Raw genomic sequence first — 115,343 nt, 5'->3', positions numbered from 1 at the left:
TGCTCGATGTTGATCTCGCCGACGATCTTGCGGATTTGCCCGAACACCTTGTCGCCGCGAATGGCGCCGAGACGAAAGCTGACGTCGACCAGGCGCAGTACATCCAGATAGTCGAGGCTCTCGATCCAGTTGCGATAGTCGCTCAGCTTGCCGGCAGCATAGATGCCGCCAACCACTGCACCCATGGAGCAGCCGGCAATGCAGGCAATGTCGTAGCCGCGCCGCTCGATTTCCTCGATCACACCGATGTGTGCATACCCCCGGGCTCCGCCCGAGCCCAGTACCAGTGCCACGCGTTTGCTCATGAATATTCCCCGTCCAGTGCAACCATGGTCCTACAATGCACCCATCACAGGCTGTGCTTCAATGTAGATCGCGCTGAGCTACTGTAATAAAACTGGCCGGGCACAGCCGGCCGGGCAGGGCACTTTTCAGCTGCCGGGGCGTCGAACAGCCACTGTTTTTTCCATTGAGGTATTACCGATGAAAGCCTGGATCTGCCTTCCACTGATTGCCTTGGCCCTTGCTGGCTGCGCGGGCAAGACGGCCTACCGTGACAGCTGCGCGACCCAGCTGGATGCCGCCTGGAAGGAACTGGACCTGGCCAAGGCCGAAGGCTTTGCCGGTGCAGTGAGTTACTCCAAGGCCTTGTCGCTGCTGACCGGGGCCAAGACCCAGCAGCAGTTCGAAGGTTACGAGAGCTGTACGCGCAAAGCCGAAAAGGCGCGCTTCTACATTCGTGAGTCGCGCGCCGGGCGCTGATCAAGGAGCGTCGTATGTCTGCCATGCTAGACCATGTAGTAGCCCAGATACTGGCCTTGCAGGTGCGCCTGATGGCCTGCCGCGAACGCCTGGCTGCCGATACCGACCGCGAAGCCTTGCACGACTTGCGCATCAGCCTGCGGCGCTTGCGCAGCCTGCTGCGGCCGCTGCGCGGGCTGCCTGGCGTGGAGCAGCTGGAGGGTGCCGCCAGCGCGTTGGGTACCCTGACCACGCCGCTGCGTGACCGGGAGGTGCTGGCAGCGGAGCTGATCGCGCGCGGCTATACCGCCGCCGGCCAGCGGCGCCTGGAAGGGCGTGGCAGGACCTTTGCCAGTGTCGCTGCCAGCCCGCAGCTGGCCCGGGTGCTGGCGATTGTCGACGCGTTTCCGTTGTTCCTGCGGGCGGCAGGCCGCGAGGGGCTGGTCAAGTCACTGGACAAACGCATTGACAAGCGCCTGGTCAAGCAATGGCGCAAGTTGCACGAAGCCTTGCAAGACCCCGCTCACGACCGCCACCGCCTGCGCTTGCTGATCAAGCGTGCGCGCTATGGCGACGAGGCCTACCCACAACTCGACCACGCCGGGAAGAAACTGCAGCGCCTGCTGAAAAAGGCACAGGGCGACCTGGGCAACTGGCATGACCGCCTGCAGTGGTTGCTGCAGGCACGCGAGCATGCTGACCTGGCCCCCTGCAAAGTCGCGTGGGAGCAAGAGCTGCACGAGGCCGAGCGCAAGTCGGATGTGACGCTGGATGCCCTGCTGCAGGCGCTGGCGCGTCGCTAGCCCGACAATTGACCGATATGCGGGCTGATCGCCCGGGGTTTGCTGGCTACGATGGGCAGACCTTTTCGCTGCGGGCAGGAGCCAGCCAATGAACTTCAACCAACTGCTAGAGGCCGTGCGGGGCAACCCGGATGCCGTCAGCATCCCGCCCAGCTGGGCCCAGGGCCGCGCCGCCTTTGGCGGGCTGATGGCGGCCATGGTCTACGAGGCCATGCGCCTGAAACTCTCCGACAGCCGCCCTGTGCGCTCGCTGGCCATCAGCTTTGTTGCGCCTGCGGCAGCAGATGTGCCAATTCGTTTCGAGGTGGAGGTGCTGCGTGAAGGCAAGGCGGTCAGCACCTTGCTCGGCCGCGCCGTTCAGGATGGCCAGGTGGTGACCCTGGTGCAGGGCAATTTCGGTGCAGGCCGGCCTTCGGTGGTCGAGGTGCCAGCGTTGCCGGCGATGGAAATGCCCGCACTCGACGACGCAGCGCCCGAGTTGCCCTATATCAAGGGCGTTACGCCTGAATTCATGCGCCATGTAGCCTTGCGTTGGGCAGTGGGTGGGTTGCCGTTCAGTGGTAATCAATCGCGCAAGATGGGCGGCTGGGTGCGCTTGCGGGATGTAGCTGAAGAGCAGGTCAATGAGTCGCACTTGCTGGCGCTGGTCGATGCCTGGCCGCCGAGCCTCATGCCGTTTCTCAAGCAGCCCGCAGCGGGCAGCACCCTGACCTGGACCATCGAGTTCATCCAGCCCACGGCGAAGCTGTCGACCCTGGACTGGTGCCGGTACTGCGTGGAGACCGAGCATGCGCGGGAGGGTTATGGGCATGCTGCTGCGGCGTTGTGGACGGCAGAGGGCGAGTTGCTGGCCCTGAGCCGACAGACCGTCACCGTGTTTGCTTGATCAATCTTGGGAGCGCTACGCGCTCCTTTCGCGACACAAGGCCGCTCCCACAAGGATCTCGCAATTTTCAGATTGCGCGTGATTCCTGTGGGAGCGGCCTTGCGTCGCGATTGGGCTGCAAAGCAGCCCCATGGCATCAATGGCGGTGTTTGTGCCGCTCCCGCCAGGCCTTCCACCAGGCCCCGCTCAGCACAAAGCGCGGAAAGGTGATGAACTGCTCCGTCAGCAAACGCTGCACGGCATCCTGGCGATTGGCGAACGGCTCAGGTTGTTCGGCCTCCAGGCGATGACCATGGCGCTGTAAGCCAAGGCCGGCAATCAGGGCGATCACGCCAACGGCAATCTGGCCCAGGTCCAGGCCGAACAGCCCCGACAGAATCAGCAGCGCGCCGAGAATGAACAGCGGCACCGCAATCAGGTGCAGCACCAGATTGGCCGGGTGGCGGTGGTTATTGTGGTAGCCGCGCCATTGCCAGGCGGGCAGGTTGGGCAGGCGTTTGCTCATGGGCATTTCCTCTCGGTCATGCTCAAAGCTTAGTGCGGCCCCCGGGCGGGGGCCAATCGAGGCTGGCTATGGTGACTATAGCTTGAGCTGGCCAATGGCCCTGTTCAGTTCGCCGGCCAGGGTCGCCAGTTCGCTACTGGTGGTTGCCGAGCCCACTGTCTGTTGCACGGTCTGTTCGGTGACATCGCGGATGCTGACCACGGCGCGGTTCATTTCCTCGGCCACCTGGCTTTGCTGCTCGGCCGCCACGGCAATCTGGGTATTGCTTTCGCGCATCTGCGCCACAGCACCGGTAATCTCCGCCAGCGCCTCGCCGGCCTCCTGGGCCTGACGGACGCAATCGTCGGCCTTGTACGAGCTTTCCTGCATGAATTCCACTGCATCGCGGGTGCCCGATTGCAGGGCAGAGACCATGGTGGTGATTTCGTCGGTAGAGGTTTGCACACGCTTGGCCAGGTTGCGTACCTCATCGGCCACCACGGCAAAGCCTCGGCCCAGATCTCCGGCGCGCGCCGCTTCGATGGCGGCGTTGAGCGCCAGCAGGTTGGTCTGCTCGGCGATGCTGTGGATTACACCGACCACGCTGTTGATCTTCTGGCTGTCTTCGGCCAGTTGGCGAATCATTTCGGCGGTTTGCTGCACACCGCTGGACAGCCCGGAAATCGAATCCTGCACCCGGCTGACCACCTCTTTGCCGCTGCCGGCCAAGGTGTCGGCGGTTTGTGACAGGTCACGGGTGGCACCGGCATGCTGGGCAATGTGGTGCACCGTCGCCGACATTTGGTTGATGGCGGTAGCGGCCTGGTCAGTCTCGCTCTGCTGGCCGAGCATGCCGGTGCGTACGTTGTTCATGCTGGCAGCGAGGCGTGCGGCGCCCGAGTCCAACTGTGCAGCGGTGTGGGCGACGGTGCTGACCACGCGGTGGTAGGTGGCCTGCATGGCATTGAAGGCCCCGGCCATCTGGCCGACCTCGTCGCCGCAGGCCAGCGGCACACGGGCCGCCAGGTCGCCGGTCCTTTCCACGTGCAGCATCACATCCTTCAGGGTATTGAGCTGGCTGAGCAGGAAGCGGATCAGCAATTGCGAAGCGCCGAGCATGGCCAGCATCAGGATCAGCACGCATACCGCGTAGTTGCTGAAGCGCGCGAAGAATACCTGGCGCAGGCTTGGCGACTGGGCGAGCACGGCCACCTGTTGGTCGCCGTGGCGCACTACCTGCGCCCCGCGCAGCGGGTTTTCGCCGAGGATCCAGGCGCTTGGTAGCTCCACCCAGCCCTGGGCATTGCGCAGGCTATCGAGTGCTTCACCGGCGAAAGCCGGCGTTTGCCCGGCCGACCAGCTGATGACGTTGTCCGGGCGCGGCAATGCTTGCCCGGCAGGCCAGGCAGCCAGCAGCTGGGCTTGCGCTGCCGCCTGCGCCTGCGCCGCTTCGGCGCGGGCGCGTTGCTCCAGGTGCACGGCATAGAGCACCAGCAGCAGGGTAGTGACAAAGGCCACCGCGTTGACGGCCCAGAATTTGTACTTCAGGGAAACATTGCTAAGCCAGGCACCCATGGGCAGGTCTTCTCTGAGTTGAGCGGAAACAATTTTGGCAAGGTGCCATCATTGTGCCTGCACCCGCTCAGCAAGATGTTGACCCATATCAACAGCCAGCGCGCAGGGCTCAAGGGAGCTGGAAGAACGCCCGCGCCGTCGCGGTGGTATGCGCCGCCGTGTGCTCGGCCGATTCGCCCCGATGCAGCGCCACTTCGCGCAGCACTTCCGGCAGAAACGCCGGCTCGTTGCGCCCGTTCTTCGGCTTGGGTCGCAGGCTGCGTGGCAGCAGGTACGGGGCATCGCTCTCCAGCATCAGCCGCCCTTCGGCAACGTTGCCCACCAGCGGGTGCAGGTGGGTGCCGCGGCGCTCGTCGCAGATCCAGCCGGTGATGCCGATGTGCAGGTCCATGTCCAGGTAGGCGAACAGTGCCTCGCGCTCGCCGGTAAAGCAGTGCACCACAGCGCCGGTAAGGTGGTCGCGGTAATGCTTGAGGATCGCCAGCAAGCGCTCGCTGGCGTCCCGCTCGTGCAGGAACACTGGCAGGCGCAGCTCTACGGCCAGCGCCAACTGGGCTTCCAGGGCTTGTTCCTGGAGTGGGCGAGGGGAGAAGTCACGGTTGAAATCCAGGCCGCATTCGCCCACGGCGCGCACGCGTGGTTCATTCAACAGCTGGCGCAACTGGCGCTCGCTGCCAGCATCCCAGGCCTTGGCATCGTGGGGGTGCACGCCCGCAGTGGCAAACAGGTGCTGACCGCTTGCGTCCAGCTGCTGGCACAGCTCCAGCGCCTGTTCACTGACTGCCAGGCTGGTGCCTGTCAGCACCATTTGTGTCACCCCGGCCTCAACGGCGCGCTCGACGATTGCCGCCTGTTGGTCGTGGAAACTGCTGTTGGTCAGGTTGACGCCGATATCGATCAGTTGCATGGTGCTATCTCGTGCCGCGGGGCGGCCAGCATAGCAAAATCCGCGTTTTTTCTGAAAAACCAAGAACTTCATGCTGTTGCCGTGGTCTTTTATCGTCATTTCTCACTTGGCGGTGCAGTCCATGGATGCCGCCCAACCACCACGGACACGTTTTGCATGCTGCGATGCTGGCTTGTTTTCCTGCTGACGCTCGGGCTGACCCTGACCGGCCCGGCACAGGCGCGCGCGCCGGGGCCGCAGCAGAACATACCGCCCGCCAAGGTGCGTGACCTGCAGCAGATTCGTACCAGCAAAGTGCTGCGGGTGCTGGTCAACCAGAGCCGCAACAGCTCTGGCGAGGTCAAGGGCGAGCCGGTTGGCATCGAGTATTACCGCCTGCGGGCGCTGGAGCATTATCTCAATGCGCGTGCCGCCGATGACCAGCGGATCCAGCTAAAGCTCATACCGCGAGCCAAGGAGCAGTTGATGGGCGCTCTGGCCCGCGGCGAGGGCGACCTGGCTGCGCCGGGCGAGCTGCTTGACCCCAGCGCGGTGCGCGGCGTGAGTAGCAGTGCGCCGATACTCGACCAGGTGCCGTTGATGCTGGTCGGGCGCAAAGGCGAGCGAAGCTTCAGCAAGGTCGAGCAGTTGTCCGGGCGTACCGTGGCCTTGACCAGCGCCAGTGCTGCCGGGCCGCTGATCCAGCAGGCTAACCAGCAACTGGCACTGCGCAAGCGTCCGCCGATCAAGGTGGAGTGGGTCGACTCGACGCTGGCGGTGGAAGATGTACTGGAGATGGTGCAGGCTGGCATCTACCACCTCACCGTGGTCGAGCAGCCCATTGCCCGGCGCTGGGCGCGGGTCATGCCGCGCCTGCGCCTGGACACCCGGGTGCGCCTGGGGGCGCCGCAAGCCATGCGCTGGTATGTGGGGCGTGATGCGCCGCAATTGTTGGCCACGGTCGATCACTTCCTGCAAGGTTACCGCGCACCAGACAACCAGGATGCAGCCTTCGAGCGTATCTACCGGCGCCAGTACCGGGTGCACAACCCGTTGGCCAGCAAGGACCGCCAGCGCCTGGCCTCGGTGCGGGCGGTGCTGCAGAAGCATGGCCAGGCGCAGCAGATCGACTGGCTCAACCTGGCCGCCCTGGCCTTCAAGGAGTCGACGCTCAACCCGGCTGCACGCGGCACGGGAGGCGCCCATGGTCTGATGCAGATTACCCCTTCGGCCGCCCAGCGCGTGGGAGTGAGCAACACCGCCACGGTGGATGGCAATGTGCAGGCCAGCGCCCGCTACCTGGCGCTGATCCGGCGCAAGTTCTTCGCCAGCGCCAAGATCAACGAGCGTGAGCGCATGGCCTTTACGCTGGCGGCCTACAACCTCGGCCCCGAACGCGTCCAGGCGATGCGCTCAGAAGCCCGGCGGCGCGGCCTCAACGGGGACCAGTGGTTCTTCCAGACCGAACGCATCGCCATGGAGCAGGTGGGCATGGGGCCGGTCAACTTCGTCAACAGTGTCAACAAGTACTTTTTGGCGTTCAACCGCGAGCGGGCTGCGCTGGAGCGTGTGGCAAAGCGCTGATAAATCGATTATGTCGATTGTTGTGTTGGGTTTTTTGCGATTTTCATATCTATCGAATTGATTATGATGGCGCCCATCCCAACACAACTTCTCCGCTTCAAGGACGCTTCGACATGAACAACACTACCCTCAACGCCCTGTTCTCCACCCGCGCCGGCGCCGGTCTCAGCGTTATCCGCATCCTGGTCGGCATCATCTTCATGGCGCACGGCGCGCAAAAACTGTTCGGCCTGTTCGGCGGTTACGGCCTGGAAGGTACCGGCCAGTGGATGGAAAGCATCGGCCTGGCCCCGGGCTACCTGATGGCCCTGTTGTCCGGTAGCGCCGAATTCTTCGGCGGCCTGGCACTGGTGGTTGGCTTGCTGGCTCGCCCGGCGGCCCTGGCGCTGAGCGTAACGCTGGTGGTGGCGATTCTCTCCGTGCACATCGGTAACGGCCTGTTCATGTCGAACAACGGCTACGAGTTCGCCCTGGCGCTGCTGGCCGGCACGGTTGCCGTCATGATCGAAGGCGCTGGCCGCTTTTCGCTGGACCGCCTGATCGCCCGGTAATCAGCTGCAAGCAGTGAGCTGCAAGCCGCAAGCAAGAGCGGGCCAGTACTCGGCCTGCTTTTGCTTGTGGCTTCTAGCTTGCAACTTGTAGCTCATCGCTCTAGCATACCGCCTGCGCCGATTTAAACAGCTACTTGCGGGGCGCGGGAAAGCCCCCCTCCGGGCCATCCGAAATACCGCTAAAGCGCTGGTTCGGTGACGCCTCCCACCGCTGCCCAGCGGGATTCGCGAGGCGGAGAGAAGCTCCATGAGTTGTCCACGTACCAGTGTCTGTTTGAGCCCTTTGCCTGCCAGCCAGGCGGCCCGCACACCGCGCATTCTGCTCGGCGGCCAGCATCAGCCCACCCTTTTGCGTCACCTCGAAGGCCTGTCCCGTCGCAAGGGCCAGGCGCGCGCCTTCCTGATCCAGTTCGTCGATATCGGCTGCCACCTGGCGCAATACGGCAATGACCGCTTCGACCTGGCCGTTATCCAGGCCCCGGCGCCGGACGAGGCCGCCGAAGTCATTGGCCACCTCACCCGCATTGCGCGCCAAGGCCTGATTACCCGCCGCTGAGGAGTGCGCTGTTGAGTACCAACATCATCACCACGGAAGGCCATGAGGCGCTGAAGAAAGAGCTGGACCACCTGTGGCGTGTCTATCGCCCGGAGATCACCCAGAAGGTTGCCTGGGCGGCGTCACTGGGCGACCGCAGCGAAAATGCCGACTACCAGTACAACAAGAAGCTGCTGCGCGAAATCGACCGCCGGGTGCGTTACCTGCGCAAGCGGCTTGAAGATGTGAAGGTGGTGGCCTACTCGCCGCAACAGGAAGGCAAGGTGTTTTTTGGTGCCTGGGTCGAGATCGAGAATGACGATGGCGAGACCATGAAGTTTCGCATTGTCGGCTATGACGAGATCTACGGGCGCAACGATTACATCTCGATCGACTCGCCCATGGCGCGGGCCTTGCTCAAGAAGGAGGAGGGCGATGAGGTGGTGGTGCACACACCTACCGGTGAAGCGACCTGGTATGTGAAGAGCATCACTTACGGCCAATGAATTGATGTTGTCTGCACCGGCCCCTTCGCGGGCACGCCCGCTCCCACAGGAATATCACAGCATTTGAGCATTGTGCCGGACCTGTGGGAGCGGGCGTGCCCGCGAAGGGGCCGGTGCGGGTAACCCTCAACTGTCGCGCAACACCGCCAACGGGCTGGCATTCAACGCTCGCCGGGTCCCCAGAACCCCCGCACCGCCCACCAGCAGCGCCCCCGCCAGCGGCAGCGCCAGCAGCCACGGGTGCGGGCTCCACTGCAAGTCGAAGGCATAGCGGTACAGCGCCAGGGTAATCAGCTCACAGCCCACTGCGGCCAACAACCCGCTGGCCGCCCCCAGCAAGCCGAACTCGATACGCCGTGCCTTGACCAGTAATGGCCGCGCCGCCCCCAGCGCACGCAACAAGGCACCCTGGCGGATGCGTTCGTCCAGCGTTGACTGCAAGCCGGCAAACAACACCGCCAGCCCGGCGGCCAGTACGAAGAGCAGCACATACTCCACCGCCAGGGTCACCTGGGCGAGGATGCTGCGCAGCTGGTCGAGCAAGGCATCCACCTGCAGGATGGTCACCGCCGGGAATGCCCGTGACAGCGCCACCACGTCCAGGTCGTGGCCCGGCGCCAGGTAGAAGCTGGTCAGGTAGGTGGTCGGCAGCCCCTGCAGTGTGCCGGGCTGGAAGATCATGTAGAAGTTTGGCTGGAAGCTGTCCCAGTGCACGCTGCGCAGGCTGCTGACCCGGGCCTGACGTTGCTGGCCGCCGATTTCGAAGGTCAGCAGGTCGCCCATTTTCAGTTTCAGGCTGCTGGCCAGCTCCGCCTCCACCGATACACCGGGGATTTCGTCGCTGGCGGGCAAGGCTTGCCACCAGTTGCCTGCGGTCAGTGCATTGCCTTCGGGCAGTTCGGCGGCCCAGGTCAGGCTGAGGTCGCGCTGCACGGCGCGCTCACCTGCCGAGTCCTTGCTGACGATTTGCTGTACCGGTTGCTCGTTGATTTGCACCAGGCGCCCCGGCGTTACCGGGTACAAAGGCGCTGAAGTGGCGTTGACCTGATGCAGGCGTTGAGCGAACGGCTCACGATCATCCGGCAGGATGTTCAGGGCGAAATGGTTGGGCGCATCCTTGGGTAACTGAGCTTGCCAGGTGTCGAGCAGTTCTGCGCGTAGCAGGGCGACCAACGCCATGGCTAGCAGGATCAGGCCGAAGGCCAAGGCCTGGCCGGCGGCGGCCGTGGGGTGGCGCAGCAACTGGCCCAGCCCCAGGCGCCAGGCCAGTGGCGCGCCGGCCAGCAGCTGGCGGAGGCTGCGCAAGCCGAGCAATAGCAAGCCGCCGAGCAGTAATGCGGCGACCAGGCCGCCCCCGAGCAGGGCGAAGGTGAGCAACAGGTCGAGGCTCAGGCGCCACATGATCAGGCCAAGCGCAAACAGAGCGGCGCCGTACACCAACCAACTGCTGGGCGGTATCGGCAACAGATCACGGCGCAGTACCCGCAGTGGCGGGACCTGGCCCAGGGCGGCAATGGGTGGCAGGGCGAAGCCGGCCAGTGCAACCAACCCGGTGCCGATGCCGGCCAGGGCCGGGATGATGCCGCCTGCCGGCACCACGCTTGGCAGCAGCCCGTGCAGCAGGCGGAACAGGCCCAGTTGTGCCAGCCAGCCGAGCAGGGCGCCGGCAAGGGCGGCAACCAGGCCGAGCATGGCCAGTTGCAGGCAATACAGGCCCAGTGCCTGGCGGCGCGAGAGACCCAGGCAGCGCAGTAGCGCGCTGGCATCCAGACGACGTGCGGCATAACGGCTGGCCGACAAGGCCACGGCGACCCCGGCCAGCAGCACCGCCACCAGGCTGGCCATGTTCAGGTAGCGTTCGGCCTTGCCCAGGGCGCCGCCGATCTGCTGGTTGCCATCGCGGGTGTCGCGCAGGCGCTGGTTGGCGGCCAGGCCTTTTTCCACGCCTTGGCGGTATTGGGCCAGCGCCCCGGCATCGCCGCGCCACAGATCGCGGTAGGTGACCCGGCTGCCCGGCTGGATTACACCGGTGGCCTCCAGGTCGGCCAGGTTCATCATCACCCGCGGGGTAAGGCTGTAGAAGTTGTTGGCGCGGTCCGGTTCGTAGGTCAGCACACGGCTCATGCGCAGGGTTTTCATGCCTACGTCGATGCTGTCGCCAATCGCCAGCCCCAGCGCCGCCAACAGGCGGGGCTCGACCCACGCCTCGCCAGGTGCCGGGCCGCCGCCAGGTGTTTCCTCGGCATAGGGCGCCGGCGCGCTGCGTACTTGCCCGCGCAACGGGTAGGCACTGTCGGCGGCCTTGACGCTGGACAGCTGGATGCCGTTGTCGCCGCCCACCACACTGGTGAACTCGACCACCTGCGCGTGACGCAAGCCAAGTGCGGTGCCGGTATCGATCTGCTGCTCGCGGGCGGGGGTGCTGCCCTGCAGCACCAGGTCGGCACCCAGGAATTCGCTGGCGCGCAGTTGCATGGCGCCGTTCAGGCGGGCGCCGAAATAGCCGATGGCGGTGCTGGCGGCCACTGCCACCAGCAGGGCAAAGAACAGCACGCGCACTTCGCTGGCGCGAATGTCGCGCAGCAACTGGCGCAGGGCAAGGCCGCACAGGCGGGACAACGGCATGTGCTTCATCAAGCCTCCACCGGCGCCACCAGGCGCCCCGCGTCCAGGCGGATCTGGCGGCGACAGCGCCGGGCCAGGCGTTCGTCATGGGTAACCAGCACCAGGGTGGTACCGCGCTCCTTGTTCAAGTCAAACAGCAAGTCGCTGATGCGCTCACCCGTGTGGCTGTCGAGGTTGCCGGTGGGCTCGTCGGCAAACAGCACCGCAGGTTGTGCGGCGAAGGCGCGGGCGATGGCTACCCGCTGCTGTTCGCCGCCCGACAGTTGGCGTGGGGTGTGGCTCAGGCGCTTGCCGAGGCCGACCCGCTCCAGCAGGGAGCGCGCCTGCTCGCGGGCATCGCGGCGGCCGTCCAGCTCCAGTGGCAGCATGACGTTTTCCAGCGCATTGAGGCTGTCGAGCAACTGGAATGACTGGAACACGAAACCCACATGTTCGGCGCGTACCCGGGCGCGCTGGTCTTCATCCAGTGGCCCCAGGTCGTTGCCGGCGAGGATGACCTTGCCGGCACTGGGCAGGTCGAGGCCGGCGAGCAGACCGAGCAGGGTCGACTTGCCTGAGCCCGAGGCGCCGACGATGGCCAGGCTGTCGCCTTTGGCCAGTTCGAGGGAGAGTGCGTGGAGGATCGTCAGGTCACCTTCCGCGCTGGGGACCACTTTGCTAAGGTTCTGCGCAACGAGTATGTTGGGGCCCATGGAGAATCCGATGCGAGTGTGGTGGTTGAGTGCCGGTCTGGCCCTGTATTGCCTGGCCCAGAGCGCGGCGGCGGGAACACTGCTGGTTGTTGGCGATAGTATCAGCGCCGGTTTTGGCCTGGATACCCGCCAGGGCTGGGTCACTCTGTTGCAGACCCGCCTCAAGGACGAAGGTTTCGACGACAAAGTGGTCAATGCCTCGATCAGCGGCGACACCAGCGCAGGTGGCCAGGCGCGGCTGCCGGCGCTGCTTGCAGCGCATAAACCGAGCCTGGTGGTGCTGGAGCTGGGCGGCAACGATGGCCTGCGTGGGCAACCGCCCGCGCAATTGCAACAAAATCTTGCCTCGATGATTGAGGGGGCACGCCAGGCCGGTGCCAAGGTGGTGCTGCTGGGCATGCGCCTGCCGCCCAATTACGGGGTGCGCTACACCACCGCTTTTGCCAAGGTGTATGAACAGCTGGCTGCGGACAAACAGGTGCCGTTGGTGCCGTTTTTCCTCGAAGGGGTAGGGGGCGTGCCTGAGTTGATGCAGGCCGATGGCATCCATCCGGCCCAAGGTGCCCAGCAGCGCCTGCTGGAAAATGCCTGGCCGGCGATAAAACCCTTGCTGTGACGCTTTAAACGGGGCGGGCTTTCGGCTAATGTTGCGCCCCCCGTTTCGAGTGCCCCCGATGCCGCGTCCTGCCTGGTCCCTGTATGCCTACCAACTGATCGAGCCCGATGAGCAGCTCGACCTGTTCGCCTGCCAGGAAATCCGCGTCCACCTGGTGGCCCGCCAGCTTGAGCTGGGCGTGCCGGTCGACCGCACCTTGTGCGGCGGCCTGCTGCCGGCGCAGCCGCGCTGGTCGGGGGTGCCGCGCGCGATCTACCGCGATAGCCGGCTGTGTGACCTCTGCCGAGCCATCCTCGATGCCCAGCGGCGCGGCATGCGCCCGGTCTGGCCAGAGCTGCAGGCGAGCTGAACGGCAAGCACCTTTCATCATCTGAAACGCTTGCATCGCGCCAATGCCTCCCGCTTGCATCGGCGCGGGTGTACAATCGATCCTCTTGACCCACCTTTCGAAGGATTTACCGGATGTTGCCGCGCTTTCCTGCCGTCACCCGTAGCCTGTCCCTGGCCGCCCTGCTGGTAGCTGGCCCCGCTGCTGCGCTGGAGCTGCCACTGCCACCGCCCGGTGAAGACATCGTCGGTCAGGTGCATGTGATCAAGGCAAAGTACGAGGACACGTTCGCCGACATCGGCACTGCCAACGACCTCGGCTACCTGGAAATGATTGCCGCCAACCCGGGCGTCGACCCTTGGCTGCCGGGCGCTGGCACCGAGATCATCCTGCCGACCCGCTACGTGCTGCCGCCTGGCCCGCGCGAAGGCATCGTCATCAACCTGGCCGAGTACCGCCTGTACTACTTCCCGAAAGGGCAGAACGTGGTACATACCTTCCCGCTAGGGATTGGTCGTGAGGGTTGGGGGTCGCCGATCGCCAATACCAAGATCACCGCCAAGACGCCGAACCCGACCTGGACGCCACCTGCTTCCATCCGCAAAGAGCACGCGGCGGACGGTGACATCCTGCCGACCGTAGTGCCGGCTGGCCCGGACAACCCGCTGGGGCCGTTCAAGTTCACCCTGGGCGTGCCGGGCTACCTGATCCACGGTTCGAACAAGAAGTTCGGCATTGGCATGCGTACCAGCCACGGCTGCTTCCGCATGCTCAACAACAACGTGCTGGAACTGTCGAAGATGGTGCCGGTGGGTACGCCGGTGCGCATCATCAACGAGCCTTACAAGTTCGGTATCAGTGGCGGCAAGGTCTATCTGGAAGCGCACACGCCGCTGGACGACCAGGGTAACCCGTCGGTAGTCGATAAACACACCGCCGTTATCAACGCCTTGCTCAAGCGTGAAGACCTGGCCAATAACCTGCGTATGAACTGGGACATGGTGCGTGACGTGGTGGCCGCAGAAGATGGCATGCCGGTAGAAATTGCCGTGCCGGTCGAGAACCAGGGCAGCGCCCCTATGGTGTCGAGCATTCCGCCAGAACTGCAGTAAGGTAACTGCGACACATCACGGCCCGCCTTAGTGCGGGCCTTTTCGTTACTGCCTGCCGCATTTACCTTGCTGGCAGGCAATAAAAAAGCCGACCCACAAGTGGGTCGGCTTCTTAACAATCCGCGAGGATTATTACTTGCGGCTGGCTTTGTCCAGCATACGCAGAGCGCGCTCGTTGGCTTCGTCAGCGGTCTGCTGAGCCTTCTGAGCGGCTGCCAGTGCGTCGTCAGCCTTACGGTAGGCTTCGTCAGCACGAGCTTGAGCGCGAGCTGCTGCGTCTTCAGTCGCAGTCAGACGAGCTTCGGTTTCTTTGGATACGCTGCTGCAACCGGTAGCCAGAACTGCGGCCAGAGCCAGAGCAGAGAATTTCAGAACGTTGTTCATCGTGTTCCCCTTCAAGGACTTTCTATTAAATAGCCATCTCTCAGGAAAGAGAAACTGGCCGGCGTACATAGTACCCATTACTTGTAGTAAGTAAACTGACTGAGCGCAAGAACTGCAAAAAAAATGTGGCTTGGCGCCACGCCGACAAGATTTGCGACGTGCGTGTGAAAAAAACGTGCAGGGTTCGCAAGCGATTGTAGTACCGGAACTTTTTTGTTGAACTAACGGTGACTTTAACTGTCCTTCGACGTCTTAAGCCCTACAACATCCGGCGGCTGTTGAAGGTAGCAGGGAAGAGTCGCTTTCTCAGCATTTTCGCCATTTTTCGCCGCTGCCACCTTGAGCAATCCCATTTGCGGCGCCTACTATCTTGTGAGTGCCAGAGGATCCGAACGATTACAATCGTCCAGAGGTCGAAGGGGCAACAGGTGGCGTAGAGGATTTAGCGCCGGATAAACCACCATCGGTTAAGGTATGGGTCTACCGAGAAGACCTGCGAGGAGTAGTGATGAGCGAAGCGCTGACCATCCACCATGACCAGGCCGGTCATCAGTTCGAGACCACCGTGGACGGTCATCGTGCCTATCTGACGTACATGGATCTGGGCAAGCAGACGCTGGACATCTATCGCACCTTCGTGCCCAACGCCTTGCGGGGCCGCGGGATTGCTGCCGCTTTGACCGAGCGGGCGCTGGAGTACGCTGAACAGATGGGCTATACGGTGATTCCGTCCTGCTCATATGTGGAACGCTACATGGAGCGCCAGCAGCGGCATTCGAGCAAGGCCTGACGCTTTACATAAAAAACGGGGGCCGCTTCGCGCCCCATTCGCGGCACAAGGCCGCTCCTACAGGAGATCGCATATCCCTATAGGAGCGGCCTAGTGCCGCGAATGGGGCGCGAAGCGGCCCCGCTTTTTTACATCAATCAGCCGCGCTTGCGCTGCGGCAGCACATCCTTGAGCTTGGCATGCATGCTGCGCAAGGTTTTCTCGGTCGCGGCCCAGTCGATGCACGAGTCGGTGACCGAGACGCCGTACTGCAATTCGTTCAGGTCTTTCGGAATGGACTGGCAGCCCCAGTTCAGGTGGCTTTCCACCATCAGGCCAATGATCGACTGGTTGCCTTCGAGGATCTGGTTGGCAACGTTCTCCATGACCAGCGGTTGCAGGGCCGGGTCCTTGTTGGAGTTGGCGTGGCTGCAATCGACCATGATGTTGGCCTTGATCTTGGCTTTGGCCAGGTCCTGCTCGCACAGGGCGACGCTGACCGAGTCGTAGTTCGGCTTGCCGTTGCCGCCGCGCAGTACCACGTGGCCGTACGGGTTGCCCTTGGTGGTGACGATGGACACGCCACCTTCCTGGTTGATACCGAGGAAGCGGTGTGGCTTGGACACCGACTGCAGGGCGTTGATGGCAACGGTCAGGCCGCCGTCGGTGCCGTTCTTGAAGCCGACCGCCGAAGACAGGCCCGAGGCCATTTCGCGGTGGGTCTGCGATTCGGTGGTGCGAGCGCCGATCGCCGACCAGCTGATCAGGTCCTGCAGGTATTGCGGGGAAATCGGGTCAAGCGCTTCGGTAGCGGTCGGCAGGCCCATTTCGGCCAGGTCCAGCAGCAGCTGGCGGCCAATGTGCAGGCCATCCTGGATCTTGAACGAGTCATCCAGGTACGGGTCGTTGATCAGGCCTTTCCAGCCGACGGTGGTGCGTGGCTTTTCGAAGTACACACGCATGACCAGGTACAGCGTATCGGACACTTCTGCGGCCAGCACCTTCAGGCGCTCGGCGTATTCGTGGGCGGCCTTGATATCGTGGATGGAGCAAGGGCCGACCACGACGAACAGGCGATGGTCCTTGCCGTCGAGAATATTGCGCACCACTTCACGGCCGGCAGTCACGGTCTGCAGGGCCTTGGCGCTGAGGGGGATTTCCTTCTTGAGCTGATCGGGGGTGATCAGGGTCTCGTTGGAGGCAACGTTCAAGTCATCGATCGGTAAATCAGCCATCGTGTTACTCGTCAGGTCACGGGTGCCGGCCGCCAACTGTCCCCGTGCGGCCCAGCAGCAAGAATAATCGCAGCGGGGAGCCGAACCTTAGCGCGTTACGGGTGGCGCGACAATGGGCTGAAGTCCCGTCAGCATGCTGTTTTCCCTGCCGTTGTGGCGCTTTGGCGTGCATGGGCTAGCTGGCAGGGTGCAAGCTGTGTAAAAAGAAAGCTGGCATTGACCTGGAGATCGGCATGCAGCCGCGCACACCACGCATCGGCATCATTGGCAGCGGAGCTATTGGAGGCTTCTATGGGTTGATGCTGGCCCGGGCCGGTTTCGACGTGCATTTTCTGCTGCGCAGCGAGTACCAGGTCGTACGCGAGCAGGGGTTGGCGGTGGACAGCGCGGTACACGGTACGCTGCAGATGAAGGTGCAGGCCTATGCCTATGCCGCCGACATGCCGCCTTGCGACTGGTTGCTGGTCGGTGCCAAGTCCACCAGCAATGACCAGCTGGCGCCACTGATCGTGCAGGCCGCTGCACCCGGCGCCAAAGTTGTACTGCTGCAAAATGGTCTGGGTGTGGAGGAGCAGTTGCGTCCGGCCTTGCGCCGCGACATGCACCTGCTCGGCGGCCTGTGTTTCATCTGCGTCAACCGCCACGCGCCGGGTGTGATTCGTCACCAGGCCCTGGGGGCGGTCAACCTGGGCTATCACAGTGGGCCGGCCAGTGATGGTGGTGCGGCCGTGCTCAGTGAGGGTGCAGGGTTGTTCCAGGCGGCGGGCATCGATTCGCAGGCCATGCCGAACCTGGACCTGGCGCGCTGGCAGAAGCTGGTATGGAACGTGCCGTACAACGGTCTGTCGGTATTGCTGGGCGAAGGCACCGCCGGGCTGATGGCAAGCAGCCATGGCCGTAAACTGATCCAGGCCCTGATGGCCGAGGTGGTGCAAGGCGCTGCCGCCTGTGGGCATGTGTTACCCGAGGGGTATGCCGAGCACTTGTTCCAGATGACCGAGCGCATGCCTGACTATTGGCCAAGCATGTTTCACGACTATGCCCTCATGCGCCCGCTGGAGCTGCAGGCTATCTATGCAGAGCCGCTGGTGCGTGCGCGTGCGGCAGGCTGCAGCTTGCCGCGCATGGAAACCCTGTACCAGGCACTAAGTTTCCTCGACGCCAGTGATCGGCCCTGCTGACGGCAGCTTTGACCTCAGCGTTGCTTTTTTGCGCGGCCCTGCAGGCCGCGCCGGCAGCGCGCCGGACGGCAAAGCGTGCGTTCGGCGCGCTGCTAAGCTGAAGCTTGCTCTGCCGTTGCGGCAGTCGAGGAGGTCGAATGATCCGCTCCATGCTGTACGCCACCGACCTCGGTGTCTACGCCCCTTTTGTGATGCAGCACGCGCTGGCCTTGGCGCGCACGTTCAATGCCGAGTTGTATGTCATTCACGCCGTGGAGCCAATGGGCCAGTTCGCCGAATCCCTCCTGCAAAGCTACCTCGATGAGCAGACGCTCGACCAGTTGCATAGCCAGGGGGTGAACGCGGTGATGGCCAACATCGAGCAGCGCGTGCTGGAAAACTTCCGCGATGAGCTGGGCGAGGAGGCCGACCTTGCGGTGATCAAGGCGGTGCGGGTACGCCAGGGCGATCCGGCGCAGGTGATTCTTGACCAGGCGCAGCGGCTTAGCGTCGACCTGTTGATTTTCGGCAGCCACAGCGCCGGCGCCGGCGTGGATGTGCCCTTGGGGCGCACGGCAGTGCGACTGCTGCAACTGTCGCCGGTGCCGGTGTACATGGTGCCTTTGGCGCAGCATCTGGGGCGTAGGAAAACATGAAGTGAAGCGTCTGCTTTTTCCGAGGGTACGTAACAAAATAGTTCTAGATTTATTTCCAGAACCACTAATATAGTTATATATCGTCGCTGCCTGCTGCCGCGGACTCATCGCTGAACCGAGGGAAACCTATGAAGCTTCAACAACTGCGCTACATCTGGGAAGTGGCGCACCATGACCTCAACGTCTCCGCGACGGCGCAGAGCCTGTATACCTCCCAGCCAGGTATCAGCAAGCAGATCCGCCTGCTCGAAGATGAACTGGGTGTTGAAGTCTTTGCTCGCAGCGGCAAGCACCTGACACGTGTAACCCCGGCCGGTGAGCGCATCATCAATACCGCCGGCGAAATCCTGCGCAAGGTCGAAAGCATCAAGCAGATTGCCCAGGAGTTCTCCAACGAGAAGAAGGGTACGCTGTCCATTGCCACCACCCACACCCAGGCGCGCTATGCCTTGCCGCCGGTGATCAGCAGCTTCATCAAGCAGTACCCGGAAGTGTCCCTGCACATGCACCAGGGTTCGCCCATGCAGATTGCCGAGATGGCTGCGGACGGTACGGTCGACTTCGCCATCGCCACCGAGGCGCTGGAGCTGTTCGGCGACCTGATCATGATGCCGTGCTACAAGTGGAACCGCTGCGTGGTGGTGCCGCAAGGTCACCCGCTGGCCAAGCTGCCGAAACTGACCCTTGAAGCGGTTGCCGAATACCCGATCGTTACCTATGTGTTCGGGTTTACCGGGCGCTCGAAGCTGGACGAAGCCTTCAACCACCGTGGCCTTACGCCAAAAGTGGTGTTCACCGCAGCAGACGCCGACGTGATCAAGACCTATGTGCGCCTGGGGCTGGGCGTAGGTATCGTCGCGGGTATGGCCGTGGACGCCAAACTCGACAATGACCTGGTGGCCCTGGATGCCAGCGAGCTGTTCGAAGCCAGCATTACCAAGATCGGCTTCCGTCGTGGCACCTTCCTGCGCGGCTTCATGTGCGACTTCATCGAGAAGTTCGCCCCGCACCTGACCCGCGAAGTGATGGCCAAGGCCATTCAGTGCCATAACAAGCAAGAGCTTGAAGAACTGTTCGCAGGCGTTGAACTGCCGGTGCACTGATTCGCAATTGTGCGGGGCCGCAAAGCGGCCCCGGCTATCTCAAGCCTTGCTGATCAGGTTGCCGGCGTGCAGCCCGCATTCCTTCTGCGTCGACTCTTCCCACCACCAACGCCCTTCACGCTCATGCTGGTTCGGCAGCACCGGACGGGTGCATGGCTCGCAGCCGATGCTGATGAAGCCGCGCTCATGCAGGCTGTTATAGGGCAGCTCAAGCATGCGGATATAACCCCACACCTCTTCACTGCTCATCTGCGCCAGCGGGTTGAACTTGTACAGGGTGCGCTCGGGCGTGGAGAAGGCGCTGTCGATTTCCAGTGCCGCCACCTGGCTGCGGGTGCCTGGGCTCTGGTCGCGGCGCTGGCCGGTGGCCCAGGCGCTCACGGTGGCCAGCTTGCGGCGCAGCGGCTCGATCTTGCGAATACCGCAGCACTCGCCGTGGCCGTCCTTGTAGAAGCTGAACAGGCCCTTTTCCTTGACGAACGGGTCGAGTTTGGCACGGTCGGGGCTGAGCAGTTCAATCGGCAGGTTGTACTGCTCGCGCACCTGGTCGATGAACCGGTAGGTCTCCGGGTGCAGGCGGCCGGTGTCGAGGCTGAACACCTTGACCTGCTTGTTCAGCTTCCAGGCCATGTCGACCAGCACCACGTCCTCGGCGCCGCTGAATGAGATCCACAGGTCATCACCAAAATGCTCGAAGGCGAGCTTGAGAATGTCCTGCGGGGACTTGTTGGCGTAGGTCGCGGCCAGGGCGGCGACGTCGAAGGGTTGGCTCATCAGGCGGTTTCCATCTTGGCTGTGGCGCTGTGCGCTCGTAGTAAGGTGATGGTAACAAAAAAACGCGGGCTAGACGGACTCACAAGCCCTGCAAGGTCTGCATCAACACCCGCACTTTGGCGATCGACTCTTCATATTCGGCCTGCCATTCGGAGTCGGCCACCACCGCACCGCCGCCCCAGCAACTGACCTGGCCGTCCTTGACCAGCAGGCTGCGAATGGCAATCGAGCTGTCCATCTCGCCGCGCACATCCACATACAGCAGCGAGCCGCAGTAAAGCGCCCGGCGTGCAGGCTCCAGCTCGTCGATGATCTGCATGGCGCGAATCTTCGGCGCCCCGGTGATCGAGCCGCCGGGGAAGCTGTCGCCGATCAGGTCCAGGGCATCCTTGTCGCTGGCCAGCTGGCCGGTGATGCTGCTGACCAGGTGGTGGACGTTGGGGTAGCTCTCCAGGCTGAACAGCTCCGGTACCTTCACAGAACCGATCTTGCAGGTACGCCCCAGGTCGTTGCGCAGCAAGTCGACGATCATGAGGTTTTCCGAGCGGTCCTTAGGGCTGTGCAGCAGCTCCTCGGCATTGCGCTTGTCTTCAATCGGGTCGCTGGCGCGCGGGCGAGTGCCCTTGATTGGCCGGGTTTCCACCTGCCCCTGGCTGACGCGGATGAAGCGCTCCGGGGAGAAGCTGAGCAAGGCACTGCCATCGCCCAGTTGCTGGTAGCCGGAAAACGGCGTGGGGCAAGCTTGGCGCAGGGCCTGATAGGCGCGCCAGGGGTCGCCATGGCAGGGCGCGCGAAAGCGCTGGGTAAGGTTGATCTGGTAGCAGTCGCCGGCCTGGATGTAGCGCTGTACCTGGTCGAAGGCGGCCCGGTACTGGTCGGGCTGCAGGTCACCGGCCATCGGCGCGAGCAGCTGGAAGTCGCCGCTTGCGGTGTCGCAGGCGCCTTCGAAAAGCGTGATCAGGCGTTCGCGTTCACTGCCGGCCAGGCTTGGGTGGAACACCAGCTGGCTGGTGCCGTGCACATGGTCGCTGACCAGTGCCCAGGCATACAGCCCCAGTTGCGCGTCGGGCAGGCCGAGGTCGTCCACGGCCAGGCTTGGCAGGTGTTCCAGGCGGCGACCGAAATCGTAGCTCAGGTAGCCGATCAGGCCACCGGCGAAGGGTAGCTCGCTGCCTTCGGGCAGTTGCGCATGGCCCAGGTGGGCCAGGCCGTCGCGCAGGCGCTGGAGGAAGGTGCTGCCTTGTTCATCGGGGTGCGCTTGCAGCTGTTGCAGCGGCCAGGCGCTGAGCAGGTCGAAGCGGCCGCGTTCGGCGCCGGGGCGGGCGCTGTCGAGCAGGATCGCGCCGGGGGCCTGGCGCAGGCGGGCGAAATAGGCGGCTGGGTCAGGCTGGTAGGGCAGGGGGTAAAGCGTACAGGTCGGCATCAGTGTGGACGGCGATGTAAAAGCGAGGAGGGCGATTGTAGACCTGTGTAGGAAAAGCGCCTAGCACTGGGCGCGACATTCAACAGTGTGTTTGGCCCATTCGCAGCACAAGGCTGCTCCTACAGGTGAAACGCAGCCCAGCAAGCCTGCACAGTACCTGTAGGAGCAGCCTTGTGCTGCGAATGGGCTGCAAGGCAGCCCCGGCAATTCAGCGGTTAGGCACGTGCCCGAACAAACCCTGTGCTACCCGAACCCGCTGTTCGGCATCTTCGGTAATGCCATCCTTGGCCAGCGCTTCGATATGCGCCTCAATGGCGTGGGTGCGCTGGGTCAGGCCGCAGTCGTTGGCAATCTGGATGTTAAGGCCCGGGCGGGCGTTTAGCTCCAGGATCAGCGGGCCTTTTTCCTGGTCCAGCACCATGTCCACGCCGATGTAGCCCAGCCCGCACAGTTCATAGCAGCCGGCGGCCAGCTTCATGAAGCCGTCCCAGTTCGGCAGCTGCACGCCATCCACCGCATTGGTGGTGTCCGGGTGCTTGCTGATGATGTTGTTCAGCCAGGTACCGCGCAGGGTCACGCCGGTGGCCAGGTCAACGCCCACGCCGATGGCGCCCTGGTGCAGGTTGGCCTTGCCGCCGGACTGGCGGGTCGGCAGGCGCAGCATGGCCATTACCGGGTACCCCATCAGCACGATGATGCGGATGTCCGGCACGCCTTCGTAGCTGATGCTTTTGAAGATCTGGTCGGGGGTAACCCGGTACTCGATCAGCGCGCGGTCGCGGTGGCCGCCCAGCGAGTACAGGCCGGTGAGGATGCTCGAAATCTGGTGTTCGATTTCCTCATGGCTGATGATCTTGCCCGACACCGTGCGGTAGCGGTCCTCGAAGCGGTCGGCGATCACCAGGATGCCGTCACCGCCGGCGCCTTGCGCCGGCTTGATGACGAAATCGCTGCGCCCGCCAATGATCTGGTCGAGCTTGTCGATTTCTTTCTCGGTTTCGATGATGCCGTACATTTCCGGCACATGGATACCGGCCGCCAGGGCGCGCTCCTTGGTGATGATCTTGTCGTCGACGATCGGGTACAAGCTGCGCTTGTTGTACTTCAACACGTAGTCCGCGTTGCGCCGGTTGATACCCATGATGCCCCGGGCCTCCAGGGCTTTCCACGTCTTGATCAGGCCAAACATCAGGCGTCAGCCTTCTTCAGGAATGCCTTGAAGCGCACGAGTTCGGTCAGGCGGTAGCCACGGTAGCGGCCCATCGCCAGCATGAAGCCCACCAGGATCAGCAGTACGGCCGGGAACGTGAACACGAAGTACACCAGCTCCGGCACCATCATCAGCAGGTGCGCCAAAGAGGCTGCAAACAGGGTGCCGATGGCCACTTTCATGGCATGGCCACCGCCACGTTCTTCCCAGGTGATCGACAGGCGCTCGATGGTCATGGTCAGGATCACCATCGGGAACAATGCCACCGACAGCCCGCGCTCAAGGCCCAGCTTGTGGCTGAACAGGCTGATGGCGGCGATCAGCACCACGACGAAGGTCAGCACCACCGACAGGCGTGGCAGCATTTGCAGCTTGAGGTGTTCCAGGTATGAGCGTAACGACAGGCCAAGCGCGGTAATCACCGTGAACAGCACGATGCCAAAGCCCAGTTGGGTCTCGCGGAAGGCCAGGGCGATCAGTACGGGGGTGAAGGTACCCAGGGTCTGCAAGCCGATCAGGTTGCGCAGCACCAGGATCACCAGCACGCCGATAGGGATCATGACCATGATCATGAAGGTTTGCTGGGTCTGCAGCGGCAGGCTGTACAGCGAGTACTCGAGGAAGTCGGCGTCGGTGTTCTCGTCGGTCAGCTTGGCCAGGCGGATGGCGTTCATCTCGCTGTTGTTCATGCTGAAGGTGACGTTGGCCTTCTTGCCGCCATCGACGGTGATCAGGTTGTCGTCACCGGTCCACCACAGCAGGCGGTCGCTGGGCAGGCCTTGCTCCCCGGTGTCCGGGTTGAAGTACAGCCAGTCGTTACCGTTGAAACTGCGCAGCCACAGTTCCGGGGTTTGCGGGGTGTCGGCCACCAGGCGGATGGTGTGCACCTTTTCCATCGGTACGTGGGCGATCGACAGCAGCAGGTCGATGATCTGGGCTTTCTTCATCGGCGAGGTGTCGCCGGCCAGCAGCAGCTTGACGTTGTCGTCGTTGAGGTTGTTGACCCGCTTGATGGTCTCGCTGACGAAGGTCTCGACGTCGGCAGAGTGCTGGCGAATCGGCGCCATCAGGGCTTCGGCGGCGATCTTCTCGGGGCCTTCGATAGCCAGGCTGTCACGGAAGGTCGGGCCTTTGACCGTGGTCTTCTCGTTGCTGTAGCGCTTGGTCAGCACCAGGCGGTAGTAGAGGGTCTGGTTGCCGCTGGCGCGGCGGGCCGACCAGGTGACCTTGCGGTTACCGTCGGCACGGTTGACGCTCACCCCGTAGTTGTTGGAGATGAAGCTCTCGTTGAGGCTGACATAGTCGCGGTTCAGCGGTGGCACGAACATCTGCACCTTGACCGGGTCCTTGGTGCTGGCCACGAACTCGACCTTGGCGTCGATGTTCCACAGGTCGTCGGTTTCATCCTCGGTCACCGGGATGCCGAGGAAGAAGATCTGGTAAGCCGTGACCGCCACACCCAGTAGCACCAGTACGGTGATCAGGACTTTCAGATGGAGGGTAAGAGAGCGCATCGGAATTACTCTGCTTTGTGAGCGTCGGTGGCACAGGCAGGTTTGCCGGCCGCATATTTAAGGCTTGGGTCGACCAGCGCGTCGAAGTGCTTGAGTGCCTCGGAGCCGATCAGCAGCGGGAACTGGAAGGCGCTGCGGTCGGTGAGGTTGACTTCGATGGTGCGCATGGCCTGGCCCATGCAGATTTCAAGTTCGATGACCGGGCGTGCCGTGTAGGCCTTGCCCGATTCGGCATCATAGTCGCCGGCCCGGCGCTTGATCTTGCTTACGCGTGCCAGCGGGCGCTCGATCGGGTGCGAGTGGGCAGCATCGATGGCCAGGTAGAAGCGCACCCAGCTTTCGCCGTTGCGCTTGAACCGCTTGATATCGCGGGCGCTGAGCGAGGCGGTCTTGGCGCCGGTGTCGAGCTTGGCGGCCACTTCCAGGTCCAGGTCGCCCAGCCGTGCATATTCGTTGAGACCATAGACGGTCTTGCCCGCAGCCTGACCAAGGGCCGGCAGCAGGGTGAGGCATAGCAGCAATAAAACGGGTGTAAGTCTCATAATCCTGGCGCGGTGCAGTGCAAGGTTCTAGGCAAGGTTCTGGTCAAGGCGACTGGCAACTACTGCGCAAGCTTCCTCTTTTATCTGTCAACAAGCATGAATGTATGACAGACAGGCTATCCATACCCCATCGGAGGCGCGGCATTCTATCACGCCGACGTCTTGACGCCAGCGGTGCGCGATCTGACAGCACCGGGCGGGGGTTAGTTCGTTATTAGACAATTGTCGACAATGTTCATTTTGTCTTTGACTGGCGAGCGTGTTTTCGCTAATTTCTGGCAAAGAGATTTTCAAGGTGTCGACAATATGCAGGACCTTTCCACCGCCAGCCCGGTGCTGACAGACGAAACGGAAACCTTGTCTGAAAACGTCTTCCGGCGCATTCAGGCGGCCATCGTCAAGGGCGAAATTGCCCCCGGCAGCAAGATTTCCGAGCCGGAGCTGGCGCGCACCTACGGCATCAGCCGTGGGCCGTTGCGCGAGGCCATCCACCGCCTGGAGGGCCAGCGCCTGCTGGTGCGCGTACCGCATGTGGGCGCGCGGGTGGTATCGCTGAACCACGCTGAACTGATCGAACTGTACGAAATCCGCGAGTCGCTGGAAGGCATGGCCTGCCGCCTGGCAGCCGAACGGATGAGTCAGGGCGACATCGACGAACTGCGCCGTGTGCTTGATACCCATGAGCGCGATGCCGCATTCCAGGCTGGTGTGGGTTACTACCAGCAGGAAGGCGACTACGACTTCCATTACCGGATCATCCAGGGCAGCGGCAACCAGACCCTGGTCAAGATGCTGTGCGGCGAACTGTACCAACTGGTGCGCATGTACCGCATCCAGTTCTCTGCCACGCCCAATCGGCCACGCCAGGCGTTTGCCGAACACCACCGCATCCTCGATGCCATCGCCGACCGTGACGGCGAGCTGGCCGAACTCCTGATGCGCCGCCACATCGGCGCGTCCAAGCGCAACATCGAGCGTCACTATCTGGACGCCCACAACAACAGCCCACGAGGTGAGAAATGACTGTGAAGAGCACCCCCGGTCAGCGTTTCCGCGACGCCGTTGCTGCCGAACATCCCCTGCAGGTGGTTGGCGCCATCAATGCCAACCATGCCCTGCTGGCCAAGCGTGCCGGCTTCAAGGCCATCTACCTGTCCGGCGGCGGCGTGGCCGCAGGCTCGCTGGGCTTGCCGGACCTGGGCATCACCGGCCTGGACGACGTGCTCACCGATGTGCGCCGCATTACCGACGTGTGCGACGTGCCGTTGCTGGTGGATGTTGACACCGGCTTCGGTGCGTCGGCCTTCAACGTCGCCCGCACCGTACGTTCGATGAGCAAGTTTGGCGCTGCTGCCATCCATATCGAGGACCAGGTTGGCGCCAAACGCTGCGGCCACCGTCCGAACAAGGAAATCGTCAGCCAGCAGGAAATGGTCGACCGCATCAAGGCCGCTGTCGATGCCCGTAGCGACGACAGCTTCGTGATCATGGCGCGTACTGACGCCTTGGCCGTCGAAGGCCTGAACGCTGCCCTTGATCGCGCCGAGGCCTGCATCGAGGCTGGCGCCGACATGATCTTCCCGGAAGCCATCACTGAACTGCAGATGTACAAGACGTTCGCTGATCGGGTGAAGGCACCGATTCTGGCCAACATCACCGAATTCGGCGCCACGCCCCTGTACACCACCGAAGAGCTGGCCTCGGTCGACGTGTCGCTGGTGCTGTACCCGCTGTCGGCGTTCCGTGCCATGAACAAGGCCGCCGAGAACGTGTACACCGCGCTGCGCCGCGACGGCACACAGAAAAACGTGATCGACACCATGCAGACCCGCATGGAGCTCTACGATGCCATTGGTTACCACGCCTTCGAGCAGAGCCTCGACGCGCTGTTTGCCCAGAAGAAAGGGTAAGTGATGGCGCCTGTGCCGGCCTCTTCGCGGGTTTACCCGCGAAGAGGCCGGCACAGGCGAACCGAATTAGCCAGCAAGAAATCCATAACAAATTCAAGAAAGGAGAAACACCATGGCCGAAGCGAAAGTACTCAGTGGCGCAGGCCTGCGTGGCCAGGTGGCCGGCCAGACCGCACTGTCGACCGTTGGCCAGGCCGGTGCCGGCCTGACCTACCGGGGTTACGACGTGCGTGACCTGGCGGCAGGTGCCGAGTTCGAAGAAGTCGCTTACCTGCTGCTGTACGGCGAGCTGCCAACCCAGGCCGAGCTGGCCGACTACAAGCTCAAGCTCAAGGGCCTGCGTGACCTACCGCAAGCATTGAAGGAAGTGCTGGAGCGTATCCCGCGTGACGCCCACCCGATGGACGTGATGCGCACCGGTTGCTCGGTACTGGGTACCCTGGAGCCCGAGCTCACTTTCGAAGCCCAGCGCGACAAGACCGACCGCCTGCTGGCGCTGTTCCCGGCAGTGATGTGCTACTGGTACCGCTTCACCCACCATGGCGTGCGCATCGATTGCACCAGTGACGAAGACACGCTCGGCGGCCACTTCCTGCACCTGCTGCACGGCAAAAAGCCGAGCGAGCTGCACGTCAAGGTCATGAACGTGTCGCTGATCCTGTACGCCGAGCACGAGTTCAACGCCTCCACGTTCACCGCCCGCGTTTGCGCCTCGACCCTGTCCGACCTGTACTCCTGCGTCACCGCTGCCATTGGCTCGCTGCGCGGCCCGCTGCACGGCGGTGCCAACGAGGCGGCGATGGAGCTGATCGAGCGCTTCCAGAGCCCGCAGGAAGCCACCGCCGAGCTGCTGCGCATGCTGGAGCGCAAGGACAAGATCATGGGCTTTGGCCATGCCATCTACAAAGAGTCCGACCCGCGCAACGAGGTGATCAAGGGCTGGTCGAAGCAGCTGGCCGACGAAGTGGGCGACAAGGTGCTGTACCCGGTTTCCGAAGCCATCGACAAGACCATGTGGGAGCAGAAGCGGCTGTTCCCCAACGCTGACTTCTACCATGCCTCGGCGTACCACTTCATGGGTATCCCGACCAAGCTGTTCACCCCGATCTTCGTCTGCTCGCGCCTGACCGGCTGGGCGGCGCATGTCTTCGAACAGCGTGCCAACAACCGCATCATCCGTCCGAGCGCCGAGTATGTCGGCGTCGAGCAGCGCCAGTTCGTGCCGATCGAGCAGCGCTGAAACCGAACCTGTGGGGTGGCCTGTTCCGGCCTCATCGCCGGCAAGCCAGCTCCCACAGGTGTTGCACCGCCCTTGTAGCTAGTGCTGTACCTGTGGGAGCCGGCTTGCCGGCGATGAGGCCGGAGCAGCCAATACAGGGCAGCAATTAGAACGCTATCCACGACCGTACCGTGACCGAGCCTGATAACGATATGAACACAGCATTCCGCAAGCACCTTCCAGGCACCGACCTGGACTACTTCGATGCCCGTGCGGCGGTCGAGGCGATCAAGCCCGGCGCCTACGACGGCCTGCCTTACACGTCCCGCGTGCTCGCCGAGAACCTGGTGCGCCGCTGCGACCCGGCCACCCTCGACGCCTCGCTGGGCCAACTGATCGAACGCCAGCGTGACCTCGACTTCCCGTGGTTCCCGGCCCGCGTGGTGTGCCACGACATCCTCGGCCAGACCGCGCTGGTCGACCTCGCCGGCCTGCGTGATGCCATCGCCGACAAGGGTGGCGACCCGGCCGCCGTCAACCCGGTGGTGCCGGTGCAGCTGATCGTCGACCACTCGCTGGCAGTGGAGTGCGGTGGCTTCGACCCACAGGCCTTCGAAAAGAACCGCGCCATTGAAGACCGCCGCAACGAAGACCGCTTCCACTTCATCAACTGGACCAAGAAGGCGTTCAAGAACGTCGACGTGATCCAGCCGGGTAATGGCATCATGCACCAGATCAACCTGGAGAAGATGTCGCCTGTCATTCATAGCGACCGCGGCGTGGCCTACCCGGACACCTGCGTCGGAACCGACAGCCACACCCCGCATGTCGACGCCCTGGGCGTGATCGCCATTGGCGTTGGTGGCCTGGAAGCCGAAAACGTGATGCTCGGCCGCGCTTCGTGGATGCGCCTGCCCGAAATCGTCGGCGTCGAGCTGACCGGCAAGCTGGCACCGAACATCACCGCCACCGACCTGGTGCTGGCCCTGACCGAATTCCTGCGTAAACAGAAAGTCGTCGGCGCCTACCTGGAATTCCACGGCGAGGGCGCCCGCGCGCTGACCTTGGGTGACCGCGCCACCATTTCCAACATGGCCCCGGAATACGGCGCCACCGCCGCTATGTTCGCCATCGACCAGCAGACCATCGACTACCTGCGCCTGACCGGCCGCGAAGAGCAGCAGGTCAAGCTGGTGGAAACCTACGCCAAGGCGACCGGCCTGTGGGCCGACAGCCTGGGCGGCGCCGTCTACGAGCGCACCCTGAGCTTCGACCTGTCGAGCGTGGTGCGCAACATGGCCGGCCCGTCCAACCCGCACGCTCGCGTGGCCACCAGCGACCTGGCAGCCAAAGGCATTGCCGGCAGCTGGGAAGAGGTGCCGGGGCAGATGCCGGACGGTGCGGTGATCATTGCCGCCATCACCAGCTGCACCAACACCAGCAACCCGCGCAACGTGATAGCTGCTGGCCTGATTGCACGCAATGCCAACAGGCTTGGCCTGGCCCGCAAACCGTGGGTCAAGTCGTCGCTGGCGCCAGGTTCCAAGGCTGTGCAGCTTTACCTGGAAGAAGCCGGGCTGGAGAAGGAGCTGGAGCAACTCGGTTTTGGTATCGTCGCCTTCGCTTGCACCACCTGCAACGGGATGTCTGGCGCGCTGGACCCGGTGATCCAGCAAGAAATCATCGACCGCGACCTGTACGCCACCGCCGTGCTGTCGGGTAACCGCAACTTCGACGGGCGTATCCACCCGTATGCCAAGCAGGCCTTCCTGGCTTCGCCGCCGCTGGTGGTGGCCTATGCCATTGCCGGCACGATCCGCTTCGACATCGAGAAGGATGTGCTGGGCGTGGTCGATGGCAAGGAAATCCGCCTCAAGGACATCTGGCCGAGCGATGAAGAGATCGACGCCGTGGTACGTGCCGCGGTCAAGCCAGAGCAGTTCCGCAAGGTGTACATTCCGATGTTCGCCATCGAGGAAGACCGCGGGCCGAAGGTGGCGCCGCTGTATGACTGGCGCCCGATGAGCACTTACATCCGCCGCCCGCCGTATTGGGAAGGCGCGCTGGCCGGTGAACGTACCCTGCGCGGCATGCGGCCGTTGGCGGTGCTGCCGGACAACATCACCACCGACCACCTGTCGCCGTCCAACGCCATCATGCTCGACAGCGCCGCCGGTGAATACCTGGCGAAAATGGGCTTGCCGGAAGAGGACTTCAACTCTTACGCCACCCACCGCGGCGACCACCTGACCGCCCAGCGTGCCACGTTCGCCAACCCCAAACTGTTCAACGAAATGGTGCGCAAGGAAGACGGCAGCGTGAAGCAGGGCTCGCTGGCGCGTATCGAGCCGGAAGGCAAGGTGACCCGCATGTGGGAGGCGATCGAAACCTACATGCAGCGCAAACAGCCGCTGATCATCGTGGCCGGCGCCGACTACGGCCAAGGTTCGTCCCGCGACTGGGCGGCCAAGGGCGTGCGCCTGGCGGGTGTCGAGGCCATCGTCGCCGAAGGCTTCGAGCGCATTCACCGCACCAACCTGGTGGGCATGGGCGTGTTGCCGCTGGAGTTCAAGCCAGGCACTGACCGCAAAACCCTGGGCCTGGACGGCAGCGAGACCTATGACGTGCTGGGTGCACGTACGCCACGGGCGACCCTCACGTTGGTGGTTACCCGCGCCAATGGCGAGCGCCTGGAAGTGCCGGTGACCTGCCGCCTGGACACCGCCGAGGAAGTGTCGATCTACGAGGCGGGCGGGGTGCTGCAACGCTTTGCCCAGGACTTCCTCGAAGCGACCGCCTGAGCATGAAACGGGGGCCGCTTTGCGGCCCATCGCGACACAAGGTCGCTCCCACAACGGGCAGCGCAGTACCTGTGGGAGCGGCCTTGTGTCGCGAAAGGGCTGCATAGCAGCCCCAGGGTATTTCACCGGACTATCAGGATGCCCAAGACAATGGCACATGTACCCCAGATCAAAATCCCCGCCACCTACATTCGTGGCGGCACCAGCAAAGGCGTGTTCTTCCGCCTGCAAGACCTGCCCGAGCAGGCGCAGATCCCCGGCCCCGCCCGTGACGCACTGCTGCTGCGGGTAATAGGCAGCCCCGACCCCTACGGCAAGCAGATCGACGGCATGGGCGGCGCCACGTCCAGCACCAGCAAGACCGTGATCCTGTCGCAAAGCATCAAGCCCGAACACGATGTCGACTACCTGTTCGGCCAGGTCAGCATCGACAAGGCGTTCGTCGACTGGAGCGGCAACTGCGGCAACCTGTCTGCTGCGGTCGGTTCGTTCGCCATCAGCAGTGGCCTGGTCGACCCGGCGCGCATTCCGCGCAACGGCATCGCCACGGTGCGCATCTGGCAGGCCAATATCGGCAAGACCATCATCGCCCATGTCCCGATCACTGAAGGTGAAGTGCAGGAAACCGGCGACTTCGAGCTGGACGGGGTGACCTTCCCGGCGGCCGAGGTGCAACTGGAGTTCCTCGACCCGGCGGCCGACGACGGTGACGACGGCGGTGCGATGTTCCCCACTGGCAGCCTGGTCGATGACCTGGAGGTGCCGGGTGTCGGCACCTTCAAGGCGACCCTGATCAACGCTGGCATTCCGACCATCTTCGTAAACGCGGCGGATATCGGCTACACCGGTACCGAACTGCAGGACGCTATCAACGGCGACCCGCAGGCGCTGCTGCGTTTCGAGACCATTCGTGCTTATGGCGCCGTGCGCATGGGCTTGATCGACAATGTCGACCAGGCTGCCGGGCGTCAGCACACACCAAAAGTGGCGTTCGTTGCGCCACCGAGCACCTACACTGCGTCCAGTGGCAAGGTGGTACAGGCAGGGGATGTCGACCTGTTGGTGCGGGCCTTGTCGATGGGCAAGCTGCACCATGCCATGATGGGTACGGCGGCGGTGGCGATCGGCACCGCAGCGGCCATTCCGGGCACGCTGGTCAACCTCGCCGCTGGCGGGGGCGAGCGCAGCGCTGTGCGTTTCGGCCACCCTTCGGGCACCTTGCGGGTCGGGGCCGAGGCGCGCCGGGTGGAGGGTGAGTGGACAGTGACCAAGGCAATCATGAGCCGCAGTGCTCGCGTGCTGATGGAGGGCTGGGTTCGCGTGCCTGGCGATAGCTTCTAAAGCACCACTGGCGCTCGGCTTCAAGAGGGGCCGCTTTGCGGCCCTTCGCGGGCTTGCCCGCTCCCACAGGTAATCACAGGGTTTGAATGCTGTGATATCCCTGTGGGAGCGGGCGAGCCCGCGAAGGGCTGCACAGCAGCTCCGGCAATTCTGAAGGGAGCTGGATATGAGCGCCAACGTAGACCTCAACGACCGCCCGGATTACGACCGGGTGCTACAGACCCTGGCCGATTACGCCCTCGGCTACCGGGTCGATTCCGCCGAAGCCCTGGCCACCGCGCGCAACTGCCTGATGGACACCCTCGGCTGCGGCCTGCTGGCCCTGCGCTTCCCCGAATGCACGAAACTCCTCGGCCCTCAGGTGGAAGGCACGCTGGTTCCGAATGGTGCTCGCGTCCCCGGCACTTCCTATCGCCTCGACCCGGTCAAGGCCGCCTGGGACATCGGCTGCACGGTGCGCTGGCTGGACTACAACGACACCTGGCTGGCCGCTGAATGGGCTCATCCCTCGGACAACCTTGGCGGCATCCTGGCCGTGGCTGATCACCTGTCGCAGAAGCACGTCGCAGCGGGTGAGGCGCCGCTGCTGATGCGCGATGTGCTTGAGGCAATGGTCATGGCCCATGAGATCCAGGGTGTGCTGGCCCTGGAAAATTCTTTCAACCGTGTCGGGCTCGATCACGTGATTCTGGTGAAGGTGGCCTCAACCGCCGTGTGTGCCAGGCTGATGGGGGCCAATCGCGAGCAGATGCTCTCGGCCTTGTCCCACGCCTTCGTCGACGGCCAGGCCCTGCGCACTTACCGCCATGCGCCCAACGCCGGTTCTCGCAAGTCCTGGGCGGCGGGCGATGCTTCCAGCCGGGGCGTGCGCCTGGCCGATATCGCCCTGCGCGGCGAGATGGGCGTGCCGGGCGTGCTCACGGCGCCGCAGTGGGGGTTCTACGACGTATCGTTCAGTCATACCAACAAAGACTTGGCGCTCAAGCCTGCCGGGCAGTACGAGCTGCGTCTGCCTCAGGCCTTGGGCAGCTATGTGATGGAAAATGTGTTGTTCAAGGTCAGTTTCCCTGCCGAGTTTCATGCCCAGACCGCCTGTGAGGCGGCAGTGACCCTGCACCCATTGGTGCGCAACCGTCTGCATGAAATCGACCGCATCGTGATCACCACCCAGGAGTCAGCGATCCGCATCATTTCCAAGAGCGGCCCGCTGGCCAATGCTGCCGACCGTGACCACTGCCTGCAGTACATGGTGGCGGTACCGCTGATCTTCGGCCATTTGGTGGCGGAGCACTATGAAGATGCTTTCCATGCCCACCACCCAAGCATCGATCGCCTGCGCGAGAAGATGGAAGTGGTGGAAGACCTGCGCTTCAGCCGCGAGTACCTGGAGCCAGACAAGCGCTCGATCGCCAACGCGCTGCAAGTGTTCTTCAAGGATGGCAGCAGCACTGACCAAGTGGTGGTGGAATACCCGATCGGGCATCGGCGGCGGCGAGGGGAGGGCATACCGTTGCTGGAGGCCAAGTTCAGGGCAAACCTGGGGACGCGTTTTGCTCGTCAGCGGTGTGCGCAGATTGTGGAGGTATGCAAGGACCAGCAGCAGCTGGAGGGTATGGCGGTGCACAGGTTTGTGGATTTGTTTGTGATCTGAGGTGGCCGGTACAGGCTAAAACAAAAAGCCCCGGCATCGCTGCCGGGGCTTTCTTTACTGCCTGTAACTCAGCTTAAGCCTGAACCACCGGGATCTTGGCGTTGGCTGCCGCTTCGCGGAACTCGGCGATCTGGTCGAAGCTCAGGTAGCGGTAAACGTCGGCAGCCATGCTGTCGATGTCTTTCGCGTACTGCATGTACTCTTCGACGGTCGGCAGCTTGCCGATGATCGAAGCGACAGCAGCCAGTTCGGCCGATGCCAGGTACACGTTGGTCGCGTCGCCCAGACGGTTCGGGAAGTTACGGGTCGAGGTGGAGACCACGGTCGAACCGGTCTGCACACGTGCCTGGTTACCCATGCACAGCGAGCAGCCTGGCATTTCCATGCGCGCACCGGCCTTGCCGTAGATGCCGTAGTAGCCTTCTTCGGTCAGCTGGTGAGCATCCATCTTGGTTGGCGGAGCCAGCCACAGACGGGTAGGGATGCCACCCTTGACCTTCTCCAGCAGCTTGCCGGCAGCGCGGAAGTGGCCGATGTTGGTCATGCACGAACCGATGAACACTTCGTCGATCTTCTCGCCCTGTACCGAAGACAGCAGGCGGGCATCGTCCGGGTCGTTCGGCGCGCAGAGCACAGGCTCTTTGACGTCGGCCAGGTCGATTTCGATGATTTCAGCGTACTCGGCATCGGCGTCAGCCGACAGCAGCTCAGGGTTGGCCAGCCAGGCTTCCATGGCCTGGGCGCGGCGCTCCAGGGTGCGGGCATCGCCGTAGCCTTCGCCGATCATCCAGCGCAGCAGGGTGATGTTGGACGTCAGGTACTCGGCAATGGCCTTCTCTGGCAGCTTGATGGTGCAACCGGCAGCGGAACGCTCGGCCGAGGCATCGGACAGCTCGAAAGCTTGCTCGACGGTCAGTTCGTCCAGGCCTTCGATTTCCAGGATGCGGCCGGAGAAGGCGTTTTTCTTGCCTTTTTTCTCGACGGTCAGCAGGCCTTTCTGGATGGCGTAGTAAGGGATGGCATGCACCAGGTCGCGCAGGGTGATGCCGGGTTGCAGTTTGCCCTTGAAGCGCACCAGGATCGATTCTGGCATGTCCAGCGGCATGACGCCGGTGGCGGCGGCGAAGGCCACCAGGCCGGAACCGGCCGGGAACGAGATGCCGATCGGGAAGCGGGTGTGCGAGTCGCCACCGGTACCAACGGTGTCAGGCATCAGCATGCGGTTCAGCCAGCTGTGGATGATGCCGTCGCCTGGGCGCAGCGACACGCCGCCACGGGTGCGGATGAAGTCTGGCAGGGTGTGGTGGGTGGTGACGTCGATCGGCTTTGGATACGCCGCAGTGTGGCAGAACGACTGCATGACCAGGTCGGCAGAGAAGCCCAGGCACGCCAGGTCTTTCAGCTCGTCGCGGGTCATCGGGCCAGTGGTGTCCTGGGAACCGACGGTGGTCATCTTCGGCTCGCAGTAGGCACCTGGGCGCACGCCCTGGCCTTCTGGCAGGCCACAGGCACGGCCGACCATTTTCTGCGCCAGGGTGAAGCCCTTGCCGGAGTCGGCAGGCTGCTCTGGTTTCTTGAACAGGTCGGAAGCACCCAGGCCCAGCTCGGCGCGGGCTTTTTCGGTCAGGCCACGGCCAACGATCAGCGGGATACGGCCGCCAGCGCGGACCTCGTCCAGCAGCACTTCGGTTTTCAGCTCGAAGTTGGTGACCAGCTCGTCGCTTTCGTGGCGGCGTACTTCACCTTTGTACGGGTAGACGTCGATGACGTCGCCCATGCCCAGGTTGGTGCAGTCGAACTCGATCGGCAGGGCGCCGGCGTCTTCCATGGTGTTGTAGAAGATCGGGGCGATCTTGGTGCCGAAGCAGAAGCCACCGGCGCGCTTGTTCGGCACGTACGGAATGTCGTCGCCGAAGAACCACAGTACCGAGTTGGTAGCGGATTTACGCGAGGAACCGGTACCTACCACGTCACCTACATAGGCAACCGGGAAGCCCTTGGCCTTGACGGCTTCGATCTGTGCCAGCGGGCCGACCGAACCAGGCTGCTGCGGTTCGATGCCGTCGCGGGCCATTTTCAGCATGGCCAGGGCGTGCAGCGGGATGTCAGGGCGCGACCAGGCGTCCGGAGCAGGCGACAGGTCGTCGGTGTTGGTTTCGCCTGGCACCTTGAACACGGTCAGGGTGTACTTCTCGGCGATTGCCGGGCGGGCGGTGAACCACTCGCCGGCAGCCCAGGAGTCCAGCACGGCCTTGGCGTGAGCGTTGCCGGCCTTGGCTTTTTCGGCCACGTCGTGGAAGGCATCGAACATCAGCAGGGTGTGCTTGAGCTGTTCGGCCGCGACGGCGCCCAGTTCGGCGTCATCCAGCAGTGCGACCAGCGTTTCGATGTTATAGCCGCCCTGCATGGTGCCGAGCAGTTCGGTGGCGTGCTTGCGGTCGATCAGAGGCGACTGGGTTTCGCCCTTGGCAACAGCAGAGAGGAAAGCAGCCTTGACGTAGGCAGCTTCGTCGACCCCTGGCGGTACGCGGTTGGTGATCAGGTCTACGAGGAAGGCTTCTTCGCCGGCCGGCGGGTTTTTCAGCAGCTCGACCAGGCCTGCGGTTTGTTCGGCGTTCAGCGGCTGGGGCACGATACCCAGGGCGGCACGCTCTTCGATGTGTTTGCGGTAGGCTTCAAGCACAGTTATTTCCCTCATCAGTGGTCCCTAAAGGGGGTCCGGGACGCTTATCCAGCATTCGATGCACCCATGCGCTGCCACGGCTTTGTGGGCCGCCCAGCCAGAGTCGCAAAGAATCCTTACAGAAGCTGCTTTCAAAGTTTTACGCCTGCAGAACGGGGAGCTGATGAGGGCTGGCGCGGGCATGCGAGGGAAGCATGGCCCGGGCCAACGCCGTTCTACCGGATTAACTGTGCTCGTGACGCTTTGAAAACAGCTTCCAACGGACATTGTTGCCTTTGAAAAGGCCGGATGATTCTACGGCAAAAAAAGCCCGAAAGTAAGGCGCAGAAGATGACTTTAACGAGTGACCCTGGTTAGACAAAGGGCTAACATGGGCCCGTGTTCCTCCGCCAAACTGTTGTTTTTCATGTCCAACAAGTCCATCAAGACCCCTTGCGTCGGCCTGTGCTCCACGGTGTACGGAGACACGGTGTGCCGTGGCTGCAAGCGTTTCCACCACGAAGTGATCAACTGGAACGGCTACGACGACGCGCAAAAACGCGCGGTGTGGCTGCGCCTTGAGCAGTTGCTGGTGCAGGTGATGATGGCCAAGCTGGAGGTGTTCGACAAAAGCCTGCTGCGTCAGCAACTGGAGCAGCGCTCCATCCGTTTTGTCGAGCAGCAGTCGGAATATTGCTGGGCTTACCAGCTGATTGCCCGCGGGGCGCGAATGATCCGTGACCTGGAGGCCTACGGCATGGTGCTGCTGCCGGAGTTTCGCGACTGGGAACTGCCGCAATTGCGCGATGCCATCGATCGCGAGTTCTTCCTGCTTTCAGAAGCGCATTACCAGCGCTACATCGCCCCCAGCTTCCTGCGCGATGCCATGGGCAGCACGCAGGGCCAGTAGCGCGGGCGGATCAGTCGCCGGTGTATTCGCAACCGCTGGTGCAGGTTTCGTGGATGCGCACTTTCGACAGTTCCGGCATCAGCGGCTTGACCTGGTCCCAGATCCACTTGGCGATCACTTCGCTGGTGGGGTTTTCAAGGCCCGGGATGTCGTTCAGGTAGTTGTGGTCCAGTTGCTCGTAGATCGGCTTGAAGATCGCCTTGACCTCGGCGAAGTCGCGGATCCAGCCAGTGTGCGGGTCGAGCGGGCCGGTCAGGTGCAGGCCGACCTTGAACGAGTGGCCATGCAGGCGGCCGCATTTGTGCCCTTCAGGGACGTGGGGCAGGCGGTGGGCCGATTCGAATGTGAACTCTTTGAAAATTTCCACGCTGTCATAACTCTGTGTGAATCAATGAATGCGCGCATTCTACCAGCATGGCCGTTACAAGGCTTGCAGGCGTTCATGCAGCCGCCCGGTGGCGACCAGCTCCAGCAACTCGTCGCCCAGGCGCTGGCTTTCAGCGATAGCCTTGTACCAATAGCGCTTGCGGCCTGGCGCATCACCCATGAAGCGCTTGAAGTCGTTGCGGTCCGGCAGCTTGCCATAGGGCAGGGCGGCCAGGTACTGCGGCGAAGGGGTCATCAGCAGCACGTTCTGCAGGCGGGTGGCATCGCCTTTGCGCCAGGGCAAGGCTTTGTCGAACCAGCCCGGTACCACCTTGTCGGTGAAGTGCGGGTACAGCACCAGGTCGTCGCCGCGGTAGGGCAGGTCGAGGTGGTAGTCGAGCAGGCCGCCGTCGCGGTAGGTGCCAGCGCCCACGCCGGGGATGTCTTTCACACCCTGCATGACCATGGGGATCGAACCCGAGGCCAGCAGGGCGTGGCGCAGGTTGGCCAGGTCCAGCGGCAGGTAGCGTGAGGGGAAGTCGGTCAGTGCGTCGAGCGGCGGCGTGGCGCGCACGTCGTGCAGGATGATGCGCTCGAAGTGGCGCGCCAGGCGCGAACGGCCGAGCAGGTTGCTGGCCACCACCGAGCCCAGGCCCAGGCCCAGGCGGCCGCGATGGTCGTGGGCTAGCTGGCCATGGCTTTTCACTACCAGGATATTCAGGTGATAGTGCGGGTTGGCCAGCAGCTGGCCGTCGCGGCCCTGCAGCAGGTCGTCGAGCATGCGTTGGCAGCTGTGGCTGATTTCGGCCGGGGTGGCGCCCTTGGCGAAATCCAGTTCGGTGTACAACTCGCCCAGGCGACGCAGACCCGCGATGGGGTCTTCGAGGCAGGCGCTGGCGAAGCGCCAGGCACCGATCGAAGCGCCAATCAGGGCGCGCGGGCGCGGTGCCGAAGGCAGCCACTCGCCGAACAGTGCCAGGTCCAGGCCCTGGATACCCAGCGGCTTCGGGCCACCGGCCGCACCTGGCAGCACCCCGACATCGGCCGCCTGCAGGCCGCGCTCGCGGATGAGCCGCAGGGCACGGTCACCGGCCTTGAAGGTGAGGGCAGGGTACTTGATGTGGATGGCGCTCATGGCGGATCTCTTGGGCTTGTAGGAGCAGCCTTGTGCTGCAAAGGGCCCGTACAGACTACACAACTGTTGTGCCTGCACGGGCCCTTTCGCAGCACAAGGCTGCTCCTGCAGGAGACCAAACCTGCCTGGAGTTGTAACTGCGCTATCATGGCGCCAGCTGTTTTCAGGTTGAATTAAGGACCGGTGGTTAGTCTTAACCCCGTAGACAACTTACACAGTTCTCAGGAGAGAAGAACGATGAAAACCTTGACTGCCCTGTTCACCGCCGCTGCCCTCGCCCTGGGCGCGAATGCCGCTTTCGCCAAGGATGTACAGCCTGACGAAGTGGTCAAGCTGGTCAACGCCAAGACCATCAAGTCGCTGGATGATCTCAAAGCCACCGCCGTGGCCAAGCACCCCGGCGCCACCGTCACCGACTCGGAGCTTGAGGACGAGTACGGCCGCTACATCTACAAGGTCGAGTTGCGCGACACCCAGAACGTCGAGTGGGACGTGGCGCTGGACGCCAAGACCGGTGAAGTGCTGAAGGACGAGCGGGACAACTGATGATTCACTTACCGCGGCCGGCGCGCTACCTCGCGCTGGCGCTGCTGGCCGTGTGCTCCCTGGCCGCAGCCCGCGACCTTGACCAGGACGAAGCCCTGAAGCTGCGGCAGAAGGGCGTCATCCTGCCGCTCGAGCAATTGCTGGAAACCGCCCTGGGGCGTCACCCCGGGGCGCGCCTGCTGGAAGCCGAGCTGGAAGAAGACGACGATCGCTACGAATATGAGGTCGAACTGCTGACGGTTGAAGGTGTGGTACGCGAGATCAAGCTCGATGCCAGCACCGGTGCCCTGCTCAAAGACGAGGAAGACGACTGAATGCGCCTGTTGCTTGTCGAGGACAATGTACCGCTGGCCGATGAGCTGACCGCCGGCCTGCAGCGCCAGGGCTATGCCGTGGACTGGCTGGCCGACGGCCGCGACGCGGTTTACCAGGGCCAGAGCGAACCCTACGACCTGATCATTCTCGACCTTGGCCTGCCGGGCTTGCCGGGCCTGGATGTGCTGGCCCAGTGGCGTGCTGCCGGCCTGGTCACGCCGGTGCTGATCCTCACCGCCCGCGGCTCGTGGGCCGAGCGCATCGAGGGGCTGAAGGCCGGGGCTGATGACTACCTGAGCAAACCGTTCCACCCGGAAGAGCTGCAATTGCGTATCCAGGCATTGCTGCGCCGTGCCCGGGGCCTGGCCAACCAGCCGAAACTGGAGGCAGCGGGGCTGCACCTGGATGAAAGCCGTCAGTGTGTGAGCCGTGACGGCATGGATGTGCAACTGACCGCTGCCGAGTTTCGGCTGCTGCGTTACTTCATGCTGCACCCGCAGCAGATCCTGTCCAAAAGCCACCTGGCCGAACACCTTTACGACGGCGAAACCGAGCGGGACTCCAACGTGCTGGAAGTGCACGTCAATCACTTGCGGCGCAAGCTGGGCCGCAGCGTGATCGAGACCCGTCGCGGGCAAGGCTACATCTATGCCGGGAGCGCCGGGTGAAGTCGATCCAGGCGCGCCTGAGCCTGGGCCTGGTGGCGGTGCTGGTGGTGGTCGGCGTGGTGCTGGCGCAACTGACCTTGTGGCTGTTCGAAGCTGGCCTGCAACGCTACCTGGAAAACGGCCTGCGCAAGGAAAGCGAGAACCTGCTGGTGGCGTTGGTACGTGGGCCGTCCGGCCTGCAGCTGGATGAGCGGCGTATTTCGGCGGCCTACCAACGGCCTTTTTCCGGTTACTACTTCCGCATCGATTTTGACAAAGGCACCTGGAGGTCTCGTTCGCTGTGGGACCTTGACATGCCCAAACCATCGGCGCCCGGGCTTTCCGATAGCCATGAACTCGGCCCGGAAGGGCAGCAACTGCTGGCCCTGCGCGCGGACTACCGGCGCCTGGGCCAGGACATATCGATCAGCGTGGCACAGGACTATTCGCCGGTGCGCGAAGGTTTCCGGCGCATGCAGCAGATCGGCCTGGGCATGGGCCTTGTTGCGCTGATTCTGGTTCTCGTGCTGCAGCGCATCACGGTTACCCGCTCGTTACGCCCGCTTGAGCGGGCACGCCAGCAGATCGCCCAGCTGCAGCAGGGCCAGCGCTCGCAGCTGGATGAGCAGGTGCCCAGCGAGTTGGCGCCGCTGGTGGGGCAGATCAACCACTTGCTCAGCCATACCGAAGACAGCTTGCGCCGGTCGCGCAATGCCTTGGGCAACCTTGGGCATGCACTCAAGACGCCGCTGGCGGTGCTATTGAACCTGGCTTCCAGCGCGCGCCTGAAGGATCTGCCGGAGGTAAGCGCGCAGATGCGTGAGCAGTTGGAGCAAATTCAGCAACGGCTGGCGCGGGAGCTGAACCGTGCGCGCCTGGCAGGGGATGCGCTGCCTGGCGCGCAGTTCGATTGCGACGCCGAGCTACCCGGATTGCTGAGCACGTTGGGCATGATTCACGGAGAGGGCTTGCTACTGGCCAGGGACGTGCCGCCCGGGTTGCTGCTGCCGTGGGACCGCGAGGACTTCCTGGAGCTGCTGGGTAATCTGCTGGACAACGCCTGCAAGTGGGCGGACAGCGAGGTGCGGCTGAGCATTGCGCCGAATGCCGGGGGTTACCAGCTGTGGGTCGATGACGATGGCCCAGGCATCCCTGAGAACCAACGGCTGCAGGTGCTGGAGCGGGGCTCGCGGCTGGACGAGCAGGTGGACGGGCATGGGCTGGGGTTGGGTATCGTGCGTGATATCGTCGACGCCTGGGGCGGGCGTCTGGCCTTGGAGCAGAGCCCGCTGGGAGGATTGCGTGTGAGCATCGACCTGCCGCGCAAGGCTCGGTAATGCCGGGGCCGCTAGGCGGCCCATCGCGACACGAGGCCGCTCCCACAGGTGTGCCCAATCCGCCTAGGCCGTATCAGTACTGCAAAAAAATTGCAGTACAGCCGCAGTTTTTTGAATTGGCCCAAATGCCCCCCCGCCCGGCAAAATCCCCCCACGAAACCCTGCGGTTTCCATCTCTCCATGGAAGGAGCCCCTTGTGGTATTGCACGCGCAATACGAGGCCCAGGCCAGCTCGGCTGGGCTTTCTTTTTAATCAGAAAAAACCAAAGACCCCGATTACCCAATGTCTGCCTCGCGTTCCGAAAACCGCCTGCAGCGCCTGTTGCCGGCGCCCCTGAATACCTCTCCAAAAGAATGGTTGCGTGCCGGTATCGGTGCGTTGCTCGGTCTGTTCCTCGCTGGCTGGCTGACCAGCATGGCCTATGGCCCCGGCATCGCCTTGCACCTGCTGGGCCCGCTGGCGGCCACGGCAGTGCTGGTGTTCGCCGTGCATTCCGGCCCGTTGGCCCAACCTTGGCCAGTGCTGGGCAGCTACGCGCTGGCCGGCGCGGTCGGCCTGGCCATGCGCCAGGGCTTCGGCCCGGAGCTGTGGGTGGCCGCAGCGGCCCTGGGCGTCTCGATCCTGGTGATGTGCCTGCTGCGCTGCCTGCACCCGCCGGGTGGCGGGGTGGCAGTGAGCGCAGTGCTGGCTGATTCGGGGCTGACCGCCATGGGTGATCACCTGCTTGAGCCCATTCTGCTCAACGCGCTGATCCTGGTGAGCGTGGCGGTGCTCTACAATCGCCTGACCGGTGTGCGCTACCCGAAAGGCGTAGCGCCGCGCAAGGATGTGCACCATACCCACGACCCCCTGCCCAGTGAGCGGGTCGGCATCCGTGGCGAGGACCTGGATCAGGCCCTGGAAGAGCTGGGTGAGTTCGTCGACGTCACCCGTGACGAGCTGGAACGCATCATCCTCGCCACCGAGCAGCACGCCCTGCAGCGCAGCCTTGGCGGTATTACCGCGGGTTCGGTGATGTCGCGCGATGTGCAGTTCGCCACGCCCGAAACCACCCTTGAGCAGGCCTGGAAAATGCTGGCCAGCCACCACCTGAAAACCCTGCCGGTATTGCAGCAGGGCAAGCTGGTGGGCATCGTCAGCCTCAGCGACCTGGTTGGCCCGGCCATGCAGCGTGGCCGCTTCAGCTGGCGCGGGCTGTTCGGCCGCAAAGCGGTACGCATGGAGCAGGTGATGAGCCGCCGGGTGGTCAGTGTCAGTAGCCAGCATCCGCTGGAGCGCCTGTTGCCGTTGTTGTGCGAGCAGGGCCTGCATTGCCTGCCGGTGCTCGATGCCGGCAAGCTGGTGGGGGTAATCACCCAGACCGACCTGATCGCTGGCCTCAAGCGCCAGCTGCTCAGCAACGCCGAGGCTTCAGATAACCGGGTCCCAGCGTTGTGACCAGTCGCTGGCGCCGGCGGCTACCAGCTGGCGCAGGATGACGAAGGCCTGTTGCAGGGCTTCGCTGTCGCGTTTGCGTGGGTACACCAGGAAGGTCGGGTAGGTGAACTCCGGCGCCTGCGGTACCCGCTCGAACACGCCGCTGTCCAGGTACGCCTGCACCACGCGCGTGCGGAAGTAACCGCTGCCGCCCTGATCGAGAATGAACTGCAAGGCCAGGGGGCCCAGGTTGAAGCTGAGCGCCGGGCGGGCGCAATCGGGCAGGGCGGCATCGTGCTGGCGGCGGAAGGCCTCGCCCCAGTCGATGTAGATGTAAGGCTCTGGCTGGTCCACCCGGCGCACGCGGATCAGCTTTTCTTCCATCAACTGTTCCACCTGCAGGCCTGGCCCGTAGGTCGGCTGATACACCAGCGCAGCGTCCAGCAAACCCATCTCGACCTTGCGCAGCAGCGACTCGCCGTCGCTTACCTCGCTGCGGATGGCATGGCTGGGCAGCTCACGGTGCAGGGCACTGATCCAGTCAAGCATCATCGGGTTGCCCAGGCTCACTTCTCCCCCCACATGCAGCACTTGCTGGCAGCCCTCGGGCAGCGGCAGGTCGCGCCGCGCCGCTTCCCAGGTTTGTACCAGCTGGTTGGCGTAACTGACGAATGCTTCACCGTCGCTGGTCAGGCTGGCGCCGTTGCGGCTGCGCACAAATAGCTGGCAGCCCAGTTGCTGCTCCAAACGCTGCACCCGGGCGGTAATTGCCGTCTGTGACACGAACAGGCGTTCGGCGGCGGCGACCAGGCTGCCGCAACGCACGATTTCCAGGAAGGTTCGGGCCTGATCGATATCCATGGGCTGCTCGGTGGCTGAAGGGTGGCCTATTCTAGAAGCTTTGCACCGTTATGGGGCGCTTTTGCGTTGTCTGCAAATTTGCAGGTCGGTTGTGACTTTAGTCCCATGGCGGCGCGGGTGTAGCGGTCCATACTCAGGTTTCGCCCTTCAATAACAACAAGTACCGGGTTCCCTTCGATATGAGCTACCAGCACAGCTACGCCCATTCCATTTCCGACCCTGCCGCTTTCTGGGCGGAACAGGCCGCGCACCTGGCCTGGCACCGCAAGCCTGCCCTGACCCTGCAAGACAATGCCGACGGTACCCACCGCTGGTTCGCCGATGGCCGTCTGAACAGTTGCTACCTGGCCCTCGACCACCAGATCGAGCTGGGCCGTGGCGAGCAGGTGGCGCTGATCTACGATTCGCCGGTCACCGGCGTGCAGCAGGCCTACACCTACAACCACTTGCGCGACGAAGTGGCGCGCCTGGCCGGTTTGCTGCGCCAGCTGGGGGTGGAAAAGGGCGATGGGGTGATCATCTACATGCCCATGGTGCCGCAAGCGGCCATGGCCATGCTGGCCTGCGCGCGGATTGGCGCGGTGCATTCGGTGGTGTTCGGCGGCTTTGCCGCCAACGAGCTGGCCCTGCGCATCGATGACGCCCGGCCCACGCTGCTGCTGACGGCATCCTGCGGGCTGGAATTCGACAAGGTGATTGCCTACAAGCCGCTGGTCGACCGCGCCCTGCAACTGGCCCGCCACCAGCCGCGCAATGTGCTGGTGCTGCAACGGCCGCAGGCGCAGGCGCAGCTGCAGCCAGGCCGCGACCTGGACTGGCAGGTAGCCTTGGTCGGCGCCCAGCCGGTGGCACCGGTCGAGCTGGATGCGGGCGACCCGCTGTACATCATGTACACCTCTGGCACCACCGGCAAACCCAAGGGCATCGTCCGCGAAAATGGCGGCAATGCCGTGGCGCTATGCTATGCCATGCGCCATATCTACGGCATGCAGGCCGGGGACGTGTGGTGGGGCATTTCCGATGTGGGGTGGGTGGTCGGCCATTCGCTGATCGTCTATGGGCCGCTGATGAGCGGCTGCACCACGGTGTTCTACGAAGGCAAACCGATCCGCACGCCGGACGCCTCGGCCTACTGGCGGGTGGTGGAACAATACAAGGTCAACGCGCTGTTCTGTGCGCCCACCGCCATGCGTGCCATCCGCAAGGAAGACCCGGAGGGCGAACTGATCCGCAAGCACGACCTCAGCTCGCTGCGCCAACTGTTCCTGGCGGGTGAGAAGCTCGATTCCAGCACCCATGAATGGCTGGAGCGGGTCAGCGGCAAGCCGGTGCACGACCACTGGTGGCAGACTGAAACCGGCTGGCCGGTCACCGCGCCCTGCGTGGGGCTGGACGGCAGTGCGGCGAAACCGGGTTCAAGCAACCGGGCGGTTCCGGGCTATTACGTACGTGTGGTGGATGACGAGGGCCATTTGCTGGGCCCCAACCACCAGGGCTCGATCGTCATTGCCTTGCCATTGCCGCCTGGGTGCAGCCAGACCCTGTGGGGCGATCACGAGCGTTATTTGCAGGCTTACCTGCGCACTTACCCGGGGTATTACCACACGGGTGACGGCGGCTTTCTGGATGATGACGGTTTCGTCTACATCATGGGGCGCACGGATGACGTGATCAATGTCTCTGGCCACCGGCTGTCCACGGGCGAAATGGAGGACCTGGTGGCCTGCCACCCGGCGGTGGCCGAGTGTGCGGTGATTGGCGTGCACGATGAAATCAAGGGGCAAGTGCCGTTGGCGCTCGTTGTGCTCAAGGACGGCGAGGGCATTGCCGAGGCGCAGTTGCTGGTAGACCTGGTGGGCAGCGTGCGCGAAGCGATTGGCCCGCTGGCCTGTTTCAACCGGGTTCGGCTGGTGAAGCGGCTGCCCAAGACCCGCTCGGGGAAAATCTTGCGCGCGGTGCTGCGCAAGATTGCCGACGGGCAGGACTATGTACCGCCTTCGACCCTGGATGACCCGGCGGTGCTGGGGGAGATCGAGGCGGTGCTGGCGGATTTGCCCAGGGCGGGTTGATGCTTTGACCTTCAGGGCCTCATCGCCGGCAAGCCAGCTCCCACAGGTTGACCCCAGGCGCTGAAGCCTGCGCGGTACCTATGGGAGCCGGCTTGCCGGCGATGAGGCCGGGGCGGGCAATGCGGTGCTAGGGGGCTACCTGGTGCAGTTGCCCCAACCGGCTGCGGGTCCGCATCAGGTCGGCAAGCGGCCCGCCCAGGCTCTCTTCCAGCGGCCGTTTACCAACCACTGTCACCTGTCGGTCCTGGTCATACAGCACATCCACCAGGTTGACGAAGCGCTGCTGCGCCGCCAGCGAACACTGCGCCAGGTCATCCAGCCCATCGATGATCCATTCATCGTACTCCTGCGCCAGCACCAGGTAGTCGATCACCGCCGTGGCCTTTTCGCACAAGTCGTCAAAGCCAAGCACCACCCGCCGGCCATCGATGGCCAGTGCGCGCAGCGGGCGTTTGTTCACTTCAAGCATTACCGGCTGCTCGTCCGGCACGCCAAGTACCTGGCGCTGCGCTGCCGTCCCCGGCCATACATAGTGGCCTTGGGTAAACCGCTGGTGCTCGCGGTTGGCCGGCAAGCTGCGAAAATCGGTGCCGCCACCCACTTCCAGAACCTGCATGCGCCCGTTGATCAGGCGGATCACCGGCAGGAAACGCTCGTGGTACAGCGGGTTGGGCAGCAGCCCTTCGGGCGCGTAGTTGGAGGTCACCAGCAGGAACACGCCGCGGGCGAACAGGGCGTTGAACAGGCGAGTAAGCAGCATGGCATCGCCGATGTCATGCACGTGGAATTCGTCGAAGCACAACACCTGGCAGCCACCCACCAGTTCGTCGAGGGTTGCGCCCAGCGCATCGTCCAGCGCCCGGTGGCGGTGCATGCCCTGGTGCAGGCGGGCAAAAAAATCATGAAAGTGCAGGCGGCGCTTTGCTTCAACCGGCACCGCCTGGAAGAACCCGTCCAGCAGCCAGCTCTTGCCGCGCCCCACCGAACCGTACAGGTACAGGCTGCGTGGCTGCCCTTGTTCGAGCAGTGCCAGTTGTTCGGCCATGCAGTGGATCACCCGTCGCTGGCCGTCACTCAGCTGGTAACCGCGGCTTCGGGCTTTGTCCTCGAACCAGTCGAGCAGTTCGCTCTGGTTGGCGGTGGCGCCGCGCAGGCGCTGGCCAAGCTGGCGCAGTGGGGCAGGGATCCAGGCAGACAAAAGCAAAGCTCCTTGGGCGATGACGGGGCAGCGCGCAGCTTGCCCGAGGGCAGCCATTTTGACTAATACAGAAAGTGATCGGCAATGATCACCTGATGCGATAGGTCTGGCTGCACACCTGCATTGCCTAGGCTTTACGTTCCAGTTGGCGCTCGATCATGTATTTCACCGCCAGGCGGCGCTCCTTGAGGTGGCGCAGGTCTTCGTCAACGAAGTTGCCCGCCGAGATCGATTCGGCGGCTAGCACCTGGTTGTCGATGTCCATGTACTCGTCCAGCAGCCGATCCAGCGCTTTGTCCTGCTGGCGGCGCTGCTGGACGATTTCGCGAGGGTAGTGCAGGTCCTGGTACAGGTCGTGAGAGACAGGCATGGGGTCCTCCTTGGTCAATGCAATTGGCTCAATAGATTTGAAGGGAGGAATGCGATTGTGTTGAAGCGAAGCGGGGGGAAAGCGACGGATGGTCACTGCACAAACCGCCGAAATGACTAACCCGCTGTTTTTTGACAATTTTTTTTCATCAGGGGGTTCACAGATGAAAACTTTGTTGTTAAAGTGCCGCGCATTCCAAGACAACAACCCAGTTGTCACCCAGTTGGAATTGTCAGAGCAGCGAATGCTGCATCCGATACAGGGGCGTCGCCAAGCGGTAAGGCAGCAGGTTTTGATCCTGCCATGCGTTGGTTCGAATCCAGCCGCCCCTGCCATTTTCCAGTTTCAAACGTATATCGCCCGGTGCTTAGAAAGATAAGCGCTGGGTTTTGTCGTTTCCGTATTTTTAATTCCGTCACACGATTCTTGCAGGAGCGGCCTTGCCGGGCCGCTCCTGCCAAGGTTTGTGCTTTCCCGAATTACCCGGCAATGCCCAGCATCTCGTTCAGCACCCTGGCGAGTTCATCCGCTTGCGCCGGTTTCTGAACCACCACGCTGCCCGGCAACTCCAGCCCCTGCAACTCCGCATAGCCAGTCAGGAACACCACCGGCAGGCGCGGGTACCGTTCGCGTGCCGCCAGCGCCAGTTGCGCGCCGTTGAACTCGGGCATGGCGAAATCGGTAAGCAGCAGGTCGATCTCGTCGTCCAGCAAGGCCAACGCCTGTTCGCCGCTGTGCGCCTGTCGCACCTGGTAGCCATATTGGCGCAACACATCGCCAAGCAAGTCCCGCACCAGATGGTCATCATCCACCAGCAACACCGTGCGGTTGCGGCCGCTGTCGCTGACCGGCTGGCCGAGCGGCGGGATCACCGGCTCGCTCACGATCTGGTCCTTTACGGCGGGCAAGTACACCGCCACCTGCGTGCCGCGGCCCGGGGAGGTATCGATGCGTACACCACCCCCGGACTGCTTGGCGAAGCCGAACACCTGGGCCAGGCCCAGGCCCGAGCCCTTGCCGATGTCCTTGGTGGTAAAGAACGGCTCGAACACCTTGGCCAGCACGTCTTCGCTCATGCCGCAGCCGGTATCGCGGATGCTCAGCATCACGTACTCGCCCGGGTCCGGGTCTTCCGGGCGTTGCGGGCGGTTGTCAATGCGGGTGTTGCGGGTGGTCAGGGTCAGCTGGCCGCCGTCAGGCATGGCATCGCGGGCATTGATCGCCAGGTTGAGGATGATCATCTCGGTCTGGGTGGGGTCGGTCAGTGCGTGCCACAGGGCCTGGTCCAGGTCCAGGCGCACCGAGACGTTGCCACCCAGTGTGCGGCGCAACAGCTCTTCCAGGCCGGCCAGGGTCTGGTTGAGGTTGAGCGCTACCGGCTCCAGGCGCTGGCGGCGGGAAAATGCCAGCAGCTGCGAGGTCAGCTTGGCGCCACGCTCGCCCGCCTCACGGATGTGGGTGAGCCGCGTACGGGCCTTGTCCAGGTTGGCCTTGGCCAGGTCGCGCTCAAGAAAGCTGGCGCCGGTAAGGATCACCGTCAACAGGTTGTTGAAGTCGTGGGCCACGCCAGCGGTCAGCTGACCGACGGCTTCGAGCCGCTGCATCTGCTGCAGCGCCGCCTCGATGCGCTCGCGTTCGTTGATCTGTTCGCGCAGGCGGGCGTTGGCTTCTGCCAAGCCCAGGGCGGCTTCGCGCTCGCTGGTGATGTCGCGTGCCACCACATACAGCAGCGTGTCTTCCGGCACCACCACCCACGATAGCCAGCGCTGCTGGCCGCCGGCATGCAGGATGCGGCCGACGAAACGTACGCTGGTACGGCCATGGGCGAGGGCAGCCAGTTCGGTCAGCAGTAGTTCCTGGTCGGCTTCGGGCAGCAGATGCAGCAACGACGACTGGCTCAGGCGCTCGCGGGAGAAGCCCAGGCTGGCTTCCCAGGCGGGGTTGAGTGCAACTGGGGTCAGGTCCTTGTTCAGCACCGCCAGCAGGTCCTGCGACAGCTCCCAGGCACGGTCGCGTTCGCGGGTGCGGCGTTCGACCCTCTCCCCCAGCATCTCGTTGAGCTGACGCAGCGCCTGTGTGGCCAGGCGCTGGGTGTGGATGTCCTGCAGCACGCCGGAAAAGCGCACGCACTGGCCATCGACGAACTGGCTCTGGCCGCTGCTGAGCAACCAGCGCGGCTCCAGGCCGTTGGGTTGCGCGATGCGAAATTCGACGCGGTAGCGGCCGCCGCTTTCCGGGCGCATGGCGTATTCCACCGCCTCACGCACCATTGGCAGGTCATCGGGGTAGATGCCACCGAGGAATACCTCAAGGCTCATTTCGGTGCTGGTAGGCAGGCCGAACAAGGTCTTGCAGCGGTCGTCCCACAGCAGCAGGCCTTCCTGCGGGCGCAGGTCCCAGGTGCCCATGCCGGCGGCGTCGATGGCGATACGTGCCCGCGCCTCGACGTCGATCAGAGCCTCTTCGGCGCGGCGCCGGCGCTGGCGTTCCTGCACTTCGGTCAGCGCCCGGCGTACCGCCTTGGGCAGCAGTGGCAGGTTCTTCTTCAGCACATAGTCGGTGGCGCCCAGGCGGATCATTTCCACCGCGTGCTCTTCGCCGTAGATGCCGGAGAGGAAGATGAACGGAACGTCCGGTGCCAGGCGTTGGGCAATGGCCAGCACCTCGGTGCCAGACGACCCCGGCAGCACGCAGTCGCACAGGATCAGGTCGTAGCGGGCCTCGCGCAGGGCATGGTCGACACCCACATGGTCGAATACCAGCTGGGACTGCACATGCAGCCCGCTGCGCTCCAGACGCATCAGGGTAAGCTCGGCGTCCATCGAGCTGTCTTCGACCATCAGTAGTTTCAACGGCGTTTGCTGCATCGTTGCGGCGGCCTCAGTTGCTACCGCGACGATTCAGCCGCAGTGAGCCGGGTGGCGGTTCGTTAAGCACTGCCCAGAATACCCCGAGGTCAGAGATGGCGGCGACGAATTCCTTGAATTCCACCGGCTTGACCACGTAGGCGTTGACCCCGAGTTCATAGGCGCGCAACAGGTCGGGCTCCTCCCGCGAGGAGGTCAGCATCACCGTCGGGATGCTGCGCAGTTCGGCGGTGGCGCGTACTGCCCTGAGCACTTCAAGGCCGTCGACCTTGGGCAGCTTCAGGTCCAGCAGCAAGACGGCGGGGTTGCCGTCGTCGCGGTCGGCATAGGTGTTGCGGCGCAGCAAGTAGTCAAGTGCCTCGGCGCCGTCGCGCAGCACGATGACCTCGTTGGCCAACTGGCTGCGCTCCAGGGCCAGCAGGGTAAGTTCCAGGTCCCGGGGGTTGTCTTCGACCAGCAGGATGGGTTTGAGCATGATGGTAGCGGTGCCTCATGTAGCAGTGTTTCGGGGGAGGGTGAAGTGGAAGCTGGCGCCCTGGTCGATCTGGCCTTCGGCCCAGACCCGGCCGTCATGGCGCTCGATGATGCGGCGCACGCTTGCCAGGCCAATCCCTGTGCCCTCGAAATCTTCCATGCGGTGCAGGCGCTGGAATACGCCGAACAGCTTGTTGGCATAGGCCATGTCGAAGCCCACGCCATTGTCGCGGATGCAGATCTCGGTTTCGCCAGGATGCTCCACGGCACTGATGCCGATGTGGGCAGGCGTACGGCCACGTGTGTACTTGATGGCATTGGCGATCAGGTTGTGCAAGGCCATGTTGATGAACGCCGGGTCGCCGATCACCTTGGGCAGCGGGGCGATGTCCCAAACGATTGCGCGGCCTTCGTAATCGGGGGCCAGTTCGCTGCGAATGGCCTCGACCAGCGCGTTAAGGTCTACGTCGGACAGGCGCAAGGCAGAGCGGCCCATCTGCGAGAAGTTGAGCAGGTTGTCGACCAGGCTGCCGGCAAAGTGCGCGGCTTCACCAATGTGCTGCAAGAACCGCTTGCCGCGCTCGGTCAAGCCCTGGCCTTCCATTTCACCCAGCAGTTCGGTATAGCCGGCGATGTGCCGCAGAGGCGCGCGCAGGTCGTGGGAAACACTGTAGGAAAACGCTTCGAGCTCCTTGTTCGAACGGCGCAAGTCACCCGCCAGCTGTGCCAGTTCTTCGGCTTTGCGCAGGACTATGCCAAGCACGGCGGTGCGCAGTTCCAGCACGCCGTCGATCACTAACGGGTCCCAAGGCTCGCTATAGCCGCGCAGCTCTTCCTGCCAGCGTTCGAAACTGTGCCGTGGGTCGAGGTTGCCCTGCGGCCCGACCTGCTTGGTCGGCTGGCCCGCCCAGTTCACCGTGCGCACCTGTTCGGGCCGGAACCACAGCAGGTAGTGCGAATGGATCTGCGAGATGGCCACCGCCAGCACACCACCGGCGTGGGTGGCCAGCTCGGGCAGGTCAATGATGTCGCGGCGCACGTTGTCACTGTGGAACACCGTGTCTTCGCCGCGCTGGCCAAGCCAGTGCACCAGCGCGGTCACCTGGGCTTCAGGCGGGGTCTGGCCGATCAGGTCACAGCGTTCGGCCGAGATAACTGCGGCGCCTTGGGCGCCGGCAAAGGCCAGCAACACCTGGGGCAGGTCGCGCAGGCCGTCACTGACGCTGTCGTGGTCGGCCATGGACGAGATCATGCGCACGATGTGTTGGCGCAACGCCAGCAGCTTGCGCGTGCTGGCGTGGGACTCGCGGGACTCGATCTGCAGCGACAGCACACTGGCCAGCAACTCGCAGGCCGTGCGGGTACGCAGGTCCACCGCACGTGGCTGTTGGTGGTGGCAGGAAATCAGCCCCCACAGCTCACCGTCGACCACGATCGACAGCGACATCGAAGCGAGTGTGCCCATATTGCGCATGTACTGCAGGTGCACCGGCGACACACTGCGCAGTGCGGCAAAACTCATGTCCAGTGCCTTGCCGGTGCGCGGGTTGATGACCGGTAGCAGGGGCGAGGGCTGGTAGTTGGCATCCTCGATCACGCGGATGCGGTTGACCCGGTACAGTTCGCGCGCCTGGCGCGGGATGTCTGCAGCCGGGAAGCACAGGCCCAGGTAAGCGGGGTAGCCTGGGTCGGCGGACTCGGCCAGCACCTGGCCGTTGCCCTCGGCATCGAAACGGTACGCCTTGACCCGGCCAAAACCGGTGATGCGCTTGAGCTGCAGCACCGTTTGCTGCAGCAGGTCTTCGAGGCTGCTGGCCAGTTGCAGGCTGCCGACAAAGCTGCGCACGAGCGGGTAATAGTCACCTTGCCCGGTCAGTTCCGGCGACAGCCGAGGGGGTTCGAATTCGGCAATCAGTACTTCGTCGTGGCCGTGCACCAGCAAATGCAGCGGGGTGCTGTACGGCGCACTTTGGCGCAAGCGCACGTCACCGATGTGGAAGGGGAAGACCTCATCTTCGGGCAGCCTTGCGAGCTGCGCGTGCAGGTCAAAACCGTCGCTGACCAGGCTGGCGAAGGGGCAACCGATCAGTTCACGGGCTGGCAAGCCCAGCCAGTGCTCGACGTTTTCACTGGCCTGCAGCACGCACAGGTCGGTGGCGTCCAGCACCAGCAGGAAACCGTGGGGCTGGATGCTGCTCGGCACGTGGATCGGTTCCCGGGCACAGCGCTCCATGGCTTCTGCCAGCGTGGTGTCTGCAGTCATCAATGAAAACGCTCCTGTCATGTCCGTCCATGTATGGCATTGGCGCCCGGCGCTGGAGGAACGTGCTTTACCCTACCAGAAACCGGGCACATTTACCGGCCCTCGGCCATTGGAGACACGGAGGTGGCCTGGGGTTCTGCGCCGTTCCGGCTTTTTTTAACGGGGCGCTATCGCTTTATCGCTAATACCAAAAAACGGCCTGGGGCCACCACGGTTGCACTGCCTCGCTGCTACGCTCTGTTCAGGACGTTTCGACAAGGATAAAAAGGTGACGGAGCGCTTAATGGCCGCGTTGTTGGGCCTGTTGTTCAGCGGCAGTACCGTGGCAGCGGATTTTCTCGTGGAAGTGCGTGTGCTGGTGCAGCGCGGTTGCATGCTGGTCAACCAGACCCGCGACGCGGGAGCCCAGGCCCTCGGACGCATTGATCTGGGCACGGCGGCACGCCTGGACGGCCCCGGCGCACCGTTGAGCGGCGTTCTGCTAAGCCAGCGCCCACCGCGCCTTGAGTGCAACCCGGACACCCCTTATCAGGTGCGCGTCGATGGCGGCCAGCATGGTGGCGTCGGCGAGCTGCGCTACCTGGCCAGCGACGACCACACGGCTAGGCCCATCCCTTATCGCTTGTACCGCGACGCAGCCTGGCGTGAGCCTCTGGCGGTAGGGGTCGCCCAGTCGGCAAGGGTACCGAGCAGCGGCTCGGTCGAGCTGCCGTTGTACGCTCGCATCGACAAACTGGCCTGGGTGCCGAATGCAGGGGTTTACGCCGACCTGCTCAAAGTCACGGTCACCTGGTAGGGACGCCACCATGCACAAGGACGCCACGCCATGAACCGCACTTCGATCCTGTTGCTTACCCTGGGCCCGTTGCTGGTTCCTGGTGGTGCGGCGCATGGCAGCACCACCGGCTTCATCCAGGCGCGGTTGGTGATCAGCGCAGCCTGCCAGATCAGCAGCGACGACACGCAACCGGCTGTGCTGGGCAACCCGGGGCTGCTGGACTTTGGCGAGCGTGGCCCGAACTGGGACCAGCCGCTGCGCAGCCGGGTTGACGAAGCGGGCGGCGCGGGCTCCCTGCAGATCAGCTGCACGCCCGAAGTAAGGGCCTTCAATGTGCGGATCAATGGCGGCCTGAATGGCGACGACGGCGTGCGCCGGCTGAGCAACGGCCGGGAACTGATCCCTTATCAGCTGGCGGTCGACCCGGGCGGCAACAGCCGCTACGCCATCGGCCAGGCGCGTGCCTTCACCATCAACAGCACCCAGCAAGTACCGATCCCCATTTACGGTGTGGTGGTGGCGCAACCGCGCGCACTGCCGGCCGGGCTTTACCGCGACACCCTCAGAGTGACCCTGGACTGGTAACTACGCAAGGAGACCCCGATGCGAACGAACCTTTCATGCTGCATGCTCGCAGGCCTGGGCCTGGCCTTGGCTTCCCAGGCCCAGGCTGCCACGGTGACCGGCAGCATCAATTCGACCCTGACGCTGATCTCGGCGTGCCAGGTAAATGGGAGTTCTGGCACGTCGGGGCTCAACTTCGGTGCCTTGAACTTCGGTACCCAGGATGCCTTGTTCGTCACTGCCAATGCCCAGGTGCTGGGAGGCGGGGGCGGTGCCATGAGTATCTTGTGTTCGGCGGGTACGGTGCCTGCGATCAAAGTGCGCGCAGGCCTGCATGACGGCCAGTCGAGCGGTGGCACGCGTGCGCTCGCCGATGGTTCCGGCAACTTTGTGCCGTATGACCTGTACACCGACACCGGGCGCACGACGCTGCTGGCCATCGATGGCACCATCACCCTGCCGACCAGCACTGGCGTGGCCCAGACCGTCAACCTTTACGGCAAGGCCGTGGGCAAGGCGGGCCTGCCTGCAGGGGTCTACAGCGACACGATTTCGGTCGAACTGTCGTTCTGAGCCATGCGCGGCTGGCTGGCTGGTGGGCTGACCGGAATCGGCATGCTGTTGGCTGCCCCGTTGGGGGCGGTGACCACCAGTACCTTCACGGTAACGGCGCAGATTGTCGCCGGGTGCCTGGTGGTGGGCGGTGTCACCAGTTACGGCACGCTCGATTATGGCTCGCAGTCGGCACTGTCCAAAGCGTTGCTCAGCACCTCGCTGGGTGGCTCGACAGTGACCTTCCAGTGCACGCCGGGCGTGGCCATGAGCATGAGCGTGGACGGCGGGCAGAACAGTGCCAGTGGCACACGCAACCTGAAACGTACCAGCGGCACGCAAGTGCTGGCTTACCAGTTATACCGGGACGCGGCGTACAGCCAGGTCTTGGGGATCGGCCAGAGCGTGGCCGTGAGCTATTCCGACCCGACGGCGATCAAGCTGCCGGTGTACGGGCGAGTCCAGCTGACCGGCGTGCTGCCGGCAGGGACCTACACCGATGTGGTGCAAGTGACGGTGACCTGGTGAAGGCCAGCGCACCAAAGACAAGTGTCTAAGGAGAGCTGCATGCGGGCAGGCGCGAAGTGGGCGCGTGGATTGATCGGATTGTTGTGGCTGGCAAGCCTGCCGGCCGGGGCGGCCACCTCGGTGCTGATCTGGCCGATCGACCCGGTGCTGGAGGCCGACCAGAAGGCCGGTGCACTGTGGCTGGAAAACCGCGGCACTGAGCCGGCCAATTTGCAGGTACGGGTATTCGCCTGGCGCCAGGGTGATTACCAGGAACAGTTCCAGGCGCAGCGCGAGATCATCGGCAGCCCGCCGGTGGCCAACATTGCCCCCGGGCAGAAGCAGCTGATCCGCTTGACCCGTACCGGCCCTTCACCTGCCGGCCAGGAGCAGGCCTACCGCATCATCATCGACGAGATCCCGCCCGCCATCCCGGTCGACAAGGCCGAGCCCGGCGCTACTGCGGCCATCCGTTTGCAGATGCGTTATTCGGTGCCGCTGTTCGTCTATGGCGAGGGGCTGTTGGGCAAGGCCGACCCTGAAGGCAAACGCAATGCCGAAGGTGTGGGCATGCCGCAGCTCAGCTGGCGGCCGGTGACGGTGCAGGGCAAACCTTACGTGGAAATGCGCAACACAGGCCCCGTGCATGCGCGGCTGACCGATGTGGTGGTGCAGCAAGGCAGCCAGAGCAAGCCACTGGCTGAAGGCCTGCTGGGTTATGTGTTGCCGGGCGCCAGCATGCGCTGGCCTGCTCCCGTCGCCTCCACCAGCGGCAGCGTGCTGAAGGGCAGGGTCAACGGCCAGAGCGCGGCGGACGCCATCCGCCAGGGCCAATGAGTCAACGACTGTATGCAGTGCAGGGGCCAGGGAGGACCCGGCAATGGTTGGAAACCGTGTGTGAAATGGCTCTCGGCGACGACGTGCCGCTGGTGCCTGGGGCTGGTCATGACCAGCCCTGTGCTGGCGCTGGCCGACGACCTGCCCCCGCCGCCCACGGAGATGTCCGCCATCGCCGACGCTACCCTGTACCTGGACCTGGTGGTGAACCAGATGCCCAGGGCTGAACTGGTGCCGGTGCAGCAGCGGGCCGGGCAGTTGTACCTGGGCAGCGACGTGTTGCGGGCAGCCGGTATCTCGTTGCCGGGCAATCCCCAGGGCGAGGTGGCCCTGGAAAGCTTCACGGGGCTGCACGCCGACTACGACAGCCAGAACCAGCGCCTGCTGCTGCAGGTGCCGCCGGCCTGGTTGCCAGACCAGCAAGTGGGTGATCGCAACCTGTACCCGGCCAGCGATGCGCGCAGCAGTTTCGGCGCCTTGTTCAACTATGACCTGTATCTGAACGACACCGATGAGGGCGGCACCTACCTGGCCGCCTGGAACGAGCTGCGCCTGTTCGACAGTTGGGGGACGTTCTCCAGTACCGGGCAATGGCGCCAGTCATTCAATGGCGCACAGGCGGACGATACCCGCCAGGGCTTCATGCGTTACGACACCACCTGGCGCTTCACCGACGAGCAGCGCCTGCTCACCTACGAAGCCGGTGACTTCGTGACCGGTGCCTTGCCCTGGAGCAGTTCGGTGCGGGTGGGCGGCCTGCAAGTGTCACGCGACTTCGCTGCACGCCCCGATTTGGTCACTTACCCGTTACCGGCGTTCGCCGGCGAAGCCGCGGTGCCGACCTCGCTCGACCTGTTCATCAACGGTTTCAAGTCCAGCACCACCGAGCTGCAGCCTGGGCCGTACACCCTGACCAACGTGCCGTTCATCAACGGCGCCGGGGAGGCGGTGGTGGTCACCACTGATGCCCTTGGCCGGCAGGTGTCGACCACCTTGCCGTTCTATGTCACCAGCAGCCTGCTGCAGAAGGGCCTGTCCGACTACTCGGTGGCCGCCGGTAGCCTGCGCCGTGATTACGCGGTGCGCGATTTCAGCTATGGGCCCGGGGTTGCCTCGGGCAGCCTGCGCTATGGCCTCAGCGACATGTTCACCCTGGAAACCCACGCCGAAACTGCCGAATCGCTGATGCTGGGCGGCTTGGGCGGGAACATGCGCCTGGGCAACTTCGGCGTGCTCAACGCCGCCCTGGCGCAAAGCCGGTTCGACGGCGACAAGGGCCACCAGGTCGCCCTGGGTTACCAGTACAACAGCCAGCGCATCGGCTTCAGTTACCAGCGCCTGCAACGCCACGGCGACTACGCCGACCTGACCCGGGTGGACTCCCCGGACATGCAACTGAGCAAAAGCAGCGAACAGGTCACGCTTAGCCTCAACCTGAACGAATACGGCAGCATCGGTGCCGGTTACTTCGATGTGCGCGCCGGTGATGGCACGCGTACCCGGCTGATCAACCTGAGCTACAGCAGGCCGCTATGGGGCAGCAGCAGTGTGTACCTGTCTGCCAACCGTGAAGTGGGTGACAGCCAGTGGGCCGTGCAGGCGCAACTGGTGATCCCGTTCGACCTGCACGGCACCCTGGCCCTGGGCATGGAGCGCAGCAAGGAAGGCGAGAGCCTGCAAAGGGTCAACTACAGCCACGCCGTGCCGGTAGGTGGCGGTGTTGGTTACAACCTGGGCTATGCCGCAGGCAGCGACCGCGATGCCTACCGCCAGGCCGACGTCACCTGGCGCTTGCAGTCGGTGCAGTTGCAGGCCGGTGTGTATGGCAGCAGCGGCGCGATGACCCGCTGGGCCGACGCCAGTGGCTCGCTGGTGTGGATGGATGCCGGCGTATTCGCCGCCAACCGCATCGACGATGCCTTCGTGGTGGTCAGTACCGGTGGTTACGCCGATGTGCCGGTGCGCTACGAAAACCAGGATGTCGGCCGCACGGATGCCAAGGGGCACTTGCTGGTGCCGTACAGCAGTGGCTATTACCGCGGCAAGTACGAGATCGACCCCATGGACCTGCCGCCGGACATCCTTGCAGGGGACGTGGAGCAGCGTGTGGCCGTGCGCCGGGGTAGCGGCTACTTGCTGGAGTTCCCGCTCAAACGCGTAATGGCGGCCAGCATCGAACTGGTGGATGGCAACCAGCAAGTGCTCAAGCTGGGCAGCCGTGTCACTCATGAAGAAAGTGGCAGCCAGGCCGTGGTGGGCTGGGATGGCCTGGTGTATCTGGAAAACCTGGCGGCCCACAACCGCCTGCTGGTGGAGCTGGAGGGTGGTGGGCATTGCGAGGTGGCGTTCGATCTGCCTGAGGCCCAAGGCTCGATCCCCTTGGTCGGCCCCTTGGTGTGCAAATGACGGCCGGGTGGGGCGTGGTATGGGCGTGCACCGTGCTGCTTTGTGCGGGCCCGGCCTGGGCCAAGTGCACGTCAGTGGCGACTTCGGCAGCGGCATTTGGCTCGCTCAACTCGACCCAGGTACGAACCACGGTGCAGACGGCTTCCAGTGCCAACTCGGGTTTGCAGTGCAACGGCTCGGTGCTTAGTGTGCTGAGTAGTACCGATTCATTCGTGGTGAAGATCACCTCGGCCACCAACGGCCTGGTAGGGCCCACCGGAGATGTCATCCCTTACACGCTGTATGCTGACGCCACCACTACCTATCCGATCACGCGCGGTACGGGCTTCGAATTCAGGACCACCGGCATCCTCGACTTGCTGGGGCTGCTCAACGGTACGCCCAAAGCCGTGCCGATCTACATGCGCACTCTGATCAACGCCAACGTTGCGGCGGGGCTGTATCAGGAAACCCTCAATGTCGAGTGGACCTGGAAGTACTGCGATGGGATTGGGTTAGGCGGCATCTGTATCGGGACTGACCAAGGCACGGGCACCAAGCCGCTGACGGTGACCCTGACGGTGACCAACGATTGCCAGATCACCACACCCAACATCAGCTTCGCCAGTGCGCCTGTGGTGGCAGGGTTTGGCACGGTGAGCCAGGGCATAAACGTGTCGTGCACCAAGGGCAGCAACTACACGGTGGGGCTGGATGACGGGCAGAACGTGTCGGGCGGGCGGCGACGGATGAAGTCGTCGGCCAACAACTACCTGGCCTATGACATTTTCAAGAGTGCAGGGGTGGTGCGTTGGGGGGCATCGGGGGCTGCCAGGCGTTCCAGCACGGATGCCGACGTAAACCCCGGTGCGGGTACCGGCACGGGTAGCCAGGTGTTCAACTACAACGCCAAGGTCTATACCGACCAGGCTACGCCGCCGGCAGCAACCTACTCTGACAGCGTGATACTGGATGTGCAGTTTTGACTGAACCCCATCCCATCCATGGTCCCCTGTAGGAGCGGCCTTGTGTCGCGATAGGGCTGCGCAGCAGCCCCAAGATGGCAGACCCAGCACAGATTGCCGGGGCCGCCACGCAGCCCATCGCGACACACGGCCGCTCCTACAGGGGCCGGGTGAGGCAGGGCTCAGCGCAAATCGTCCGCCATTTTTGACAGGGTCTCCAGCACCGCCCCCGCCAGCGCCTTCGAACGTGCACCCGACCATCCGGTAACCGGATCGGGCGCGTCGTCATGGTCCTTGAACGGCATCTCCAGCGTCAGCGACAGGCAGTCATGGGCCATGCCCACGGCATTGCAGGCCAGCGTGGTATTCGCCTGTCCCGGCTGGTCACGGGTATAGCCATGCACGGTCTGGAAGTCGCGGGTCACGCTGCACAAAGTGCTGCGGAATTGCTCTTCGAGTTTTGCCAGCCGCGGCGTGTAACCCGGGTTACCCTCGCAGGCGGCGGTGAACACGTGCGGAATCTCTTCGTCACCATGCACGTCGATGAACGCATCCACGCCGTACTGCTTCATCTGCGCCTGGGCGAAGAACACCTCCGGGGTCAGCTCGACGCTGGCGTCCTGCCAGGCGCGGTTGAGGTCCTTGCCCTTGTAGTTGGTGCGCAGGTGGCCGAGGAAGGCGCCGTCGGGGTTCATGTTGGGGATCAGGTACAGGTCGGCCTTGGCCAGCAAGCCCTGGATCACCGCGTCGTTGGCTTGCAGGCGGTCGATCACGCCCTCCATGAACCATTCGGCCATGTGCTCGCCCGGGTGTTGCTGGGCAATCAGCCACAGCTTGCGCTTACCTGCGGCGCCATCGCCGGCACGCAGCAGGGGGATGTCGCGGCCCTGCACGCTGCGGCCGCTGGCCAGCAACTCGACTCCCGGCAGTTGCTGCGCGCGTTCGATCAACTGGTTGTGGCGCGCGCGTGGGTAGGGTTCGAAGTAGGCGAACCAGATCTGGTCCTGCTCTGCGTTCACTTCGAACGACAGCGCGGTGCCGTCGAACTGGCTGGGCACACGGAACCAGCTTTGCTGATCGTAGGAGGCCACCGCGTTGTAACCGCTCCAGGCGTTCTTGTACGAAGAGCCAGAGGCGTTGTCGAGGCTGAAGCGATGGACCTGGCCCGGCGTCAGCCCGCTGACCTTGAAATGAAACCACTGATAGTGGCCGCTGTGGGTGTCCGGGCGGATGGCCAGGTGCACCTGGGCCGGGTTGATGGCGTCCAGTACCTGGATGTTGCCGGAATCGAAAGCGCAGTCGATCTGCAGGGGGGATAGCGTCACGGTCATGTGCCGGGCTCCTTTGCGGGCATTGTTGTAGGGGTACTGTACACGGCTTGGCAGGTTCGCTGCCTCTTTAACGCGGTTGTCATGCAGCCATGGCAGCATCCGGGTCCCCCTTCGCACAGGTGAACCTACAGTGCATTCCGGCATGAACCGCAAGCCCTTCATCCTCCGCTCCCGCGACATGCGCAGCGATGACTTTGGTGCTTTGTTCACACAGATGTTCGGCAACCTGTATGCCGACATGCCGCCGCTGGCCGAGGGCATCAGCATTGGCGGCGTGTATGGGCGCTTTGAAGGCATGAGCGTGCGGCGCATGCAGTATGGCGGGGATTTCAGCATCACCCTGCCCACGCCACAGGATGAGATCACCTTCGTGCTGTCCACTGCTGGCAAGATCATCTTCGATCACCGAGGCGAGTCGGTTGGTGGTGCCCAGGTGGGGCTGGCGGTCGACAAACGCGATATTCGCACGGTGCGCTTTGCCGAAAACCATGCCCAGTGCGGCATGTCGATACACCGCGGGTTGTTTGCCGAGCGCCTGTCCCTGTTGTTAGGCCAACCCTTGGCGGCACCGGTGTGTTTTGCCCCGGTGGTGGACCTGGCGTTGCCGGTGTTCCAGGGCATACGCGCGTTGCTGGAAATGGCCACCGGTACGCAGTTCGACCAGCTGATCAATACCGGCGTGCTGATGCCGACCCGCCTGCAGGAAATGATGGTGGATGCGGTGCTGGAGGCCTGGCCGCACAACTATAGCGATGCCCTGCGCAGCCCTGCGCCCGGGTTGGCGCCGCGCCATGTGAAGCTGGCGATGGCGTACCTGCACGAGCACCCGGCGCGTTTGGTCAGTGGCACCGAGCTGGCGGGGTTGGCCAATGTCAGCCTGCGCGCCTTGCAGGATGGCTTCCGCCGTTTTGCTGGTACATCGATTGTCGGGTATCAACGGCAGGTGCGGCTGGAAAGTGCGCGCCAGGTGCTTGCGCGCGGGGAGGGCGGGTCGGTGGCCGAAGTGGCCTTGCGCCATGGTTTTAGCAACGCGGGGCGTTTTGCCCAGTACTTCCAGCAGGCGTTCGGAGTAAGCCCGGCTGAAGTACGGCGCAGTGGTTAGCGCTGCCGGGCACCGACTTTACCTGCGAACACCGGCGCAGCCGGTGCCAGCGGTTACAGGATCAGAACGCGTAGCTGGCCTTGAGGCTGCCGCTCACCCCGTGGCTGTCCCCCCCGCCCATAGCCGCCACTTCGCCGCCGACACTCAATGCACCCAGGTGGGCCATCAGGCTCACCCCGCCAGTGAACTGATCGCGGTTGTCGAATGCCGCACGTTGCTCGATATCCAGCCCCAGCAGATGCCCTTGGCTATCCACCTGCTGATCACCCAGGGCATGCTCGTAACCCACTTCCACTCCCGGCACCAACCGCCAGCTGCCTACCGGAATCGGCGCGAACGACGCCTTGAGGTTGGCCACCGCACTGCGCCGGGTTTCTTTCAGGTCGTCCACTTGCAGGGCCAGTTCGCTGCCTTTCTCGGTGAAGCCGTTCAGGTCGACGTGGCTGACCCGAACGCCAAGGCTTGGCTCCAGCACCACGCCCTGGGTGGGCAGGCGATAACCCAATGCCAGGCTGGCACCCGCCAGGGTGCCGTGGCTGTCACCTTTGGCCGTGCCCAGGCCGCCGCCCAGTTCGCGCTTGCTGGAGTAGTCAAGCCAGCCGCCGCTGATGTCGGCATCGATGAACAGCCCGTGCTCCAGGCTCCCCGGGGCAAAGCGTGCCCCCAGGCTGAGGAAGGTCAGGTCAGTATCGGCCTCGCCACCGGCACCGCCCACATTGCCGCGGTTGTAGCCAAAACCGGCATGGCCGCTGAGCTGTTCGGAGAAGCGCTGGGTCATGCCCACCATCAACCCTTGGCTGTGTTCGTTGCTGCTGGCCGCATGGGCTGAGCCGTCAGTGCCCAGGTAGCCCGCCAGCGCCGTGCTCCACAGGCGCGCCTGGCCGACCTTGAGGTTGCTGGCGTCGGTAAAGGGCGAAGCCGCACGCGTGACCATGGCACCTTGGCGCAACAGGTAGCTGGCGGCATCCGCGTGCACCTGGCCGCCAACCGTCGAGGTCACGCCGCCCAAGGTGCCGGCATCGATGGCCGATTGCAGGTAGTAGTTGTAGGCGCTGTAGCTGCCCGACAGCGGGGTGTCCTGCAGCTCGCGCAACAATTGCGCGCCGGCGGCAGCGTTGCCCAGCAGGCCAGCCTCGCCGGGCAGGGAACCATAGCGCACCATCTTGCCGCGCAGCACGTAGATCGTTTCCTGGCTCAGGCCAAGGCCCTGCTTGAGGTAGTTTTCCATGTTGCCGTAGTCGGCGCTGATTTCATCGAGGCCAGCCTGCAGGTAGCTGGCTTCGACCCCCAGTAACGGTGCATAGATTTCGGCCATGCTCGCCGGCATCGCCGCCAGGGTGGCAGCCACTCGGGCGGCGGTGTAGTCGTTGGTGGCCAGGTAGTTGCTCATGATGGTGGCCTCGTCCACCCCGGCGATGCTCAGCAGCACCGCTGCCGTCCAGCCGGTGCGGTCCTTGCCCGCAGTGCAATGGAACAGCGCCGCGCCATCGGCAGCGGCCAGTTCGTTGAACAGCACGGCAAACTGGCCACGCATGCTGGCGTCATTGACGAAGGCGCGGTTGGTCTCCTGCATCATCGCCCGCGCCTGTTCTGCGCTGCTGAAGGAAATATTGGTGATGTTGGAGCCCGATGTGGTGCTGCCAATGATGTCGATGTTGGTGTAGCTGGCGCCGTCCGGCAGGGTATCGGGGGTGCTGGCTATTTCGCTTGGGGTGCGCAGGTCGTACACATCGCTGATACCCAGGCCATTGAGGGTAGCCAGGTCGGCGGCGGTCGGGGTAAGGGCATTGGAGCGGTAGAACACGCCCGCCCGCATTGTGCCGTCATGGCTGGTGGTGTAGGCACTGGTGGTGCCGGCGATGTCGCGGAAATTGTCCATGCCGGCCAGGCGCGGGGTGTCGAGCGCTTCGGCGGCGTGGGCGGTGGAAATGGCAAGGGTGAGCAGGGACAGGGAGCAGAGCACACGTTGCAGCACGGATCAGGCCTCAGGCAGTGGTTTGGGCTGTCTACTGTCCTGGAGCAATATGAAACTGAATGTTACAGGTTGCGGTGATGTGCAAAAGCTTGCGCGATCTGTCCTGGTTTTGCGTCTTCTGTCCCGGCGACTGGGGCGAAAAGCGCTCCCATCAATCACCCACTGGCTACGACAAGGGTTACTCGCGATCGATATTTTTTGCATATTAGCTTATTACTTTAATCACGTTTATTTATTTAATGCGGCCCGCTACATTCGCAGTTCTTTCAACCTGCAAGGAACTGCGGATGTCTATTCGATCTCGCCTGCTGCTGCTCGCCGCTGCCACACTGCTGGCCACACAGGCATTTGCCAGTGACCGCCTGACCCTGCGCATCGGTGACCAGAAAGGCAATATGCGCGCCCAGCTGGAGGCCGCCGATGCCCTGCGCGACCTGCCTTACGACATCCGCTGGGCAGAATTCCCCGCTGCCGCGCCGTTGGCCGAAGCACTGAATGCCGGCGCGATCGATGCCGGCATCATCGGTGATGCGCCGTTGCTCTTCGTGCTGGCCTCCGGTGCGCCGGTCAAGGCCATTGCCGTGGACAAGTCAGACCCGTATGGCACGGCGCTACTGGTGCGCCCTGATGCTGCGCTGCACAGCGCGGCCGACCTCAAGGGCAAGCGTATCGCCACTGGCCGTGGCTCCATCGGCCATCACCTGGCGCTGAAGGCGCTGGATCAGGTCGGGCTCAGCGAAAAAGACGTGGAGTTCCGCTTTCTCGGCCCGGTCGACGCCAAGATCGCACTGGCCAATGGCTCGGTGGACGCCTGGTCGACCTGGGAACCCTACACCGCGCTGGCAGAGCTGAGCGGCCAGGGCAAGGTGCTGGTCAATGGCCGCGGGCTGTCCAGTGGCAACAGTTTCCTGGCGGCCACCGACAAGGCGCTGGATGACCCGGCGCGCAAGGCCGCATTGCAAGATTACCTGGCCCGCCTGGCCGCCGCCCAGGTCTGGGCGTACCAGCACCTGGACAGCTATTCGCAAACCCTGGCCGCGATCATCGGCTTCCCGCAGGACGCTGCCCGCCTGCAGTTCGAGCGCCGCCAGTTGCGTTGGCAGGGCATCGACGCGAAGACCATCGGCGAACAGCAGGAAACCGCCGACTTCTACCACGCCCACGGCCTGATGAACCAACGCCTGGACGTTGCCCCCACCTTCGCCACGGGCTTTACCGTGCCCGCCACTGGCTCGCTGGCCCAACATTGACCTGGAGACACCCCATGCTGCACCGTAAACGCCTGCGTCACCTGGCCCTGGGCCTGCTGCTCGGTGGCCTGCTGCCGTCGCTTGCCAACGCCGAGCAGACCCTGCGCATCGGTTACCAGAAATCCTCCACCCTGCTGACCCTGCTCAAAGCCCGTGGCACGCTGGAGCAGCGCCTGCAGGCCGAAGGCATTCGCGTCAGCTGGCACGAGTTCCCCAGCGGCCTGCCACTGCTGGAGGCGCTGAACCTGGGCAATGTCGACCTGTCGGCGGACGTGGCCGATACCGTACCGGTGTTCACCCAGGCGGCCGGTGCCAAACTCACCTATTTTGCTCGTGAGGCGCCATCGCCCACGGCCCAGGCCATCCTGGTGCCAGCCAGCTCGCCGCTCAAGACCCTGGCCGACCTCAAGGGCAAGCGGGTGGCGGTGACCAAGGCGGCGGGTAGCCATTACCTGTTGATCCAGGCCCTGGCCAAGGCCGGCCTCAGCTTCAAGGACATCACCCCGGCGTACCTGATCCCGGCCGACGGCCGGGCGGCGTTCGAGAATGGCAAGGTCGATGCCTGGGTCACCTGGGACCCCTACGTGGCGAGCGCCCAGCGCCAGCAGAACGCGCGCGTTCTGGCTGATGGCAGCGAGCTGGCGAGCTACCAACGTTACTACCTGGCCGGCAGCGATTACGCCAAGGCGCACCCTGAAGTGCTGCAGCAGGTGTACCAGGCGCTGCGCGAAATCGGTGCCTGGACCAAAGCCAACCCCGCAGCGGCTGCCCGGGTGCTGGGGCCGCTCTGGGGCAACCTGGACAGCGCCACGGTGCAGCAGGCCAATGGCCGACGCAGCTATGACGTGCAGCCGGTGCAGTTGGACAACCTTGGTGAACAACAACGCATTGCCGATGCCTTCTACCGCGAAGGGTTGCTGCCCAAACCGGTGGATGCGCGAGCGGTGACTGTATTCGAGCCCAGGGCTGCTGACTAAGGATGCCTGAGCCGGCCTCTTCGCGGGTAAACCCGCTCCTACAGTTGATCGCGATGAAAGATCAATACCCGGCTCGCTTCAGATTCATCGCTCGTGCCTGGCCATCCAGCGCAGCAATGCAGCGATCGGCACGCTGCGGTGAGCCTCGTGCCGGTACGGTTTGCCTTCGGCGGTGTAGCGTTCGCGGTAGCGGCTGAGGACCAGGTTGCGACCGTCGGCGGACACCCGAGCCTCCAGTTCGTGCAGCAACAACGGTTGCCGGGCGGCGCCTTCCAGGCGCCGGAACAGCAGCATGGCCGCTTGCGCATCATTCATGGCCGGTTACCTGCGAGCAATTGGCTTGCCACGTTCCGGGCTTGCCTGCCTTGCCTTCTGCTACGAGGTTGTTGCGTTGCTGCGCGGTGTAGTCGCGCAGCGCCAGGTAATAATCGGGCCAGGTTTGCAGCCAGGCCGTCAACGGTAGCGCGGCGGCGCGGCTGTCCACCACATGCCCGGCAGTGGCCACGGTACTGAGGGTGTCGACCGTATCGCTATTGTCGCCGAACGGGTCCACCGCCAGGCTCAACACGCTGCCCGTTGCGTCGCGCAGGTTGTGCGTACCCAACAGCGGCAGTTCGACGGTGGGGCCATTGGCGATGCCCCAAACCCCGAAGGTCTGGCCGAAGTCTGACCTATGCTGGCTCAAGCCCATTTTGCCCGCCACATCGACCACGCCCGCCACACCCAGGGTGGTGTTGAAGATGAAGCGTGTGAGGCTGGTCATCGCCCGTTCGCCATTACCCTGCAGCAGGTCATTGACGAACACCTTGGGCTCGCCAAAGTTGTTGGCAAAGTTATGCACGCCTTGCCGGGCAAAGCCGGGGAGCATGCCATAGCCCCGGGCGACAGGCGCTAGCAGGTAGTCGTCGAGCGTGCGGTTGAAGGCGAATACGGCGCGGTTGGCCGGCTCCAGCGGGTCACTGACCTGATAGGCGAGGTTGCCGCAGGCGCTGGTGGCGTGAGCGCGTTGGCTGCAGGCTCCGGCCGCGAGCAGCGATAACACCAGCGCAGCAGAGCGCGCCGTACGGGAATTGGATGATGAACGGGACATAGGCACATTCCTGGCAAGAACTGGCGGCGATGCTGCGCAATGTTCGTTGCCCGGTAATGTCCGGATCGTCTCGGCACTGACACTTTGTTTCCGGGTTGAAATATATGACGACCACAGGGGCATGGCCTTAAAGTACGGCTTGTTTACCTTGTGTGTGGTGCGTTTTCGTGAGCCATTTGCTGATAGTCGACGATGATGTCGAGGTGCTTGACCTGCTGCAGAAGTTTCTTCGCCAGCATGGTTACGAAGTGGACGTGGCCCAGGATGGCCAGGGGCTGTGGCAGGCGCTTGATCGGCGGGTGCCGGACCTGGTCATCCTCGATGTGATGTTGCCCGGCGACAGCGGCCTGGTGTTGTGCCAGCGGCTGCTGGCCGAACACAAGGTGGCGGTGATCATGCTCACCGCCATGGGCGAGCTGAGCGACCGGGTTGTGGGCCTGGAACTGGGGGCTGACGACTACGTGACCAAGCCGTTTGCTGCCCGTGAACTGCTGGCGCGGGTGAGGGCAGTCTTGCGTCGGGCCGGCGAAAAGGCAGGGGGCACGGCGGGCCACGCCAGTAGCAGCCTTGAGTTTGCCGGCTGGCAGCTGGACGTGGTGCGGCGCGAATTGCGCTCGCCGGACAACGTCATGATCCCCTTGTCCAATGGCGAATTCGAACTGCTGCTGGTGTTTGCCGAACACCCGCGTCGGGTGCTCAGCCGCCAGCAATTGCTGGACATGGCCCGTGGTGATGCCTACGACGCTTATGACCGCAGCATTGACGTGCAAGTAAGCCGGCTGCGCCGCAAGCTTGAAACCGACAATGGGCGTGAGCCCCTGATCCGTACACTGCGCAACGCCGGTTACCTGTTCACCCCCACGGTCGCGAAGCGATGAGCCTGGTTGCCCGGGTTCGCCAGGCCCTGCCGCAGCCCAGAATCACCATTGCCCGATGGATTGCGTTGACCACGCTGACAGCGATGCTGTTCCTGCTGCTGCTCAAGGGGCTGTTCAGCCTGCTGCTGAGTGTGTGGGCGCAACCACCGCTGCTGGAGAGCGGGGTGATCGAGAAGGTTGCAGCGGTGACCCGCATCCTCGATGCCGCGCCGATGGCGCAGCGTGCCAATATCGCCATTGCGGCAGGTGACGGCTCCTATTCCGTGCGATGGTTGCGACGCCATGACGAGGCGGGTGTGCCGGCGTTGGTCGATGCCGAGTTCCGCGAGGGCACGCCTATCCTGCGTGCACTGCTCAAGCGCCCGGATGCCAGGGTCGAGGCGTTCGAGCCGTCCGACATGCCGGAATACACCTCTGAACGTGGCTATGCCTTGATGATCGAGCTGGCCGACAAGTCGTGGGTGCTGTTTCGAGCCACAGACCGCAGCTGGGGCCTGGACGAGCTGCCGCGCAACCTGATCGTCCTGGTGTTGATGCTGGTTTCCAGCCTGGCTGTCGCACTGTCGGCCACACGCTATCTGGCCAAGCCGTTGGAGCGCTTTGCCCAGGGGGTGCGGCGTTTTGGCAAGGACTTCAACGCCCCGCCGATTCCGGTGGTTGGCCCGCACGACCTGCGCCAGGCCATTCTTGCGTTCAATGCCACCCAGGCCCAGCTCAAGCATTACCTGAACGACCGTACCCAGATGCTGGCGGCAATCTCCCACGACTTGCGTGCACCGCTGACGCGCATGCGCTTGCGTGCCGAGTTCATCGACGATGCCCAGCTACAGGCCAAGTTGTTCAAGGACGTGGATGAGATGCAGGCGATGGTCGACGCCGCGTTGGCGTTTTTCCGTGATGATGCGCGGCTGGAGCAGACGACCGTGTTCGACCTGGGCGAGTTGCTGCTCACGGTGGTGGACGATTTCAAGGATGCGGGTGTCGAGGTCGGCCTCAGCGGGCCGCGCCGTTGTGTGTATACAGGGCGGCCGGTGGGTATCAAGCGGGTGTTGGTCAACTTGATCGACAATGCTGCCAAATACGGCCGCGAGCCATCGGTGGTGTTGGCGGTAAGTGCCAGGCACATCGAGATAACCGTGCAAGACCGCGGCCCGGGCATCGCGCCGGCGCTGCAGGAGCAGGTATTTGTGCCGTTTTACCGTATCGAAGGTTCGCGCAATCGGGACACGGGTGGTGTGGGGCTGGGCCTGCCCGCAGCACGGGCCATCGTGCTGGAGCAAGGCGGCAGCCTGACCCTGAGCAACCGCCCCGGTGGCGGTTTGCAAGCCAGGGTAGAGCTGCCGCTGGGTTGATCAGAGGCCCAGTTCGCTGAGCCCGGGGTGGTCATCCGGGCGGCGACCCAGCGGCCAGTGGAACTTGCGTTCGGCTTCGCTGATGGGGTGTTCGTTGATGCTCGAATGCCGGTTCTGCATCAGCCCATCTTCGACAAACTCCCAGTTTTCGTTGCCATAGGCACGAAACCACTGGCCGCTGTCGTCGTGGTACTCGTAGGCATAGCGCACGGCAATGCGATTGCCGGTGAAAGCCCATAGCTCCTTGATCAGGCGGTATTCCAGTTCATGGTTCCATTTACGGGTCAGGAATGCCTCGACCTCGGCACGCCCACGGGGGAACTCGGCGCGGTTACGCCAAACCGTATCAGGGGTATAGGCGAGTGCAACTTTGGCCGGGTTGCGGCCGTTCCAGCCATCTTCGGCCAGGCGGACCTTTTCGATGGCGCTTTCGCGGGTAAAGGGCGGCAGGGGTGGGCGGGACATCGCGGTACTCCTCAGGTCGGTTTACGTGTAGCAGATTAACCGCCGATGCCCGATCAAGAGAACGGATGCGCCAGGCACTTCATAATTGCAGTGCGTGGAACAATGCATGATTTCACGCGTAGTGCAGCCGCGGCTACAGGTGGTCGCAGTCAGACAGTACTGGCTGCGGCCACCCAACCGTCCATCAGTCCCAGGCAGGCGCCAGGCCGTCAGGGCTGACCTCGCGGCCATTGCGTTCCAGCGTGGCGATGCGTGCCATGTCGTCGGTGTCCAGCTTCAGGTCGCGGGCAAGCAGGTTGCTGGCCAGGTTTTCGCGCTTGGTCGAAGACGGTATTACCGCGTAGCCCAGCTGCAGGGCCCAGGCCAGGGCAACCTGGGCGACGGTGGCCTTGTGCTTGGCCGCGATGTCGGCCAGCACCGGGTCTTTCAGGACCTTGCCATAGGCCAGGGTCATGTACGAGGTGACGGTGACGCCTTGCTCCTTGAGAAACGCGGCCAGCTTGCTGTTCTGCAGGTACGGGCTGAGTTCGATCTGGTTGGTGGCAATTTCGCCCTTGCCAACGATTTCGATGGCCTGGCGAGTCAGTGCGATGTTGAAATTGGACACACCAATCTGTCGGGTCAGGCCCAGCTTCTTCGCTTCGGCCAGTGCGGTCATGTATTCCGGCAACTCGACGCCGTTGCCTGGGGCTGGCCAGTGGATCAGCAGCAGGTCGACGTAGTCGGTACGCAGTTTCTTCAGGCTTTCGCGCAGGCTTGGGACCAGCTTGTCCGCCGCGTAGTTGTCGACCCAGATCTTGGTGGTAATGAAAAGCTCGCTGCGCGGTACGCCGCTTTCAGCGATGGCTTGGCCGACTTCCGCTTCATTCTTGTAGATCTGTGCGGTGTCGACGGCCCGATAGCCCAGCTCAAGGGCCGATTTGACCGAGTCGATGACGGTCTGGCCAGTGAGTCGGAAGGTGCCGAGGCCGAAGGAAGGAACGCTCATGGGCTTACTCCTGGGAAATAGGGTTGGATCCTGTGGCAGCCAGTGTGCAGGTTCGCAGGGCAACGAATAACCGGCTGCTGCGTCAAAGTCCTTTGACCAGCGGGCAAGAATCGCGTTTCACCCTGGCCTTCATTACATAAGTAACGCCAGAACGGGGTGAGACCTTGGTCAGCTAACGCTTTTATCAAGCGGACACACTGCCCATGACCCCTTCTGTGATACCTGCCGATTCCATCGATGCGCTGATTGCCAATAATCTGCCTGGTTGGGTAAAGCGCGCTCGCGTCGAACACTTGACACTGTTGCGCGCAGCTTCATTGCGTCAGCAGCGGGCGCAGGAGCAACTCCACGCCAGGTTGCAGGCCCTCAAGCCTCTGGACGAGTTCGCCGAGCCGCTGCTCAAAAGTGCGCTCGCGGCGCGCTCCATCACACAGGTAGACCTACGCCTGGCCCGGGTCAGATGGGTGACCCTGCGGGCAAATCCGCCGATATCGCCTGCTTTGCCAGCTTCCTCGACGCGGGTCGAAAGTACCCAGTCGCTGCTTTCGGCGGCACTGCACAACTTCCACGAAAATGAAACTCGACCGGGCTGGTTCGCCACAGGGTCACAGCTGGTCAATGCCAGTGGAAAGAGGCTGCCAATGAGCGTTGAGGTATTCGCCCAGCTCTGTCGCAGCCTCGATATCGGTCGACATTATCAACGCCATCTGCAATCGCAGCTGCAAACCGAAAGCATGGCAGGTGTGCAGGTCGAGGCCATCATGGACGAGGCATTGAGCGCCAGGCTGGGGCTTGACGCGGTTGTAGCCAGGGTCAAGGGTGAAATTGACGAGTTGACGTATCAGCGTATCCGCCACGTTGTCGAAGCCGCATCAGGGCCTGCCGAGGACACCGTTGTGAGGTGCCACACCCTGAGGCTGCTGGGCAAGAAGATCATTGGCGCACTGGCGATCGAAGTACGTCAGAACGCCCGCCTGGTTGGCGTTATCGCATGGTTGCCTGAGGACCGGTACGCCGCAGTGAGCTGGCATGCCAACTGGGAACTGCTGTACCTGACGCTGGGTGTACGCATGCGTGACGAAGCGTATCGCCAGTTCTTTCAGCGTTTTGTCGCAGAGCGGGATCGCGTCGCTTTCTACACGGCCCTGAACGCGCTGCTGAGGCAGGGCAATACTGTGTTACCGCTCGAGCTGGATGGCCGCTGCTTTGCGGTCGAAGGCGACGTGTTCACCGCGCTGCGCAAAGCGCTGCTCGACAAGATGCTGGATGATGCACGGGTACTGGCGGTATCAACGGAGGATGAGGATATCGCCGACCGCCAGGCCCGTCTGCAAGGCTATCTTGACTTGGGGCTGAGCGTGGCAGGCCTGGCAGCGCTGTTTGTGCCCGGGTTGGGCCAGGCCATGCTCGGGCCCACGGTCGCGCAGTTGGCGGGCGAAGTCTACGAAGGGTACCAAGACTGGCAGCTAGGTGATCGCAACGCTGCCTTGGGCCACCTGTTCAACGTGGCGGAGACGGTGGCTACAGGGGCGTTGACGGCTGCAGGGGCGGTGGGTCTCGGCAAGCTCGCGCAGCGCGTCGCACGCGTGGATGCGCTGGTGCCGGTAAGCCTGGCGGATGGCCAGTTGCGTCTGTGTGATCCGGCTTTGCCAGGCTATCAGCTACCGGGCATCGACCTGCCGCCAGGGCAGGCCATCAATGAAAATGGTCGTTCGCTGAGGCGCCTGCACGATGCCGTGTATGAGGTAAGTGAAGGCGACGATGGGGTATGGCGCATTCATCACCCGTCCAGGCCGGGGGCCTATTTACCAGCACTCGAGCACAATGGTGCCGGGGGATGGGTGCATGAGTTCGAGCAACCGCAGCGCTGGCAGGACGCCGCCTACCTGGTTCACCGGCTTGCCAGCCGCACAGCGGCTGTTTCCGACGAGGCGGCTGCCTTTGGCGTGCAGGTTACAGGTTACGGCGCGGACCAGCTGCGCCGGTTGGTTCTGGAGAGCGCAGCACCACCGGCGCGTTTGCTCGATGCCATCGAGCGCTGGCACCTGCACAATGAGTTTCCGACTCTGCGGGGTGAGGCATTCGAGGCAATATTCAACGAGCGGCAGGTCAACCCGAACGCTGCGGACCAGGTGCTGATGCGTGAATTCCCTGGCCTTTCCCATCGCTGCGCACGAGAAATTGTCGAGCACGCCAACAGTGTCGAGCTCGAGCGCCTGGATGATGCGGGGCGGGTGCCGCTTACCCTGGCGGAGCGAGCACGTTGGGCCGTACGTGACAGCCGGATTGATCGTGCCTTGGCAGGGTTGCGTCAGCCTGCTGCGGTAAATGCTGATACTGAAAAGCTCGCGCAGGGCGGGCTGGGCGATGCCCTTGCCGACCGGGAGGTGGCGGCCCGAATGATTGGGCTGGCCCCGGTGGGGCAAGGCGTTCGCCCGCCTTTGCGGTTGTTCGATGGGCGCTTGGGCTACCCGCTCAGTGGCCACCTGTCGGGGACCCGCCAGGCGCTGCGGCGCACTTTGAATCATGTGTTCCCGCTGATGACCGGTGAAGAGTTGCAGTCGTACCTGCAAGACCTGGCTCGGCGGGGTTTAGAGCCGTGGAGCCATGTCAGCCAACTGTTACACGCCAAGGCCAGCCTCAAGCAGGCACTGCACGCCTGGCGGAGTGAGCCAGGGCTGAACCTGGTTCGCCGCTGGCGCCGGATCAAGGTTGCCAGGCGCATCATGATGAGCGGGCAGCGCGCGACGCCGGGTGATGTAGCGGGTGATTACCACCTGAGCATCGTGGGTGAGCGGGTGGGCAATCTGCCGGCCTTGCCTGAGCATGTGTCTTTCGACCACATCACACACCTCACATTGCGCGATATGCGGGTGACGAGCGTCGAGGCGGGTTTTCTGGTTCGCTTCAGCAACGTGCGTAACCTGGATTTGCGGGGCAACCAGCTGACCCGGCTTCCGGCAGGCATCGAGCAACTGGGCGAGTTGAGAAACCTGCGCCTTGCTGACAACCAGATCGTACTTACCCGCGACGACAACCTGCGCCTCAGCCAGCTCGAGGGGCTACGCCGCCTCGAACTGAACGGTAACCCGGTAGGTTTGCTCCCGCCATTGGCATCGTTCCCGCTGATGCGCCGGTTGTCCTTGCGCAACACCGGGCTGGGCGAATTGCCCGTTGATCTGGCCAGGCACGGCAACCTGGAATTGCTGGACATGCGTGACAACCAGATCCACACGCTGCCTGAGGCACTGTCTGCGCTGCCGCTTCGCTTGTTGCAGGGCCTGGAGCTGCACGACAATCCACTCTCGGATCAGACCGTGCAGCGCCTGCAATTGGCCAGAGCGTCCGCCGGGTCACCTGCACGTCGGCTTGCACATCACCCATCGTCGGGCCCGAGCGCTGCATTACCTTGGCTGTCGGGGTTTTCCACGGCGCAGCGCGAGGCGCGACTGGCGCTCTGGGCCCGCTTGTACCGGGAGGACGGTGCGAGTGATCTGTTCCGGTTCATTTCTGACTTGCAGGGCCTGCGTGAATACCGCGAACAGCCCCGCGACCTTCAGTTGCGGGTATGGCACATCCTTGATGCCTGCGAGCAGCACACTGAAGTGCGTGCGAGCCTGTTCGAGCAAGTTAGCCGGCCGCGCAGTTGCAGTGACGAGTTGCTGCTTACGCTCAGCGAACTGGAGATTGGCGCGATGGTCGCCAGGGCTGGAACAGCGGGCGATGGGTTGCACAAGGAGCGGGCGCTGGTGAGGCTGGGGCGTTCCTTGGCCCGCCTGGACAAAGTCAACGCAATTGCGGCCCGGCATATTGCTGAGCAGCATTCTATCGATCCCGTCGAGGTGTATTTGACCTATCGCGTAAAGCTTGCGGATAGCCTCGACCTCCCTGCGCAGCCTGACAAGCTGATGTACCAGAGTGTCAGCGGGGTGGGCCCTGACGAGCTGGACGCTGCACGCAACGAGGTTCTGCGAGAGGAAACACCACAAGTCTTGGCGCAGGCCCTGGCAGATCGAACCTTCTGGCAGGCCTACCTGCACGAACACCAGGCGGCACGCTTCAGCCAGATGGAGGTGCCTTTCCAGCAGCGCTTGGATACGTTGTTCATGCAATGGAAAACGCTGAGTGACGGCGACTATCTCGCGCAAATCGAGCAAATCTGCGCTGAGCGGGAGGCCGTGCGACACCAGCTTCTGCTGGCGTTGAGCCGCGAGGCAATGCAGCGCCACGGCCTTTAAACGAAACAGCCCGCCGAGGGGCGGGCTGTTCGCTGGAGCGGGACGATCAGCGGCGGCGGAACAGCGGCAGCGGTTCGTCTGTCGCGGCCTGGTAGGTCACCGAGAAGTCCTTCAGGCTTTGCAGCGCGTCTTCCGGGTCCTTGTCGGCACGGATGGCGAATGCATCGAAACCGCAACGGGCCATGAAGAACAGCTGGTCGCGCAGTACGTCGCCGATGGCGCGCAGCTCGCCCTTGAACTTGTAGCGGTCACGCAGCAGGCGCGCATTGGAGTAGCTGCGCCCGTCGGTGAAGGCCGGGAAGTTCAGTGCGATGACCTGGAAGTACTGCACGTCTTCGCCGATTTCTTCCGCTTCTTCGTCGCTGTCCAGCCACACGCCCAGGCCGCCGTCGCGGGCCTTGAGCACGTGGGCATGGTCACGCCACAGCTGCAGCGGCACGATGTAGTCGTCGCAGTTGGTCAGCTCGTCGAACGAGGTTTCCTTGGGCAGCAGGTGCCAGGTTTCGTCGACGATCTGGTTGTTCTTAATGATTCGCTGCATAGACGCGTTCCTTGAAGGGGTCGATGCCGATACGCTGGTAGGTGTCGATGAAACGCTCTTCCTCGGTACGTTGCTCGACGTACACGGCGATCAGCTTCTCGATCACATCGGCCATGGCATCCTGGGCGAAGGACGGGCCGAGGATCTTGCCCAGGCTCGCGCCGCGCGCGGCATTGCCGCCCAGCGATACCTGGTAGAACTCCTCACCCTTCTTGTCCACGCCGAGGATGCCGATGTGGCCCACGTGGTGGTGGCCGCAGGCGTTCATGCAGCCAGAGATGTTCAGGTCGATCTCGCCGATGTCGAACAGGTAGTCCAGGTCGTCGAAACGGCGCTGGATGGACTCGGCGATCGGGATCGACTTGGCGTTTGCCAGCGAGCAATAGTCACCGCCCGGGCAGCAGATGATGTCGGTCAGCAGGCCGATGTTCGGGGTGGCGAAGCCGCCTTCGCGCAGTTCCAGCCACAGCGCGTGCAGCTGACGCTGCTCGACGTCGGCGAGGATGATGTTCTGCTCGTGCGAAGTACGCAGGAAACCGAAACTGTAGCGTTCGGCCAGGTCGGCCACGGCGTCCAGCTGCTTGTCGGTCAGGTCGCCCGGGGCAACGCCGGTAGGCTTCAGCGACAGGGTTACAGCGACGTAGCCAGGGCGCTTGTGGGCCCGGGTGTTACGCGAGCGCCAACGGGCAAAGCCTGGGTTTTCGGCGTCCTGGGCGGCGTAGTCGACGTTTTCGAGGGCCAGGTACTCCGGGTCGACGAAATGGCGCGATACGCGCAGTACTTCGTCTTCGGTCAGCGTGGTGTTGCCGCCGCGCAGGTGTACCATTTCGGCCTCGACCTTCTCGGCGAACACTTCAGGCGTCAGTGCCTTGACCAGGATCTTGATCCGCGCCTTGTACTTGTTGTCACGGCGACCGTAACGGTTGTACACGCGCAGGATGGCGTCCAGGTAGCTGATCAGGTCCTGCCACGGCAGGAACTCGTTGATGAACGAGCCGACCACCGGGGTACGGCCCAGGCCGCCGCCGACCAGTACACGGAAGCCCAGCTCGCCAGCAGCATTGCGCACCGGCTCCAGGCCGATGTCGTGCACTTCAATGGCAGCGCGGTCTTCCTGCGAGCCGTTGATGGCAATCTTGAACTTGCGCGGCAGGTAGGCGAATTCCGGGTGGAAGGTGGTCCACTGGCGGACGATTTCGCACCACGGGCGCGGGTCGATGATTTCGTCTGCGGCCACACCGGCGAACTGGTCGGTGGTGGTGTTGCGCAGGCAGTTGCCGCTGGTCTGGATCGCATGCATCTGCACCGTGGCCAGTTCGGCGAGAATGTCCGGAATGTCTTCCAGTGCCGGCCAGTTGTACTGCACGTTCTGGCGGGTGGAAATGTGCGCGTAGCCCTTGTCGTAGTCGCGAGCGATCTTCGCCAGGGTGCGGACCTGGCGGGCGCTCAGCTGGCCGTACGGCACGGCGACACGCAGCATTGGCGCGAAACGTTGGATGTATAGGCCGTTCTGCAGGCGCAGAGGGCGGAATTCTTCTTCGCTCAGCTCACCGGCCAGGTAGCGGCGGGTCTGATCACGGAACTGCTTGACGCGGTCCTCGATGATCCGCTGATCGTACTCGTCGTATACGTACATAAAAGTCCTGTCTCAGGCATGCAGCTATTCGCGCGCACGGCCGCGCACTCCGGTACGGAGCCGGGGAACGATATCAGGTTGCGGTTATGCGCTAAAGTGATGTTTTTGCATATGAAAAGAACCAAATGAACTATGTGAGACTGACTGCCATTTGTGCGCTGGCGGTAGCCAGGCGTTTATAATCCGGGGTTTGCTTCGCAGAGATGTGACCCCATGCTCAAGGCCCTGTGCCAAAGCTTGTGTCTTGCCCTGCCACTGGCGGCAAATGCGCAGCCGGCCTCGGTGGTGTTTCTCAATCCGGGGCTGTCCACCGAGACGTTCTGGACCAGCTACACCCGCTTCATGCAGGCCGCTGCGGACGAACTGGGCATGTCCCTGCGCGTGGAGTACAGCGAGCGCCGCGCCGACCTGGCGCTGACCCAGGCCAGGGCGATCCTGGGTGGGGCGCATCGGCCGGATTACCTGGTGCTGGTCAACGAGCAGTACGTGGCACCCGAAATTCTGCGGTTATCGCGTGGCACCGGGGTCAAGCTGTTGCTGGTCAACAATGGCCTGACCCCCGGCCAGGCCCGCAGCATCGAGACCCAGCCCGACAAGTATGCCGAGCCCTTGGGTACCTTGATGAGCAACGACGAGCAAGCGGGCTTCCAGATGCTGCACCTGATGGTTGCCCAACTGCCTCGTGACGCAGGCCCGGTGGACTTGGTGGCCTTTGCCGGGCTCAAGACCACACCGGCTTCGCAGCTGCGCGAGGAGGGCATGCGCCGCGCCCTGGCCGACTTCCCTCAGGTCCGCCTGCGCCAGGTGGTATACGGCGGCTGGAGCCGCGAGCGCGCCTACGAGCAGGCGCAGCAATTGCTGGAGCGATACCCGGCCACTCGCCTGGTGTGGTCGGCCAATGACGAGATGGCCTTTGGCGCCATGCAGGCGTTCGAGGAGGCCGGGCGCACACCGGGGCGTGACGTGCTGTTCGGCGCCGTCAACAGTTCGCCCGAGGCCTTGCGTGCGCGCATCGACGGGCGCTTGAGCGCGCTGATGGGTGGGCACTTCACCCTTGGCGGTTGGGCCATGGTGATGTTGCACGACGATGCCCAGGGTGTCGCGCTGAACCGCGACGGCCAGCGCGTGCACAGTGCCCCGGTACTGCAGGCAATCGACGAGGCCAAGGCCAGGCGTTGGCTGAAACTGCTGGAACGGCCCGACTATGGCGTCGACTTTCTGCATTACAGCGCCGAAGGGCGGCCGGCCAGCTACCAGTACCCGTTTCTGACGTCACCGGTCGACTATTGAAAGACCTTGCTTGAGGGAAGGGCATTGCTCGTCTTAACTGCTGGTTGTGAAGTGCATTCCCATAACCACTACAAGAGGCAATGCAATGGGAAACTCAACCAAGGTCCGCAAAGCTGACAGCAGCGTCGATGCCTGGGCGATCCTCTGCCTGATCGTCCTGGTGGTGGTCACTGCCGTTTATTGGGTCAGCCACCAGTAGACTTTTCTATCAGACCGTGATGTAGCAACAGCGCCTGCGGGGGGATGTCCTGCGGGCGTTTTTGTGTTGCCTGTCCCGGCCTCATCGCCGGCAAGCCAGCTGCCGCAGGTACAGCGCAGGCCCTGAGGCTGCAGAAAACCTGTGGGAGCTGGCTTGCCGGCGATGAGGCCGCTACAGGCTAGCGGGTAAGGTGCAGGGCCAGCTGCACCAGGCCGATCAGCACCATGATGAATATCAGGGTGAAGAGCGTCCCCAGCGCAATGAAATGGCTGGCTTTGCCGTGGGTGAAATCGCGAGCGCGGTTCTTGCCGCTTTGCACGCCAAAGGCGGCGGCGAGGATGCTGTGCAGCATCTGCCAGAAGGTTGGGGGTTTGCCTTGGCTGGAATCGTCCATGGTGGCTCCTGAAGAAATCAGAGGCAATCAGGGACAGTGTAGGCAACGACGCCAAGGTTGCATGTGCCGGCCTATTCGCGGGGCAAGCCCGCGAAGAGGCTGGCACACCCTTAGTTGTCGTACCCGAGGTTCGGCGCCAACCAGCGCTCGCTGACGCTGACATCCTGGCCTTTACGTGCGCTGTAACGCTCGATCTGGTCCTTGTCGACCTTGCCCACGGCAAAGTACTGCGCCTGCGGGTGGGCAAAGTACCAGCCGCTGACCGCCGCCGCCGGGAACATTGCAAAGTGTTCGGTCAGGAACACCCCGCTTGGCCCGGTTTCGCCGATGGCGGTGCCGTCGAGCAGGCGGAACAGGGTTTCTTTCTCGGTGTGGTCGGGGCAGGCCGGGTAGCCCGGGGCCGGGCGGATGCCGCTGTACTGCTCCTTGATCAGCGCTTCGTTGTCCAGGTGCTCGTCGCGGGCATAGCCCCAGTGCTCTTTACGCACCTGCTCGTGCAGCCACTCGGCGCAGGCTTCGGCCAGGCGGTCGGCCAGGGCCTTGACCATGATCGAGCTGTAGTCGTCGCCTTTGTCCTGGTAAGCCTTGGCAACTTCCTCGGCACCAATGCCGGCGGTGGTGATGAACCCGCCCACATAGTCGGTGACGCCGCTGGCTTTTGGCGCCACAAAGTCGGCCAGCGACCAGTTGGGCTTGCCGTCCGGCTTGATGGTCTGCTGGCGCAGGTGGTGCAGGGTGGCCAGCGCCTTGCCGTCCTCGCCGTACACCTCGATGTCGTCATCGGCCACCTGGTTGGCCGGCCAGAAGCCGAACACCGCGCGGGCGCTGATCAGCTTTTCGTCGATCAGCTTGTCGAGCATCTCGCGGGCGTCCTTGTACAGCGAGGTGGCAGCTTCGCCAACCACTTCGTCGGTGAGGATGCGCGGGAACTTGCCGGCCAGGTCCCAGGAGATGAAGAACGGGGTCCAGTCGATGTATTCGGCCAGGGTGCGCAGGTCGATGTCTTCCAGCACCTTGACGCCGGTGAAGGAGGGCACCGCTGGCTGGTAGCCGGCCCAGTCGTACTGCGGCTTGGCGGCGATGGCCTGGGCGTAGCTCAGGCGCTCGGTGCGGGCACTGCGGTTGGCGGTGCGCTCGCGCACATCCACGTACTCCAGGCGGGTCTTCTCGACGAAGCCCGGCTTGAGCTCCTTGGACAGCAACTGGGTGGCCACGCCAACCGCACGCGAGGCGTCGGTGACGTAGATGACGGCGTCGTTGCTGTACTTCGGTTCGATCTTGACTGCGGTGTGCGCCTTGGAGGTGGTGGCGCCGCCGATCATCAGGGGCAGTTCGAAGCCCTGGCGCTGCATTTCGCGGGCAACGTGGACCATCTCGTCCAGCGACGGGGTGATCAGGCCAGACAACCCGATGATGTCGCACTTCTCGTCGCGGGCGGTTTGCAGGATTTTCTCGGCAGGCACCATCACCCCGAGGTCGACGATGTCGTAACCGTTGCAGCCCAGTACCACGCCGACGATGTTCTTGCCGATGTCGTGCACGTCACCTTTTACCGTGGCCATCAGGATCTTGCCCTTGGCTTCTGGCTTGTCGCCTTTTTCGGCTTCGATGAACGGAATAAGGTGCGCCACTGCCTGCTTCATCACACGGGCCGACTTGACCACCTGGGGCAGGAACATCTTGCCTGCACCGAACAGGTCGCCCACCACGTTCATGCCGCTCATCAGCGGGCCTTCGATGACCTCGATGGGGCGTGCGCATTGCTGGCGGCACTCCTCGGTATCCTCGACGATATACGCGGTGATGCCTTTGACCAGTGCGTGCTCCAGGCGCTTGCCGACCGGCAGCGAACGCCAGGCTTCGTTTTCGACTTCCTTGGTGGCGCCGCCGCCTTTGTAGTCGTCGGCAATGGCCAGCAGGGCATCGGTCCCTTCCGGGGTGCGGTTGAGCACCACGTCCTCGACCTTCTCACGCAGCTGGGCCGGGATCTCGTCGTAGATCTCCAGCTGGCCGGCGTTGACGATACCCATGGTCAGGCCGTTGCGGATGGCGTGGAACAGGAACACCGAGTGGATCGCCTCGCGCACCGGGTTGTTGCCACGGAACGAGAACGACACGTTGGACACACCGCCCGAGGTCAGCGCATGGGGCAGGTGGTCACGGATATAGGCACAGGCCTCGATGAAGTCGACGGCGTAGTTGTTGTGCTCTTCGATGCCGGTGGCAACGGCGAAGATGTTCGGGTCGAAGATGATGTCTTCCGGCGGGAAGCCCACTTCGTTGACCAGAATGTCGTAGCTGCGTTTGCAGATTTCCTTCTTGCGCGCGGCGGTGTCGGCCTGGCCAACCTCGTCGAAGGCCATCACCACCACGGCGGCGCCGTAGCGCTTGCACAGGCGGGCGTGGTGCTTGAACTGCTCGACGCCTTCCTTCATGGAAATGGAGTTGACGATGCCTTTGCCCTGAATGCACTTCAGGCCGGCTTCGATCACTTCCCATTTGGAGGAGTCGATCATGATCGGCACGCGGGAAATGTCCGGCTCGCCAGCGATCATGTTGAGGAAACGGACCATGGCCGCCTGGGAATCGAGCATCCCTTCGTCCATGTTGATGTCGATCACCTGGGCGCCGGCCTCGACCTGCTGCAGGGCGACTTCCAGGGCTTCGGTGTAGTTCTCTTCACGGATCAGCCGGGCGAACTTGGCGGAACCGGTGATGTTGGTGCGCTCACCCACGTTGACGAACAGCGACTGGCGATCGATGGTGAACGGTTCCAGGCCCGACAGGCGACAGGCCTTGGCGATCTCCGGGATCTCGCGTGGCTTGTATTTGGCCACGGCTTCGGCAATGGCCTGGATGTGGCCCGGGGTGGTACCGCAGCAACCACCGATGATGTTGAGGAAACCACTGGCAGCGAATTCTTCGACTACTGCCGCCATTTCGGCCGGGGTCTCGTCGTACTCACCGAAGGCGTTCGGCAGGCCGGCGTTGGGGTGGGCGGAAACGTGGGTATCGGCCTTGGTCGACAGCTCTTCCAGGTACGGGCGCAGGTCCTTGGCGCCAAGGGCGCAGTTCAGGCCCACGGAAATCGGCTTGGCGTGGCGCACCGAGTTCCAGAACGCTTCGGTGGTCTGGCCCGACAGGGTACGGCCGGAGGCGTCGGTGATGGTGCCGGAGATCATGATCGGCAGTTCGACAGCGTCCTCCTCGAACACCTGCTGCACGGCAAAAATGGCCGCCTTGGCGTTGAGGGTGTCAAAGATGGTTTCGATCAGGATCAGGTCGGCGCCGCCCTCGATCAGGCCACGGGTGGCCTCGATGTAGTTCTCTACCAGCTCATCGAATGTGACGTTGCGGTAGCCGGGGTCGTTGACGTCCGGGGAAATCGAGCAGGTGCGGCTGGTAGGGCCGAGCACGCCTGCAACGAAGCGCGGCTTGTCGGGCGTTTCCAGGGTCTTGGCATCGGCTACCTGGCGGGCAATGCGCGCGCCTTCCACGTTCAGCTCATAGACCAGCGATTCCATGCCGTAGTCGGCCTGGGAAATCTGCGTGGCATTGAAGGTGTTGGTTTCAAGGATATCCGCCCCGGCATCGAGGTAGGCTTTCTCGATGGCAGCAATCACGTCCGGGCGGCTGAGCAGCAACAGGTCGTTGTTGCCTTTCACATCGCTTGGCCAATCGGCGAAGCGCGTGCCACGATAGTCGTGTTCCTCGAGACGGTAGCTTTGGATCATAGTACCCATGCCGCCGTCGAGGATCAGGATGCGCTCTTTGAGTGCGTTCTGGAGTGCTTGGAGACGAGCGCTGCGGTCGGACATAGGAACTACCTGGTCGGGCAAATATCAGAAGGTGCGGAATCATATCAAAGTTGCGCGGTTCTTAGGCGCATCGCCCATTTGCATGAAAACCGCTCATGTTGATGACACGGTTAACAGCACCCGGCACGACCAGGCAACAATCGTGATAGCTTTTTAGAATCAGGACTTTTCGCACATGGTGCATCGTATCCTTGCCGGCGCCTTCGCCCTGCTCATCAGCGGCGCGGTGTTCGGGCAAGCCCCCCAGTCGAGCCCGGCTATTTCCTACACCCGGGACATTCAGCCGATCTTCACCGAGAAATGCGTGGCCTGCCATGCCTGCAACGACGCCGCCTGCCAGCTGAAGCTGGAAAGCCCCGAAGGTGCGGTACGAGGGGCCAGCAAAGTCCCGGTCTACGAGGGCGACCGCAGCAAGGCGGTGCCCACCACGCGGCTGTTCTACGACGCCCACAGCGAAGAGCAATGGCGCAAGAAAGGCTTCTACTCGGTGCTCGACAACCAGGGCAGCCAGGCCGCGCTGATGGCGCGTATGCTGGAGCTGGGGCACAAGACCCCGCTCACGCCCAACGCCAAGCTGCCCGAGGAAATCGTCCTGGGCCTGAGCCGCAACAACATGTGCCCGTTGCCTCATGAGTTCGACGCCTATGCGGGTGCGCACCCTAAGGAGGGCATGCCGCTGGCGGTGACCGGGCTGACAGACAAGGAATACGACACCATGCGTCGCTGGCTGGCGGCCGGTGCGCCGGTGGAGTACCAGCCGATCAAGCCCAGTGATACCGAAGCCAGGCAGATCGCCGACTGGGAAGAGCTGCTCAACCGCCCAGGTTCCACCGAGGCGCTGGTTGGCCGCTGGCTTTACGAGCATCTGTTCCTGGCGCACATCTACTTCGTCGGCGGCGAGCAGGGCCACTTCTTCCAATGGGTGCGGTCACGCACGCCCAGCGGCCAGCCGGCCGACATCATTGCCACGCGTCGCCCCAACGACCCACCTGGCACCGACTTCTATTACCGCCTGATCCCGGTGCAGGGCGTGATCGTGCACAAGACGCACATCACCTACCCGATGGGGCCGCAGAAGCTCAAGCGGGTGAAGCAGCTGTTCTACGCCGGCGACTGGCATGCCGCCGCGCTGCCAGGCTACGGCCCGCGTCACCGGGCCAACCCGTTCGAAACCTTCGAGGCCATCCCGGCAGTGGCGCGCTACCAGTTCATGCTGGATAACGCCGAGTACTTCGTGCGCACGTTCATCCGTGGCCCGGTGTGCCGCGGGCAGATCGCTACCGACGTGATCCGCGACAACTTCTGGGCATTGTTCCAGGAGCCGGCCTTCGACCGCTATATCACCGATGCCAAGTACCGTGGCGAGGCCACGCCGCTGCTGGCCATGCCCGGGCAGATCGATGACGTGGGCAGTGTGCTGAGCCTGTGGCACGCCTACCGCGACAAGCGCAACGCGTATGAAAAGCTGCGCCGCGACGCCTATGCCGACATGCCGGCGCCGGGCTGGTCGACCTTGTGGGCCGGTAACGACAACGCGCTGCTGAGCATCTTCCGCCATTTCGACAGCGCTTCGGTCAGCAAGGGCCTGATCGGTGATGTGCCGCAGACCGTGTGGCTGTTCGACTACCCGCTGCTGGAACGCACCTATTACCAGCTGGCGGTAAACTTCGACGTGTTCGGCAACGTTTCGCACCAGTTGCAGACGCGCCTGTACTTCGACCTGATCCGCAATGGCGCCGAGGTCAACTTCCTGCGCCTGATGCCGGCCGACCATCGCCAGGCGATTCTCAGCGACTGGTACCAGAACAGCGGCAAGGTGAAGATGTGGATGGATTATGAAGACATCGACAGCGACACCCCGAGCGGCATCAAGCTCGACCCACGCGACCCCAAGCGCGACTTTGGCCTGAAGCTGCTGCAGCGCACCGGCAGCCTGAATGCTGCGCCCGACCCGATCAACCGCTGCCAGGGCGCGTTCTGCTCACGGCCGCAGATGAGCGAAGAGTTCCGCAATGCCGAGCAGTCACTGAGCCGCCTGGTGTCGCGCCCGGCTGCCGGGCTGAAGGTGATCAACCAGTTGCCCGAGGCGACCATGCTGCGCATCGAAGGGCAGGGCGGCCAGCGCCAGGTGTACAGCCTGCTGCGCAACCGCGCGCACAGCAACGTGGCGTTCCTGCTGGGCGAGGCGTACCGCTACCAGCCGGGGCTGGATACCCTGACGCTGTACCCGGGCGTGCTCAGCAGCTATCCCAACTTCATCTTCAATGTGCCAACCAACGATGTGGCGGAATTCGTCGAGGACATGGAGTATGCGAAAGACGATGCAGCCAGGTTCGAGCGCATTGTCATGCGTTGGGGTGTGCGCCGCAGTCACCCTGACTTCTGGCGCTACTTCCATGACCTGAACAGCTTCATCAAGGAGACCACGCCGGTCGAGGCGGGTGTGCTGGACATGAACCGCTATGAGAACCTCTGATCGGGTAGGCTGACCTTTCCGAGTACCCTGCGGTCGGAAATGGTGGGTGGTCCGGGGGCTGCTATGCAGCCCGGTTGCCGGTGAGCGCGGTCCCTGTGGGAGCTGGCTTGCCGGCGATGGAGCGCAAAGCGCGCCCGAAGGCCTCAATACACCGGCAAGCGCAGGGTATTTCATGCTGTATTCGCTTCAGGCACTGCGGGCGTTCGCCGCCTGGGTGGTGGTGTGCCACCATTTCATGCAGATCTTCTTCGACTTCCACGCCACCGGTCCTGTGGGCCAACTGCTCACCGACCGTGGTGCCGTGGGTGTCGACATCTTCTTCGTCATCAGCGGGCTGGTCATCTACCTGTCGACCCGCGACAAAACCATCGAACCGCGCCAGTTCCTGCTCAATCGGGTGCTGCGTATCGTCCCTGCCTACTGGTTTTACACCGCGTTGATGGCCGCTTTGCTGCTGGCCTTCAGCCAATGGATGCCACATCAGGAATTCGCCTGGCATCACATGCTCCTGTCGATGCTGTTCATCCCGGCGGAAAACCCCGGTGGCTATGGCCTGTACCCGACCCTGAACGTGGGCTGGACGCTGAACTTCGAGATGTTCTTCTACCTGCTGTTCGGTTTGGCCTTCCTGGTACGCCAACGGCATCACCTGCTGCTGGTTACCGTCGCGTTGTTACTGGTCAGTGAGGTGCTGGGCCGGCTGGGTGTGCTCAGCCGCTTCTACAACAACGACATCATCTACGAGTTCCTGCTCGGCATTGGCCTGGGTGTGTTGTACCGCCGTGGCCTGATCCGCCAGGGGCGTTGGCTGCCGCTGGTGGTGCTGGGGGTGGCGGGCCTGGCCATCTATCACCTGGATGCGTCCCAGCGCTTGCTGCACTGGGGCGTGCCGAGCGCGATGATCGTGCTGGCCTTCATCTCCCTGGAACCGGCCTTCCAGGGAAACCGGCTGCTCAAGGCCTTGGGCGACTGTTCGTATTCGGTGTACCTGGTTCATGTGCTGGTGCTGTACGCCGGCTGGTTCGCCAGCGAGCGGCTGCATTTGAACCCATACCTGGTGTTCGCCCTGTGCGTACCGTCCATTGGACTAATGTCGTGGTTCAGCTACCAGTGGCTGGAGCGCGGCCTGTACCGGCGCATGCAGGCCTGGCTGGCGGCGCCACGGGGGCAGGCCGCGGAATATGCGCTTTCCCGAGTCAAATGCTAGGACTTTGTTCGAGGAGCCGGTTGGCGTACACTTGGCGGCAAGTCTGTGAGGAACCTACATGAGCGATATAACCATTACCGACGCCGCCCATGACTACCTGGCCGATCTGCTTTCCAAGCAGAACACGCCTGGCATCGGCATTCGAATTTTCATCACCCAGCCGGGCACTCAGTACGCAGAGACGTGCATTGCCTATTGCAAGCCGGGCGAAGAGAAGCCTGACGACACCGCCGTGGGTCTGAAGAGCTTCACCGCTTACCTGGACGCAGTCAGCGTGCCGTTCCTGGAAGACGCACTGGTCGACTACGCCACCGACCGCATGGGTGGCCAGCTGACCATCAAGGCACCGAACGCCAAGGTGCCGATGGTCAATGAAGACAGCCCGATCAACGAGCGTATCAACTACTACCTGCAGACCGAGATCAACCCCGGGCTGGCCAGCCACGGTGGCCAGGTCAGCCTGGTGGACGTGGTCGACGACGGCATCGCGGTGCTGCAGTTCGGTGGTGGTTGCCAAGGCTGCGGCCAGGCCGATGTTACCCTGAAGGAAGGCATCGAGCGCACCTTGCTCGAGCGTATTCCGGAGCTGAAGGGCGTGCGTGACGTGACTGACCACACCCAGAAAGAGAACGCCTACTACTAAGGCCGATGCACCTGCATGGCTTGTGTAAGGGCGGCTCTCTTAGCAACAAACTGTTACGGTTTCAACCCCTGCGACAACAGGCCGCAGCCCGTATTCAAAGGGCTGCAGGCCATACCCGCGTTCGTCGGGTAGAACCGCTTTGGGTGTCATGCAAGAATGCCCCGGTTTTTCAGCCGGCCCGTCCCGAGGGCCGGCACCTTCCCTGTAAAGGATGGTTTCATGAATGATCTATTTACCCGGCGCGCGGTTGTCGCCGGGATGGGCGTTCTCGGGCTTGGCCTGCTGGCAGGCTGCAGCCCGGCCCGCGGGCTCGAGTTCAAGTACGGCAAGAACATGAGCAACGAGATCCTTGGGCGCAAGTTCCGCCTCAAGGACCCGCAAGGCAATGTGCGCACCCTGTCGAGCTTCTACGGCAGCATGCCGATGATCTTCTTCGGGTTCACCCAGTGCCCGGCGGTTTGCCCGACCACCCTGGCGCGCGCGGCACAAATCCGCAAACTGCTGCGCGGTCGTGACCGCGACCTGTTCCAGGTGGTGTTCATCACCTTGGACCCGGAGCGCGACACCCCCGAAGTGCTCGATGCCTACGTCAAGGCCTTCGACCCGTCGTTCACCGCACTCACTGGCACCCCCGAAGAAATCGCGGAAGTGGCCAAGGAGTTCAAGGTGTTCTACGAGAAGGTCCCGGCCGGTGACACCTATACCATTTCTCACTCGTCCACCAGCTACGTCTACGATACGCGTGGCACCCTGCGCCTGAGCCTGGGCCATTCCCTGAATGCCAAGGAATGCGCCGAAGACCTGGTCACCCTGATGGAGATCTGCTGAATGTCGATGCAACCGATCAAACGCGGCCTGGCTGCCCTGGCACTGATGGGTCTGGCCCTGCCGGCCCTGGCCCAGACTACCGTGAGTGATGCCTGGGTCCGTGCCAGCGTGCCGCACCAGCAGTCCACCGGTGCCTTCATGACCCTGACCGCCAGCAGCGATAGCAAGCTGGTGAGCGTGGCTTCGCCCGTGGCCAAGACCGTGCAGGTGCACGAGATGACCATGAACGGCGACGTGATGGGCATGCGTGAGGTGAAGGCTGTCGAGTTGCCGGCCGGCAAGGCCGTGACCCTGGACCCGAATGGCCTGCATGTGATGCTGATGGGCCTGAACAATCAGGTAAAGGAAGGCGATAAAGTGCCGCTGACCCTTACCATCGAAGATGCAAAAGGTGCCAAGGAAACACTGGACGTGCAGGCAGAAGTGCGCCCGCTCAACGCTGAGGCGGGCGGTGGGCATGACCACATGCACATGAAGCACTGACCGACCAAAGGGCCGCGCTTAGCGGCCCTTTTCTTTTTCAGCGGCGCCTTTCAGCTACGAAAGCGCGGCAGCGGCCTGTCGAGCGTCAGCGAGGTCAGGGTCTTTCGAACCTGGGCCTCATCGGCCTCCAGTGCCTTCAGGCTGGCGCGGATCTTGCCGGCGGCGGGCACATCGCCCTGCCGGTCGATCCAGTCGGCAATCTCCTTGCAGGCACTGTTCAGGCAGGCCTGGCGCTGGTTCATCAGCGACAGGAGGGTGGTGAGCTCTCTTTCGGACATGGCAGGATCCTCCATTCAGCCTTGTCAGTGTAGCAGAGGGTTGGTGGGCCTCCCGTTGCCTCTGCAGGAGTTGCCGAAGAGGCGAAAATGAACGCTCCATTGCCCAAGTAACACCGAGTTACTGTTGGGGCGAATAAACACAGTGTTTAAACCGATGCCGCTACGCGGCATGGGGTATCAACCTTAACTGCTTGATCTGGTGTGCTGCATAGTTCTGTCATGCAGTTTTGCAGACCTAGGCCCGCTTTCGGCATCGGTTGACGCGTGTAGGAATATTCTCAGCCTGATTCTTCCTGCGCTGGCCGTGCCCGCTATGGTTACAACTTCAGCATTGAGCCCGGTGGTGGATGAACTCTAAAGTCAGTCGACCTAAACCGCTGGCTCAGGAATACAGCCATTATGCAGGCGTTGAGTCGTAACCCCGGAACACGTTCTCTGGCGTTGGGCTATTGCTTTTCCAAATGTGGTGAATTTGCCTTCGAAGCTGCGTTTGCCGTGGCAATCGTGTCCATGACCGAGGCGGATCTGCTTTTGATTGGCATCGCCTATTTCTTCCGCTACTTGCCGAGCATGGTGTTTTCACCCTTGGGGGGCTGGCTGGCAGATAACGCAGACAAGAAACGAACACTATTTGCGGTCGAGGCGGCCAAAGGTCTGCTGGCACTTGCCTTCTTTACCTTGTTCAGCTTGTCCTCACCCGTGTTGCCCGTCCTGGTCGGCCTTGCGATGCTGATGACAGCGCTCGAATGCCTTTATGTGCCTGCGTTTCGCGCGTACTTTCCGGACCTTGTCGAAAAGGCCCAGCTGGCCTCGGTGAACAGCGCTATCCAGGTGATCGAGGATGCTGCCTCGATTATCGGGCCGTTGGTGTTTTCGGCATGTGTGTTACTGCTGACTCGCGAAGCAACCTTTTTGTTCTTTGCGGGGTGCCTGGTGTTGTCGGCCATTTCCATCGCTACCCTGGGGCCTGCCAGGCAGGGCGCCCGGCAGGCATTCGATGGGCGCGCCATAGTCCGGGATGCGGCGCGCAGTGTCAGTCAGCTCAGGGTTAGCAATGCGCCTTTGTTTGCTGTTATTGGCTGCACCACGCTCTGTGCGATGTTCGCCACCTCGGTGATTCGCTTTATCCTTCCTGCGTCAGTGCTGGAACACTTTGTCTCTGAAGCGGCGGTGGGCTACGTATTCTCACTGCTTGCGGCAGGCACTGTGCTGGGTGGCGTGCTCTACACACGCTTCAACCCGCGCACCACCGCACGATTGGTGGTGCGTTACTGGGTGCTGTACGGTGCACTGTTTTTTGCTGCAGCCGTGGCACTGCAATTCAACAACTGGGTGTTCCTGCTTATGTTGTTCCTGGTCGGCTTCATGGGTGCATTTGTCGATATCGCTATCGTGACCAACATCCAGTGTTTGTCGAGTGAGCATGAAGTTGGCCGGAATTTTTCCCTCTACTACTTTACTGCCGTCATTGGTGACGCCGTTTCAGGGCTGGTTGCCAGCCTGGTCTTTGTGCTTGCGGGGCCGGCCACCTTGGTCTGGATGACGTTCATGCTGTTCATCGCGCCAGTACGCTGGAACCTGAAAGCACATTCCCTGGATGGCGACAATCGTGGATAGCCCGACGCGCGGTGTGGCGCATGGGGCAAGCTTGAGTTGGCTTCAGGCGGGTAATACAGATTGAGCGCATGCCTGCCGATACGCCCCCGGCGTAACCCCGTAGGCTTGCTTGAACTGCCGACTCAAATGGCTCTGGTCAGCAAAACCAAGGTCGAACGCCACCTCCGAAGCGGCCAGGCCGCTCTTCAGCATTTCCCGGGCGCGGGCCAGGCGCCGCTGCTTCAGCCAGGCGTGCGGTGGCGAGCCGGTGGCCTGGCGGAACACCCGGGCGAAGTGGAAGGGTGACAGGTTGACGGCCGCCGCCAGCGCTTCGAGCGAGGGTGGGTCGGCCAATTGGCTTTCCAGCAGTTCGCGGGCGCGGGCCACGGCCAGTGGTTCGTGGCCTGGGGCCGAGGGTTCGGCGCATTGCCCGTGGCGTTGCACCAGGGCCAGCACCGCCTGGCGCCACGCGGTTTGTTGCTGCAGGGCGCTGGCGCCGTTTTCGGACAACTGATGCAGCTGGCTGAAGGCGATGGCCAGGGCCGGGTCGTGGATCACGCTGTCCCTGAAGCTGGGCATGCCGTGGCGGCCCAGTTCCAGTTCGTCCAGTACACCGGTGACCCGCTCGTGCTCGGGGTAGAAGCCGCGATAGCGCCAGCCCGCCTCATGGGCGGTGGCGCCGGTATGCAGCTCGTCGGGGTTGATCAGCACCATGCTGCCGACCGGCGCCAGGTGCTCGCTGCCGCGGTGCCAGAAGCGCTGGGCGCCGGATTCGATCACCGTGAACACATAGCCTTCATGCACATGCGGGGCGAAGCGCTGCTGGAAGTAGCGCGCGTGCAGCATCTCGACGTCGCCCAGGGCCGGCGCCTGCCAGAGGTGTGTCTGCTCGCGCAGGGGCGTGGTCATGCCAGCCAGCTGCGCAGAAGGAAGAAGATCAACATGCTCACCAGCATGCTCAGCAACACGCTGCGGGTCAACAGTACCAGGGCGATGGCCACCAGTGAACCGAGCAGGTAGGGGTTTAGCAGGCTCAGGTTGAGCTGGTGGTCGGGCATGAAGATGATCGGGCCGCAGATGGCGGTGAGCATGCCGGGCACGGCAAAGCCGAGGAACTGCCGGGCATTGGAGCTCAGACGCAAGGGCAGGCGTGGCTCAAGGAACGCGTAGCGGTTCAGGAACACAATGGCGCCCATGGCGAAAATCAGGATCCAGGTCATGCGCGGGCTCCGGCAAACTTCTGGCAGATGAACCCGGCGCTCATGCCCAGCAGGCCTGCAGCCACCAAGGCGGCCTCCCAATGCCAGTAGCTGAACAGCACCGAGCAGAACAGCGACACGGCTACACACACCACGGTAGCCAGGTTGCGCACCAGCGGCGCGATCAGGGCGACGAAGGTGGCTACGATGGAAAAGTCCAGGCCGAGTTGGTCGAGGTGGGGAATGTTCTGGCCCAGCACGATGCCGGCCAGGGTGAACAGGTTCCAGGCAACGTAGAACGTCAGGCCTACCCCCAGGGCATACCAGCGGTTGAATTGCTGCTGGTCGTACTTGCTGGTCAACGCGAAGAACTCGTCGGTCAGCAGGAAGCCCAGGCCCAACCGCCAGCGCAATGGCTGGCTGGACAGCACCGGGCGCATCGACAGGCCATAAAGCAGGTGCTGCGAGGTCAGCAGCAGGGTGGTGAGCAGGATCGACGCCAGGTTGGCGCCGCCCTTGAGCATGCCAATGGCAACCAGTTGCGCGGCACCGGCGAAGACGATGGCCGATAGCCCTTGCCCCTGCCAGGCACTGAGGTTGGCCTCGATGGCCATGGAGCCGGCCAGCAGGCCCCAGGGGGCGACGGCCAGGGACAACGGCATGATGGCGATGGCGCCGTGGAGGAAGGCTTGGCGAGCGATGTGGGGCATGATGGCTGCAATGCGTGTACGAGGCAGATCAGCATGCCAGACGGGGCGGGGGATGGCTTGAACGATCTTGCTGCTCGACGCGGTTCCTTGCGTGAGGGACTGTCTTCGCAGTAATTGAAAGCTTGCGCGATCACTGTGGGAGCGGGCGCGCCCGCGAACACGGGCGAAGCCCGTGCCATACGCCGCGCCGCCTGCTTCGCGGGCATGCCCGCTCCCACAGGTACAACGCAGGCTTCAGCCTGATGCGGCAGCTGTGGGTAGGTCACGGATGGCGGGTCAGGTGTTGTTGCGCCGTCATGCAGCCGTTGATGTCCACGGCTTTCTGCAGCAGGCTCAGGCGGTGCGGTGGGTCCAGGTCGCCGAGCAGGCGGTACACCTCGGCCTGGTAGTCGCGCTGGCGCCCCCACAACATTTGCAAGCCTTCTGGCCGGCTGCGGCTGCAGGCCAGGCGGGTGGTCGGTTGCGGGTAGTAGGGGGCGTACACGGTGGCCATGCTGGGGATGGCCTCCAGCGCCGCACGGTATTCGCTGCTGGCATTGTAGGGCCGGCACCAGGTGGCGATCGCTGGCGCGGGTGCGGCAAACCCCTGCTTGAGACTGGCTTCGAGCAATGGACAAGCGGCATCCGGAATTTGCGCGGCGGGCAGGTAAGTCATGTAGTACAGCGCCAGGCGGTACTGGGCGACCGGATGGCCCAGCTCTACCGACTTTTTCAACAGGGCAACCGCTGTCGGCAGCGTATGGGCCATGGCCTGGCCCTGGCGGCTTAGCTCGGGATCGCCGCCCAAGGCGGTGCGCAGGGTACTGGTATCGTCGCCCTGGTTATCGGCCTGCTCCAGCAGCGGCAAGGCCTGGCGATAGAGCAGGTCGGCGTGAGGGTCGATGCGCACCTCCAGCGCGTGCGCAGCCAGCGGCATCAGGGCGGCCAACAGCGGGGGCAGGCGTCGCATGCGGCTCACAGGCAAGCCCCGTGGGCGGCCAGGCAAGGATGGGCGGCTTCGATGTTAATGGCGGTCAAGCGTACGCCTCTGGAAAATCGGAACGACGGCCTATTCTAGCCACCCAATGGGGGTGGCCGGAAGACCAGTCGACAACTGTCAGACGAGCTTGATCGGCGTGACCTTGCGTTGAGCGTGTTTTTCCTGGGCCAGGCCAAGCTTGGCGGTAATGACCTTGGCCAGGGCGTTGTTGCCCAGGTCGTTCAGGTGCAGGCGGTCGATGAACAGGTCAGCGCCGAACACTGGCGAGCTGCTGAGCATGCCGTTCATGTCATAGCAGGGCACCGGGTCGGCCTGGCTTTTGATGCGGCGGAAGAAGGCCGAGTGCAACTGGCTGTCGAATGCGCCGTCCAGCAGCCGGTCGAAGTTTGCCGGTTGTTGTTCCAGGGCGGCCAGCATGGCCTGCTCGCCAGCAGGCAGGGTGTCCCGGCACCAGGGCAGCAACGGCTGCAGGATGAAGGTGAGGGTAGCGTGGCTGTCTGCCAGCAGCCGGTCCCACTGACGCAAGGTGCGGCCAATGCTGTCGGCCGCGCGGGCCAGGCGCTTTTCCGGGGGCGAAAGCGGCCAGATGACCGGAGCTTGGGCCGCAGGCGTGGTCAGGGCCTGGCCGATGCGCCGCCACAGTGACGGCCTGCGGGGTGGTGCGGCAGGCTGCAGGCCTTCGCTGAAACTGTTGAGAAAAGCCTGGTAGGCCTTAGCGTGCAGTGGGTTGTTGGGGCTGCCGAGCACTTCACTCAGCGCTTCGTGGGCCAGGCTGTTGAGGCCGCTGAGCACCACCACGTGGCCGAGCTGGCTAAGGCGGTGCTGGTGAGTCAGGAACATAAGCAGCTCCTGGCTGGCATTGAGCCCGCAACCGGCCAGGCTCAGCCAGACCTCGCCGGTGAGCGCCGACAGGTGCGAGGCCACCGTGTGTTCGTCGGAGCTGGCGCCGATGCCCAAGGCCGTGGAGCCGCCGACCAGCAGGTTGATACGTGAAGCGCCGCCGCGTTCGGCCGCCGAAAAACGCTTCCCGGCGCAATGGCTGTAGCGCAGGCCAAGGGCATCGGTGTTGATGGTGCCGGAGCGGTAGCCGGTTTCATGCACGTGCACAGTGTGCGGCGCACGGCGGCTGCCCAGCAGCAGAAAGCGCTGGTAGTCCTGTTGCAGCGGCGAAGGAGGCGGGCTCATATCAGTCGCTGTCATGGTCTTTCCTTCTGTTGCAACGGGCACTTCGCATCAGGGTCAGGCCGCCAGTTCGTTAAGGTTGTACAGCAGGCCGCCGGCGGCGATCAGCAGCAGGGCAACGCCCGAAGCCAGGCTGATCACGCGGTTGCTGCGCTGCGAGGCGATTTTGCCGATGGCGAAGATGTACAGGCTGAGCACGGCGAAGTCGATGGCCACCCACAGCAGCGACAACACCACCATGCTTTTGCCGAACGACTCGGTGATCTGGATGAACTGTGGGAAGAAGGCGATGAAGAAGATGATGTCCTTGGGGTTGGAAATACCCACCATGAAGCCTTGCAGCAGCCCGCCACGCGCGGCCTTGGGCGCCTCGCTCGCCGCCTCCGGGGCCGGCGCCTGCAGGGCGTCCCTCAGCGTGCCCACGGCGATGTAGCCGATGAACAGGCAACCCAACAGGCTCATGGTACTGAGCCATGCCTTGTCGATGGCGGCGCTGGTGAGGATGATCCAGGCTGCGGCGCCGATCAGCACCAGTGAGGCCCAGTTGGTGCCAACGGCGGTGAACATGGCCTTGCGCGAGCCGGAGGCAGCCGCAGTGTTGACGATCAGCGCCACCACCGGGCCGGGGGTGGCGATGAGCAGCAGGACGGTGAGGGCATAGGTGAAGGTGAGTGCGGTATTCACGGTCAGTTCTCGATCAGTAAGTCGGGTGTCGCAGGGTGTGCGGCATGTGCGTGGAACGGGCAGCGTGACGGGTTGAGCGAGCCTGTCTCCTGCAGTTGGTATTGCTTCCATTCGTAGTTGTCGGTGTCGCCGAAAAAGCCAAGGGTGTCGGGCATGACGCCGTCGTTGTAGTGGTGCACGCGCTCGCGTATGCGCTCGCGGATGCGTTTGCCACTCTCGGTGTTGGCGTTGGCCACTTCGTCGAAGTTCGCCCGTGGATTGATGACGAAGGTGATGTGATGCCCCAGGTTGCGGCTTTTCATCTGCTGGTGGCCGGGGAAGTTCATGTTGATGAACAAGGGCATGCCGGCATAGCAGAACGACCAGCCGTTGTCGTCGGGGTCGGTGGGCATGCCTTGCGGCCAGGGGTGCGGGTCGCGCGCATGCACGCCACGCAACACCTTCCAGGCCAGCGCCTGCTGTTCGGCCAGGGTGTAATCGGCGGCGGTTTCGAGAAACACCACCAGTGGGCTGCCGATGCGCTGCTTGGGTGTGATCGGGGCGACGGTACCCACGTAGTCGGCCAGGCCCTGGGCGATGTCATCGGCCAGTTGCTCGGCGCGGGCGAAGAGGATGTGGCAGGTTTCGCCATTTACCGCCTTGCGGCCGAACAGGCAAGGGAAGTCGGGGTTGGCAAGGATACTGCGAAAGTGTTCTATGGTTTTGAAGGTCCAGTGTTGCGTATTGCATCCATGTTCAACGGCCTGCTCTAGCGCATCCAGGCGATAGCAATTTCCATATCCCGTAAACATGATTTCCCCAGGCGTTGATTAAGTGAACGTTCCAGTCATATGCAGGCAGGATCTTGGTTATGTTTATTATTTACCTGCATTTTCCGAGACGCTCTCGACGTTGTAAAACGCGTGGAACTATGACCTACTATTAGTCTTGTTCATGCTCGGGACGTCGCCATGTCGGAACGGATTCAGGCCTTGCACGCCCTGCGTGCCTTCGAGGTGGCCTCTCGCTATGGCTCTTTTACCCGTGCGGCGGAAGAACTGGCCCTGACCCAGGGGGCGGTCAGCCATCACATCAAGACCCTGGAAGCCCTGTTTGGCTGCGACCTGTTCGAGCGGCGTGGCCCGAAACTGAGCCTGACCGAGCACGGGCGCCTGCTGTCGCAGGAGCTGAAGGTTGGCTTCAAGATCATCGAAAATGCCTGCGCGTTGCTGCGCCAGGACCGCTACGGCCTGCGCCTGAAGGCGCCGTCAACGCTCACCATGCGCTGGCTGTTGCGGGCGCTGGATGCGTTCAAGAAGGCCGATGACAACTGCAGCGTGCAACTGTCCAGCGTGTGGATGGATATCGACACCGTGGACTTCTATTCCGAGCCCTACGACTGCGCCATCCTGTTGGCCAGCGGGCGTTTTCCCGCTGATATCGAGAGTTTCAAGCTGTTCGATGAATGGCTGATCCCGGTGTGCCAGCCCGACTACATGCCACAGCCTCAACCGGCCCTCGCAGACCTCGCCCAATGCGAGTTCCTGCACCCGTCACCCGACCGGCGCGACTGGCGACGCTGGCTGGCGCGGATGGGCGCACTGGAGATCAGCATCGACCAGGGGCAAGTGTTCGATACGCTCGACCAGGGCATTTCGGCTGCCCAGCAAGGCCTGGGTATTTCGGTGGTCGACCTGGTGCTGGCCAGTGCCGACCTGCAGGCCGGGCGCCTGGTCACGCCGTTCAAGCACGCAGTGGCCACCGGTGACGGGTACTACATGACCTGGCTAAAGGCCAGCCCTAAAGCGCGGCAGATGCACAAGCTGCGCGACTTCCTGCTGGGCCAGGTTCCACCACTGGCCTACAAGGACATCAATTACCTGTACGGTTGAACACCCGCTCGAGCATGAAATCGATGAACACCCGCAACTTCGGCGGCATCTGCCGCCCGGACGGCCACAGCAGATAGAAGCTACCGCGCCGTTCCATGAAGTCGTCGAGCACACTGACCAGCGAGCCATTGGCCAATTCACGACCCACGTTGAAGTCCGGCAGACAGGTAATGCCGCGGTGGTTCAAGGCAAAGCAGACGCGTGTTTCGACGTGGTTGCAGACCATCGAGATGGGGATGTCATAGGCTTGCTCGGGATGCTCCTGGCGCAGCGGCCAGGTTTCCAGCTTGCCGTTGCTGGGGAATCGATAATGCAGGCAGGTATGCGCCGCCAGGTCGCGTGGGTGCAAGGGTGTGCCGCGTTCGCGCAGGTACTCGGGCGAGGCCACCAGGCGGTGCTGAAAGTGCCCCAGGAATTTGGCGCTGAGCCGGGAGTCCACCGGCTGCCCGCCGCGCATCACCACATCGAAGCCTTCGCCGACGATATCCACCATGCGGTCGGAGAAGTCCAGGTCCAGTTCAACCTGTGGGTACAGTGCCATGAACTCGGCCAGTGCCGGCATTACCAGTCTGGTCACCTGCGGCATGCTCACCCGCAGGCGCCCGCGCGGCGTTTCGCTGGCCTGCGACAGTTCCTGCTCGGTGGCCTCTATTTCGGCAAGGATGCGCCGGCTGCGCTCGAGGAACATCGTGCCTTCGGCGGTGAGGGTAATGCTGCGTGTGCTGCGGTGGAACAGGCGCACGCCCAGGCGGCTTTCCAGGCGCGCCACGCGTTTGCCCACGGCCGAGGCAGTGATGCCCAGCGACTGGCCGGCGGCGACGAAGCTGCGGGTTTCGGCCACCCGATTGAAAACCACGAACCCGCTGAGGCTGTCCATGTTGCATTCCTGATTGCGGACATAAATGTCCTGGGTGAGCGGCATTGTAACCGTCTTTTTCCGCAGTGGCCTTGCTTGCAGACTGTCCGCCTTGTTTTCCCACTCAAGGCAATTGCAATGTCCCGGACATCCTCCCCACCGTTGCTGGACGCCAGTAGCGAACGCCTGCCCCTCAGCGGGCTGCTGGCACTGGCCATGACCGGCTTTATCGCCATCCTCAGCGAAACCCTGCCGGCGGGCTTGCTCGACCAGATCGCCGACGGCATGCACATCAGCCAGGCCATGGCCGGGCAATGGGTCACGGCGTATGCCTTGGGCTCGTTACTGACCGCCATCCCGTTGGTGACGTTGACCCAAGGCTGGTATCGGCGCCGGGCGCTGTTGCTGGCGATCCTCGGCTTCGTGCTGTTCAACGGGCTGACCGCCTTGTCGGGCTCCAACAGCCTGACCCTGGTGCTGCGCTTTTTCACGGGGGCTGCCGCCGGCCTGGCATGGGGCCTGATCGCGGGCCATGCCCGGCGCATGGTGCCGGCACCGTTGCAGGGCCGGGCCATGGCGTTGGCGATGCTCGGGCAGCCGATTGCGCTGTCGCTCGGGCTGCCCATTGCCACCTGGCTGGGCGCTGGGCTGGGCTGGCGTGCAACGTTTGTGCTGGTCACCCTGGTGGCGTTGCTACTGGTGGTGTGGGTGCTGCGCTCGGTGCCGGAGTACCCGGGGCATGCCGCTGGCAAGCGCCCGGCGGCCATGCAGGTGTTGCGCACGCCGGGGGTGTTGATCGTGCTGCTGGTGATCCTGACCTGGATCCTTGGCCACAACATCCTCTACACCTACCTTGTGCCGCTGCTGGCGGCGGCGGGCATGGCTGGGGAAATTGGCGCGGTGCTGATGGTGTTCGGCCTTTCGGCGCTGGCCGGGATCGGCCTGGTGGGGATGCTGGTCGACCGACACCTGCGCAAGCTGGTGTTGCTGAGTTTGGCCGGTTTTGCCTTGGCCACGCTGGCATTGGGGCAGGCGTCGTCTTGGTTGATGTACCTGAGCATCGCCCTGTGGGGCTTGACCTACGGTGGCGCACCGACCCTGCTGCAGACCGCCTGTGCCGATGCGGCGGGCGAGGGCGGGGATGTGGCGCAATCGATGCTGGTGACAGTGTGGAACAGCGCTATCGCCTTGGGCGGGATCGTGGGTGGCGCGTTGCTCGTCGGGAGCGGGACCGAGGCCTTTGGCGGGGTGGTGTTGGCATTGATCGCGGTGGCCTTGTTGCTGACCTGGGCGGCGCGCAGAAGTGGCTTCGTGGCGGGGGCCCGCTAGCGTAGAATTGCGATTTTCAGCAGAGGTCGACGCAGTGGAGTTGCAGCAGGGTTTTGTGCTGACCCGTCATTGGCATGACACGCCCGAAGGCACCTGCGTGGAGTTCTGGCTGGCAACCGATCAGGGGCCACGGCAGCTACGCCTGGCGCCACAGGTCTCGGTGGCGTTCATTGCGCAGACGCATGAGGCGCATGCGCGGGTGTTGCTGGCCAACGAGCCCGGCGTCGAGCTGCGGCCACTGGCCCTGAAAGACTTCGACCAGCGCCCTGTGCTGGGGTTGTACTGCCGGCAGCACCGGCAACTGATGCAGTTGGAGCAACGCCTGCGTACGGCGGGTGTCGAGGTGTTCGAAGCGGATATCCGCCCACCCGAACGCTACCTGATGGAGCGGTTCATCACTGCTCCGGTGCAGTTCACCGGCCAACCCGATGCCCAGGGCGTCCTCTGCGATGCCCAGCTCAAACCCTCGCCCGGTTATCGCCCGCCGCTGCGCCTGGTGTCGCTGGACATCGAGACCAGCGAGCGTGGAGAGCTGTACAGTATCGCGCTGGAGGGCTGTGGCCAGCGCCAGGTGTACATGCTCGGCCCGGCCAACGGCGATGCCGCCGAGCTTGACTTCGACCTGGAGTATTGCGCCGATCGCGCCGCTTTGATTACCCGGCTCAACCAGTGGATGGCCAGGCATGACCCGGACGCGATCATTGGCTGGAACCTGGTGCAGTTCGACCTGCGCTTGCTGCATGAGCATGCCAAGTCGTTGCAGGTGCCACTGACGCTGGGGCGCAACGGTGCGGCCATGACCCTGCGCAGCCATGCCGGTGGGGGCCACGTTTTTGCCGATGCGCCGGGGCGTTTGCTGATCGATGGCATCGAGGCGTTGCGTTCGGCTACCTGGAGTTTTCCCTCGTTCAGCCTGGAGAACGTCGCCCAGACCCTGCTGGGCGAAGGCAAGGCCATCGACACGCCGTACCAACGCATGGACGAGATCAACCGCCGCTTCGTCGAAGACAAACCGGCCCTGGCGCACTACAACCTGAAGGACTGCGAACTGGTCACGCGCATTTTAGCCCATACCCGGCTGCTCGACTTCCTGCTCGAGCGTGCGTCGGTGACGGGGCTGGCCGTGGACCGCAGCGGTGGGTCGGTAGCTGCGTTCTGTCACTTGTACATTCCACAGATGCACCGTCTTGGGTTTGTCGCGCCCAGCCTTGGCAGCCGCCCTGACGAAGCCAGCCCCGGCGGTTTTGTCATGGATTCGCGGCCGGGGCTTTACGATTCGGTGCTGGTGCTGGACTACAAGAGCCTGTACCCGTCGATCATCCGTACCTTTCTCATCGACCCGGTCGGGCTGATTGAAGGCCTGCGTCTGCCTGACGACGCACATTCGGTCGAGGGTTTTCGCGGTGGGCGTTTTTCACGCACACAGCACTGGCTGCCAGCCATCGTCGAACGGGTGTGGCAGGGTAGGGAAGCGGCCAAGCGCGAGGGCAATGCGCCGCTGTCGCAGGCCTTGAAAATCATCATGAATGCCTTCTATGGCGTGCTGGGTTCCAGCGGTTGCCGTTTCTTCGACCCGCGCCTGGCGTCGTCGATCACCATGCGCGGTCACCAGATCATGCGCCAGACCAGGTCCCTGATCGAGGCGTGTGGCTACGATGTGATCTACGGTGATACCGACTCTACCTTTGTCTGGCTCAAGGGGGCCCACGCCGAGGAGGACGCGGCGCGCATCGGCCGCGAGCTGGTGGCAAAGGTCAACCAATGGTGGCAAGCCCATCTGCACGAGACCATGAACCTGCAGAGCGCCCTCGAACTGCAGTTCGAGGTGCATTACCGACGCTTCCTCATGCCCACCATCCGCGGTACCGATGAAGGCAGTAAAAAGCGCTATGCCGGCCTGGTGCAGCGGGCCGACGGTTCGCAAGAAATGGTTTACAAGGGCCTGGAATCGGTGCGCACCGACTGGTCACCGCTGGCCCGGCAGTTCCAGCAGGAACTCTACGGCCGTGTGTTCCGCAGCGAGCCCTACCGAGATTATGTCCGCGAGTACGTGCGGCGAACGTTGGCCGGCGAGCAGGACGAACTGCTGGTTTATCGCAAGCGCCTGCGTCGCCCGCTGGCCGACTACCAGCGCAACGTGCCGCCGCATGTGCGTGCCGCACGCCTTGCCGACGAGTACAACAAACGTCTGGGACGCCCTCTGCAGTACCAGCGTGGGGGCTGGATCAGTTACGTGATCACCACCGCCGGCCCTGAGCCGCTGGAAAACCTGCAGGCACCGATCGACTACGATCACTACATCAGCCGTCAGCTATTGCCGGTGGCCGACGCCATCCTGCCTTTTGTCGGCGATGATTTCGTTCGCCTTACCGACCATCAGTTACTGCTGTTCTGAATGGGTGGTAGATAGCTAGGCGTCAGCATCACGCTGCAGTCTTCAGACTCGGGCCTCCATGCTACCGCGGAGGCAGAGATGCAGAACACGAGCAGTCAACCATCGGCTGCGGTCGATACCCTTGCCATGGCACAAGCATGCCAGGACCACTACATTGCACGGCGGCTGCCGGCCTGGATGAAGCGGCTGAGCATGGCCGAATTCACCCTGTTGAGCGAGGCGTTGCCTGAACTGCTGGCCTGTCGCGCAGGCTTGTCCTCAGCGCTGGCGCGGCTACGCAACCTGAGTGCATTCACCCAGCCCTTGCTGCAGCAAGCGCTGGGTACCCACGGCAGCCTTGATGTAGATCGCTTGTACTTTCGCCAGTGGTACACCTTCACTTCGCCGACGATCAATTATGTAACCAGTCGGCTTCCGGTTGTCGCCAACGACTACTACGACATCCCTCTGCTCGAGGCCGCCTTGGGCAATTTCACCGCGCAACAGCAGCGCGACCAGCCGCCTGGTAATTGCCTGGTCGATGCGCATGGCGAAAAGCGTGCTGAACTGTCTGCAACGGCCTTCGCCAGGCTGTGTCGCACGCTGGACCTCGGGCAGAAATACCAGGCGCACCTGGATGACGTACTGCAGCCCGAGGTCAAGGGATTGCTGACACGACGGCAACGCTACAGCATGCTGGTGGATGCCTTGCAAGCCAGGGCGCAAGGCGTATTGAGCACAGCCGAACTGCAGTGGGTGGTCGCGCTCTGCCTTGAGGACACCCTCAACAAACTTGAAGGTGCACCCGTTCGCGTGCGGCAGTTGGCGTTGTTCGGTTGCCGCCTGCAGCAGATCGTCGTGCTGGACGTGATCGACGATGGCGTGTTGTTCGACACCAGCAAGCGCGTGCTGGTCTATGTGCCGGGTGACCCGCATGGCCCCTGGAGCGTGCGCAGCGACCTGGATGAGTACGCCCGCCGGGTGCTTGGCAAACGCCTGCGCGAAGATGACTACCGGCGTTTCTTCAACCGCTTCGTGCGCCGACGCGACAGCCAGCGATTTTTTTCGGCCGTCAGTGAGCGGCTGGATGACGTGGCCGGCTGGGCGACCAGAGACCTCGATGAGCAGACCTTCGCTTATCGCCTGCCCCTGTTCGAACACCTTGCGAACGACTGGGTCGCGTGGATCAAGGACGATGCTGCCGTCATCGCCCCGCCCGTAGCCTTGCTTGATCGCGAGGTCCAGGCCGAACACGCCCGCCGTTTGCGTGCTGAAGGCTGGACGCTGTTGGGTGTTGCAGGGCTTTTCGTTCCGGCCATCGGCGCGGTGCTGTTGGGGGTGATGGCCTGGGAACTGCTACAGCAGACCTTCCAGGCGATAGGGGACTGGCAGGACAACGAACGCAATGCGGCACTTGCGCACCTGCTGAATGTTGGCAAAGGGCTGCTGGCTGTGGGGGCAACCGTTGCCGTCGTCGCCACCGCCCGACGCGCCTGGAGCGTGGTCGACAGCCTGGTGCCGGCGCAGCTGGAAAGCGGGGAAGAAAAACTGTGGAACGCAGACCTCAGCCCCTATCGCGGCGAAAGCCCGCCAGCTACGGCAGTGCTGGACATGCAGGGTACGCACCGCCTGGGCGAGCGCCGCTGGATCAGCATGGACGGGCACTGGTATGAGGTGACCTGGCACGACGCCGATGAGCAGTGGCAACTGCTCCCCTATCAGGGCTATGCGCCGCCGCTGCGCCACAATGGCGCCGGTGCGTGGCGGCTGTGGTGCGAGCAGCCTGCCGAGTGGGACGACACACGCCAGTTGTTCCGTCGCCTGGGCGGGCCATTCAGCGACCTTGACGATGCGCAGGTCGACCGGTCGCTGGCGATCCATGGCCTCGATGATCAGCACGTGCGGGCATGGCATGTGTATGGACGACCAGCGGAGGCAGCACTGGTCGACACCGTCGCACGCGTGCGGCTCGCCGGCAGGATTGGTACGTTGATCAACCAGTTGCGCGAGGGAGGGGTTACCGCAGACCCGTTGCTGATGGCGCGGGTCATGCGCCTTCCACAGGCGGCCGGAAAGCATGGGCCAGCGTTGGCCGATGTGGCTTGGGCTGGCCGACGGGAACTGCTGCAGACGGTGTACGACGAGCAGAACGCCGACACGGAAACCGGCCGCCTGTTACGGCAGGATTTCACCAGCCTGCACCGCTTGGCCGCGGATGAGGTGCTGCGCGATGCCAGCGAGGATGACGTGCAGCTGTTGCGTGAAACGGGGCGTGTGCCGTTGCTGATGGGCGAGGCTGCAAGGTTGCAGGTAGCGCGAATTCGAATGGCGCGGGTGTATGAGTCGCTATGCATCGACACGCCGCAAAACCTCGACCTGGCGCGGGTGGTATTGAACCTGCTGGCGCATGTGCCGGGCGCTGGCGGCCCGGGCTGGCGGTTGTTCGATGCAGATGCCAGCGAGCCGTTACTGACGGTCCAGGGATCGGGGCAGACGTTTGACCTGCTTCATCGCCATGGACTGTTCCGCCTGCGCGCCCGAACGCCCAGCGTTGTCGGTGAGACGGGCGAGTTGTTCGAAGTTTTGGCCGGCGCCTATGACGACGCAGCACAAGCGGCCATCGGCCAGGGTCAGCCTTTTGTGCCTGCGCTGCGCCAGGCGTTGACCAACGTTGCTTTCGACCGACGCCAGGCCGTGGTGAACCTGCTCAGGCTGGAACAGCCCAGCGGCTCGTTTCTTGCGCCGCAGCGGCTTGCGGATGGCCGGATTGGTTACCCCATGGCTGGCGGCAGGCTATGGGGGGCGCTAGGGCGAAACAGGCCTAGGGCATTTCAGGCCCGGTTGCGAGATCTGTACCCGGCCTTTACCGACGAGCAGATCGAGCGCTGGTTGGCCTCAGGCGACGCGCAGGCCAGGTTAAATAGGCTGGAGCAGCAATATGGGGTGCTGAAGAGATACTTGACCAAGTGGGCACGCAGCGCCTTGCTATCCTCGGAAATGGTCGCACGGCGTGAATTCAGAAAGGGCCTGATCAACTGCTGGCGCTGTCTTGTGCCCGAACTGCAAGCGCAAGCGGCACTGGACGACGGGCGCTTCATGCTGACCCAGACGATCAGCCGCTTGGGCCACCTGCCAGCCCTGCCCGCGCCGGTGGGCTTTCCCCACGTCTCCATCCTGGCCCTGCGCTCCATGCGTGTGGAGCATGTTCCGGATGAGTTTCTGCAGGCATTTCCCAACTTGCGCAACCTCGAAATCACCAATTGCCGACTCAGGCGTTTGCCATTGCCGCTGGGGCTTGTCCAGAAGCTGGAGGTGCTCGACTTGTCTGGTAACCAGATCGCGCTCGACCAAGGCCAGGCATTGGTCCTGGCAGATTGCCGGTCCCTGGTGTACCTGAACCTGTCGGACAACCCGTTGCGCAGGGCATTTTCTGTCCTCGCCATGACCGAGCTGAATGCTCTTCACCTGGCCAACACACAGATACCCGAGTTTCCCTACGGGCTGATGGACGCGCCAGAACTGCATACCCTGAATCTCAGCGACAACCGTATTGCGGAACTGCCAGAGGGTTTTCATCGATCGCAGCTGTGGCGCTCGGGCAGGGTCGAGCTTTCCGGCAACCTGCTGCAGGACGCTCAGGATGGGTTATCAACCTGGCATTTGCTTGAGGCCAGCCGCGTGCCTTACCGGTTGCGCATTCTGGATGCGTTGCCTGGCGAACGTCGGGATGAAATGGCTGCACTGTGGGCCCATCTGGAGGCCGAGGAACAATCGGAAGAGTTCTTCAATACCCTGTCGATGCTGACAGAGTAGGGCGCCTTCAGTTTCTCATCGACCGCATCCGCGCTGGGGGCCCGGGTGTTCGACATGCTCCAGGCGATGTCGGAGCACGATGCCCTCAGGCAGGAGCTGTTCGAGCACGCTGCGGCGACCGGTTGCCAGGATAACGCCACCGCGCGTTTCGCCGACCTGGAACTGCGAGTGATGATATGGCGCACCAGGCACAGCGGATCTGCCCGGCCTGAACGGGCCTTGCTGAAGCTCGGTGCGCGGATGTGGCGGTTGGCGGTGCTTGAGCAAGTTGCCGCTGAACATGCGCAGCGGGTGGGGGCTGGGGCTGAATCGATCGAATTCGCCTTGGCCTATCGAATTGGCTTGCGCACGTCGCTGGATTTGCCTGGCCAACCCGATGAAATGCTCTATGCAGGTATCCCTGCCTTGGGTAAACAGGACCTTCTCCTGGCCCGTGAAAGGGTTCTGGCGCGACAGACCCGGGAGGGCATTGCTGATTACCTGTCACGCCAGTGGTTCTGGCAGGATTACCTGCGCAAGACCTTTGCGGTTCGCTTGCAAGTGCCCCCATCCATGCACGCTGAGCTCGAGCGGCTGATGGCGCTGGGGAACCGGGACGAGGAAATCGCACGGCTGCAGATCCGCAATCAGCAACGCGAGCATGCGGTGGTGCTGCAGTTGACGCTGGAGGCGCTGGACCGGAATACGGTGCAGCGTGTGCTCAGCTAGCGGGTGGCCGGTTGTTTGGCCGCAGGCATTAGTTATATAGCGCCTGGCGCGGGGCAGGCGACTTAGTCTGGCTTCTTTTCATGAAGAGGCCCCCAGCCATGGACACCACTGTGCCGTCAGATGCGCAGGCCGCCATCGATGCTTTCCAGGACGGCATCATCGGCAGGCGCCTGCCGCCCTGGTTGCGTCATGCACCGGCTGAGCAACTGCCTGAGATCGGCAAGGCATTGGCAAACAGCCTTCGCTGCTGTGAGCACGTGAAGGCGGTGCTGCGAGGTATCGAGGGCCTCGACAGTTTCGTCGCATCAGCCTTGGGGAAGGCCCTCGACGAGCGTTACGGACTTGGCCGCAACCCCTACTTGCTCAGGTTTCTGGAGGGCCGCCGGGAGCCTGTGATCAACAGTCAGCCGGTAGGCGCGCACCTGACTGACGTGGTGTATGAAGAAAAGCCGCTGCTCGAAGTGGCATTGCGCAACTTCACGGCCGCGCAGGCGCAGGAAGGTGGTCAGCCGCGGGGTAACCGCCTGCTGCTTCCACGCCATGGCACGGTCAAACCCCCTACGAGCATCGAATTTGCCGGACTGTGTCGTGAGCTGGACCTGGGTGAGCGCTATCAACGTCATCTGGATGCCGTCCTCTCGCCCACTGGCAGTTCCGAGCGCCTGGTATCACAGCTTGTAGATGCCACGCGCTACACCATGCTTGTGGACGCCTACAAAGCCAGGCACGAGGGAACGCTGGATGCCAGCGAACTCAATGTGATGGTGGCTGTGTGCGAGAAGGGCGAGCTGCCGCGCCTGGCGGGCGACCTTGTGCAGGCCAGGCAACTGAAATTGCTGGGTTGCCGGATTGAACAGGTGACAGTGTTCGTAGTGGTCGAGCAGGGCGTCCTGTTCAACACGACGCGTCGGGTGTTGCTTTACGTGCCTGGAGACCCTTTTTCGCCCTGGCGCGCGTTCGAGAGCATCGACAAACTGAACCGCGAACTGGGCCGTCGCTTGCGAGACAAGACTTACCAGCGTTTTTTCAGCCGCTTCGTGCTGCGGCGCGATAGCCAGGCTTTTTTCGCCCAGGTCGCGGAGCGCTTCGATGACCTGCCGGGCTGGGCTTTTCGCGATCTCGAACCGCACTTGCAGGCTTACCCGCAGCCATTGTTCATCAGCCTGGCACAGGCACGTATCCACCAGATCAAGGAAGATGCGGCGATGATCGCGGTCCCTGTGGCCAGACTGGATCGTGAGGTTCAGCGCCAGCATGACCTGCGCCTTGAAGCCGAAGGGTGGGCGCTGCTCAACCTGGCCAGTTTCTTCCTGCCTGGGCTTGGCCTGGCGCTGTTGGCCGTGACGGCCTGCGAACTACTGGGTGAGGTCTACCATGGCGCCGAGGCCTGGCAGGAAGGCGATAGCCAGGAGGCGCTCGACCATTTGACCCACGTGGCGACAGACCTTGCCGTGCTGGCCACCACGGTAGCCGGGGTTGGTGTCGCTCGACGGGTTTGGGCACGCTCTGCGCAGGTCGATGCCATGGTGCCGGCTCGGCTGGAGGACGGCACCGAGAAACTCTGGCAACACGACTTGACCCCGTTTCAAAGCCAGGCCCCCGTTGCGGCCTCGAGCCGGGATGCCTTGGGTATTCGGCGCCAGGACGGGCAGGCCTGGGTCGAAATGGACGGGCATCACTATCGCGTGGCAGAGGCGGGTGATGATCAATGGCAGTTGTATCCGGTCGACGGCCACGGGCCGTTGCTGCGCCACAATGGCGCAGGTGCCTGGCGGTTGTGGAGCGAGCAACCGGCCCGGTGGACCGACAAATACCGCATGTTCCGGCGTTTGGGTGAACCCTTCAATGGGCTGAATGACGAACAGATCGATCAGGTTCTGCTGTTCCATGGCCTTGATGGCGATGACGTGCGTGGCCTGCATGTACACGCCCAGGCACCGAGCCCCGGGATGATCGACAGTGTGGAGCGGGTCAGGCTTGATCAACGCATCCGCAGCATGATTGGCCGCCTGCGCAACGGCGAGCCGGTAGAAGATGCAACAGTGCTCGATCACGCTCGGCACTTGCCAGGCGCGAGTGGCCTGACAGATCAGGCACTGGCCGCGCTGGCATGGACGCAGCGCCGAACACTGCTGCAGCACCTTTTCGAAGCCTTGCAGCCCAGCGACACCCCTGGCAGCGCGGCGCTGCGCCGGGTCTTCCCGGGGCTGAGCGCGCGCACTGCGCAAGCATTGGTACAGGCCGCCAGCAGCGTGGATCGCATGCGGCTGCAGTCCAGCGCAAGGGTTGCACTGGGGTTGGCCGAGGCGGCAAGGGGCAGTGTGCTGGCTACCCGCCAGGCTCGGGTATTTGAGGCGTTGTACCTTGATACGCCGCAGCATGCAGACCTGGCACGGGTGACGTTGGGCTTGCTGCGGTATGTACCCGGTGGCGAACAAGGTGTGTGCTGGCGTCTGTATGAAGGTTGCCTGGGCGGGCCGATACTGGCGAAGACCGAGCAAGGGCAGCGGGCGTTCGATCTGGTCCACCTGAACGGTACGTTTCAACTGCATGGCAGCCAGGGCACGGCGCTGGGTGAGGCAGGTGAGTTGTTCGAAGTCATCGCGCCAGCCTATACCGAAGCGCAGAGGGAGGCGATGGGGATCGGCGATCCCTTTGCGCACAACCTCAGGGTGATAGTGGCGCGCGAAGCGGCACGCCATCGTGATGAGATCAGTCGTTTGCTTGGCGCGGTACGCCCCGGTGCTGTCCGAGGGCCCATGCGCTTGGCCGATGGACGTATTGGCTACCCACTGGGGGGCGGCGGAGTAGGTGGTTTTGCATCAAGGGGGCGTGCCCTGAGGGCGACGCTGCGCGATCTCTTTCCGTGGTTGAGTGATGAGCAGGTCGAGACCTTCGCCGATGACGCCAGGCGTTCCGGGCATCAGATTGAACAAGTACTGGCTGACCTTCGCAATGAGTTCGCGGTGCTCCGCATCACACTGAATACCTGGGTGGCACGAGGGCAGGGCGATGTCAGGGAAGATCGAGAGGCTTTACGCCAGACGTTGTTCAATTGCTGGCGGCGGTCGGTGGGCGTGGGGGAACTGCAAATCAATGCACAGGAAAACCTCCACGTCATGTTCTGCAATTTCAGATCGAGTGGCTTGCCTAACATACCCGCACAGGTCAGTTTCAGAGGTGTGACCAGCCTGTCGCTGCTGCACCTTGACCTTCTGGAGGTGCCCAGCAGCTTATTGCTGGCTTTCCCTAACCTGCAAACCCTCGATCTGGGAGGGAACCTGTTGACGCGCCTTCCGCAGCCGTTGCTACAGATAACGCAGCTGCGGCATCTGAGCCTGACCAACAACCGCATCGTCCTGAACACTGCACAGACCGCCACATTGGCCAGTTGCACGAGCCTGCAGTCTCTCGACCTTTCCCATAACCCCCTGGGGAGGCGGTTCACGTTGGCGGGTTTGGCTGAATTGCGTTGGCTGAGCTTGCGCGACACGCAGATCTCGCAGTTTCCACTGGGCGTGTTCGACAACGCTCAGTTGGTATCCGTTGACTTGCGGGATAACCGGATCAGGCACATTCCAGAGGGTTTCTACCAGTTGCCCCTGTGGCATAGGCGGCGGTTTCGCTTGAATGCGAACCCTTTGGGCGAGGCCCAGACGTTACGCTTGCAAGCTTCGTTAAGTAGCGACGATCCTGCCCTCGACGAGGAGCAAGTGCTTCTGCGGCTGCAGCACGCGCGTGAAGTCTGGGGGGATAGTGTGGCCCCGGAGCATCGCGGCTTGATGCTTGCTGCCTGGGACTCGCTGGATTCAGGGCAGGACGCCGAGCGTTTTTTCCGTGTGCTTCGCCAGTTATTGCTGTCAGAAGACTTTCGTGTCAATCCGCGTGCACTGGGCAATCGGGTAATGGGGGTATTACAAGCGATGGCCATTACGCCGGAGCTTCGGCAGAACTTGCTGTCCGTGGCCAATGATGAGTGGGGGTGCCAGGATGGTGCAACCTGGTGCTTGAGCAACCTTGAACTGAATTTGCTGGTTTGGCAGGTTGAGCACGCGGCCAAGGGAGGAAGCGAACGCGCTTTGCTAGACCTGGGCAGACGTTTATGGCGCCAGGATGCAGTCGACATGTTCGCTACCCGATGGGCGTTACAGCATGGCAGGACGCTGGAAGGAAGCGAGGTGGGGTTGGCTTTCAGGGTCGGGCTGAGGGAGCGTCTCGACCTGCCATTGCAGGTGGGCGAAATGAGCTTTCTTGCGATCTCGGGCGTCCTGGATGCGGACCTTGCAGAAGCAGAGGCTGCGGTGCGGGATGCAGAAACGCCGGAAGAGATTGCCCGCTCCATGGTCGACCGTGAATTCTGGCAGGCGCACCTGGAGCGTTCCCATCCTGAGCGATTCGCTGCGGTCGACCTGCCGTTCAGAAGGCAGCTTGAAACCGTGCTTGACGACGAAGCACTGACCGAAGGGGCCATGATCGACCAGGCGGATGCCATTCGTGATGCTCAGCGCGCTGCCCGCAGAGGGCTGATGCTGGATATGACGATTCACGCGATGGAAGTCGGCCCCAAGGGGCCAGCGATCGATGTGCGTTGACCTGCGCTCAGATCACGGGCTGCCTGGCCCTGCCAAAGCGGCTTTGGGCTATGCTCAATCGTGCTGACAGTGGTTTGTAGCAGCGCCGTAGTCTTGGCTTCAGGTGGCTCGGAAATCGACAGTTACTTTTGCACACCCCGTTCTGGAATGAAGTGGTTTAGGCTCCCTGTCGGATTTTTCTCCGTGATCTGTAGTCATTGGTATATCGAGACAATAAGGAGATACGCATGCTTGTCCGGTCACTGACCCTCGCAACCTTGCTTGCTGTTGCCGGCCCCCTGTTTGCCGCAGACAGTGATGCGCCTCTAGCCAAGGAACTGGGCAAGGCCAGACCATTGGTGGTTATCGCTCCCAGCAGTGCCGACCCAACGTTGCGAGGGCTGAACAAGGCGCTCGAGGACCCGGCCACCCAGGCTGCGTTCAAGGAGCGCAACCTTGTCCTGTACAGCGTCGCCAACATGATGGGCAAGCGAGAGGACAAGAACCTCGAGCAGCAGACCACAATGGCCCTCATTCGGGAACTGAAGCTGGGTGCGAGCAAGGGGACCAAGGTGATTCTGGTGGGCAAGGACGGTGAGCGGCACATGCTCAAGGACGACGACACCGGCGAGGCCATCGACCCACAGGTGATCCTCAAAGCGGTCGATGAACTGCCTGCCAGCGAAAAGGCGGTGGCGGCGCCCGAGCCCGTAGCCGCGGCCCCGCAAGCCAAGGACAAGGACAGCAAGCCGGCCAAGCCTGCCAAGCCCGCCAAGCCAGCGGCCCCGCCCAAACCGCTGGAAGACTGATCACGCCTCAGGGCCCCAAGGCACCTTGGGGCCCGTCGCCGGGTGGTGTGTATCGCACTGTATCTGCCTGTGCTGCAGACCTACTGCCATACAAAAGTGCGCCTGCCACGATACATCCACGACAAACCGCAACGGCCTAATGGCTCCACTTTCCAACCCCAGTGGAGCTGCATCATGACTCAAGCAAAAAACACCCTCGGCCTGCTCGGCGCCGCCCTGATCGGCAGCATGGCATTGAGCAACAGTGCGTTCGCCGTCGAGCCGCTGGCTCAAGGTTACCAACTGGCCTCGGCCAAAGTGGCCGGCGAGGGCAAGTGTGGTGAAGGCAAGTGCGGGGGGAGCGGCAAGGCTTCCCAAAGCGAAGGCAAGTGCGGTGAAGGTAAATGCGGCGCCGGCGCCAAGGCCGGGGCTGAGGGCAAGTGTGGTGAAGGCAAGTGCGGTGACGCCTCGTTCGCCAAAACCGACAGCAATCACGATGGCAAGGTCTCGCGCGATGAGTTTCTGGCGGTGGCCAAGGACCGTGCCCGTGAGTTCGACACGATCGACCGCAACCATGACGGCTTCATCTCCGAGCAGGAAGCGGCGGATCACCTCAAGGCGATTTATCAGGCCAATGGCAAAGCCATGCCTGATGGGTTGTTCAGCCACCTGACCGGCAAGCCCTGACTTTCTACCCCATGAGACGCCACAACGCTCCTCCTGCTGGCCAGGTGGGGCGTTGTGCTGGTTGGAGAACTTTTATGTTTCCTGCGATGTTGAACATCGGGTTAGGCTTGCGTCGTGGCCTGTTGCCCGAACTGCTGGCCATGGAGGCGGGTGCAGTGGACTTTCTCGAGTGTGCGCCGGAAAACTGGATTGCCGTGGGCGGTGCCTATGGCAAGGGCTTGGCCCAGTTGGCGGAGCGCTTTGCTGTCACCTGTCATGGGTTGTCTTTATCGCTGGGTGGCAGTGCGCCGCTGGACCGCCATTTCCTTGAGCAGACCCGGCAGTTTCTTGATCGGTACCAGGTGCGGCTGTACAGCGAGCACCTGAGCTACTGCAGTGATGACGGGCACCTGTACGACCTGATGCCCATCCCGTTCACCGATGAAGCCGTACACCATGTGGCCGCGCGCATACGTCAGGCTCAGGAGCAGTTGGAGCGGCGCATTGCCGTGGAGAACATCAGCTACTACGCCGCGCCGTATCAGGCGATGAGCGAACTCGACTTCATCCGGGCGGTGCTCGAAGAAGCGGATTGTGACCTGCTGCTGGACGTCAACAATGTTTATGTCAACGCCTGCAACCATGGCTACGACGCCCAGCAATTCCTTGCAGGCTTGCCCCCGGCGCGAGTGACCGGGATGCACGTTGCCGGGCATTACGATGAAGCGCCGGACCTCAAAGTGGATACCCACGGGGCAGCCGTGAAGGAGGATGTCTGGGCCCTGTACGCCAGCGCTTGCGTGCGCTTTGGTGTAAAGCCGACGGTGCTTGAACGGGATTTCAACTACCCGCCCTTGGCCGAACTGTTGGCCGAGACGGCGCGTATGCGTGCTGTGCAATGCGCTGCCGGAGGGCAAGCAGATGAATGAGACCCTGCGTGCGCAGCAGTATGCCTTGGCCCGTCACCTGCGCGACCCACAACGCCATGCCCCGCCGCCCGGCGTCGAAGCCCGGCGCCTGAAGGTTTACCGTGAATTGTTCTATGGTGCCATCGAAGGGTTGCTGGCTGGCAGCTTCCCGGTCATGCGCCAGGTGTTGGGCGAGCAGCGCTGGCACGCCCGAGTACGTGATTTCTACGCCAGTTACCGTTGCCAGACGCCGTTGTTTACCGAAATTGCCGAGACGTTCGTCGACTACTTGCAACGTGTAGCGCTGGACGCCCCTTGGCAGCTGGAGCTGGCGCACTATGAGTGGGTCGAGGCGCAACTGTACCTGAGCGATGCCGAGGACCCGGCGCATGATCCGGGTGGTGACCTGCTGGCGGGAGAGCCGTTGTTGTCTTGTGTGGCGCGGGTGCTGGCCTATCGTTGGCCGGTGGAAAGCATTGGCGTGGACTACCAGCCAACGGCTGCCCCAGCATCGCCGAGCTTGCTGCTGGTTTATCGCGATGCCCGGTTGCAGGTGCGTTTTGCCCGGTTGGCACCTATGGCGTATCGGTTGCTGATGGAGCAGGGGACTGGAAGAGAGCGGCTGCAGGCATTGGGCGGGGATGTGCAGCAAGGGTTGGTATTGTTGGAGGCATTGCGCGAGCAGGGCGTCATTGTCGGAACAGTTTGAAGGCATTGGGGGCTGCTCAGCAGCCCCCGACCCTCATCTGCCGAACCGCATGCCAAGCCAATGATCGAGGCTAAGGCGCCCGGCGCCCTTGAGCAGCAGGGGTAGCAACGCCACCAGGTAGATCAATGGCAACTTGTAATTGCCGAAGCCCTGGTCGGTAATGGCATAGCCTTGGGCCAGCTCCGCCAGGCCCGACCAGTGCGCCGGCCAGTGCACTGCCGCTATCGCTACAACGGTTACCACCATCAAACCCAACGATGCCAGCCGGGTACCCAGGCCCAACAGCAGCAGCAACGGCAGCACCAACTCGGCCCACATCGACAGCTGCCAGTTCAACTCCGCGGGCAGCAGGTTGAAGGGGAACGGGAAGCTGGACTGCAGGTCGGCGAACCAGTTGCTGCCGTTGAATTTTTCCAGACCGGATTCGAAAAACTCCCAGGCCAGAAATACCCGTAATGGCACGTCGGCACTCCAGCTACCGAGGCGATCAACGGTGGTCAGGCCGGCGAGGGCGGTGGACAGCTTCCAGTCGGAGGGCAAGGTGAAGGCTTTCATCAGGGACTCCCGGGGTGTGGTTGTGTGACCGGGAGTGTGTCGAGGCGGGGTATCTGCAGTGTGTCAGGGGGATGCAGTTGTGTATCTGTTTGTAGAGGCGACCTCGCGTTTTACAGGAACGGCCCGATCCAGATCCAAGGCCGTTCCTGCCAACGATCGCAGATGCACTTCAGGAGAGTTCGATCTGCGCGCACAATCCGCCCTGTTCGCGGTTGCTCAGGGTCAGCCGCCCCCCCATGGCCTGGATCAACTGGTGGGCAATGGCCAGTCCCAGGCCGGTGCCACCCGTGCTGCGATTGCGTGAACCTTCAACACGGTAGAACGGCTTGAGCACTTCATCCAGCTCGTCACCGGGTATCCCCGGCCCGTTGTCGAGCACGCGGATTATGGTGGTACTGCCCTCGCGTGATACTTGCAGCTCGGCAGCACCTGCAAACTTCAGGGCGTTGTCGACCAGGTTCACCAGTACCCGGCGCAGCGCATGCGGGCGGGTCTCCAGCAGGGCACCGCTGCTGCCGTGGCGTTCAACCTGGGCGCCGCTGTCCTGGTAGTCGAATACCAGGCTGTCGAGAAAGGCATCAAGGTTGACCCGGCAGGTCGCTTCGGTGCTGCTGTCCATGCTGCGGGCGTAAGCCACGCCTTCGCGCACCAGGTGTTCCATTTCATCCAGGTCGCTTCCGAACTTGTCCTTTTCGACCCCCTCATCCATCACTTCGACCCGTAACTTCATGCGAGTGATCGGTGTTTGCAGGTCGTGGGAAATGG

At 63.2% G+C, this 115,343-nt stretch carries 98 protein-coding genes, 1 tRNA gene and 1 pseudogene (2 of these 100 running past the window's edge); 57 read left to right on the top strand and 43 right to left on the bottom strand.

Annotation, left to right across the window (positions count from 1 at the left end; genetic code table 11):
• Positions 1-305, bottom strand: partial view of a patatin-like phospholipase family protein gene (locus PP4_RS17640; RefSeq protein WP_016500556.1) — the beginning only. The gene continues 736 nt to the left of window position 1, outside the view; only the first 305 of its 1,041 coding nucleotides appear in the window; its start codon is at positions 303-305; its stop codon lies beyond the left edge, outside the window.
• Between the two features lie 178 nt (positions 306-483).
• Here PP4_RS17640 and PP4_RS17635 point away from each other — a divergent pair, with 178 nt between their 5' ends.
• The 3 genes from PP4_RS17635 (at position 484) to PP4_RS17625 (ending at position 2,430) form a co-directional block, all read left to right on the top strand.
• On the top strand, positions 484-762 hold the full coding sequence (locus tag PP4_RS17635; RefSeq protein WP_003250254.1) for a lipoprotein: 279 nt from the start codon (positions 484-486) through the stop codon (positions 760-762).
• Between the two features lie 14 nt (positions 763-776).
• Entirely contained in the window at positions 777-1,544 is a 768-nt protein-coding gene (locus PP4_RS17630) for a CHAD domain-containing protein (protein WP_016500555.1), read from the top strand.
• Positions 1,545-1,632: 88 nt separating this feature from the next.
• Positions 1,633-2,430, top strand: a complete 798-nt coding sequence (locus tag PP4_RS17625) for an acyl-CoA thioesterase (RefSeq protein WP_016500554.1) — start codon at positions 1,633-1,635, stop codon at positions 2,428-2,430.
• A gap of 136 nt (positions 2,431-2,566) precedes the next feature.
• On the opposite strand, the gene PP4_RS17620 is transcribed toward PP4_RS17625, so the two are convergent.
• The 3 genes from PP4_RS17620 to PP4_RS17610 form a co-directional block, all read right to left on the bottom strand.
• Complete coding sequence (locus PP4_RS17620; protein ID WP_016500553.1) at positions 2,567-2,935, bottom strand: Mpo1-like protein; 369 nt, start codon at positions 2,933-2,935, stop codon at positions 2,567-2,569.
• A gap of 75 nt (positions 2,936-3,010) precedes the next feature.
• The gene (locus tag PP4_RS17615) at positions 3,011-4,489 is read right to left on the bottom strand and encodes a methyl-accepting chemotaxis protein (protein ID WP_016500552.1); all 1,479 of its coding nucleotides are present in this window, start codon (positions 4,487-4,489) and stop codon (positions 3,011-3,013) included.
• 109 nt (positions 4,490-4,598) lie between these two features.
• Entirely contained in the window at positions 4,599-5,396 is a 798-nt protein-coding gene (locus PP4_RS17610) for a TatD family hydrolase (protein ID WP_016500551.1), read from the bottom strand.
• A 156-nt stretch (positions 5,397-5,552) separates the two neighbouring features.
• Between PP4_RS17610 and PP4_RS17605 the strand changes: the two genes are divergently transcribed.
• The 4 genes from PP4_RS17605 to greB all read left to right on the top strand — a co-directional run bounded on the left by PP4_RS17605 (position 5,553) and on the right by greB (position 8,551).
• A complete protein-coding gene (locus tag PP4_RS17605) occupies positions 5,553-6,959 on the top strand; it encodes an MltF family protein (RefSeq protein WP_016500550.1) in 1,407 nt (468 codons plus the stop codon).
• 113 nt (positions 6,960-7,072) lie between these two features.
• Positions 7,073-7,510, top strand: a complete 438-nt coding sequence (locus PP4_RS17600; RefSeq protein ID WP_016500549.1) for a DoxX family protein — start codon at positions 7,073-7,075, stop codon at positions 7,508-7,510.
• Between the two features lie 247 nt (positions 7,511-7,757).
• A complete protein-coding gene (locus tag PP4_RS17595; RefSeq protein WP_016500548.1) occupies positions 7,758-8,066 on the top strand; it encodes a hypothetical protein in 309 nt (102 codons plus the stop codon).
• An 11-nt stretch (positions 8,067-8,077) separates the two neighbouring features.
• Positions 8,078-8,551 (top strand): transcription elongation factor GreB, encoded by a 474-nt coding sequence (greB, locus tag PP4_RS17590; RefSeq protein ID WP_016500547.1) that lies wholly within the window; start codon positions 8,078-8,080, stop codon positions 8,549-8,551.
• Between the two features lie 126 nt (positions 8,552-8,677).
• Here greB and PP4_RS17585 read toward each other — a convergent pair whose 3' ends face one another.
• The gene (locus tag PP4_RS17585; RefSeq protein WP_016500546.1) at positions 8,678-11,185 is read right to left on the bottom strand and encodes an ABC transporter permease; all 2,508 of its coding nucleotides are present in this window, start codon (positions 11,183-11,185) and stop codon (positions 8,678-8,680) included.
• Complete coding sequence (locus PP4_RS17580; protein ID WP_016500545.1) at positions 11,185-11,868, bottom strand: ABC transporter ATP-binding protein; 684 nt, start codon at positions 11,866-11,868, stop codon at positions 11,185-11,187. The genes PP4_RS17585 and PP4_RS17580 overlap by 1 nt, the downstream gene beginning before the upstream one ends.
• A 10-nt stretch (positions 11,869-11,878) precedes the next feature.
• Here PP4_RS17580 and PP4_RS17575 point away from each other — a divergent pair, with 10 nt between their 5' ends.
• From PP4_RS17575 to PP4_RS17565, 3 genes are all read left to right on the top strand, one after another.
• Positions 11,879-12,484, top strand: a complete 606-nt coding sequence (locus PP4_RS17575) for an arylesterase (RefSeq protein WP_016500544.1) — start codon at positions 11,879-11,881, stop codon at positions 12,482-12,484.
• Positions 12,485-12,542: 58 nt separating this feature from the next.
• The gene (locus tag PP4_RS17570) at positions 12,543-12,833 is read left to right on the top strand and encodes a hypothetical protein (RefSeq protein ID WP_016485900.1); all 291 of its coding nucleotides are present in this window, start codon (positions 12,543-12,545) and stop codon (positions 12,831-12,833) included.
• Positions 12,834-12,946: 113 nt separating this feature from the next.
• Complete coding sequence (locus tag PP4_RS17565; RefSeq protein ID WP_016500543.1) at positions 12,947-13,924, top strand: L,D-transpeptidase family protein; 978 nt, start codon at positions 12,947-12,949, stop codon at positions 13,922-13,924.
• A 132-nt stretch (positions 13,925-14,056) separates the two neighbouring features.
• Here PP4_RS17565 and oprI read toward each other — a convergent pair whose 3' ends face one another.
• Positions 14,057-14,308, bottom strand: a complete 252-nt coding sequence (gene oprI / locus PP4_RS17560) for an outer membrane lipoprotei OprI (RefSeq protein ID WP_003259780.1) — start codon at positions 14,306-14,308, stop codon at positions 14,057-14,059.
• Positions 14,309-14,816: 508 nt separating this feature from the next.
• On the opposite strand from oprI, the gene PP4_RS17555 reads away from it, so the two are divergent.
• Positions 14,817-15,098, top strand: a complete 282-nt coding sequence (locus tag PP4_RS17555) for a GNAT family N-acetyltransferase (protein WP_016500542.1) — start codon at positions 14,817-14,819, stop codon at positions 15,096-15,098.
• Between the two features lie 137 nt (positions 15,099-15,235).
• Here PP4_RS17555 and PP4_RS17550 read toward each other — a convergent pair whose 3' ends face one another.
• The gene (locus PP4_RS17550) at positions 15,236-16,312 is read right to left on the bottom strand and encodes a 3-deoxy-7-phosphoheptulonate synthase (protein WP_016500541.1); all 1,077 of its coding nucleotides are present in this window, start codon (positions 16,310-16,312) and stop codon (positions 15,236-15,238) included.
• Positions 16,313-16,545: 233 nt separating this feature from the next.
• Here PP4_RS17550 and PP4_RS17545 point away from each other — a divergent pair, with 233 nt between their 5' ends.
• The 3 genes from PP4_RS17545 (at position 16,546) to cysB (ending at position 19,231) form a co-directional block, all read left to right on the top strand.
• Entirely contained in the window at positions 16,546-17,493 is a 948-nt protein-coding gene (locus PP4_RS17545; protein ID WP_016500540.1) for a putative 2-dehydropantoate 2-reductase, read from the top strand.
• A 137-nt stretch (positions 17,494-17,630) separates the two neighbouring features.
• A complete protein-coding gene (locus tag PP4_RS17540) occupies positions 17,631-18,128 on the top strand; it encodes a universal stress protein (protein WP_016500539.1) in 498 nt (165 codons plus the stop codon).
• A 128-nt stretch (positions 18,129-18,256) separates the two neighbouring features.
• Positions 18,257-19,231, top strand: a complete 975-nt coding sequence (cysB, locus tag PP4_RS17535) for an HTH-type transcriptional regulator CysB (protein ID WP_016485905.1) — start codon at positions 18,257-18,259, stop codon at positions 19,229-19,231.
• A gap of 39 nt (positions 19,232-19,270) precedes the next feature.
• Here the strand turns inward: cysB and PP4_RS17530 are convergent, their stop codons facing one another.
• The 5 genes from PP4_RS17530 to rloA form a co-directional block, all read right to left on the bottom strand.
• The gene (locus PP4_RS17530; RefSeq protein ID WP_016500538.1) at positions 19,271-20,005 is read right to left on the bottom strand and encodes a phosphoadenylyl-sulfate reductase; all 735 of its coding nucleotides are present in this window, start codon (positions 20,003-20,005) and stop codon (positions 19,271-19,273) included.
• Positions 20,006-20,084: 79 nt separating this feature from the next.
• Positions 20,085-21,428: an aminodeoxychorismate synthase component I gene (gene pabB / locus PP4_RS17525; protein WP_016500537.1), complete on the bottom strand. Its 1,344-nt coding sequence runs from the start codon at positions 21,426-21,428 to the stop codon at positions 20,085-20,087.
• A 208-nt stretch (positions 21,429-21,636) separates the two neighbouring features.
• Positions 21,637-22,617 carry an alpha-L-glutamate ligase-like protein gene (locus tag PP4_RS17520; RefSeq protein WP_016500536.1) on the bottom strand — a complete coding sequence of 327 codons (981 nt, stop codon included), beginning with the start codon at positions 22,615-22,617 and terminating at the stop codon, positions 21,637-21,639.
• The gene (rloB, locus tag PP4_RS17515) at positions 22,617-24,152 is read right to left on the bottom strand and encodes an osmotic stress tolerance membrane protein RloB (protein WP_016500535.1); all 1,536 of its coding nucleotides are present in this window, start codon (positions 24,150-24,152) and stop codon (positions 22,617-22,619) included. The genes PP4_RS17520 and rloB overlap by 1 nt, the downstream gene beginning before the upstream one ends.
• A gap of 5 nt (positions 24,153-24,157) precedes the next feature.
• Entirely contained in the window at positions 24,158-24,694 is a 537-nt protein-coding gene (rloA, locus tag PP4_RS17510) for a retropepsin-like aspartic peptidase RloA (RefSeq protein ID WP_016500534.1), read from the bottom strand.
• Between the two features lie 306 nt (positions 24,695-25,000).
• On the opposite strand from rloA, the gene PP4_RS17505 reads away from it, so the two are divergent.
• The 6 genes from PP4_RS17505 (at position 25,001) to prpD (ending at position 33,616) form a co-directional block, all read left to right on the top strand.
• Positions 25,001-25,717 (top strand): GntR family transcriptional regulator, encoded by a 717-nt coding sequence (locus PP4_RS17505; protein WP_016500533.1) that lies wholly within the window; start codon positions 25,001-25,003, stop codon positions 25,715-25,717.
• Positions 25,714-26,604, top strand: a complete 891-nt coding sequence (gene prpB / locus PP4_RS17500) for a methylisocitrate lyase (protein WP_016485912.1) — start codon at positions 25,714-25,716, stop codon at positions 26,602-26,604. Before PP4_RS17505 ends, prpB begins: the two co-directional genes overlap by 4 nt.
• Before the next feature lie 112 nt (positions 26,605-26,716).
• The gene (prpC, locus tag PP4_RS17495; RefSeq protein WP_016500532.1) at positions 26,717-27,844 is read left to right on the top strand and encodes a bifunctional 2-methylcitrate synthase/citrate synthase; all 1,128 of its coding nucleotides are present in this window, start codon (positions 26,717-26,719) and stop codon (positions 27,842-27,844) included.
• Positions 27,845-28,035: 191 nt separating this feature from the next.
• Positions 28,036-30,624 carry a Fe/S-dependent 2-methylisocitrate dehydratase AcnD gene (gene acnD / locus PP4_RS17490; protein WP_016500531.1) on the top strand — a complete coding sequence of 863 codons (2,589 nt, stop codon included), beginning with the start codon at positions 28,036-28,038 and terminating at the stop codon, positions 30,622-30,624.
• A gap of 150 nt (positions 30,625-30,774) precedes the next feature.
• A complete protein-coding gene (prpF, locus tag PP4_RS17485; protein WP_016500530.1) occupies positions 30,775-31,965 on the top strand; it encodes a 2-methylaconitate cis-trans isomerase PrpF in 1,191 nt (396 codons plus the stop codon).
• Positions 31,966-32,131: 166 nt separating this feature from the next.
• Positions 32,132-33,616 (top strand): 2-methylcitrate dehydratase, encoded by a 1,485-nt coding sequence (prpD, locus tag PP4_RS17480; RefSeq protein WP_016500529.1) that lies wholly within the window; start codon positions 32,132-32,134, stop codon positions 33,614-33,616.
• 73 nt (positions 33,617-33,689) lie between these two features.
• Here prpD and acnB read toward each other — a convergent pair whose 3' ends face one another.
• Positions 33,690-36,299, bottom strand: coding sequence for a bifunctional aconitate hydratase 2/2-methylisocitrate dehydratase (gene acnB / locus PP4_RS17475; RefSeq protein WP_041167795.1), 2,610 nt, complete (start codon positions 36,297-36,299; stop codon positions 33,690-33,692).
• A gap of 406 nt (positions 36,300-36,705) precedes the next feature.
• Between acnB and PP4_RS17470 the strand changes: the two genes are divergently transcribed.
• Positions 36,706-37,188: a DUF1289 domain-containing protein gene (locus PP4_RS17470; protein ID WP_151326450.1), complete on the top strand. Its 483-nt coding sequence runs from the start codon at positions 36,706-36,708 to the stop codon at positions 37,186-37,188.
• 10 nt (positions 37,189-37,198) lie between these two features.
• Here the strand turns inward: PP4_RS17470 and queD are convergent, their stop codons facing one another.
• Together queD and PP4_RS17460 are read right to left on the bottom strand one after the other, a co-directional pair.
• Positions 37,199-37,555 carry a 6-carboxytetrahydropterin synthase QueD gene (gene queD / locus PP4_RS17465; RefSeq protein ID WP_012271598.1) on the bottom strand — a complete coding sequence of 119 codons (357 nt, stop codon included), beginning with the start codon at positions 37,553-37,555 and terminating at the stop codon, positions 37,199-37,201.
• Positions 37,556-37,609: 54 nt separating this feature from the next.
• Positions 37,610-38,689, bottom strand: coding sequence for a patatin-like phospholipase family protein (locus PP4_RS17460; protein WP_016500526.1), 1,080 nt, complete (start codon positions 38,687-38,689; stop codon positions 37,610-37,612).
• 237 nt (positions 38,690-38,926) lie between these two features.
• Here PP4_RS17460 and PP4_RS17455 point away from each other — a divergent pair, with 237 nt between their 5' ends.
• The 5 genes from PP4_RS17455 to PP4_RS17435 all read left to right on the top strand — a co-directional run bounded on the left by PP4_RS17455 (position 38,927) and on the right by PP4_RS17435 (position 42,972).
• Complete coding sequence (locus tag PP4_RS17455; protein ID WP_016500525.1) at positions 38,927-39,235, top strand: PepSY domain-containing protein; 309 nt, start codon at positions 38,927-38,929, stop codon at positions 39,233-39,235.
• On the top strand, positions 39,235-39,549 hold the full coding sequence (locus tag PP4_RS17450; protein WP_016500524.1) for a PepSY domain-containing protein: 315 nt from the start codon (positions 39,235-39,237) through the stop codon (positions 39,547-39,549). Before PP4_RS17455 ends, PP4_RS17450 begins: the two co-directional genes overlap by 1 nt.
• Positions 39,550-40,218 (top strand): response regulator transcription factor, encoded by a 669-nt coding sequence (locus PP4_RS17445; protein WP_016500523.1) that lies wholly within the window; start codon positions 39,550-39,552, stop codon positions 40,216-40,218.
• Entirely contained in the window at positions 40,215-41,534 is a 1,320-nt protein-coding gene (locus tag PP4_RS17440) for an ATP-binding protein (RefSeq protein ID WP_016500522.1), read from the top strand. Before PP4_RS17445 ends, PP4_RS17440 begins: the two co-directional genes overlap by 4 nt.
• 283 nt (positions 41,535-41,817) lie before the next feature.
• Positions 41,818-42,972: an HPP family protein gene (locus PP4_RS17435; RefSeq protein WP_016500521.1), complete on the top strand. Its 1,155-nt coding sequence runs from the start codon at positions 41,818-41,820 to the stop codon at positions 42,970-42,972.
• Here PP4_RS17435 and PP4_RS17430 read toward each other — a convergent pair.
• A complete protein-coding gene (locus tag PP4_RS17430; RefSeq protein ID WP_016500520.1) occupies positions 42,946-43,812 on the bottom strand; it encodes a LysR family transcriptional regulator in 867 nt (288 codons plus the stop codon). The two genes, PP4_RS17435 and PP4_RS17430, sit on opposite strands and share 27 nt — an antisense overlap.
• 179 nt (positions 43,813-43,991) lie before the next feature.
• On the opposite strand from PP4_RS17430, the gene PP4_RS17425 reads away from it, so the two are divergent.
• Positions 43,992-45,881 (top strand): propionyl-CoA synthetase, encoded by a 1,890-nt coding sequence (locus PP4_RS17425; protein ID WP_016500519.1) that lies wholly within the window; start codon positions 43,992-43,994, stop codon positions 45,879-45,881.
• Between the two features lie 127 nt (positions 45,882-46,008).
• On the opposite strand, the gene zapE is transcribed toward PP4_RS17425, so the two are convergent.
• Together zapE and PP4_RS17415 are read right to left on the bottom strand one after the other, a co-directional pair.
• The gene (zapE, locus tag PP4_RS17420; RefSeq protein WP_016500518.1) at positions 46,009-47,079 is read right to left on the bottom strand and encodes a cell division protein ZapE; all 1,071 of its coding nucleotides are present in this window, start codon (positions 47,077-47,079) and stop codon (positions 46,009-46,011) included.
• A 127-nt stretch (positions 47,080-47,206) separates the two neighbouring features.
• Positions 47,207-47,449, bottom strand: a complete 243-nt coding sequence (locus PP4_RS17415; protein WP_012271609.1) for a hypothetical protein — start codon at positions 47,447-47,449, stop codon at positions 47,207-47,209.
• Between the two features lie 260 nt (positions 47,450-47,709).
• Here PP4_RS17415 and PP4_RS17410 point away from each other — a divergent pair.
• Positions 47,710-47,784 (top strand) — tRNA-Gln (locus PP4_RS17410).
• A gap of 144 nt (positions 47,785-47,928) precedes the next feature.
• On the opposite strand, the gene PP4_RS17405 is transcribed toward PP4_RS17410, so the two are convergent.
• From PP4_RS17405 to PP4_RS17395, 3 genes are read right to left on the bottom strand one after another with little or no spacing between them, the layout of a single operon-like run.
• Positions 47,929-50,316: a response regulator gene (locus PP4_RS17405; RefSeq protein WP_016500517.1), complete on the bottom strand. Its 2,388-nt coding sequence runs from the start codon at positions 50,314-50,316 to the stop codon at positions 47,929-47,931.
• 13 nt (positions 50,317-50,329) lie between these two features.
• Positions 50,330-50,791 (bottom strand): response regulator, encoded by a 462-nt coding sequence (locus PP4_RS17400; RefSeq protein WP_016500516.1) that lies wholly within the window; start codon positions 50,789-50,791, stop codon positions 50,330-50,332.
• 15 nt (positions 50,792-50,806) lie between these two features.
• Positions 50,807-53,053, bottom strand: a complete 2,247-nt coding sequence (locus PP4_RS17395; RefSeq protein ID WP_016500515.1) for an ATP-binding protein — start codon at positions 53,051-53,053, stop codon at positions 50,807-50,809.
• Between the two features lie 268 nt (positions 53,054-53,321).
• Here PP4_RS17395 and PP4_RS17390 point away from each other — a divergent pair, with 268 nt between their 5' ends.
• From PP4_RS17390 to PP4_RS17360, 7 genes are all read left to right on the top strand, one after another.
• On the top strand, positions 53,322-53,849 hold the full coding sequence (locus tag PP4_RS17390) for a Csu type fimbrial protein (protein WP_041167793.1): 528 nt from the start codon (positions 53,322-53,324) through the stop codon (positions 53,847-53,849).
• Positions 53,850-53,879: 30 nt separating this feature from the next.
• Positions 53,880-54,416, top strand: a complete 537-nt coding sequence (locus PP4_RS17385) for a Csu type fimbrial protein (protein WP_016500513.1) — start codon at positions 53,880-53,882, stop codon at positions 54,414-54,416.
• Positions 54,417-54,434: 18 nt separating this feature from the next.
• Positions 54,435-54,968, top strand: a complete 534-nt coding sequence (locus tag PP4_RS17380) for a Csu type fimbrial protein (RefSeq protein ID WP_016500512.1) — start codon at positions 54,435-54,437, stop codon at positions 54,966-54,968.
• 3 nt (positions 54,969-54,971) lie between these two features.
• Positions 54,972-55,475 (top strand): Csu type fimbrial protein, encoded by a 504-nt coding sequence (locus PP4_RS17375; RefSeq protein WP_016500511.1) that lies wholly within the window; start codon positions 54,972-54,974, stop codon positions 55,473-55,475.
• A gap of 39 nt (positions 55,476-55,514) precedes the next feature.
• Positions 55,515-56,291 (top strand): fimbrial biogenesis chaperone, encoded by a 777-nt coding sequence (locus tag PP4_RS17370; protein WP_016500510.1) that lies wholly within the window; start codon positions 55,515-55,517, stop codon positions 56,289-56,291.
• 108 nt (positions 56,292-56,399) lie between these two features.
• The gene (locus PP4_RS17365) at positions 56,400-58,697 is read left to right on the top strand and encodes a fimbria/pilus outer membrane usher protein (RefSeq protein WP_016500509.1); all 2,298 of its coding nucleotides are present in this window, start codon (positions 56,400-56,402) and stop codon (positions 58,695-58,697) included.
• On the top strand, positions 58,694-59,662 hold the full coding sequence (locus PP4_RS17360; protein WP_016500508.1) for a Csu type fimbrial protein: 969 nt from the start codon (positions 58,694-58,696) through the stop codon (positions 59,660-59,662). Before PP4_RS17365 ends, PP4_RS17360 begins: the two co-directional genes overlap by 4 nt.
• 161 nt (positions 59,663-59,823) lie before the next feature.
• Here PP4_RS17360 and PP4_RS17355 read toward each other — a convergent pair whose 3' ends face one another.
• Positions 59,824-60,972, bottom strand: coding sequence for a M14 family metallopeptidase (locus PP4_RS17355; RefSeq protein ID WP_041168096.1), 1,149 nt, complete (start codon positions 60,970-60,972; stop codon positions 59,824-59,826).
• A gap of 142 nt (positions 60,973-61,114) precedes the next feature.
• Here PP4_RS17355 and PP4_RS17350 point away from each other — a divergent pair, with 142 nt between their 5' ends.
• Positions 61,115-62,074, top strand: a complete 960-nt coding sequence (locus PP4_RS17350) for an AraC family transcriptional regulator (protein WP_041167792.1) — start codon at positions 61,115-61,117, stop codon at positions 62,072-62,074.
• Positions 62,075-62,135: 61 nt separating this feature from the next.
• Here PP4_RS17350 and PP4_RS17345 read toward each other — a convergent pair whose 3' ends face one another.
• Entirely contained in the window at positions 62,136-64,049 is a 1,914-nt protein-coding gene (locus PP4_RS17345; RefSeq protein WP_016500504.1) for a tyrosine-protein phosphatase, read from the bottom strand.
• A 287-nt stretch (positions 64,050-64,336) separates the two neighbouring features.
• Between PP4_RS17345 and PP4_RS17340 the strand changes: the two genes are divergently transcribed.
• Positions 64,337-65,299, top strand: coding sequence for an ABC transporter substrate-binding protein (locus PP4_RS17340; protein ID WP_016500503.1), 963 nt, complete (start codon positions 64,337-64,339; stop codon positions 65,297-65,299).
• 14 nt (positions 65,300-65,313) lie between these two features.
• Positions 65,314-66,276 (top strand): aliphatic sulfonate ABC transporter substrate-binding protein, encoded by a 963-nt coding sequence (locus PP4_RS17335; protein WP_016500502.1) that lies wholly within the window; start codon positions 65,314-65,316, stop codon positions 66,274-66,276.
• A gap of 84 nt (positions 66,277-66,360) precedes the next feature.
• Here the strand turns inward: PP4_RS17335 and PP4_RS17330 are convergent, their stop codons facing one another.
• Positions 66,361-66,591: a hypothetical protein gene (locus tag PP4_RS17330; protein ID WP_016500501.1), complete on the bottom strand. Its 231-nt coding sequence runs from the start codon at positions 66,589-66,591 to the stop codon at positions 66,361-66,363.
• Positions 66,584-67,366 (bottom strand): MlaA family lipoprotein, encoded by a 783-nt coding sequence (locus PP4_RS17325; RefSeq protein WP_016500500.1) that lies wholly within the window; start codon positions 67,364-67,366, stop codon positions 66,584-66,586. Before PP4_RS17325 ends, PP4_RS17330 begins: the two co-directional genes overlap by 8 nt.
• Before the next feature lie 167 nt (positions 67,367-67,533).
• Here PP4_RS17325 and PP4_RS17320 point away from each other — a divergent pair, with 167 nt between their 5' ends.
• Both PP4_RS17320 and PP4_RS17315 read left to right on the top strand, forming a co-directional pair.
• Positions 67,534-68,244, top strand: coding sequence for a response regulator (locus tag PP4_RS17320; RefSeq protein ID WP_041167791.1), 711 nt, complete (start codon positions 67,534-67,536; stop codon positions 68,242-68,244).
• Positions 68,241-69,596 (top strand): ATP-binding protein, encoded by a 1,356-nt coding sequence (locus tag PP4_RS17315; RefSeq protein WP_016500498.1) that lies wholly within the window; start codon positions 68,241-68,243, stop codon positions 69,594-69,596. The genes PP4_RS17320 and PP4_RS17315 overlap by 4 nt, the downstream gene beginning before the upstream one ends.
• Here the strand turns inward: PP4_RS17315 and PP4_RS17310 are convergent, their stop codons facing one another.
• Positions 69,597-70,061, bottom strand: coding sequence for a nuclear transport factor 2 family protein (locus PP4_RS17310; RefSeq protein ID WP_016500497.1), 465 nt, complete (start codon positions 70,059-70,061; stop codon positions 69,597-69,599). It abuts the gene before it with no gap.
• Between the two features lie 184 nt (positions 70,062-70,245).
• The gene (dkgB, locus tag PP4_RS17305; RefSeq protein ID WP_016500496.1) at positions 70,246-71,049 is read right to left on the bottom strand and encodes a 2,5-didehydrogluconate reductase DkgB; all 804 of its coding nucleotides are present in this window, start codon (positions 71,047-71,049) and stop codon (positions 70,246-70,248) included.
• A 203-nt stretch (positions 71,050-71,252) separates the two neighbouring features.
• Here dkgB and PP4_RS17300 point away from each other — a divergent pair, with 203 nt between their 5' ends.
• Positions 71,253-75,287 (top strand): NEL-type E3 ubiquitin ligase domain-containing protein, encoded by a 4,035-nt coding sequence (locus PP4_RS17300; RefSeq protein ID WP_041167790.1) that lies wholly within the window; start codon positions 71,253-71,255, stop codon positions 75,285-75,287.
• A 46-nt stretch (positions 75,288-75,333) separates the two neighbouring features.
• Here PP4_RS17300 and PP4_RS17295 read toward each other — a convergent pair whose 3' ends face one another.
• Both PP4_RS17295 and PP4_RS17290 read right to left on the bottom strand, forming a co-directional pair.
• On the bottom strand, positions 75,334-75,828 hold the full coding sequence (locus tag PP4_RS17295; RefSeq protein WP_016485947.1) for a DUF934 domain-containing protein: 495 nt from the start codon (positions 75,826-75,828) through the stop codon (positions 75,334-75,336).
• On the bottom strand, positions 75,812-77,464 hold the full coding sequence (locus PP4_RS17290) for a nitrite/sulfite reductase (protein ID WP_016500494.1): 1,653 nt from the start codon (positions 77,462-77,464) through the stop codon (positions 75,812-75,814). The genes PP4_RS17295 and PP4_RS17290 overlap by 17 nt, the downstream gene beginning before the upstream one ends.
• A 213-nt stretch (positions 77,465-77,677) precedes the next feature.
• On the opposite strand from PP4_RS17290, the gene PP4_RS17285 reads away from it, so the two are divergent.
• The gene (locus PP4_RS17285) at positions 77,678-78,754 is read left to right on the top strand and encodes an ABC transporter substrate-binding protein (protein ID WP_016500493.1); all 1,077 of its coding nucleotides are present in this window, start codon (positions 77,678-77,680) and stop codon (positions 78,752-78,754) included.
• 377 nt (positions 78,755-79,131) lie between these two features.
• Here the strand turns inward: PP4_RS17285 and PP4_RS17280 are convergent, their stop codons facing one another.
• Both PP4_RS17280 and metH read right to left on the bottom strand, forming a co-directional pair.
• Positions 79,132-79,347 (bottom strand): DUF2970 domain-containing protein, encoded by a 216-nt coding sequence (locus PP4_RS17280; RefSeq protein ID WP_016500492.1) that lies wholly within the window; start codon positions 79,345-79,347, stop codon positions 79,132-79,134.
• 110 nt (positions 79,348-79,457) lie between these two features.
• The gene (metH, locus tag PP4_RS17275) at positions 79,458-83,165 is read right to left on the bottom strand and encodes a methionine synthase (RefSeq protein WP_016500491.1); all 3,708 of its coding nucleotides are present in this window, start codon (positions 83,163-83,165) and stop codon (positions 79,458-79,460) included.
• A 175-nt stretch (positions 83,166-83,340) separates the two neighbouring features.
• Here metH and PP4_RS17270 point away from each other — a divergent pair, with 175 nt between their 5' ends.
• The 5 genes from PP4_RS17270 to PP4_RS17250 all read left to right on the top strand — a co-directional run bounded on the left by PP4_RS17270 (position 83,341) and on the right by PP4_RS17250 (position 88,802).
• Complete coding sequence (locus PP4_RS17270; protein WP_016500490.1) at positions 83,341-85,641, top strand: fatty acid cis/trans isomerase; 2,301 nt, start codon at positions 83,341-83,343, stop codon at positions 85,639-85,641.
• Between the two features lie 172 nt (positions 85,642-85,813).
• Positions 85,814-86,848 (top strand): acyltransferase family protein, encoded by a 1,035-nt coding sequence (locus PP4_RS17265; protein WP_016500489.1) that lies wholly within the window; start codon positions 85,814-85,816, stop codon positions 86,846-86,848.
• Between the two features lie 58 nt (positions 86,849-86,906).
• Positions 86,907-87,491: a Fe-S biogenesis protein NfuA gene (gene nfuA / locus PP4_RS17260; protein ID WP_016500488.1), complete on the top strand. Its 585-nt coding sequence runs from the start codon at positions 86,907-86,909 to the stop codon at positions 87,489-87,491.
• A 219-nt stretch (positions 87,492-87,710) separates the two neighbouring features.
• Positions 87,711-88,319: an SCO family protein gene (locus PP4_RS17255; protein WP_016500487.1), complete on the top strand. Its 609-nt coding sequence runs from the start codon at positions 87,711-87,713 to the stop codon at positions 88,317-88,319.
• Complete coding sequence (locus PP4_RS17250) at positions 88,320-88,802, top strand: copper chaperone PCu(A)C (protein WP_016500486.1); 483 nt, start codon at positions 88,320-88,322, stop codon at positions 88,800-88,802.
• A gap of 50 nt (positions 88,803-88,852) precedes the next feature.
• Here PP4_RS17250 and PP4_RS17245 read toward each other — a convergent pair whose 3' ends face one another.
• Positions 88,853-89,080 (bottom strand): hypothetical protein, encoded by a 228-nt coding sequence (locus PP4_RS17245; RefSeq protein WP_016500485.1) that lies wholly within the window; start codon positions 89,078-89,080, stop codon positions 88,853-88,855.
• 399 nt (positions 89,081-89,479) lie between these two features.
• Between PP4_RS17245 and PP4_RS17240 the strand changes: the two genes are divergently transcribed.
• Entirely contained in the window at positions 89,480-90,697 is a 1,218-nt protein-coding gene (locus tag PP4_RS17240; protein ID WP_016500484.1) for an MFS transporter, read from the top strand.
• A gap of 42 nt (positions 90,698-90,739) precedes the next feature.
• Here PP4_RS17240 and PP4_RS17235 read toward each other — a convergent pair whose 3' ends face one another.
• The 7 genes from PP4_RS17235 to PP4_RS17205 form a co-directional block, all read right to left on the bottom strand.
• Entirely contained in the window at positions 90,740-91,585 is an 846-nt protein-coding gene (locus PP4_RS17235; RefSeq protein WP_016500483.1) for an AraC family transcriptional regulator, read from the bottom strand.
• Positions 91,582-91,896 (bottom strand): AzlD domain-containing protein, encoded by a 315-nt coding sequence (locus PP4_RS17230; RefSeq protein WP_010953340.1) that lies wholly within the window; start codon positions 91,894-91,896, stop codon positions 91,582-91,584. The genes PP4_RS17235 and PP4_RS17230 overlap by 4 nt, the downstream gene beginning before the upstream one ends.
• Positions 91,893-92,585 carry an AzlC family ABC transporter permease gene (locus tag PP4_RS17225; protein WP_016500482.1) on the bottom strand — a complete coding sequence of 231 codons (693 nt, stop codon included), beginning with the start codon at positions 92,583-92,585 and terminating at the stop codon, positions 91,893-91,895. Before PP4_RS17225 ends, PP4_RS17230 begins: the two co-directional genes overlap by 4 nt.
• A gap of 262 nt (positions 92,586-92,847) precedes the next feature.
• Complete coding sequence (locus PP4_RS17220) at positions 92,848-93,534, bottom strand: SEL1-like repeat protein (RefSeq protein WP_070100151.1); 687 nt, start codon at positions 93,532-93,534, stop codon at positions 92,848-92,850.
• Between the two features lie 147 nt (positions 93,535-93,681).
• On the bottom strand, positions 93,682-94,764 hold the full coding sequence (locus PP4_RS17215) for a hypothetical protein (RefSeq protein WP_016500480.1): 1,083 nt from the start codon (positions 94,762-94,764) through the stop codon (positions 93,682-93,684).
• A gap of 39 nt (positions 94,765-94,803) precedes the next feature.
• Positions 94,804-95,430: a LysE family translocator gene (locus tag PP4_RS17210; RefSeq protein ID WP_016500479.1), complete on the bottom strand. Its 627-nt coding sequence runs from the start codon at positions 95,428-95,430 to the stop codon at positions 94,804-94,806.
• A 2-nt stretch (positions 95,431-95,432) separates the two neighbouring features.
• A complete protein-coding gene (locus PP4_RS17205; protein WP_016500478.1) occupies positions 95,433-96,221 on the bottom strand; it encodes a YqcI/YcgG family protein in 789 nt (262 codons plus the stop codon).
• A gap of 159 nt (positions 96,222-96,380) precedes the next feature.
• On the opposite strand from PP4_RS17205, the gene PP4_RS17200 reads away from it, so the two are divergent.
• Positions 96,381-97,301, top strand: a complete 921-nt coding sequence (locus PP4_RS17200) for a LysR substrate-binding domain-containing protein (RefSeq protein WP_016500477.1) — start codon at positions 96,381-96,383, stop codon at positions 97,299-97,301.
• On the opposite strand, the gene PP4_RS17195 is transcribed toward PP4_RS17200, so the two are convergent.
• A complete protein-coding gene (locus PP4_RS17195) occupies positions 97,282-98,178 on the bottom strand; it encodes a LysR family transcriptional regulator (RefSeq protein ID WP_041168094.1) in 897 nt (298 codons plus the stop codon). The two genes, PP4_RS17200 and PP4_RS17195, sit on opposite strands and share 20 nt — an antisense overlap.
• Positions 98,179-98,295: 117 nt before the next feature.
• On the opposite strand from PP4_RS17195, the gene PP4_RS17190 reads away from it, so the two are divergent.
• From PP4_RS17190 to PP4_RS17155, 8 genes and pseudogenes are all read left to right on the top strand, one after another.
• Entirely contained in the window at positions 98,296-99,486 is a 1,191-nt protein-coding gene (locus PP4_RS17190; protein ID WP_041167789.1) for an MFS transporter, read from the top strand.
• A gap of 34 nt (positions 99,487-99,520) precedes the next feature.
• Entirely contained in the window at positions 99,521-101,881 is a 2,361-nt protein-coding gene (locus PP4_RS17185) for a DNA polymerase II (protein WP_016500474.1), read from the top strand.
• 78 nt (positions 101,882-101,959) lie between these two features.
• Positions 101,960-106,381: pseudogene (locus tag PP4_RS17180) on the top strand (NEL-type E3 ubiquitin ligase domain-containing protein).
• 98 nt (positions 106,382-106,479) lie between these two features.
• Positions 106,480-110,973, top strand: coding sequence for an NEL-type E3 ubiquitin ligase domain-containing protein (locus PP4_RS17175; RefSeq protein WP_016500471.1), 4,494 nt, complete (start codon positions 106,480-106,482; stop codon positions 110,971-110,973).
• Positions 110,974-111,200: 227 nt separating this feature from the next.
• Positions 111,201-111,761, top strand: a complete 561-nt coding sequence (locus PP4_RS17170; protein ID WP_016500470.1) for a DUF4174 domain-containing protein — start codon at positions 111,201-111,203, stop codon at positions 111,759-111,761.
• Positions 111,762-111,935: 174 nt separating this feature from the next.
• Positions 111,936-112,427 carry an HvfA family oxazolone/thioamide-modified RiPP metallophore gene (locus PP4_RS17165; RefSeq protein WP_041167788.1) on the top strand — a complete coding sequence of 164 codons (492 nt, stop codon included), beginning with the start codon at positions 111,936-111,938 and terminating at the stop codon, positions 112,425-112,427.
• A gap of 74 nt (positions 112,428-112,501) precedes the next feature.
• The gene (locus PP4_RS17160; RefSeq protein WP_016500468.1) at positions 112,502-113,335 is read left to right on the top strand and encodes an HvfB family MNIO-type RiPP peptide maturase; all 834 of its coding nucleotides are present in this window, start codon (positions 112,502-112,504) and stop codon (positions 113,333-113,335) included.
• A complete protein-coding gene (locus tag PP4_RS17155; RefSeq protein ID WP_041168093.1) occupies positions 113,328-114,023 on the top strand; it encodes an HvfC family RiPP maturation protein in 696 nt (231 codons plus the stop codon). Before PP4_RS17160 ends, PP4_RS17155 begins: the two co-directional genes overlap by 8 nt.
• Before the next feature lie 33 nt (positions 114,024-114,056).
• On the opposite strand, the gene PP4_RS17150 is transcribed toward PP4_RS17155, so the two are convergent.
• The gene (locus PP4_RS17150; protein ID WP_016500466.1) at positions 114,057-114,578 is read right to left on the bottom strand and encodes an HvfX family Cu-binding RiPP maturation protein; all 522 of its coding nucleotides are present in this window, start codon (positions 114,576-114,578) and stop codon (positions 114,057-114,059) included.
• A 169-nt stretch (positions 114,579-114,747) separates the two neighbouring features.
• Positions 114,748-115,343, bottom strand: partial view of a sensor histidine kinase gene (locus PP4_RS17145; protein WP_016500465.1) — the end only. 691 nt of this gene lie beyond the right edge of the window; 596 of the gene's 1,287 nt are visible here — the last part of the coding sequence; its start codon lies off the right edge, out of view; it ends in the stop codon at positions 114,748-114,750.

This window comes from Pseudomonas putida NBRC 14164 (assembly GCF_000412675.1).
Classification (GTDB): domain Bacteria; phylum Pseudomonadota; class Gammaproteobacteria; order Pseudomonadales; family Pseudomonadaceae; genus Aquipseudomonas; species Aquipseudomonas putida.
The sequence above is the reverse complement of the archived record's forward strand: the minus strand, read 5'-3'. Positions and strand labels throughout refer to the sequence as shown.

Coding starts and splice junctions, on each gene's coding strand:
- PP4_RS17635 (WP_003250254.1), top strand. CDS start 484: ATGAAAGCCTGGATCTGCCTTCCACTGATTGCCTTGGCCCTTGCTGGC.
- PP4_RS17630 (WP_016500555.1), top strand. CDS start 777: ATGTCTGCCATGCTAGACCATGTAGTAGCCCAGATACTGGCCTTGCAG.
- PP4_RS17625 (WP_016500554.1), top strand. CDS start 1,633: ATGAACTTCAACCAACTGCTAGAGGCCGTGCGGGGCAACCCGGATGCC.
- PP4_RS17620 (WP_016500553.1), bottom strand. CDS start 2,935: ATGAGCAAACGCCTGCCCAACCTGCCCGCCTGGCAATGGCGCGGCTAC.
- PP4_RS17615 (WP_016500552.1), bottom strand. CDS start 4,489: ATGGGTGCCTGGCTTAGCAATGTTTCCCTGAAGTACAAATTCTGGGCC.
- PP4_RS17610 (WP_016500551.1), bottom strand. CDS start 5,396: ATGCAACTGATCGATATCGGCGTCAACCTGACCAACAGCAGTTTCCAC.
- PP4_RS17605 (WP_016500550.1), top strand. CDS start 5,553: ATGCTGCGATGCTGGCTTGTTTTCCTGCTGACGCTCGGGCTGACCCTG.
- PP4_RS17600 (WP_016500549.1), top strand. CDS start 7,073: ATGAACAACACTACCCTCAACGCCCTGTTCTCCACCCGCGCCGGCGCC.
- PP4_RS17595 (WP_016500548.1), top strand. CDS start 7,758: ATGAGTTGTCCACGTACCAGTGTCTGTTTGAGCCCTTTGCCTGCCAGC.
- PP4_RS17585 (WP_016500546.1), bottom strand. CDS start 11,185: ATGAAGCACATGCCGTTGTCCCGCCTGTGCGGCCTTGCCCTGCGCCAG.
- PP4_RS17580 (WP_016500545.1), bottom strand. CDS start 11,868: ATGGGCCCCAACATACTCGTTGCGCAGAACCTTAGCAAAGTGGTCCCC.
- PP4_RS17575 (WP_016500544.1), top strand. CDS start 11,879: ATGCGAGTGTGGTGGTTGAGTGCCGGTCTGGCCCTGTATTGCCTGGCC.
- PP4_RS17570 (WP_016485900.1), top strand. CDS start 12,543: ATGCCGCGTCCTGCCTGGTCCCTGTATGCCTACCAACTGATCGAGCCC.
- PP4_RS17565 (WP_016500543.1), top strand. CDS start 12,947: ATGTTGCCGCGCTTTCCTGCCGTCACCCGTAGCCTGTCCCTGGCCGCC.
- oprI (WP_003259780.1), bottom strand. CDS start 14,308: ATGAACAACGTTCTGAAATTCTCTGCTCTGGCTCTGGCCGCAGTTCTG.
- PP4_RS17555 (WP_016500542.1), top strand. CDS start 14,817: ATGAGCGAAGCGCTGACCATCCACCATGACCAGGCCGGTCATCAGTTC.
- PP4_RS17550 (WP_016500541.1), bottom strand. CDS start 16,312: ATGGCTGATTTACCGATCGATGACTTGAACGTTGCCTCCAACGAGACC.
- PP4_RS17545 (WP_016500540.1), top strand. CDS start 16,546: ATGCAGCCGCGCACACCACGCATCGGCATCATTGGCAGCGGAGCTATT.
- PP4_RS17540 (WP_016500539.1), top strand. CDS start 17,631: ATGATCCGCTCCATGCTGTACGCCACCGACCTCGGTGTCTACGCCCCT.
- cysB (WP_016485905.1), top strand. CDS start 18,257: ATGAAGCTTCAACAACTGCGCTACATCTGGGAAGTGGCGCACCATGAC.
- PP4_RS17530 (WP_016500538.1), bottom strand. CDS start 20,005: ATGAGCCAACCCTTCGACGTCGCCGCCCTGGCCGCGACCTACGCCAAC.
- pabB (WP_016500537.1), bottom strand. CDS start 21,428: ATGCCGACCTGTACGCTTTACCCCCTGCCCTACCAGCCTGACCCAGCC.
- PP4_RS17520 (WP_016500536.1), bottom strand. CDS start 22,617: ATGTTTGGCCTGATCAAGACGTGGAAAGCCCTGGAGGCCCGGGGCATC.
- rloB (WP_016500535.1), bottom strand. CDS start 24,152: ATGCGCTCTCTTACCCTCCATCTGAAAGTCCTGATCACCGTACTGGTG.
- rloA (WP_016500534.1), bottom strand. CDS start 24,694: ATGAGACTTACACCCGTTTTATTGCTGCTATGCCTCACCCTGCTGCCG.
- PP4_RS17505 (WP_016500533.1), top strand. CDS start 25,001: ATGCAGGACCTTTCCACCGCCAGCCCGGTGCTGACAGACGAAACGGAA.
- prpB (WP_016485912.1), top strand. CDS start 25,714: ATGACTGTGAAGAGCACCCCCGGTCAGCGTTTCCGCGACGCCGTTGCT.
- prpC (WP_016500532.1), top strand. CDS start 26,717: ATGGCCGAAGCGAAAGTACTCAGTGGCGCAGGCCTGCGTGGCCAGGTG.
- acnD (WP_016500531.1), top strand. CDS start 28,036: ATGAACACAGCATTCCGCAAGCACCTTCCAGGCACCGACCTGGACTAC.
- prpF (WP_016500530.1), top strand. CDS start 30,775: ATGGCACATGTACCCCAGATCAAAATCCCCGCCACCTACATTCGTGGC.
- prpD (WP_016500529.1), top strand. CDS start 32,132: ATGAGCGCCAACGTAGACCTCAACGACCGCCCGGATTACGACCGGGTG.
- PP4_RS17470 (WP_151326450.1), top strand. CDS start 36,706: ATGTCCAACAAGTCCATCAAGACCCCTTGCGTCGGCCTGTGCTCCACG.
- PP4_RS17460 (WP_016500526.1), bottom strand. CDS start 38,689: ATGAGCGCCATCCACATCAAGTACCCTGCCCTCACCTTCAAGGCCGGT.
- PP4_RS17455 (WP_016500525.1), top strand. CDS start 38,927: ATGAAAACCTTGACTGCCCTGTTCACCGCCGCTGCCCTCGCCCTGGGC.
- PP4_RS17450 (WP_016500524.1), top strand. CDS start 39,235: ATGATTCACTTACCGCGGCCGGCGCGCTACCTCGCGCTGGCGCTGCTG.
- PP4_RS17445 (WP_016500523.1), top strand. CDS start 39,550: ATGCGCCTGTTGCTTGTCGAGGACAATGTACCGCTGGCCGATGAGCTG.
- PP4_RS17435 (WP_016500521.1), top strand. CDS start 41,818: ATGTCTGCCTCGCGTTCCGAAAACCGCCTGCAGCGCCTGTTGCCGGCG.
- PP4_RS17430 (WP_016500520.1), bottom strand. CDS start 43,812: ATGGATATCGATCAGGCCCGAACCTTCCTGGAAATCGTGCGTTGCGGC.
- PP4_RS17425 (WP_016500519.1), top strand. CDS start 43,992: ATGAGCTACCAGCACAGCTACGCCCATTCCATTTCCGACCCTGCCGCT.
- PP4_RS17415 (WP_012271609.1), bottom strand. CDS start 47,449: ATGCCTGTCTCTCACGACCTGTACCAGGACCTGCACTACCCTCGCGAA.
- PP4_RS17405 (WP_016500517.1), bottom strand. CDS start 50,316: ATGCAGCAAACGCCGTTGAAACTACTGATGGTCGAAGACAGCTCGATG.
- PP4_RS17400 (WP_016500516.1), bottom strand. CDS start 50,791: ATGCTCAAACCCATCCTGCTGGTCGAAGACAACCCCCGGGACCTGGAA.
- PP4_RS17395 (WP_016500515.1), bottom strand. CDS start 53,053: ATGACTGCAGACACCACGCTGGCAGAAGCCATGGAGCGCTGTGCCCGG.
- PP4_RS17385 (WP_016500513.1), top strand. CDS start 53,880: ATGAACCGCACTTCGATCCTGTTGCTTACCCTGGGCCCGTTGCTGGTT.
- PP4_RS17380 (WP_016500512.1), top strand. CDS start 54,435: ATGCGAACGAACCTTTCATGCTGCATGCTCGCAGGCCTGGGCCTGGCC.
- PP4_RS17375 (WP_016500511.1), top strand. CDS start 54,972: ATGCGCGGCTGGCTGGCTGGTGGGCTGACCGGAATCGGCATGCTGTTG.
- PP4_RS17370 (WP_016500510.1), top strand. CDS start 55,515: ATGCGGGCAGGCGCGAAGTGGGCGCGTGGATTGATCGGATTGTTGTGG.
- PP4_RS17365 (WP_016500509.1), top strand. CDS start 56,400: ATGACCAGCCCTGTGCTGGCGCTGGCCGACGACCTGCCCCCGCCGCCC.
- PP4_RS17360 (WP_016500508.1), top strand. CDS start 58,694: ATGACGGCCGGGTGGGGCGTGGTATGGGCGTGCACCGTGCTGCTTTGT.
- PP4_RS17355 (WP_041168096.1), bottom strand. CDS start 60,972: ATGACCGTGACGCTATCCCCCCTGCAGATCGACTGCGCTTTCGATTCC.
- PP4_RS17350 (WP_041167792.1), top strand. CDS start 61,115: ATGAACCGCAAGCCCTTCATCCTCCGCTCCCGCGACATGCGCAGCGAT.
- PP4_RS17340 (WP_016500503.1), top strand. CDS start 64,337: ATGTCTATTCGATCTCGCCTGCTGCTGCTCGCCGCTGCCACACTGCTG.
- PP4_RS17335 (WP_016500502.1), top strand. CDS start 65,314: ATGCTGCACCGTAAACGCCTGCGTCACCTGGCCCTGGGCCTGCTGCTC.
- PP4_RS17330 (WP_016500501.1), bottom strand. CDS start 66,591: ATGAATGATGCGCAAGCGGCCATGCTGCTGTTCCGGCGCCTGGAAGGC.
- PP4_RS17325 (WP_016500500.1), bottom strand. CDS start 67,366: ATGTCCCGTTCATCATCCAATTCCCGTACGGCGCGCTCTGCTGCGCTG.
- PP4_RS17315 (WP_016500498.1), top strand. CDS start 68,241: ATGAGCCTGGTTGCCCGGGTTCGCCAGGCCCTGCCGCAGCCCAGAATC.
- PP4_RS17310 (WP_016500497.1), bottom strand. CDS start 70,061: ATGTCCCGCCCACCCCTGCCGCCCTTTACCCGCGAAAGCGCCATCGAA.
- dkgB (WP_016500496.1), bottom strand. CDS start 71,049: ATGAGCGTTCCTTCCTTCGGCCTCGGCACCTTCCGACTCACTGGCCAG.
- PP4_RS17300 (WP_041167790.1), top strand. CDS start 71,253: ATGACCCCTTCTGTGATACCTGCCGATTCCATCGATGCGCTGATTGCC.
- PP4_RS17295 (WP_016485947.1), bottom strand. CDS start 75,828: ATGCAGCGAATCATTAAGAACAACCAGATCGTCGACGAAACCTGGCAC.
- PP4_RS17290 (WP_016500494.1), bottom strand. CDS start 77,464: ATGTACGTATACGACGAGTACGATCAGCGGATCATCGAGGACCGCGTC.
- PP4_RS17285 (WP_016500493.1), top strand. CDS start 77,678: ATGCTCAAGGCCCTGTGCCAAAGCTTGTGTCTTGCCCTGCCACTGGCG.
- PP4_RS17280 (WP_016500492.1), bottom strand. CDS start 79,347: ATGGACGATTCCAGCCAAGGCAAACCCCCAACCTTCTGGCAGATGCTG.
- metH (WP_016500491.1), bottom strand. CDS start 83,165: ATGTCCGACCGCAGCGCTCGTCTCCAAGCACTCCAGAACGCACTCAAA.
- PP4_RS17270 (WP_016500490.1), top strand. CDS start 83,341: ATGGTGCATCGTATCCTTGCCGGCGCCTTCGCCCTGCTCATCAGCGGC.
- PP4_RS17265 (WP_016500489.1), top strand. CDS start 85,814: ATGCTGTATTCGCTTCAGGCACTGCGGGCGTTCGCCGCCTGGGTGGTG.
- nfuA (WP_016500488.1), top strand. CDS start 86,907: ATGAGCGATATAACCATTACCGACGCCGCCCATGACTACCTGGCCGAT.
- PP4_RS17255 (WP_016500487.1), top strand. CDS start 87,711: ATGAATGATCTATTTACCCGGCGCGCGGTTGTCGCCGGGATGGGCGTT.
- PP4_RS17250 (WP_016500486.1), top strand. CDS start 88,320: ATGTCGATGCAACCGATCAAACGCGGCCTGGCTGCCCTGGCACTGATG.
- PP4_RS17245 (WP_016500485.1), bottom strand. CDS start 89,080: ATGTCCGAAAGAGAGCTCACCACCCTCCTGTCGCTGATGAACCAGCGC.
- PP4_RS17240 (WP_016500484.1), top strand. CDS start 89,480: ATGCAGGCGTTGAGTCGTAACCCCGGAACACGTTCTCTGGCGTTGGGC.
- PP4_RS17235 (WP_016500483.1), bottom strand. CDS start 91,585: ATGACCACGCCCCTGCGCGAGCAGACACACCTCTGGCAGGCGCCGGCC.
- PP4_RS17230 (WP_010953340.1), bottom strand. CDS start 91,896: ATGACCTGGATCCTGATTTTCGCCATGGGCGCCATTGTGTTCCTGAAC.
- PP4_RS17225 (WP_016500482.1), bottom strand. CDS start 92,585: ATGCCCCACATCGCTCGCCAAGCCTTCCTCCACGGCGCCATCGCCATC.
- PP4_RS17220 (WP_070100151.1), bottom strand. CDS start 93,534: ATGCGACGCCTGCCCCCGCTGTTGGCCGCCCTGATGCCGCTGGCTGCG.
- PP4_RS17215 (WP_016500480.1), bottom strand. CDS start 94,764: ATGACAGCGACTGATATGAGCCCGCCTCCTTCGCCGCTGCAACAGGAC.
- PP4_RS17205 (WP_016500478.1), bottom strand. CDS start 96,221: ATGTTTACGGGATATGGAAATTGCTATCGCCTGGATGCGCTAGAGCAG.
- PP4_RS17200 (WP_016500477.1), top strand. CDS start 96,381: ATGTCGGAACGGATTCAGGCCTTGCACGCCCTGCGTGCCTTCGAGGTG.
- PP4_RS17195 (WP_041168094.1), bottom strand. CDS start 98,178: ATGGACAGCCTCAGCGGGTTCGTGGTTTTCAATCGGGTGGCCGAAACC.
- PP4_RS17190 (WP_041167789.1), top strand. CDS start 98,296: ATGTCCCGGACATCCTCCCCACCGTTGCTGGACGCCAGTAGCGAACGC.
- PP4_RS17175 (WP_016500471.1), top strand. CDS start 106,480: ATGGACACCACTGTGCCGTCAGATGCGCAGGCCGCCATCGATGCTTTC.
- PP4_RS17170 (WP_016500470.1), top strand. CDS start 111,201: ATGCTTGTCCGGTCACTGACCCTCGCAACCTTGCTTGCTGTTGCCGGC.
- PP4_RS17165 (WP_041167788.1), top strand. CDS start 111,936: ATGACTCAAGCAAAAAACACCCTCGGCCTGCTCGGCGCCGCCCTGATC.
- PP4_RS17160 (WP_016500468.1), top strand. CDS start 112,502: ATGTTTCCTGCGATGTTGAACATCGGGTTAGGCTTGCGTCGTGGCCTG.
- PP4_RS17155 (WP_041168093.1), top strand. CDS start 113,328: ATGAATGAGACCCTGCGTGCGCAGCAGTATGCCTTGGCCCGTCACCTG.
- PP4_RS17150 (WP_016500466.1), bottom strand. CDS start 114,578: ATGAAAGCCTTCACCTTGCCCTCCGACTGGAAGCTGTCCACCGCCCTC.